This is a genomic window from Cellulosimicrobium sp. NPDC057127 (assembly GCF_042670945.1).
GTDB lineage: Bacteria > Actinomycetota > Actinomycetes > Actinomycetales > Cellulomonadaceae > Cellulosimicrobium.
The window spans coordinates 1-115,343 of record NZ_JBHUUP010000010.1 but is presented as its reverse complement, the minus strand read 5'-3'; the positions used below and the strand labels follow the sequence as shown (position 1 = coordinate 115,343).

Annotated in this window: 88 protein-coding genes, 2 tRNA genes and 2 pseudogenes (1 of these 92 running past the window's edge); 53 read left to right on the top strand and 39 right to left on the bottom strand. The window is 75.0% G+C overall.

Annotated features, from left to right (window positions below; all coding sequences use genetic code 11):
- The 3 genes from ACFTZA_RS11595 to ACFTZA_RS11585 form a co-directional block, all read left to right on the top strand.
- Positions 1-1,714, top strand: partial view of a hypothetical protein gene (locus tag ACFTZA_RS11595; RefSeq protein ID WP_378194521.1) — the 3' portion only. It extends 1,511 nt beyond the left edge of the window; the window shows 1,714 of its 3,225 coding nt (coding positions 1,512-3,225); its start codon lies off the left edge, out of view; its stop codon occupies positions 1,712-1,714.
- Positions 1,711-2,508, top strand: coding sequence for a hypothetical protein (locus tag ACFTZA_RS11590; protein ID WP_378194518.1), 798 nt, complete (start codon positions 1,711-1,713; stop codon positions 2,506-2,508). The genes ACFTZA_RS11595 and ACFTZA_RS11590 overlap by 4 nt, the downstream gene beginning before the upstream one ends.
- A gap of 1,026 nt (positions 2,509-3,534) precedes the next feature.
- Positions 3,535-5,649 (top strand): DEAD/DEAH box helicase, encoded by a 2,115-nt coding sequence (locus tag ACFTZA_RS11585; RefSeq protein WP_378194699.1) that lies wholly within the window; start codon positions 3,535-3,537, stop codon positions 5,647-5,649.
- Positions 5,650-5,691: 42 nt separating this feature from the next.
- Here the strand turns inward: ACFTZA_RS11585 and ACFTZA_RS11580 are convergent, their stop codons facing one another.
- Both ACFTZA_RS11580 and ACFTZA_RS11575 read right to left on the bottom strand, forming a co-directional pair.
- Positions 5,692-6,819 carry a class I SAM-dependent methyltransferase gene (locus tag ACFTZA_RS11580; RefSeq protein WP_378194515.1) on the bottom strand — a complete coding sequence of 376 codons (1,128 nt, stop codon included), beginning with the start codon at positions 6,817-6,819 and terminating at the stop codon, positions 5,692-5,694.
- Between the two features lie 567 nt (positions 6,820-7,386).
- Positions 7,387-9,012 carry a LuxR C-terminal-related transcriptional regulator gene (locus ACFTZA_RS11575; RefSeq protein ID WP_378194512.1) on the bottom strand — a complete coding sequence of 542 codons (1,626 nt, stop codon included), beginning with the start codon at positions 9,010-9,012 and terminating at the stop codon, positions 7,387-7,389.
- Positions 9,013-9,113: 101 nt separating this feature from the next.
- On the opposite strand from ACFTZA_RS11575, the gene ACFTZA_RS11570 reads away from it, so the two are divergent.
- Together ACFTZA_RS11570 and ACFTZA_RS11565 are read left to right on the top strand one after the other, a co-directional pair.
- Complete coding sequence (locus tag ACFTZA_RS11570) at positions 9,114-9,293, top strand: hypothetical protein (protein WP_378194509.1); 180 nt, start codon at positions 9,114-9,116, stop codon at positions 9,291-9,293.
- 102 nt (positions 9,294-9,395) lie between these two features.
- Positions 9,396-9,971, top strand: coding sequence for a DUF664 domain-containing protein (locus ACFTZA_RS11565; RefSeq protein WP_378194506.1), 576 nt, complete (start codon positions 9,396-9,398; stop codon positions 9,969-9,971).
- On the opposite strand, the gene ACFTZA_RS11560 is transcribed toward ACFTZA_RS11565, so the two are convergent.
- Together ACFTZA_RS11560 and ACFTZA_RS11555 are read right to left on the bottom strand one after the other, a co-directional pair.
- Positions 9,952-10,827, bottom strand: coding sequence for a class I SAM-dependent methyltransferase (locus tag ACFTZA_RS11560; protein ID WP_378194503.1), 876 nt, complete (start codon positions 10,825-10,827; stop codon positions 9,952-9,954). The genes ACFTZA_RS11565 and ACFTZA_RS11560 overlap by 20 nt on opposite strands.
- Positions 10,828-10,850: 23 nt before the next feature.
- Entirely contained in the window at positions 10,851-11,978 is a 1,128-nt protein-coding gene (locus tag ACFTZA_RS11555) for a hypothetical protein (protein WP_378194500.1), read from the bottom strand.
- 326 nt (positions 11,979-12,304) lie between these two features.
- On the opposite strand from ACFTZA_RS11555, the gene ACFTZA_RS11550 reads away from it, so the two are divergent.
- The 3 genes from ACFTZA_RS11550 to ACFTZA_RS11540 all read left to right on the top strand — a co-directional run bounded on the left by ACFTZA_RS11550 (position 12,305) and on the right by ACFTZA_RS11540 (position 18,180).
- Positions 12,305-13,345, top strand: coding sequence for an NAD(P)-dependent alcohol dehydrogenase (locus ACFTZA_RS11550; RefSeq protein WP_378194497.1), 1,041 nt, complete (start codon positions 12,305-12,307; stop codon positions 13,343-13,345).
- A 489-nt stretch (positions 13,346-13,834) separates the two neighbouring features.
- Positions 13,835-17,869, top strand: a complete 4,035-nt coding sequence (locus ACFTZA_RS11545; protein ID WP_378194494.1) for a hypothetical protein — start codon at positions 13,835-13,837, stop codon at positions 17,867-17,869.
- Positions 17,870-17,922: 53 nt separating this feature from the next.
- A complete protein-coding gene (locus tag ACFTZA_RS11540) occupies positions 17,923-18,180 on the top strand; it encodes a hypothetical protein (protein WP_378194491.1) in 258 nt (85 codons plus the stop codon).
- A gap of 7 nt (positions 18,181-18,187) precedes the next feature.
- On the opposite strand, the gene mscL is transcribed toward ACFTZA_RS11540, so the two are convergent.
- Both mscL and ACFTZA_RS11530 read right to left on the bottom strand, forming a co-directional pair.
- Positions 18,188-18,697 carry a large conductance mechanosensitive channel protein MscL gene (gene mscL / locus ACFTZA_RS11535; protein WP_378194488.1) on the bottom strand — a complete coding sequence of 170 codons (510 nt, stop codon included), beginning with the start codon at positions 18,695-18,697 and terminating at the stop codon, positions 18,188-18,190.
- A 98-nt stretch (positions 18,698-18,795) separates the two neighbouring features.
- The gene (locus ACFTZA_RS11530) at positions 18,796-19,509 is read right to left on the bottom strand and encodes an SAF domain-containing protein (protein ID WP_378194485.1); all 714 of its coding nucleotides are present in this window, start codon (positions 19,507-19,509) and stop codon (positions 18,796-18,798) included.
- A 202-nt stretch (positions 19,510-19,711) separates the two neighbouring features.
- Between ACFTZA_RS11530 and ACFTZA_RS11525 the strand changes: the two genes are divergently transcribed.
- Complete coding sequence (locus tag ACFTZA_RS11525; RefSeq protein WP_378194705.1) at positions 19,712-19,867, top strand: hypothetical protein; 156 nt, start codon at positions 19,712-19,714, stop codon at positions 19,865-19,867.
- A gap of 14 nt (positions 19,868-19,881) precedes the next feature.
- On the opposite strand, the pseudogene ACFTZA_RS11520 reads toward ACFTZA_RS11525, so the two are convergent.
- Positions 19,882-20,022 (bottom strand): annotated as a pseudogene (locus tag ACFTZA_RS11520) (FmdB family zinc ribbon protein); the annotation flags it as partial.
- A gap of 236 nt (positions 20,023-20,258) precedes the next feature.
- Between ACFTZA_RS11520 and ACFTZA_RS11515 the strand changes: the two are divergent.
- Positions 20,259-22,802 carry a penicillin acylase family protein gene (locus tag ACFTZA_RS11515; protein WP_378194697.1) on the top strand — a complete coding sequence of 848 codons (2,544 nt, stop codon included), beginning with the start codon at positions 20,259-20,261 and terminating at the stop codon, positions 22,800-22,802.
- A 21-nt stretch (positions 22,803-22,823) separates the two neighbouring features.
- On the opposite strand, the gene ACFTZA_RS11510 is transcribed toward ACFTZA_RS11515, so the two are convergent.
- A complete protein-coding gene (locus ACFTZA_RS11510; protein WP_378194482.1) occupies positions 22,824-23,456 on the bottom strand; it encodes a 5-formyltetrahydrofolate cyclo-ligase in 633 nt (210 codons plus the stop codon).
- A 160-nt stretch (positions 23,457-23,616) separates the two neighbouring features.
- On the opposite strand from ACFTZA_RS11510, the gene ACFTZA_RS11505 reads away from it, so the two are divergent.
- The 4 genes from ACFTZA_RS11505 to ACFTZA_RS11490 all read left to right on the top strand — a co-directional run bounded on the left by ACFTZA_RS11505 (position 23,617) and on the right by ACFTZA_RS11490 (position 26,272).
- Positions 23,617-24,264, top strand: a complete 648-nt coding sequence (locus ACFTZA_RS11505; RefSeq protein WP_378194479.1) for a GNAT family N-acetyltransferase — start codon at positions 23,617-23,619, stop codon at positions 24,262-24,264.
- 60 nt (positions 24,265-24,324) lie between these two features.
- Positions 24,325-25,698 carry a hypothetical protein gene (locus ACFTZA_RS11500; protein WP_378194476.1) on the top strand — a complete coding sequence of 458 codons (1,374 nt, stop codon included), beginning with the start codon at positions 24,325-24,327 and terminating at the stop codon, positions 25,696-25,698.
- Between the two features lie 90 nt (positions 25,699-25,788).
- Positions 25,789-25,861 (top strand) — tRNA-Ala (locus tag ACFTZA_RS11495).
- A gap of 117 nt (positions 25,862-25,978) precedes the next feature.
- The gene (locus ACFTZA_RS11490; RefSeq protein WP_378194473.1) at positions 25,979-26,272 is read left to right on the top strand and encodes a hypothetical protein; all 294 of its coding nucleotides are present in this window, start codon (positions 25,979-25,981) and stop codon (positions 26,270-26,272) included.
- 75 nt (positions 26,273-26,347) lie between these two features.
- On the opposite strand, the gene ACFTZA_RS11485 is transcribed toward ACFTZA_RS11490, so the two are convergent.
- A complete protein-coding gene (locus ACFTZA_RS11485) occupies positions 26,348-26,941 on the bottom strand; it encodes a hypothetical protein (RefSeq protein WP_378194470.1) in 594 nt (197 codons plus the stop codon).
- Between the two features lie 140 nt (positions 26,942-27,081).
- On the opposite strand from ACFTZA_RS11485, the gene ACFTZA_RS11480 reads away from it, so the two are divergent.
- From ACFTZA_RS11480 to ACFTZA_RS11470, 3 genes are all read left to right on the top strand, one after another.
- Positions 27,082-28,686 (top strand): hypothetical protein, encoded by a 1,605-nt coding sequence (locus ACFTZA_RS11480; protein WP_378194467.1) that lies wholly within the window; start codon positions 27,082-27,084, stop codon positions 28,684-28,686.
- A gap of 101 nt (positions 28,687-28,787) precedes the next feature.
- Positions 28,788-30,263 (top strand): family 20 glycosylhydrolase, encoded by a 1,476-nt coding sequence (locus tag ACFTZA_RS11475; protein WP_378194464.1) that lies wholly within the window; start codon positions 28,788-28,790, stop codon positions 30,261-30,263.
- Positions 30,264-30,347: 84 nt separating this feature from the next.
- On the top strand, positions 30,348-32,096 hold the full coding sequence (locus tag ACFTZA_RS11470; protein WP_378194460.1) for a hypothetical protein: 1,749 nt from the start codon (positions 30,348-30,350) through the stop codon (positions 32,094-32,096).
- Between the two features lie 4 nt (positions 32,097-32,100).
- On the opposite strand, the gene ACFTZA_RS11465 is transcribed toward ACFTZA_RS11470, so the two are convergent.
- On the bottom strand, positions 32,101-33,777 hold the full coding sequence (locus ACFTZA_RS11465) for a dolichyl-phosphate-mannose--protein mannosyltransferase (protein ID WP_378194457.1): 1,677 nt from the start codon (positions 33,775-33,777) through the stop codon (positions 32,101-32,103).
- A gap of 44 nt (positions 33,778-33,821) precedes the next feature.
- On the opposite strand from ACFTZA_RS11465, the gene rsmI reads away from it, so the two are divergent.
- The gene (gene rsmI / locus ACFTZA_RS11460; RefSeq protein WP_378194453.1) at positions 33,822-34,700 is read left to right on the top strand and encodes a 16S rRNA (cytidine(1402)-2'-O)-methyltransferase; all 879 of its coding nucleotides are present in this window, start codon (positions 33,822-33,824) and stop codon (positions 34,698-34,700) included.
- A gap of 8 nt (positions 34,701-34,708) precedes the next feature.
- Here rsmI and ACFTZA_RS11455 read toward each other — a convergent pair whose 3' ends face one another.
- Together ACFTZA_RS11455 and ACFTZA_RS11450 are read right to left on the bottom strand one after the other, a co-directional pair.
- Positions 34,709-35,212 (bottom strand): septum formation family protein, encoded by a 504-nt coding sequence (locus tag ACFTZA_RS11455; RefSeq protein ID WP_378194450.1) that lies wholly within the window; start codon positions 35,210-35,212, stop codon positions 34,709-34,711.
- A gap of 97 nt (positions 35,213-35,309) precedes the next feature.
- The gene (locus ACFTZA_RS11450) at positions 35,310-35,921 is read right to left on the bottom strand and encodes an isochorismatase family protein (RefSeq protein ID WP_378194447.1); all 612 of its coding nucleotides are present in this window, start codon (positions 35,919-35,921) and stop codon (positions 35,310-35,312) included.
- A gap of 95 nt (positions 35,922-36,016) precedes the next feature.
- Between ACFTZA_RS11450 and ACFTZA_RS11445 the strand changes: the two genes are divergently transcribed.
- The 7 genes from ACFTZA_RS11445 to ACFTZA_RS11415 all read left to right on the top strand — a co-directional run bounded on the left by ACFTZA_RS11445 (position 36,017) and on the right by ACFTZA_RS11415 (position 45,306).
- Positions 36,017-36,454 (top strand): MarR family winged helix-turn-helix transcriptional regulator, encoded by a 438-nt coding sequence (locus tag ACFTZA_RS11445; protein ID WP_378194444.1) that lies wholly within the window; start codon positions 36,017-36,019, stop codon positions 36,452-36,454.
- Positions 36,455-36,672: 218 nt separating this feature from the next.
- Positions 36,673-37,854 carry an aminotransferase class I/II-fold pyridoxal phosphate-dependent enzyme gene (locus ACFTZA_RS11440; protein ID WP_378194441.1) on the top strand — a complete coding sequence of 394 codons (1,182 nt, stop codon included), beginning with the start codon at positions 36,673-36,675 and terminating at the stop codon, positions 37,852-37,854.
- Positions 37,855-37,974: 120 nt separating this feature from the next.
- The gene (locus ACFTZA_RS11435; protein ID WP_378194438.1) at positions 37,975-39,234 is read left to right on the top strand and encodes a PQQ-dependent sugar dehydrogenase; all 1,260 of its coding nucleotides are present in this window, start codon (positions 37,975-37,977) and stop codon (positions 39,232-39,234) included.
- A gap of 324 nt (positions 39,235-39,558) precedes the next feature.
- Positions 39,559-40,827: a ubiquitin-like domain-containing protein gene (locus ACFTZA_RS11430; protein ID WP_378194435.1), complete on the top strand. Its 1,269-nt coding sequence runs from the start codon at positions 39,559-39,561 to the stop codon at positions 40,825-40,827.
- A gap of 436 nt (positions 40,828-41,263) precedes the next feature.
- Positions 41,264-43,066 carry a methionine--tRNA ligase gene (gene metG / locus ACFTZA_RS11425; protein ID WP_378194432.1) on the top strand — a complete coding sequence of 601 codons (1,803 nt, stop codon included), beginning with the start codon at positions 41,264-41,266 and terminating at the stop codon, positions 43,064-43,066.
- Between the two features lie 2 nt (positions 43,067-43,068).
- Entirely contained in the window at positions 43,069-43,992 is a 924-nt protein-coding gene (locus ACFTZA_RS11420; protein WP_378194429.1) for a TatD family hydrolase, read from the top strand.
- A 147-nt stretch (positions 43,993-44,139) separates the two neighbouring features.
- Positions 44,140-45,306 (top strand): ubiquitin-like domain-containing protein, encoded by a 1,167-nt coding sequence (locus ACFTZA_RS11415; protein WP_378194426.1) that lies wholly within the window; start codon positions 44,140-44,142, stop codon positions 45,304-45,306.
- Here the strand turns inward: ACFTZA_RS11415 and ACFTZA_RS11410 are convergent.
- Positions 45,300-45,695, bottom strand: a complete 396-nt coding sequence (locus tag ACFTZA_RS11410; RefSeq protein WP_378194423.1) for a VOC family protein — start codon at positions 45,693-45,695, stop codon at positions 45,300-45,302. The two genes, ACFTZA_RS11415 and ACFTZA_RS11410, sit on opposite strands and share 7 nt — an antisense overlap.
- Before the next feature lie 153 nt (positions 45,696-45,848).
- On the opposite strand from ACFTZA_RS11410, the gene ACFTZA_RS11405 reads away from it, so the two are divergent.
- The 4 genes from ACFTZA_RS11405 to ACFTZA_RS11390 all read left to right on the top strand — a co-directional run bounded on the left by ACFTZA_RS11405 (position 45,849) and on the right by ACFTZA_RS11390 (position 50,407).
- The gene (locus tag ACFTZA_RS11405; protein ID WP_378194420.1) at positions 45,849-46,877 is read left to right on the top strand and encodes a helix-turn-helix transcriptional regulator; all 1,029 of its coding nucleotides are present in this window, start codon (positions 45,849-45,851) and stop codon (positions 46,875-46,877) included.
- A 275-nt stretch (positions 46,878-47,152) separates the two neighbouring features.
- Positions 47,153-48,529, top strand: coding sequence for a transglycosylase family protein (locus ACFTZA_RS11400; protein ID WP_378194417.1), 1,377 nt, complete (start codon positions 47,153-47,155; stop codon positions 48,527-48,529).
- A 34-nt stretch (positions 48,530-48,563) separates the two neighbouring features.
- Positions 48,564-49,475, top strand: coding sequence for a 16S rRNA (adenine(1518)-N(6)/adenine(1519)-N(6))-dimethyltransferase RsmA (gene rsmA, locus ACFTZA_RS11395; protein ID WP_378194414.1), 912 nt, complete (start codon positions 48,564-48,566; stop codon positions 49,473-49,475).
- Positions 49,472-50,407: a 4-(cytidine 5'-diphospho)-2-C-methyl-D-erythritol kinase gene (locus ACFTZA_RS11390; protein ID WP_378194411.1), complete on the top strand. Its 936-nt coding sequence runs from the start codon at positions 49,472-49,474 to the stop codon at positions 50,405-50,407. Before rsmA ends, ACFTZA_RS11390 begins: the two co-directional genes overlap by 4 nt.
- A 9-nt stretch (positions 50,408-50,416) precedes the next feature.
- On the opposite strand, the gene ACFTZA_RS11385 is transcribed toward ACFTZA_RS11390, so the two are convergent.
- A complete protein-coding gene (locus ACFTZA_RS11385; RefSeq protein WP_378194408.1) occupies positions 50,417-51,451 on the bottom strand; it encodes an acetylxylan esterase in 1,035 nt (344 codons plus the stop codon).
- On the opposite strand from ACFTZA_RS11385, the pseudogene ACFTZA_RS11380 reads away from it, so the two are divergent.
- Together ACFTZA_RS11380 and ACFTZA_RS11375 are read left to right on the top strand one after the other, a co-directional pair.
- Positions 51,354-51,978, top strand: a pseudogene (locus tag ACFTZA_RS11380) (ATP-binding cassette domain-containing protein); the annotation flags it as partial. The gene ACFTZA_RS11385 and the pseudogene ACFTZA_RS11380 overlap by 98 nt on opposite strands.
- Before the next feature lie 71 nt (positions 51,979-52,049).
- A complete protein-coding gene (locus ACFTZA_RS11375; protein WP_378194694.1) occupies positions 52,050-53,402 on the top strand; it encodes an ATP-binding cassette domain-containing protein in 1,353 nt (450 codons plus the stop codon).
- Between the two features lie 6 nt (positions 53,403-53,408).
- Here ACFTZA_RS11375 and ACFTZA_RS11370 read toward each other — a convergent pair whose 3' ends face one another.
- The 4 genes from ACFTZA_RS11370 to ACFTZA_RS11355 form a co-directional block, all read right to left on the bottom strand.
- Positions 53,409-54,728, bottom strand: a complete 1,320-nt coding sequence (locus ACFTZA_RS11370) for a CynX/NimT family MFS transporter (RefSeq protein ID WP_378194405.1) — start codon at positions 54,726-54,728, stop codon at positions 53,409-53,411.
- Positions 54,729-54,750: 22 nt separating this feature from the next.
- Entirely contained in the window at positions 54,751-55,299 is a 549-nt protein-coding gene (locus ACFTZA_RS11365; protein WP_378194402.1) for a MarR family winged helix-turn-helix transcriptional regulator, read from the bottom strand.
- 75 nt (positions 55,300-55,374) lie between these two features.
- Positions 55,375-56,637, bottom strand: coding sequence for an ABC transporter permease (locus ACFTZA_RS11360; protein WP_378194399.1), 1,263 nt, complete (start codon positions 56,635-56,637; stop codon positions 55,375-55,377).
- On the bottom strand, positions 56,634-57,599 hold the full coding sequence (locus ACFTZA_RS11355) for an ABC transporter ATP-binding protein (RefSeq protein WP_378194396.1): 966 nt from the start codon (positions 57,597-57,599) through the stop codon (positions 56,634-56,636). Before ACFTZA_RS11355 ends, ACFTZA_RS11360 begins: the two co-directional genes overlap by 4 nt.
- 375 nt (positions 57,600-57,974) lie before the next feature.
- On the opposite strand from ACFTZA_RS11355, the gene ACFTZA_RS11350 reads away from it, so the two are divergent.
- Positions 57,975-58,859 carry a hypothetical protein gene (locus tag ACFTZA_RS11350; RefSeq protein WP_378194393.1) on the top strand — a complete coding sequence of 295 codons (885 nt, stop codon included), beginning with the start codon at positions 57,975-57,977 and terminating at the stop codon, positions 58,857-58,859.
- On the opposite strand, the gene ACFTZA_RS11345 is transcribed toward ACFTZA_RS11350, so the two are convergent.
- Positions 58,837-59,442: a TetR/AcrR family transcriptional regulator gene (locus ACFTZA_RS11345; RefSeq protein WP_378194390.1), complete on the bottom strand. Its 606-nt coding sequence runs from the start codon at positions 59,440-59,442 to the stop codon at positions 58,837-58,839. The two genes, ACFTZA_RS11350 and ACFTZA_RS11345, sit on opposite strands and share 23 nt — an antisense overlap.
- A gap of 206 nt (positions 59,443-59,648) precedes the next feature.
- Here ACFTZA_RS11345 and ACFTZA_RS11340 point away from each other — a divergent pair.
- The 9 genes from ACFTZA_RS11340 to ACFTZA_RS11300 all read left to right on the top strand — a co-directional run bounded on the left by ACFTZA_RS11340 (position 59,649) and on the right by ACFTZA_RS11300 (position 69,348).
- Positions 59,649-59,720: transfer RNA gene (locus ACFTZA_RS11340), tRNA-Gln, on the top strand.
- A gap of 30 nt (positions 59,721-59,750) precedes the next feature.
- Entirely contained in the window at positions 59,751-61,418 is a 1,668-nt protein-coding gene (gene glmU / locus ACFTZA_RS11335) for a bifunctional UDP-N-acetylglucosamine diphosphorylase/glucosamine-1-phosphate N-acetyltransferase GlmU (RefSeq protein ID WP_378194387.1), read from the top strand.
- Positions 61,419-61,488: 70 nt separating this feature from the next.
- The gene (locus ACFTZA_RS11330; protein ID WP_378194383.1) at positions 61,489-62,472 is read left to right on the top strand and encodes a ribose-phosphate diphosphokinase; all 984 of its coding nucleotides are present in this window, start codon (positions 61,489-61,491) and stop codon (positions 62,470-62,472) included.
- Positions 62,473-62,545: 73 nt separating this feature from the next.
- Positions 62,546-63,277 (top strand): GPP34 family phosphoprotein, encoded by a 732-nt coding sequence (locus ACFTZA_RS11325; protein ID WP_378194379.1) that lies wholly within the window; start codon positions 62,546-62,548, stop codon positions 63,275-63,277.
- A gap of 288 nt (positions 63,278-63,565) precedes the next feature.
- A complete protein-coding gene (locus ACFTZA_RS11320) occupies positions 63,566-64,171 on the top strand; it encodes a 50S ribosomal protein L25/general stress protein Ctc (protein WP_378194376.1) in 606 nt (201 codons plus the stop codon).
- 94 nt (positions 64,172-64,265) lie between these two features.
- Positions 64,266-64,868, top strand: a complete 603-nt coding sequence (gene pth, locus ACFTZA_RS11315; RefSeq protein WP_378194373.1) for an aminoacyl-tRNA hydrolase — start codon at positions 64,266-64,268, stop codon at positions 64,866-64,868.
- Between the two features lie 123 nt (positions 64,869-64,991).
- Positions 64,992-66,155, top strand: a complete 1,164-nt coding sequence (locus tag ACFTZA_RS11310) for a glycosyltransferase (protein WP_378194370.1) — start codon at positions 64,992-64,994, stop codon at positions 66,153-66,155.
- Positions 66,152-68,089 (top strand): hypothetical protein, encoded by a 1,938-nt coding sequence (locus ACFTZA_RS11305; protein ID WP_378194367.1) that lies wholly within the window; start codon positions 66,152-66,154, stop codon positions 68,087-68,089. The genes ACFTZA_RS11310 and ACFTZA_RS11305 overlap by 4 nt, the downstream gene beginning before the upstream one ends.
- Positions 68,086-69,348, top strand: a complete 1,263-nt coding sequence (locus tag ACFTZA_RS11300) for a glycosyltransferase (protein ID WP_378194364.1) — start codon at positions 68,086-68,088, stop codon at positions 69,346-69,348. The genes ACFTZA_RS11305 and ACFTZA_RS11300 overlap by 4 nt, the downstream gene beginning before the upstream one ends.
- On the opposite strand, the gene ACFTZA_RS11295 is transcribed toward ACFTZA_RS11300, so the two are convergent.
- From ACFTZA_RS11295 to ACFTZA_RS11275, 5 genes are read right to left on the bottom strand one after another with little or no spacing between them, the layout of a single operon-like run.
- Positions 69,302-70,456 carry a glycosyltransferase gene (locus tag ACFTZA_RS11295; protein WP_378194361.1) on the bottom strand — a complete coding sequence of 385 codons (1,155 nt, stop codon included), beginning with the start codon at positions 70,454-70,456 and terminating at the stop codon, positions 69,302-69,304. The genes ACFTZA_RS11300 and ACFTZA_RS11295 overlap by 47 nt on opposite strands.
- Positions 70,453-71,484 carry a glycosyltransferase family 4 protein gene (locus tag ACFTZA_RS11290; protein ID WP_378194358.1) on the bottom strand — a complete coding sequence of 344 codons (1,032 nt, stop codon included), beginning with the start codon at positions 71,482-71,484 and terminating at the stop codon, positions 70,453-70,455. The genes ACFTZA_RS11295 and ACFTZA_RS11290 overlap by 4 nt, the downstream gene beginning before the upstream one ends.
- Positions 71,481-72,650, bottom strand: a complete 1,170-nt coding sequence (locus ACFTZA_RS11285; RefSeq protein WP_378194355.1) for a glycosyltransferase family 4 protein — start codon at positions 72,648-72,650, stop codon at positions 71,481-71,483. Before ACFTZA_RS11285 ends, ACFTZA_RS11290 begins: the two co-directional genes overlap by 4 nt.
- Positions 72,647-74,059: an O-antigen ligase family protein gene (locus tag ACFTZA_RS11280; protein ID WP_378194353.1), complete on the bottom strand. Its 1,413-nt coding sequence runs from the start codon at positions 74,057-74,059 to the stop codon at positions 72,647-72,649. Before ACFTZA_RS11280 ends, ACFTZA_RS11285 begins: the two co-directional genes overlap by 4 nt.
- Positions 74,056-76,059 (bottom strand): glycosyltransferase, encoded by a 2,004-nt coding sequence (locus ACFTZA_RS11275; RefSeq protein WP_378194350.1) that lies wholly within the window; start codon positions 76,057-76,059, stop codon positions 74,056-74,058. Before ACFTZA_RS11275 ends, ACFTZA_RS11280 begins: the two co-directional genes overlap by 4 nt.
- A 96-nt stretch (positions 76,060-76,155) precedes the next feature.
- Between ACFTZA_RS11275 and ACFTZA_RS11270 the strand changes: the two genes are divergently transcribed.
- The gene (locus ACFTZA_RS11270; RefSeq protein ID WP_378194347.1) at positions 76,156-77,073 is read left to right on the top strand and encodes a glycosyltransferase family 2 protein; all 918 of its coding nucleotides are present in this window, start codon (positions 76,156-76,158) and stop codon (positions 77,071-77,073) included.
- Positions 77,074-77,126: 53 nt separating this feature from the next.
- Here ACFTZA_RS11270 and ACFTZA_RS11265 read toward each other — a convergent pair whose 3' ends face one another.
- From ACFTZA_RS11265 to ACFTZA_RS11250, 4 genes are read right to left on the bottom strand one after another with little or no spacing between them, the layout of a single operon-like run.
- On the bottom strand, positions 77,127-78,194 hold the full coding sequence (locus tag ACFTZA_RS11265) for a glycosyltransferase (protein ID WP_378194344.1): 1,068 nt from the start codon (positions 78,192-78,194) through the stop codon (positions 77,127-77,129).
- Positions 78,191-79,024, bottom strand: coding sequence for a polysaccharide deacetylase family protein (locus tag ACFTZA_RS11260; protein ID WP_378194342.1), 834 nt, complete (start codon positions 79,022-79,024; stop codon positions 78,191-78,193). The genes ACFTZA_RS11265 and ACFTZA_RS11260 overlap by 4 nt, the downstream gene beginning before the upstream one ends.
- A complete protein-coding gene (locus ACFTZA_RS11255; protein WP_378194339.1) occupies positions 79,021-79,827 on the bottom strand; it encodes a hypothetical protein in 807 nt (268 codons plus the stop codon). The genes ACFTZA_RS11260 and ACFTZA_RS11255 overlap by 4 nt, the downstream gene beginning before the upstream one ends.
- Positions 79,824-81,206, bottom strand: coding sequence for a hypothetical protein (locus tag ACFTZA_RS11250; RefSeq protein ID WP_378194336.1), 1,383 nt, complete (start codon positions 81,204-81,206; stop codon positions 79,824-79,826). The genes ACFTZA_RS11255 and ACFTZA_RS11250 overlap by 4 nt, the downstream gene beginning before the upstream one ends.
- Positions 81,207-81,425: 219 nt before the next feature.
- Here ACFTZA_RS11250 and ACFTZA_RS11245 point away from each other — a divergent pair, with 219 nt between their 5' ends.
- Complete coding sequence (locus ACFTZA_RS11245; protein WP_378194333.1) at positions 81,426-86,021, top strand: LamG-like jellyroll fold domain-containing protein; 4,596 nt, start codon at positions 81,426-81,428, stop codon at positions 86,019-86,021.
- A gap of 41 nt (positions 86,022-86,062) precedes the next feature.
- Here ACFTZA_RS11245 and ACFTZA_RS11240 read toward each other — a convergent pair whose 3' ends face one another.
- Genes ACFTZA_RS11240 through ACFTZA_RS11205 form a run of 8 tightly spaced genes read right to left on the bottom strand, consistent with a single transcriptional unit; the run spans position 86,063 to position 94,630 of the window.
- Positions 86,063-87,205, bottom strand: coding sequence for a GNAT family N-acetyltransferase (locus tag ACFTZA_RS11240; RefSeq protein ID WP_378194330.1), 1,143 nt, complete (start codon positions 87,203-87,205; stop codon positions 86,063-86,065).
- A complete protein-coding gene (locus ACFTZA_RS11235; RefSeq protein WP_378194327.1) occupies positions 87,202-88,398 on the bottom strand; it encodes a GNAT family N-acetyltransferase in 1,197 nt (398 codons plus the stop codon). Before ACFTZA_RS11235 ends, ACFTZA_RS11240 begins: the two co-directional genes overlap by 4 nt.
- 16 nt (positions 88,399-88,414) lie before the next feature.
- Positions 88,415-89,566, bottom strand: a complete 1,152-nt coding sequence (locus tag ACFTZA_RS11230) for a GNAT family N-acetyltransferase (RefSeq protein WP_378194324.1) — start codon at positions 89,564-89,566, stop codon at positions 88,415-88,417.
- The gene (locus ACFTZA_RS11225) at positions 89,563-90,714 is read right to left on the bottom strand and encodes a glycosyltransferase family 4 protein (RefSeq protein ID WP_378194321.1); all 1,152 of its coding nucleotides are present in this window, start codon (positions 90,712-90,714) and stop codon (positions 89,563-89,565) included. The genes ACFTZA_RS11230 and ACFTZA_RS11225 overlap by 4 nt, the downstream gene beginning before the upstream one ends.
- Positions 90,711-91,709 (bottom strand): glycosyltransferase family 2 protein, encoded by a 999-nt coding sequence (locus tag ACFTZA_RS11220; RefSeq protein ID WP_378194318.1) that lies wholly within the window; start codon positions 91,707-91,709, stop codon positions 90,711-90,713. The genes ACFTZA_RS11225 and ACFTZA_RS11220 overlap by 4 nt, the downstream gene beginning before the upstream one ends.
- On the bottom strand, positions 91,706-92,548 hold the full coding sequence (locus ACFTZA_RS11215) for a hypothetical protein (protein WP_378194315.1): 843 nt from the start codon (positions 92,546-92,548) through the stop codon (positions 91,706-91,708). The genes ACFTZA_RS11220 and ACFTZA_RS11215 overlap by 4 nt, the downstream gene beginning before the upstream one ends.
- Positions 92,548-93,384: an ABC transporter permease gene (locus ACFTZA_RS11210; protein WP_378194312.1), complete on the bottom strand. Its 837-nt coding sequence runs from the start codon at positions 93,382-93,384 to the stop codon at positions 92,548-92,550. The genes ACFTZA_RS11215 and ACFTZA_RS11210 overlap by 1 nt, the downstream gene beginning before the upstream one ends.
- A 1-nt stretch (position 93,385) precedes the next feature.
- Complete coding sequence (locus ACFTZA_RS11205; RefSeq protein ID WP_378194309.1) at positions 93,386-94,630, bottom strand: ABC transporter ATP-binding protein; 1,245 nt, start codon at positions 94,628-94,630, stop codon at positions 93,386-93,388.
- Positions 94,631-94,779: 149 nt separating this feature from the next.
- On the opposite strand from ACFTZA_RS11205, the gene ACFTZA_RS11200 reads away from it, so the two are divergent.
- Positions 94,780-98,154, top strand: a complete 3,375-nt coding sequence (locus ACFTZA_RS11200; protein WP_378194306.1) for a hypothetical protein — start codon at positions 94,780-94,782, stop codon at positions 98,152-98,154.
- 29 nt (positions 98,155-98,183) lie between these two features.
- On the opposite strand, the gene ACFTZA_RS11195 is transcribed toward ACFTZA_RS11200, so the two are convergent.
- Entirely contained in the window at positions 98,184-99,257 is a 1,074-nt protein-coding gene (locus ACFTZA_RS11195) for a glycosyltransferase (RefSeq protein WP_378194303.1), read from the bottom strand.
- 183 nt (positions 99,258-99,440) lie between these two features.
- Between ACFTZA_RS11195 and ACFTZA_RS11190 the strand changes: the two genes are divergently transcribed.
- Positions 99,441-100,649: a glycosyltransferase family 4 protein gene (locus ACFTZA_RS11190; RefSeq protein ID WP_378194300.1), complete on the top strand. Its 1,209-nt coding sequence runs from the start codon at positions 99,441-99,443 to the stop codon at positions 100,647-100,649.
- On the opposite strand, the gene ACFTZA_RS11185 is transcribed toward ACFTZA_RS11190, so the two are convergent.
- Complete coding sequence (locus ACFTZA_RS11185; RefSeq protein WP_378194297.1) at positions 100,633-101,295, bottom strand: phosphatase PAP2 family protein; 663 nt, start codon at positions 101,293-101,295, stop codon at positions 100,633-100,635. The genes ACFTZA_RS11190 and ACFTZA_RS11185 overlap by 17 nt on opposite strands.
- A gap of 233 nt (positions 101,296-101,528) precedes the next feature.
- Here ACFTZA_RS11185 and mfd point away from each other — a divergent pair, with 233 nt between their 5' ends.
- The 6 genes from mfd to ACFTZA_RS11155 all read left to right on the top strand — a co-directional run bounded on the left by mfd (position 101,529) and on the right by ACFTZA_RS11155 (position 110,225).
- Positions 101,529-105,212 carry a transcription-repair coupling factor gene (mfd, locus tag ACFTZA_RS11180; protein ID WP_378194294.1) on the top strand — a complete coding sequence of 1,228 codons (3,684 nt, stop codon included), beginning with the start codon at positions 101,529-101,531 and terminating at the stop codon, positions 105,210-105,212.
- Positions 105,213-105,357: 145 nt separating this feature from the next.
- On the top strand, positions 105,358-106,257 hold the full coding sequence (thpD, locus tag ACFTZA_RS11175) for an ectoine hydroxylase (protein ID WP_378194291.1): 900 nt from the start codon (positions 105,358-105,360) through the stop codon (positions 106,255-106,257).
- A 335-nt stretch (positions 106,258-106,592) separates the two neighbouring features.
- Positions 106,593-107,330: a MazG family protein gene (locus ACFTZA_RS11170; protein WP_378194288.1), complete on the top strand. Its 738-nt coding sequence runs from the start codon at positions 106,593-106,595 to the stop codon at positions 107,328-107,330.
- 206 nt (positions 107,331-107,536) lie between these two features.
- Positions 107,537-108,823, top strand: coding sequence for a phosphopyruvate hydratase (gene eno, locus ACFTZA_RS11165; protein WP_378194285.1), 1,287 nt, complete (start codon positions 107,537-107,539; stop codon positions 108,821-108,823).
- Between the two features lie 159 nt (positions 108,824-108,982).
- Positions 108,983-109,648: a septum formation initiator family protein gene (locus tag ACFTZA_RS11160; RefSeq protein WP_378194282.1), complete on the top strand. Its 666-nt coding sequence runs from the start codon at positions 108,983-108,985 to the stop codon at positions 109,646-109,648.
- Positions 109,649-109,697: 49 nt separating this feature from the next.
- The gene (locus ACFTZA_RS11155) at positions 109,698-110,225 is read left to right on the top strand and encodes a DUF501 domain-containing protein (RefSeq protein WP_378194279.1); all 528 of its coding nucleotides are present in this window, start codon (positions 109,698-109,700) and stop codon (positions 110,223-110,225) included.
- Between the two features lie 30 nt (positions 110,226-110,255).
- Here the strand turns inward: ACFTZA_RS11155 and ACFTZA_RS11150 are convergent, their stop codons facing one another.
- Positions 110,256-112,466 (bottom strand): SpoIIE family protein phosphatase, encoded by a 2,211-nt coding sequence (locus ACFTZA_RS11150; RefSeq protein ID WP_378194277.1) that lies wholly within the window; start codon positions 112,464-112,466, stop codon positions 110,256-110,258.
- Positions 112,467-112,604: 138 nt separating this feature from the next.
- On the opposite strand from ACFTZA_RS11150, the gene ACFTZA_RS11145 reads away from it, so the two are divergent.
- Both ACFTZA_RS11145 and ACFTZA_RS11140 read left to right on the top strand, forming a co-directional pair.
- Entirely contained in the window at positions 112,605-113,627 is a 1,023-nt protein-coding gene (locus ACFTZA_RS11145; RefSeq protein WP_378194274.1) for an exopolyphosphatase, read from the top strand.
- 76 nt (positions 113,628-113,703) lie between these two features.
- Positions 113,704-115,272 carry an NAD(P)/FAD-dependent oxidoreductase gene (locus tag ACFTZA_RS11140; RefSeq protein ID WP_378194271.1) on the top strand — a complete coding sequence of 523 codons (1,569 nt, stop codon included), beginning with the start codon at positions 113,704-113,706 and terminating at the stop codon, positions 115,270-115,272.
- Positions 115,273-115,343 lie beyond the last annotated feature (71 nt).

Sequence of the window (115,343 nt, the reverse complement as noted above, 5' to 3'; positions counted from 1 at the left end):
GGGACTGTCCGTCCTCGACCTCCTTCCAGACACCCCCGAGACGACGAAGCCATTGACCGAGCAGTCGTTCTCCGAGCGTAGTCCAATCCAGCGAGTCACGACGTTGATTCTTGTCGCTGGGCGCCACGGGGTCCCTGTGCCCATTGATCTCGCGCTCCGCATACTCGGGCGGGAAGGCTCGCAGAGCATCCGCGACGCCGTCAATGCGTTCGACATTATCCGCGAGGTCGACGACGATAACGGGGAGTACTTTCTTTCGGTCCGCTCGCATCTCGAAGCCGAGTTGTTGGCGCAGTACGAGATCTCGACGGAGCTTGAGGTCGAGGTGATCACCGAGGCGATAAGAAACGTCCGTCTGGCGTACGGCTTTTCCAGCGGCACAGACGAAGTGCAATTCATGGTGTCCTTGCTGGAGCGAATTGGCCCGAACTCAGGCACCGGTCGGTATCGTCAGTATTTTCGTGCGATCGCGGATGCATTGCGCGACCGTCGCGAGGATGTGGGCCGCGCGCACCCCAGACTGGTCCTACAGGAGTCGACGTTCTCGCGTGGCTATGTTCATTGGCAGCAAGAGACGCAGCAAGGCTTGGCGGCTCAACGGATCGCCGACCTCGAGTACAACAGTGACCTGCTCTCCGAGGCGCTGGCAGATGGCGACCTGCGGGGGATGATGCGACTGTCGCTGACAGTCGAGCAAGCGTCGACGCTCGGCGCGATCCTCCATGAGATCAAGGAGGGCGGCTCCCCCACTCGCTCGAGGAACCTCGCGAGTCGCCTCGACGACGTCCTGAGGGCCGTGCTCGACGCACGAGCGATCGATCCCGGCAACCTCCACCCCGTTGACGTCTTAGCGTGGTCGACACGTGACGCCATTCAGACCGGACTCCTTGAGCCAGGAGAGCGACTTGATCGGCTCGCAGACGCGGTCGCAATTCTGGAGTCACTGGACCGAGCCGCGCTCGCTGAGCGGCAACGGGCACAGATTGACATGCGACTTAAACAGCTCCAGGAGCTCCTCGGAAACGACGATGCGGTTTGGGAGCGACTTCGCGACCTGGAGGCGAATAGCGATCCTGCGGCGACATACTTCTTGGCGAAGTTTGAGGCCGAGGCAGGTCCCGCTGGGGAGCGCGCTGCGCTTGCGCGGCTATGGGCAGCGCCCCCCGACACTCAGCGAGACTGGCGCTGTGCGCACTTGCTCTTGGAGCTGACTTGGAAGGGTATCGCTGGAGACCGCCTACTTAGGGGAGAGCGCGTTCCGATCCATTTTTCGCACGAGAACGTAGAGACGCTCCTCCGCCTTGCGGCGACACTGCAGGACGCAGAGCTCCCCGATCGCTACAAGCTCGTCTTCGTGCGCGGCCTCGCCCAGTTCGCCCTAGAGGACTATGAAGACGCGCGGAGGACGTTCCGCGAACTGGAAGACCTCACCCGCCAGCAGGCGCGGCGCATTCATACGCTTCTCACCCTGACCGACAGCGCCGGAAAGCCATTGGTTTACACAGGTAGGGTTGAGTCGGTAAGCGGAAGTTGGGGAAGGGTGCGTGTCGAGGAGCTGGCGACAAGTGTTTGGTTCGAACCGCGACTCTTCAGCGCTACTCAGGACCTCGCAGTCAACCAACGCCTTCCAGCGCTCATTATCGGGTTCAAGTTGACACGCGGGGCCGTAGCCGAACCCCGCACGATGTTCAGAGACGTGCAGGTTCGCCGATGAACTCCCTTTCGACCTTGGACCTTAACAAGCGGGCCTGTACCGGTGTAGGGCTCACCTACGGCGCCGCCCCTGAGCTCGTGCCGTCGCTTGACTCATCGGGGGCGTTCTACGATCTTGTGACCGAGTACTACAAGTTCTTTCACGAAGCTATCGCGGATGATGTCGCGTTTCTCGCGGCTGTCAAAGATTGCAGCGCCGTGGCCGCCTTCAAAGAGCTCCTGTACAACCTGCGAACGGCACGCCAGCATGGTGACAACCCCAATGCCGATGCCTACGCCGCTGCATGGGTCGACAGTCACGCGAACTGGCAGGAGTCTGCTGACGCGTTCGCGAGGTCGCTGCGGGAAGCGATCGACGAGCTGGCGCATGTGAGCAGCTGTGTTCGCAGAGACGCACGGCTGAGTGATGCTTGGCGGCAGCGCGCATCCGCGGCGCCTGAGACGATCTTTGAAGCCGTACGTTCCGACTTGGCCGCGGTCTTCAGTGAATCTCAGAGGGACTACATGGTTCGCACCGTGGCACGGCGTGCTCAACGGTTGCGACCAGGAGCGGACGTCCGCAGGGAATTGGAACGCTTCTGTGTGGAGGAGATCGTGAAGAGGACCAAGCCACTCCCAGTTGCCTACCACGCGGTGCTGGATCGATTGAATCTGCTAGGTAAGCCACATGCGCGAGCTGCCCTCCTCCTCGCGTTCTCGATCAGTGCCGCCACAACCCTGCGCGGTGAAGAGTTCCTCACCCGCGTCGAACTAGCGTGGTCCGTGTCTACCCAGACTGCACGCTCAGTACCGTGACACGCGACAGGTGGCCATGGGCCCGGCGTCGCAAGCAAGTGCTTCCCGGCAGTCCGCGGCGCTCGGGTCTCACCTGCGGTGCCCGCCGCCTATGCCAGGACCACGATGCCGCGCTCCGCGGGTCGGAATGCGATGGTTCGGCGCGTCCGGCCGAAATCGGTGTCCGGCTCGGGCGCTGTGCCCCGCCGGCCCGCCGTGCGGGCCGCGCCTTGGGAGTTGAGCGTGGCTGAGCAGAGGTGAGAGGCGGTTCCGGCGATGTTCCGTGATGTCCGTTCGATCACCGAGGCGCTGGCATCTCATCCACATCACCGTCGAAGGCATATCTGGATGCGAATCGCCGCGACCGAGAACCCCCTCTGGATTGACGGGGAGAGTTGGATCGACGCCGAGGGCATCACCAGTGGTGAGCGAGCAAAGCCGTTCGTTGGGAACGTACGCGTGGTCCTTTGACGGCGTCTCCTCATCCTTTCGAACGCGACGTCCCTGCTGCACCCGACACGGGAGCCAGCTCTAGAACGGGCGGAGTGGACACCGGATCGCAGCGGCTGGTGCTGTCTCGCGCGCCGCGATTCTCGATGCCCCGCCGCGACGGTACGCTGTAGGGACTTGCGGGCTCGATTGGGGCCGCAGCCAGCAGATCCCGCCCGTGCCATAGGTACGGGGAAGCGCCCGGCGGTGTGTCGCCGTCGGTGTTGCAGAGGTTCGACGGCCGTTCGGGCCGGGACGCTGTGCGGTGACCGGCGCCACGTGCGCGCGCCCGGCTCACGCCGTCGACGGAACCCGTCGGCGGCTGACGCCCGTCATGCCCGGGGCGACACGTCCTCGGGCAGCGTTGGCGGCGCACCGCGCCGCCGTTGCGACGTGCACGTCGCAGAAGGAGGACATGTGGCTCGATCAGGCCGACGCAGGTCTGGCCCTGCGCGCTCGGAGGCGGGCGCTCAGCCGAAGTCCGGCGGGCAGCGCCAGTCGGGTGGGCAGCGTCAGGGGGGCGGCAAGCGCCAGTCCGGTGCGCAGCGCCCGGCAGGGGTGCAGCGCCGTCGCGCTCCTCGCCGCGACGAGGAGGGGCTCATCCCCGTGCTCGCGGACATCACGCGCGAGGTGGAGAACGCGGTGCGGCGTCCGCCGGTCCGTCCGGCCGTGCGGACGCAGTTCCAGGTCGCCGCGCTCCTCGTCCGCGAGGAGCGCGCCCGGGTCAAGGCGGACACTGCGCTGACTCCCGCCAAGCGTGACCACGAGCTCAAGCGGCTCGACGGCGTCGCGACGCTCCTCGCGAAGATCGCCGCCCGGGACACGTCGCTGCTCGCGCTGCTCGCCGAGGACGCCCGCGTCTCCGACGCCGCCCGCGAGTACAAGGCCTCCGTGATGCGCGCCGGCGGTATCGAGCCACCCGAGGAGCCCGAGCGACCAGCACCTGTCGCACCGACGCAGGCAACCGATAAGCGCACGGAGAAGCGCGCCGAGAAGCGCGTGGTCCCGCAGTCGGTCATCTCGCGCCAGATGGCCAACCCGTTCCTCGCCCCGAACTTCGAGGCCGCTGCCGAACGCGCCGCGAAGCCGCGCCGCCTCGCCGGCTGGGAGCTGCTCGAGCCGCTCTTCCGGTCCTTCGAGCGCGACGCGCCCGGCGCCCCCGCGTGCATGGACCTGCCCGAGCCGCGGCACGTCCCCGTCCCGCAGGGCCGCGACCTCATGCCGCACCAGGCGCGCGTCGTCGCCGCCACGGCCCGCGGCCACCGGACCTTCCTCCTCGCAGACGAGCCCGGGCTCGGCAAGACCGCCCAGGCACTGCTCGCGGCACAGGCGGCCGACGCGTTCCCGCTGCTCGTCGTCGTCCCCAACGTGGTGAAGACGAACTGGGCGCACGAGGTCGGGCTGTGGACGCCGCTGCGTCGCGCCACTGTGGTCCACGGCGACGGCGACAGGGTCGACGCGTTCGCGGACGTCGTCATCGTCAATTACGAGATCCTCGACCGTCACGCCGGCTGGCTCGGCGACCACGGATTCCGCGGGATGATCGTCGACGAGGCGCACTTCATCAAGAACAAGACGTCGCAGCGCTCGCAGAACGTGCTCGAGATCTCCGACCGGATCCGCACCCGCACCGCCCGGCCGCTGATGATGGCACTCACCGGCACGCCGCTCATCAACGACATCGAGGACTTCCGCGCGATCTGGCAGTTCCTCGGCTGGATCGACGACGAGAAGCCGCTCGGCAAGCTCATGACCTCACTCGAGGACACCGGGCTCACCCCCGCCGACCCGGGCTTCTACTCGGCCGCGCGCACGAGCGTCGTCGACATGGGCATCGTGCGCCGCCGCAAGGTCGACGTCGTCGCCGACATCCCGGCCCGCCGCGTCGCGGACCTGCCGGTCGAGCTCGACGACGCCGCCGGACGCTCGATCCGCGCGTCCGAGGAGGCGCTCACGAACCGGCTGGTCCAGCGTTACCGGGCCGCCGTGGAGGCGCGCATGGAGGGCGAGGTCGTGGACGGCGTCGACCACGCGCTCGCGCGCCGCGTCGCGGCCGCCGAGCTCAAGGACTCCAGCTCCAAGGCGAAGGGCGAGAACGTCTTCACGATGGTGCGCCGCATCGGTCAGGCCAAGGCCGGTCTCGCCGCCGACTATGCCGCGCAGCTCGCCCGCAACGTCGGCAAGGTCGTGTTCTTCGCCAAGCACGTCGACGTCATGGACCAGGCCGAGCAGACGTTCGCCGACCGCGGCATCCGCTACGCCTCGATCCGCGGCGACCAGACGCCCAAGGTGCGCGAGCAGAACATCACCGCGTTCACGCAGGACCCGGACGTCGAGATCGTCGTGTGCTCCCTGACGGCCGCGGGCGTGGGGCTCAACCTCCAGGTCGCGTCCAACCTCGTGCTCGCCGAGCTGTCCTGGACCGACGCCGAGCAGACCCAGGCCATCGACCGCATCCACCGGATCGGCCAGTCCGAGCCCGTCACCGCGTGGCGCATCATCGCCGCGCAGACCATCGACGCCACGATCGCCGCGCTCATCGACAGCAAGTCCGGGCTCGCGGCTCGGGCCCTCGACGGCGCGTCCGAAGAAGACGTCCCGTCCTCCACCGACGTGCAGCTCGAGGCCCTGGTCACCCTGCTCACGGACGCACTCACCACCGACGCCGCCTGAGGGGGCGAGCGTGCCCGGCCGGGTCCACCCCGGCCGGGCACCTCACCGCCGCGCGACGAAGTACGCGTTGAACGGGTCGGACTCGACCTCCTTCTCCTCCACGTGGCCGAACCCCGCCTCGGCGAGCATCGCCGCGGCGCGCTCGACGCCCCACACCGTGCCGAGCCCGTCGCCGTCGAGGCCCAGGGAGACGCTCATGCAGTGGTACGTCGAGATCGCGTACAGGTAGGTGCCCCACGGCAGGCCCACGTTCTTCTCCAGCCGGCTCGACGCCTTGATGTCGACCATGAGGAACGTCCCGCCCGGGCGCAGGGCACGGTGCACGTTCGCGAGCACCGCGGCCGGGTGCGCCTGGTCGTGGACGGCGTCGAACGCCGTCACGAGGTCGAACCCCGAGTCCACGGAGAGCTCGGCGACGTCGAGCACCTCGAACGACGCGTTCGTCACCCCGAGCGTCCGTGCCTCCTCGCGTGCCGCGTCGATCGCGACGTCCGAGAAGTCGTACCCCACGAACCGGCTGGCCGGGAAGACCTGCGCCATGAGGTTGATCGCGTGCCCGCGCCCGCACCCGACGTCGGCCACGTCGATGCCGTCGCGGAGCCCGTCGGTCATGGCGGCGAGCGGCAGGATCGCGTCGACCAGCGCGTCGTCGTGCACCGCGGCGCTCGTCTCGGCCATGGTGCGGTGGAACTGCGGGAAGTCCGCGTACGACAGCCCGCCGCCGTGCCGGAACCGCTCGATCGTGCGCTGCTCGACCTCGCCCATCATCGCGACGTGCTGCATGAGCACCGCGACGTTGTTCGGGCCGGGGGCGCCGGTGAGCACGGCCGCGTGCTCCGCCGGCAGGACGTACGTGGCCGACGCGGGGTCGTACCGCACGACGCCCGCGGTCGTCATGCCGCCCAGCCACTCACGGACGTAGCGCTCGTGCAGCCCGGAGGCGTCGGCGACCTGGTCGCTCGTCGCCGGCGGCAGGGCCGCCAGCGTCTCGAACAGGCCCGTCTGGTGACCCGTGCTCGTCAGGACGGCGAGCGCGGCGTCGTCGAGGACGCCCAGCATCCGCCCCGCGAACGCCTCGGCGGCCGCCGCGTCGAACGGCGGTGCGACCACCGTCCCGGTGCCCGCCGCGGCGGTGCCCGTGCTGCGCGAGGCCGGTGTCGTCGTGCTCATGGTCGTCCTCCCTGTCTGCCGCGCCCGGGTGGCCGGCGTCCTTCGACGCTAGGCAGCGCAGGTTGCGCGCCTCATCGGGCGAACGATGCGTCCGGTGGGGGAGGGCGTGGGGCGGACAGTGCACACCGGCCGGCCGAGGCTGGTGGCGCAGGAACAGGACCAGCATGAGCGCGCTCGTCACCACGTAGAAGCCGTGCAACGCCCAGATGGGCCCCGCCGGCAGGGCGAAGACGTACAGCGAGTGCACCGCGTTGCCGGCGTTGGTCATCAGCAGGTTCGGCAGGCTGTACGACTCCAGGTCCCGGGTGCGCACGGCCTTCACCACCATCGGGAGCATGCTGCTCGCGAAGACCACCGTCGAGACACCACCGGCGACGAGCGCCACGTCGGCCACCATGCCGCCCGCCTCCTTCCGTGTCGTCCACGCGAGCACCGGACGTTCCCGACGCTAGGCGGACGGGGTGCCGCGGCGCGTCGGTCCTTCGACGCAGCCCGGCCACCCGGGGTGGGCAGAACTGCGCACGCTGCCCGACGGCGGTGCGGCACCTCCAGGTGGCGCCTGTCGCCTCAGGCCGAGCGTCGCCGGGGGACGCCGTGCTCGTGGGCCCACGCCGCCGCCGCGGTCCGCGACGGCACACCGATCTTGGTGAAGATGTTGGCCAGGTGCCGCCCCACCGTCTTCTCGCTAATGAACAGCTCGCGGGCCACCTGACGGTTCGTCATCCCCGACGCGACGCAGGACAGCACCTCGCGCTCGCGGTCGGTGAGCCCGCCGGGCGCCTCCGACTGGTCGAGGCGCCGCACGTCCGGCACGGCCCCGAGTTGGCGGTAGATCGCCAGGGCGGTCGCCCGGTCCGCGTCCGCGGCGGCCGCCCGCCCCATGGCGCGGTGGGCCTGCGCGAGCAGCTCGTACACCTGCGCCGTCTCGTGACGGCACCGCAGCCCGCGATACTTCTGCGCCGCGGTCTCGAGGGAGCGCACCGCGTCCTCGGGAGTCGCGCGGGCGATCTGCACGGCGCCCCGCGCGTGCGCCGCCCAGGCGCGAAGGCCCGGGCTGTCGAACTGCTCCGCCGTCTCCTCCAGCCGCGCGCACCACGCGTCCGCCTCCTCGACGAGGCCGAGGTCCAGGGCGATCCGCACCCCCGGCGCGAGCAGCGCCGCGCTCGCGAGCCGGTCCCTGCCGGCGAGCGCGGCTGACAGCCTCGACCACGCGACGTCGCCCTCACCGGCGGCGTGCAGGAGCAGGGCCTCACCCGGCTGCGGGTCGACCCCGAGCGTGCGCGCCCGGTCGTACACCGTGCGGGCGCCGTCCTGGTCGCCGCGCAGCCGCCGGATCTCGCCGAGCTGGTAGAAGGCCTCGGCGGCCGCCCAGTCGCTGCGGCCCTCCAGCTCGGTCCCGCTCCGCTCGATCCGCTCCTCGGCCGCGGCCCAGCCGCCCTCCGCGCAGAGCAGCTGCAGGCGGTGGACCCGGCAGATCCCCGAGAACACGACCTCGCCCTGGAACTGCTCGCACCACCGCTCGGTCGCCCGCGTCCAGGCGCGCATGCGGTCCAGGTCGCCGAGCTGGTGGCACGCGTGGATCACCGTGCAGTAGATCTCCCCGGCCCACTCCGGGTCGAGCCGCCCCGCCAGGACGGGCAGCATCGCCTCGTCGAGCTGACCGAACCCCGTGGCCGTGCGACCGCTCCGCAGGTCGCTCAGCCCGGCCAGGACCAGGCTCAGGGCGGTGACGGCGAGGTTGTGGGTGCGCTCCGCGACGCGTGCCGTGTCGTCCGCCGCGCGCTGCAGGCCGTCGAGGTCCCACCGGGCGAGCGCCAGCGCGCCCTCCACGTAGAAGAGGTAGCCGTGCGTGGCGCCCTCCGGGCGGTCGGCGAGCAGACGCCGGGCGCGGCTGAGCCAGCCCGACGCCACGACGACGTCGCCCCGGTTGCCCCACAGCACCGCGAGGTCGAGCGCCCGGCGGGCCGCGCCCTCGACGTCGCCCTGGACCTCCAGCACGCGGAACGCGAGCTCGGTGAGCTCGAGCGACTCGTGCAACCTCCCGACCCACCACGCCGCGCTGCCCAGGAGCGCGAGGTCCGGCGCCTCGAGCTCCGCCGTCTCGCGCGCCCGCGTCAGCGCCCCGTAGGCGCCCTGCCAGTCGCCCCGGCCATACGCCGCGCGTCCCGCGGCGAGCGCGTCCGTGCCGTCCATGGTCTCGACACCACGCTAGACCTCCTGCCCGACGGTGTCCTCGCGCGTGGCCGCGGACCCCGCCATACGCTCTGACGAGTACCGCGACGAAGGAGGCAGGCATGGGATTCCTGAAGAAGGCGATGAAGAGCGGGATCGCGGCGAAGGCGGCTCGCGTCGCCCAGCGGGAGATGTCGAAGCCGGAGAACCAGCGCAAGGCCAAGGAGCTGCTGGGCAGGTTCACCCACCGCGGCGGCTCCACCGGCACGTCCGGAGCGGCCGACCCCGGCACCCGCCGCTGACCAGTCGGCGGCGTCCGCGGCCCCGGTGCGTCGGGTGCCGACACCGTCGGTGGCCGCGCGTACGGTGATGGGCGTCACATCGCCGAGCCGGAGGATGCCGCCATGACCGACCCGCCCTGGGAGCCACCGCTCGCCGGTACCGACGTCGAGCACCTCGTCGGCACGCTCGAACGGCTCCGCGCGACGTTCCGCTGGAAGGCTGACGGGCTCGACGTCGACCAGCTGCGGCTGCGCGCGGTGCCGACGTCGGAGCTCACCGTCGGCGGCCTGCTCAAGCACCTCGCCGTGGTCGAGGACGACGTGTTCTCCTGGCGGATGGCGGGGCAGCAGCCGGTGAGCATGACGGCGGTGCCGGAGGACGACCTCGCGCGCTGGCAGTTCACCGTCGACCCCGACGAGACGGCCGAGGGCGTCTACGCGCTGTGGGAGGGCGCCGTCGGGCGGTCCCGCGCCACGCTGAGCGCGCTCCTGGCAGACGGCGGCCTCGACCAGCCCGGTCACCTCGAGTTCGGCGACGCCCGGCCGACCGTGCGGCGGCACCTGCACGACCTGGTCGAGGAGTACGGCCGGCACACCGGGCACATGGACCTGCTGCGCGAGGCGATCGACGGTCGCGTGGGCGAGGACCCGCCGGCCGACTGGCCGATGCTCCCGGCCGTCAGCGGCGACGCGCCGTGAGGGTGAACGACGCCGGCAGGCGCTCCGGGCGGTCGCGCAAGCGGTGCTCCCCGGTGGTCTCGTCCTCGACCATCAGGCCGGGGAGCGCGTCCCACGGGACGCTGTCGTGCTCGGTCAGCGACGTCAGCTCCAGACCGGCGTCGAGCACGGCCGTGACGATCTCGCCGAGGCCGTGGTTCCACTCCATGGAGCGCGGCTGCGCGAGCTTCTCGGCACCGGCATAGCTGAGCTCGTCCTCCCAGACGAGAGGTTCAGGCTGCTCGAAGTACGGGAGCTCGAGCGCGGGCGTCAGCGCGCCCGGCCCGCTGATCCACGACTGCTGCGCGCGGTCGTCGTGCTCGTCGCCGACCGTCATCGCGAGCGTCGACAGCAGCACGGGGTGGCCGTCGCGCAGGAACAGCCGCCCGCCCGGCCGCAGCAGCGCGGCCACCGTCTGCGCCCACCGGCGGATGCTCGGCAGCCAGCAGATCGCGCCGATCCCCGTGTAGACGACGTCGAACTGCCGCCCGTCCAGCGCCTCCGGCGCGGAGTACACGTCGGACTGCACGTACTCGACGTCCGCGCCCGCACGCTCCGCGAGGCGCCGAGCCTCGTCGAGGGACGTGCCTGACAGGTCGACGCCCGTGACGCGCGCACCCAGGCGGGCGAGGCTCAGGGTGTCGGTGCCGAGGTGGCACTGCAGGTGGACGACGTCGAGACCGCTGACCTCACCGAGCCGCGGGCGGTCGAACGCGACGACGTCCGACAGGCGGTGCGGGTCGGCGAGGAGCCGCTCGAACCCGTACGCCTGCGCGTGGACGGTCGCGCGCGCGTCCCAGTTCGTGCGGTTGACGTCCAGGTACTCGTCGGCAGCCACCCGCGGACAGTAGCAGCGGCGCGTCAGGTCCCGGGCGCGACCGGCGCCACCGGCGCGGGCTGGGCGGTGCCGCCCGAGGACTGCCCCGTCTCCGTGGTGCCCGACGACGAGCCGCCGGTGCTCGGGCCTGCGGCCGCGCCGGTGCCCGAACCGGTTCCGTCGTCCGTCGCTGACCCGTCCGTCCCGGTTCCCGAGCCGTCGGTGCCGCCGGTGCCGCCGGTCCCGTCCTCGCCCGTGCCGGGCGTCGCCGGGTCGGTGGGCTCGGGGGACGGCGTGCCCGTGGGGTCGTCCGTCGGCTCGTCGGTCGGCGACGGCGCCGGCCGCGGCTCGTCCGCGGGAGCCGACGGAGCCTCCTCGTCCGGCACGGTCGACGGCTCCGGCTCCGGCGCCGGGGTCGTGCCGACGCCCGGCTGCTCCTGCGACGGGACGACGTCCTGCGTGCCGTCGTCGGTCGTCGTCCGGCTCAGCGTGGTCCCGGAGCCCTCCTGGCCGCGCACCGCGTCGGAGATCGGCTTGCCGATGACGAGCTCGGCGACCAGCACGACGCCCATGACCACGACGAACAGCGCGACCGCCGACACCGCGAGCACCTTCGCCCTGCCGTGGCGGTCGATGAGCCGGAACCACGGGCCCGGGCGCGCCGGCTCCTGGAACCCGTCGCGCCCGTCGTCTCGCCCGACGTCCGGGCCGTCGCCCGGCACGGCGGCGCCCGTGCGCACCGTCGTGAGCGGCTGCGTGGAGCCCGCGCGCACCGCGGTCAGCGGCTGCGTGCCGCCGTCGCGCGGGACCGTCGGGAGCGTCGCCGTCGTCGACCCGCGCGGGCGGCTTGCGACCGCGCCCGCCTGCACGAGCTGCGTCATGACCGGCTTGAGCTGCTCGCGCGTCTTCTGGATCGACCGCGTGTACGCGTAGTTGCCCAGCACCGAGATGACGCTCGCCGCGCCGGCGCCGATGATCGTGCCCGCGATGCCGAAGTACGACAGCAGCACGGTCGCGCTCACGGCGGCGAGCGCGCTCGCCACCACCTGGGTGAGCGAGAGCGCCGGTGCGGCGGGCTTCTCCTCCGGGGCGTCGGCCGCGTCGTCGGCGGGAGCCACGGGGTCGGGGGAGGGGGTGCTGGAGGCGCGGCGGGAGGCGGGAGATGCGGTCACGTCGGGGATTCGTCCGGTCCGTCGGGTCGGGTGTCGTCGTTGCCCGCGGTGCCCGGCCGGCAACTTCCGGCGCGCCGCAGTCCGGCGTCGGGTGCGGGCCTCGACCACGCTAACCGGCGCATGTGCACGGCCGCGCGGGCGCCGGTGCTCCCCGCGGTGAGGGGTCGCGGAGATCCTGTGAGCGCCCGCCTGTGACCGAGACCTCGCCGGGCCGGACGCGCGTCCAGGTGAGCTCTGTGCCTACGGTCGAGAGGAGCCGGGCACCCGGTCGCCGTTCCCCTCGGCGGGCCGCCCGGTCACCGCACGCAGCACCGAGAGGAGCCGTCATGAAGGCCGTCCAGTACCGCGAGATCGGCGCACGACCCGAGGTCGTGGAGATCGACACCCCCGAGCCGAAGCCGGGGGAGGTGCTCCTCAAGGTCACCGCCGCGGGGCTGTGCCACTCCGACGTCTTCATCATGGAGCTGCCCGAGGACCAGTACACCTACGGCCTCCCGCTGACCCTCGGCCACGAGGGCACCGGTGTGGTCGAGGCGGTCGGCGAGGGCGTCGACACGAGCCTCGTCGGGCAGGCCATGGCGGTCTACGGCCCGTGGGGCTGCGGCATCTGCGAGCGCTGCGCCGCCGGGCAGGAGAACTACTGCCTGCGCGCGGCCGAGCTCGGCATCACGCCGCCCGGTCTCGGGTCGCCCGGCTCGATGGCCGAGTACATGATCGTCGACTCGCCGCGCCACCTCGTGCCCATCGGCGACCTCGACCCCGTCCAGGCGGCACCCCTCACCGACGCCGGCCTCACGCCGTACCACGCGATCAAGCGCTCGCTGCCGAAGCTCGTGGGCGGCACGACGGCGGTCGTGCTCGGCGTCGGGGGCCTCGGCCACGTCGGCATCCAGATCCTCAAGGCCCTGAGCGGGGCGCAGGTCGTCGCGCTCGACGTGTCGGACGACAAGCTCACCCTCGCCCGCGAGGTCGGGGCCGACCATGCGCTGATGTCGGACGAGTCGGCCGTCGAGGCCGTGCGCGACCTCACCCACGGGCGCGGCGCCGACCTCGTCGTCGACTTCGCCGGCATCCAGCCGACCATCGACCTCGGGCAGAAGGTGCTCGGCGTCGGCGGGGACTTCTCGCTCGTCGGGATCGGCCACGGCACGCCCACCGCGAAGGTGGGGTTCTTCCAGTCTCCGTACGAGGCGTCCTTCCTCGTCCCGTACTGGGGCTACCGTCAGGAGTTGTTCGAGGTGATCCACCTGGCCCAGCAGGGACGCCTCACCGTGCACACCGAGACGTTCTCCGTCGACCAGGCGCCCGAGGCCTACGGGAAGCTGTGGGACGGCACGCTGCGCGGCCGCGCCGTCGTGCGGTTCTGACGGCGACTGGGCTCTTCTCGGCATCCTCGTGCGCCATTTCTCTCAGCATTCTTCCAGCGCTCTCGTGGACGTCTGTCCAGGTGGAATGCGCTGCCGCCCGGCCCTCCGCGGGCCCGGCGCGCAGAGGGTGGCGCGCGCGAGTTGACGTGCACGGGAGCGACGTGCACACTAGAGCCCGACGACGCGCATCGCCTGCCCCCTGCGCGGTGCGCGTCGTTTCAAACGTCCCGGCGACATGCCGGAAGCAGGAGCCCTGGACCACCGGTCCAGGGCTCCTTGGCTTTTCGACTCTGACACCTGTCCGTGCGCGATATCGCCCCGGGTCGGGACCCTCTGCGACCGGTGTGCCGCACCGCCGTCTGAACGCCCGACCTGCCACGGCGGCGCGCCGCCCGACGGGGGAGCGCGGCCCACGCCCGCACGCGCCGGGGCGTGACCACCCCGGCGTGCCTCTGCCCGCACCGGGCCCGTCACCGTTAGCGTCGGAGCGTGAATGCCGCAGCCCGCACCAGCTCTGCCGCCCCGGACGTGGCCGATCCTGTCCGGCTGCCCGCCGACCCGGACGGACCGCGGTCCGGCGCGGCGAACGGCGACCCGTCGCAGCGACCCGTCCTCGTGCCCGAGCCGACCACCGCCGAGCTCGTCGAGACCGCCGTCGGCCACTGGCGCGCGGGCCTCGTCCGCCTCGCCGGGGGCTCCTCGCTCGCCGACATCTCCCTGCTCGGCGACGCCGTCATCGACCTCACCGCCGCGCACCCCTCCGGCGTCGCCCAGCTGTTCGCCGGCCGCCCGACGCGCCTGTCCAACCTGTTCCGCGAGGGCGGGTCGCTGCCCGCCGCGCGCCGCCGCGCCCGCGCCGTCGTCGTGCAGGCCACCGAGCACGCCCAGCGGTTCGGCGTCGCGCCCACGTACCTGGCGATCGGTGTCGCCACCTGGACCGAGGCGGACCCCGCACCGACCGTCCGCGAGGACGACGTCGCCGCGCTCGCACGCGTCGCCGGCCGCCTGTCCACGACGCTCGAGGTCGAGCCCGAGCTCCAGCAGATCACCGCCGCGCCCGACGGCGAGCCGGACCTCGCGCAGCCGGACGCCGGCACCGCGCCGGACACGCCGCGCACCCGCACCGTGCGGGCCCCCGTGCTCCTGCGGCCGCTCACCGTCACCCCGCGCGGCGACGGCGAGACCGACTACGAGCTCACGCTCGAGCCGACCGCGGAGATCAACCCGCTGCTCGCCCGCACGCTGCGGGCGCACGGCGCTCTGCTCGACCCCGTGACCCTCGCGCGCAGCACGTTCACCGGCGCCGGCTTCGACCCCGGCGACGCGACGACGCGCATCGCCGCCCTCGGCCGTGCGGTGCTCGGCGACTTCGAGCTCACGCACCGCGTGCTCGCCGGCGCGTTCGTCCACCCCGGGCAGGCGCTCGTCGACGACCTCGACGAGCACGGCCCGAGCATCGGCGAGCACGAGATCGTCGCCGCGCTCGCCGGTGACGCCGGCTCGGCCGAGGCGATCCACCGCGAGCTCCCCGCGCCCCGCGTCGGGGACGCCGACCCGGAGCTCGAGCGCGGCGTCGGCGACCTCGACCCGTCGCAGCGCTACGTCGTCGACGCGCTCGCCACCGGGTCCCACCTGTTCGTCGACGCGCCCGCGGGCGCCGACGTCGCGGGCACGCTCGCCGCCGTCGTGGCCGAGGCCGCCGCGAGCGGTCGTCAGGTCCTCTACGTCTCCGGCCACCGTCGTGCCGCCGACCACCTCGTCGCCCGGCTCGAGGAGCTCGGGCTCGGCGGTCTCGTGCTCGACGTCGCACCCGAGCCGACGTGGCGCACGAGCGTCACCCACCGCCTGCTGTCCGCGATGGCGGGGGAGCCGGACGCCGCCGAGGGCGACGACGTCGTGCGCACGCGCGACGCGCTGCTCGGCGCCCGGGCCCGCCTGGCCGGGTACATCGAGGCGCTGCACCTCGTGCGCGAGCCGTGGCACGTGTCCGCATACGACGCGCTGCAGGCGCTCGCCCGCATCGTCGCCGAGCGGCCCGCCCCCGACACGCGGGTGCGGCTCGCGCCGGAGGTCGTGGTCGCCGTCGGACCGCAGCGGGCGCACGTCGCCGCGGACCTGCGCGACGCCGCCGACCTCGGGGCCTTCACCGCGCTCGCCGCGGCGACCCCCTGGTACGGCGCCGACCTCAGCACGCGCCAGGAGGCGCAGGACGCCCTCGTGCGCGTCGAGCGCGTGCGCGCCCACACGCTGCCGCAGCTGCGCGCGCAGGTGGCGACCGTCGCCGAGGTCACGGGACTCACGCCCGCGACGACGCTGCGCCAGTGGGGCGACCAGCTCACCATGCTCGGCGGCATGCGCGGCACGCTCGACGTGTTCCAGCCCATGATCTTCGAGCGCACCGCGCAGGACATGGTCGAGGCGACCGCGAGCAAGCAGTGGCGCGCGGAGCACGGCGTCGAGATGGGCTGGTTCGCGCGGCGCCGGCTGCGCCGCCAGGCCAAGGACATGGTCCGACCGGGCGTGCGCGTCCCCGACCTGCACGCCGCGCTCGTCGAGGTCCAGGCGCAGCGTGCCGTGTGGCAGGCGCACGCCCCCGGCGGTGGCTGGCCCCGGCTGCCCGAGGGGCTGGCGACGATCGAGGACACGCATGAAGCCGTGCGGATCGACGTCGAGGAGCTCGAGCCGGTGCTCGCGACCACCCGCTCCGGCGGTGGCCTGCTCGACGTGCCGCTCGACGAGCTCGCCGCGCGGCTGCAGGCCCTCGCCGAGGACACCGAGTCGCTCGAACGGCTCCCGGGACGGACCGCGGTGCTCCGGCGCCTCACCGCCCTCGGCCTGTCCGACCTCCTCGAGGACCTCATGGCACGACGCGTCGAGGCCGACCTCGTCGGCGCGGAGCTCGACCTCGCGTGGTGGAGCTCGGTGTTCGAGCAGATCCTCGCCCAGGACCAGGCGCTCGCCGGGCAGGACGGGGCCGGGCTCGACGCCCTCGCCCGCCGCTTCCGCGAGCTGGACCGTGCGCACGTCGACTCGCTCTCCGTGCCGGTGCGCGCCGCCGTCCGCGAGCACCTGGCCACCGCGATGCGCGACCACCGCGACGAGGCCGAGGCGCTCTTCACGGAGCTGCTGGCCGGCCGCCTCGTCAGCCTCCGCGAGGCCGCGGAGCAGCACCCGGCGGTGCTCCCGAGGCTCCGGCCCGTGCTCGTCGCGACGCCGACGCTCGTCCCGCACCTGCTGCCCCCGACGCGCACGGTCGACCTCGTGGTGCTCGACGCCATCGAGCACACGCCCGTCGAGATCGTGCTCGCGGCGCTCGCGCGCGGCCGCCAGGTCGTGGCCGTGGGCGACGTCCGGGCCTCGTCCGCCTCGACCGTGGGCGACCTCGCGGAGCTGCTGCCGTCCGTGCCGCTGCTCGCCGATGGCTCGCGCCGCGACCCCTTCGTCACGACGTTCCTCGCCCGGCATGGCTACGCCGGCGTGCTGCGCCCCTCGCCGCTGCCGCGCCCCGAGGAGCTCGTGCGCTTCGACCTCGTCGACGGCACGGGCATGCCCGACCAGGAGTCGGGCGCGGTCGAGAGCACGCAGGCCGAGGTGGACCGCGTCGTCGAGGCCGCGATCGAGCACGCGCTCACGCGGCCCGAGGAGTCGCTCGCGATCGTCACCGTCACCCCGCTGCACGCCGACCGGATCCGTGAGGCGCTGCTCGGTGAGGTCCGGGAGAACCCCGCGCTGTCCGGCTTCTTCTCGACGAGCCGCGCCGAGCCGGTCGTCGTCGCCGACGTCTCCGGGGTCGCGGGCCTGGTGCGCGACACGATCCTGCTGTCCGTCGGCTTCGGCCGCACGCCCCACCGCCGCGTGCTCCACCGGTTCGGCGTGCTCAACACGCCCGGGGCCGAGGCGATGCTGCTCGACACCGTCGGGGCCGCGCGCCGCCGGCTCCACGTCGTGTCCTGCTTCACGGCGGCCGACCTCGACCCCGAGCGTCTGCGCGGCGCGGGTGCCCGACTCCTCGCCGAGGTGCTCGAGCTCGCCGAGCGCCGCAGCGGCGCGGCCGACCAGGTGGCTCTCGGCAACGGCGTCGACGTCGGCGGCAGCCCCGACCGGCTCGTGCTCGACCTCGCGGAGCGCCTGTGGCGCGCCGGCCTCGTCGTCGAGACGGACTACGGCATCGGCGACGGCGACCGGATCCCGCTCGTCGTCGGGCACCCGGACCTGCCGGGCCAGCTGCTCGTCGCCGTCCTCACCGACGACGCGGCCTACGTCGCCGAGCGCAGCGTGCGCGTGCGCGACCGGCAGGTCGCCGAGCGGCTCGAGCGGCTCGGGTGGACCGTCGCGCAGGTGTGGTCGGCCGCCGCGTTCCTCGACCCGGCGAAGGAGGCCGAGCGGATCCGCCGCGTCGTGCAGGCGGTGCGCGACGACCGTCTCCCGGAGATCGGCGGCGTCGCCCAGACGGGCGGCGGCGACAAGATCGTCGTCGTGCCGGTGCTGGACGACGACGCCGTCCACGGCGACCCCGGGCTGTGAGCCGGCACGAACCGCGGGCGGACGCCCCGCACGACCGGTGCGACGATGGGGCCGTGAGCAGCACCTCCCACGACGACACCGACCCGGCCGCGACGCCGCCCGCCGCGGCCGGTGGTCCCGACGGCGGGCGACAGGGTCGGCGGCCGCGACGGGCCGTGCGGCGCGGGACCGAGCAGGCCTCCGTGCCCGGTGCGAGCGCCGACGAGCGCGCCGCCGGGTGGGGCGACGAGCGGCCCGCCGGGCCGGGCACGGGCGGCGGGAACGACGACCGTCTGCTGGGCGACGTCCCGCCGCACTACGGACGGCACTAGCCCGCCGTCAGACCCCGTGCGGGCGCCCGTCGGGACCCGGCGCGCCGCCCCCGGTGCTGCCGCCGGCGCCGCCCGCGCCCGAGGCGCCGCCCGCGCCCGACTGCGCGGCGAGGAGGTCGCGGATCTCCTGGAGCACCCGCACGTCCTCGGCGGGGGCCTCGGGCTCGGCGACCTCGTCCTTCTTGCGCCGCTCCGCGAGCTTGTTCATCGGCAGCACGAGCAGGAAGTACAGGGCGATCGCGACGAGCAGGAACTGCAGGATCGCGTTGAGCACGCCGCCGACGGAGATCACCGACGCCTCCAGGTCACGTGCCGGGTCGCCCTCGCGCAGCGTGATGTCCCAGAGGCCGGACAGGTCGGGCTTGCCGAAGACCGCGCCGATGAGCGGGTTGAGGAAGTCGTCGACGAGCGCGGTGACGATCGAGGTGAACGCGGCGCCGATCACGACGCCGACCGCCAGGTCGATCGCGTTGCCGCGGAGCACGAAGTCCTTGAACCCGGTGAGCACGCCCTTCATGGACATCCCTTTCGCGTCGGTGACGTCGCGGGCATCGACGCCACGACGGAGCACCGTGATCCTGCCAACGACGGCGCAGGTCGGCAACGAGAGCCGGGCTACGGCACGAGAACGGCGGTGACGGTGCCCCAGCCGGCGACGGCGGCGAGCCGCTCCGCCTCCTCGGGCCGCACCGCGACGAGCGTGACGTCCTCCGGGGCGCTCGCGCCGGAGCCGAGCAGGCCGTCCGACGTCTCCGGGGCGCGGCCGGGGACCACGACCGCACCGCGCGCGAGGTACGGGTCCGGTGCCGGGTCCGCCGGGTCGACGACCGCGGCCTCCGTCGCGCCGGACGCGACCAGCAGGTCCACCCGGTCCCCGGCGGCCAGCAGGCCCGCCACGGCCGGGTCGAGCCGCACGGCCGCGACGACCGTCCCGGCGGGTGCGGCGGAGACGAGCTCTCCCGCCGCGACGAGCGACTCCTGGAGCGTGGTGCCGGGGGCGAGCCGCACGGATGCCGTGCGCCCGGCCGCGTCGTCGACCGTGCGCAGCGCCTCGGGGGCGAGCTCCGCCGCCACGTGCCGCACCTCGACGTCGGCGGCGGACAGGGCGGCACCGGCGGGCACCTCGCGCGTCGTCACGGCGACGGGCACCGTCTCCGGGGGAGCAGGCCTCGCGGCCGAGACGACCGCGGTGGCGGCGAGCCCGCAGCACGCCGCCGCGACGACGAAGCGCAGCCGCCACCACAGCACGCCCGCGCGCCGGCGGGCCGACCGCGCACGCGAGCGGGCGTCGTCGGGCCGCGTCGGGGCGCGGCCGGAGGAGGACGTCATGGCGGGTGACCGTAGCCGGGGCGCCGTGCGCCCGGTCCTACCGCCTGTGGACGGACCCGACGTCCCGTCGTCCGCCGGAGCGAGGCGAGAGGCCTGTGGTCGGGCGTCGCGCCGGGCGCGCCGCCCGCGCCGCGCTCAGGAGAGCGCCGGGGTCAGGAGAGCGCCGCGGTCAGGACGAGCGCCGGGTCAGGACGAGGCGGCCTTGGCGCCCGTCGAGGAGCTGGACGAGCCGGAGGAGCTGGACGAGCCCGAGCCGGAGGAGCCCGACGTGCTCGACGACGAGCCGGTGCCGGAGCTGCTCGTGGAGCTCTTCGACGACGACCCGGACGTCGACCCCGCGCGCGAGTCGGTGCGGTAGAACCCGGATCCCTTGAACGTCACGCCGACGGAGGAGAACACCTTGCGCAGGCGGCCGGAGCACTCGGGGCAGACCGTGAGCGCGTCGTCGGTGAAGGCCTGGTGGATGTCGAAGGCGTGACCGCAGGCGGTGCAGGTGTACGCGTAGGTGGGCACGGGATCTCCTCGTTCACGTGACGGTGGGGCGGCCGCGGCAGGGCCGGCGTCAGGTCAACAGTCGCTGGCACTCGAAACTTCCGAGTGCTAATCATACGCGGGCGGCCCGGCAGCCGTGCCGGGGTAGTCTCGCACCCGTGTCTGCGCACGAACCCGCCGAGAACCCAGCCGGCACGACGGCCGAGAGCCCGACGGACGCCGCTGCGCCGCCACGGCGCCGCAGGACGAGACGCCGGGTGCTGGTCGGGGTCGCCGCGCTCCTGGTCGTGGTCCTCGTGGCCGGGTTCGCGCTCGGCGTCGTGACCGTGCGCCGTCCTCTGCCCGAGGCCGCCGGTGAGGTGTCGCTGCCCGGGCTCGGCGCGCAGGTGACCGTGGTCCGCGACGAGCGCGGCGTGCCGCAGATCTACGCCGACACCTCCGAGGACCTGTTCCGCGCCCAGGGGTACGTGCAGGCGCAGGACCGCTTCTTCGAGATGGACTACCGCCGCCACGTCACCGCCGGACGGCTCGCCGAGCTCGTCGGCGACAACCCCGACGCGATCGCCGCCGACGCGGTCACGCGCACCTTCGGGTGGCGCCGCGTCGCGGAGCAGGAGTGGGATCTCGTCACACCCGAGACGCGCGCGTACCTCCAGGCGTACGCCGAGGGTGTGAACGCCTACCTGGAGAACCGCAGCCCGGGGGAGATCGCGCTCGAGTACACGGTGCTCGGGCTCCAGGTCGAGGTCGCCGAGCCCGAGCCGTGGGACCCGGTCGACTCGCTCGCGTGGCTCAAGGCGATGGCCTGGGACCTGCGCGGCAACTACGGGGACGAGCTCGAGCGCGCCCTGGCCTACGGGACGGTGCAGGACCCGGCCCGCGTCGCCGAGCTCTTCCCGGCGTACCCCGCCGACGTCAACGCGACGATCCTGCAGCCCGCGGAGCTCGAGAACCCGCAGCGCGTCGAGAACGAGCTCACGCCGGAGGGCGCACGCACCCTCTCCTCGGACCGTCTGCAGGCCGCGGTCGACGCCGCGGAGCGGGCGCTCGACGCCGTCCCCGTGCTCGTCGCCCGCGGCGAGGGCACCGGCTCCAACTCGTGGGTCGTGTCGGGCGAGCACACCGCCAGCGGCAGCCCCGTCCTCGCCAACGACCCGCACCTGAGCCTCGGGGCCCCGGGCATCTGGGCGCAGGTGGGGCTGCACTGCACCGACGTCGGGCCGGACTGCGCGTTCGACGTCGCAGGCTTCTCCTTCGCCGGGTTCCCCGGCGTGGTCATCGGGCACAACGCCGACCTCGCCTGGGGCCTGACGAACATGGGTGCGGACGTCACCGACTTCTTCATCGAGCGCGTGCGCGACGACACCTACCTGCGCGGCGACCGGTGGGAGCCGCTGGAGACCCGCACGGAGACGCTGCGCGTCGCGGGCGGCGAGGACGTCGAGCTCGAGGTCCGGTCCACCGTGCACGGCCCGATCGTCTCGACCGTGCTCGACGGCACGGACGCCGTCACGGAGTCTCCTGTGGACGGGACGCGGCTGGGGGAGTACGCCGTCGCGCTCCAGTGGACGGCCCTCGAGCCGGGGCGCACGGCGGACGCCGTGTTCGCGTTCAACCTGGCCGCGGACGCCGCGGACATGCAGGCCGCCGCGGCGCTGTTCGAGGTCCCGGCGCAGAACATCGTGTTCGCGACGACGGACGGGCACATCGGCTACCAGGCCCCCGGGAGGATCCCGGTGCGGCAGCAGGTCCCCGGCCCGGTGCCGTCCGACGGCACGTGGCCGCGGCCCGGCTGGGACGAGCGGTACGACTGGACCGGGTACGTGCCGAGCGAGCAGATGCCGCGGGTCCTGGACCCGGCGGAGGGCTTCGTCGTGGCGGCGAACCAGGCGGTCCTGCCGGCCGGCGTCGCACCGTTCCTCACGAGCGACTGGGACTACGGCTACCGCTCCCAGCGCATCCGCCACCTGCTGGAGGAGGAGATCGCCGCCGGGCGCCCGATCGACGTGGACACGATGACCACGATCCAGGTCGACGACCGCAGCCCGTTCGCGGAGGCGCTCGTGCCGATCCTGCTCGACCAGGAGATCGACGACGACTTCGCCGCGCAGGGGCAGGCGCTGCTCGCGGACTGGGACTACCGGACGGACGCGGACTCGGCCGCCGCCGCGTACTTCGCCGCGGTCTGGCGCAACCTGCTCCAGCTGACGTTCTGGGACGACCTGCCCGAGTCCGCGCGGCCCGACGGCGGCAGCCGGTGGCTGACCGTGGTGCAGGGCCTCGTCGAGGACCCGACCGACCCGTACTGGGACGACCGGCAGACGGTCAGCGTGGTCGAGACGCGCGACGAGGTGCTCACCCAGGCGCTCGTGTCCGCCCGTCTCGACCTCACCGTCGAGCAGAGCAAGGTGCCCGAGGACTGGGCGTGGGGCGAGCTCCACGTGCTCGCCCTGGAGCACCCGGTGCTCGGCGGCGCGTCGATCCCCGCGCCCGTGCGCGAGTACGTCAACCCGTCCCCGGTGGGCATGCCCGGCGGATCGTCGATCGTCAACGCGACGTCGTGGGACGCCTCCTCGGGCTCGTTCGAGGTGACGGCAGGGCCGTCGATGCGCATGGTCGTCGACCTCGGCGACCTCGACCGCTCCACGTGGGTGACGGTCACGGGCGTCTCGGGGCACCCGGCGTCCCCGCACTACGACGACCAGCTTACCGCGTGGGCGGCCGGCGAGACGTTCCCGTGGCCGTTCAGCCGCGGCGCCGTCGACGAGGCCGGGCGGGACGAGCTCACGCTCGTGCCCTGACCCCTCGGGGTCGTCGAGGGCTCAGGGCAGCCAGCGCCACCCGAGCGGCGTCGCGACGGCGTCGACCGGCCGGTCGTGGGGCTCGACGGGCAGGGGACGGTCCGCGGCGTCGTAGACCTCCTCCGGGTACACGAGGGCGACGACCTTGGCCCCGGGCCGGGTGTGCTCGAGCGCGCGGTCGTACCAGCCGCCGCCCTGCCCGAGGCGCACGCCGCGGGTGTCCACCGCGAGCGCCGGGGCGATGACGACGTCGGCGTGCGCGAGCGCGTCCGGGCCCAGCGTGGGCGTGCCGGGCTCCGGGGGGCGGCCGGGTGCCCGGACCTGGAGGTCCGCGGGCCCGGCGTACTCGGCCCAGTCGCGCTGGAGGCCCGCACCGAGCACGGGCAGCAGGATCCGCGCGCCGCGCGAGGAGAGCCGCTCGAGCACCGCGAGCGTCCCGGGCTCCGACGGCCGGGCGGCGTAGGTCGCGACGCACGAGGCGGCCGCGACGTCGGGGATGGTCTCGACGACCTCGGCCAGGGCGAGCGCCGCCTCCTTGCGGAGCCGCTCGGACCGGGACTGCCGGTTCGTCCGGATGGCCTTGCGGAGGATCTCCTTCGCGTCCTCGGCTTCGATGCTTCCGTGCAGGGGGTACGGCTGGACCGGGCCACTCATGTCCCTATTGTCACCCGGGCCGGGGGTCCGCCGCACCGTGCGGCGCACGGCTGGTGGCGCCCGCCGTGTCCGTGGTACACCCTGTCAGCGAGGCCGGACCGACCGTGCTTCGGCACGGGCGAGGAGGGCCGCGGGTGGACGTCGTACGAGGGGCGCCGCGATGACGGGAAAGGCGGCACGCGCGTGGGCCGTCTCGAAGCCCTGGCCGGTGACGCTGCGCGAGGACGCGATCGACGGGTCGGTCGTGCTGAGGCCGCTGCGGCGTCGCGACGGGCAGTCGTGGATGATGCTGCGCGCCCGCAACGCCGACTGGCTCGAGCGGTGGGAGGCCACGTCCCCGCGCCGCGGGCCGGGCGGCCCCCCGACGTTCGCGGAGTACGTCCGCACGCTGTCGGCCCAGGCCCGCAACGGTTCGTCGCTGCCGTTCGCGGTGGAGTTCGACGGCGAGCTCGTCGGCCAGCTCACGGTCTCGTCCATCACCTACGGGTCGTTGTGCGGGGCGAGCATCGGGTACTGGGTGAGCGAGCACGTGGCGGGGCGCGGCATCATCCCGACGGCCGTGGCGATGGCGACGGACTACTGCTTCGGCGTGCTGGGCCTGCACCGCATCGAGATCAACATCCGCCCGGAGAACGTCCCGAGCCTGCGCGTCGTGGAGAAGCTCGGGCTGCGCGACGAGGGCGTGCGCGAGCGGTTCCTGCACATCCAGGGGGAGTGGCGCGACCACCGGACGTTCGCGATCACGACCGAGGAGGTGCCCGGCGGGCTGCTCGCTCGTTGGCAGGAAACACGTCGGGAGGCCGGATGACGACCCGACACGCCGTGGAGCGTGCGGACCGCCGCCCCCCGCCTCGCCTACCGTCGTGACGTGGAATCGGCCTCGGGGATCGTCGCGCTCGCGGTGTTCCTGCTGTGGTTCGGCTCCTACGTGCCGCACCGGGTGCGTCACCGGCAGCAGCTGGTGGACGCGCGCACCGAGGACCGCTTCTCGGGAGCGCTGCGCGTCCTCGCCGTCGTCGGCCCGGCCGTGGCCGCCCCGACGCTTGCGACGGGACGGCTGGGTGCGGTAGGTGGAGGGGTCGCGGCGGTCGCCGCCGGCCCCGCGGGGGCGCCCCGGGCGCTCCTCGGCCCCGGACCAGGAGGGTCCGGCAGGCCGGGAGAGCCGGGGGGAGCGGTACAGCGGGTCCGGTCGGACGACCGGGCGCACCAGGAGGGAGAGCACGCCATGGATGGCACAGACAGCGCGGCGCCCCGGCGGGGTGCCACCCCGCGCGCGCCGGTCACCTCTCCCGTCAGCGTGCCCCGCGCGTCGCCGTCGCGCCTCGCGATGCTCGAGCGCCGGGCCGCCGCGGCACGTCGTCGTCTCACGCTGACCGTCGTCCTCGTGGTCGCCGCCGCTGCCACCTGGGTGGTCGTCGGGCTGGGCGTGGCTCCGTGGTGGGCCGGGGTGGTCCCGACGGCGCTGCTCGCCCTCGTGCTCGTGCTCGGACGCCGTGCGGTGCTCGCCGCGCAGCGCGCCGACGCCGCCTGGCTCGCCGAGCGTCGCGCGGAGAGCCGTGCCGTGCGCGGCCCCGTCGCAGGCGCTCCGCCCGCCCCGCGGGCAGGGCGCCCGCGCGTGACCGGTCACGCCGTGCACGCGTCCCAGCTCAGCACCCAGATGATCCCGCGGGTCGGCGTGCGGGAGCCGGTCGGCGCGTCGACGTCGGGCGGTTCCGAGGGCCGCGCGACGGCGGGACGCGCGGACACGTCGGACGACGCCGCGGAGGGCTCCTCGGCCCCGTCGGCACGGACCGCCACGACAAGCGCGACCCCCACCACCAGCACGACCGCTCCGACCGCGACGGCCACGGCCGGCACCGAGGCGTCCGGCGCGGAGGCGTCCGGCGCGGAGGCCGTCGCCGCGGAGGGCCGGCCCGTCACCGGCGAGGCGGCGACCGAGCGGCCTGCCGCCGACCGCGACGCGAGGGAGAAGGACGGCCGTCGCGTCGAGGACCACGTCCCGTCGGGTCGCGCGTGGGACCCGGTCCCCGTCCCCCGACCGACGTACACGATGAAGCCCTCGGCTCCGCGCCGTGAGCCGGCGCCGCTGCCGCAGGACGAGCCGGCGGCGGCCGCTGCACCTGTCGTCACCGCTCCCGTGACGCCCGAGCGGGCGGAGGGCGACGTGCAGAAGCCGAGGACCGAGACGCTGGGGCTCGACCTCAACGAGATCCTCGCCCGGCGGCGCGCGGCCGGGCAGTAGCCCGCGCGGGGGCGGCCGCCCGCCGACGGCGCCCGCGCCGGCCGGTTTGCGGGACCCGGCCCGGGGGGTGCTATTCTGTACACCGCTCAAGGGGCTATGGCGCAGTTGGTAGCGCGTCTCGTTCGCAATGAGAAGGTCGGGGGTTCGAATCCCCCTAGCTCCACCCTCGAGAGGCCGTCGATCCGCACGACAGTGCGGATCGGCGGCCTCTCTCGTCCCGCCCGCCGATCCCTCGATGCGCGAGCGCGCCCGCGGTTCACTGGTGGCGGAGGTGAGGGACATGTCCGTATCGACGAGACGCGGGACCGCTGTCGCCCTGGTCGTCGCAGGTCTGCTGCTCCTCGGGGCGTGCGCCGCCGGCCCGAACGTCGCACAGAGCCCTGGCGGCTACGGGTTCTGGTGGGGCCTGTGGCAGGGCGCGATCCTGCCCGTCACGTTCGTCGTGTCGCTCTTCACCGACACGGTGAGCGTCTACGAGGTCGACAACAACGGGAACTGGTACGACGTCGGGTTCGTCCTCGGGATCGCGCTCTTCTCCGCGCCCGTGCTGGCGCTGCGCGGCCGCGGGTCCTGACGGCGTCGGAGCCGGACGCGCGAGAGCCCCGGACCGCGCCGGTCCGGGGCTCTCGTGTCGGATGCTGCGGTGTGCTCAGGGGCAGGTGATGGTCACGCCGTCGAGCTGCGTGGTGCCGCCGGACGGCACGCCGACGCACGCGTCGGAGACCGCCTCGAAGCCCTGCCACAGCACGACGCCACCGATGATCGTGCCGATCAGCACGATGGCGCCCACGATGATGCCGGCGACGGCGATGCCGTTGCTGTAGCCGGCCTTCCGGGACTTGTTCAGCGCCACGATGCTGAGGATGATGCCGACGATCGACAGGCAGCCGAGGAACGACAGCACGAGGCCGATGATGCCCATGGTCTTGCCCGGGTTCTCGCCCGGCGCCGAGTAGCCGGCCGAGCCGTACTGCGAGGACTGCGGGCCGCCGTACTGCGGGTCCTGGCCGGCGCCGTACTGGGGCGCCTGCGGCGCGCCGTACTGGGGCGCCTGCGGCGCGCCGTACTGGGGAGCCTGGCCGCCGCCGTGCTGCGGGGGCTGGCTCTGCCCGTACTGCGACGCCTGCGACCCCTCACCCGGCTGCGCGCCCTGGTCCGGCTGCTGCGAGCCGTACGCGGGCGGGCCGGACGGCGTCGGATCCTGGGGGTCGCGGGGCCGCTCGGGCTGGTCGGGGGTGGACATGCACGTCTCCTCGAGGTCGCGGTGGAGGTCGTGCGCCAGTATGCCGGTGGCCCGGGTGCCCCGCGAGCGCGCCGCGCCTCTCACGAGATCCTCACCCTGGCCGGTCGTGCGGCCCCGCACCGTGGGCCATGATGGAGCACGTGAACTTACGGAAGGTCCGATTCGTCACGATCGCCTCGAGCGCCGTCCTCGCCGTGGGAGTCGCGTCCGCGGCGGCCGGCTGCGCGACGGAGTCGGCGGAGGCCGACAGCGCGCCACGGGAGACGGGGCTCGCCGCGCAGGCGGCCGAGCCCGCGGACAGCGTGCTCGTGCTCGGGTCGACCGACGCCGCGGAGCTCGCGCTCACCGCGAGCCAGACCTTCTTCGCCGCTGCCCCGGTGGCGGTCCTCGCGTCCGCGGACGACCCGGCCGCTCAGGCCACCGCGGCGGCGGCCGCCGCACGGCTCACGGCGCCCGTCCTGCTCGTCGGCGGGGGCATCTCGGACGACGGCGTGCGCACGGAGCTCGCGCGCCTCGGGACGGTCGCCGTCGTCGAGGTCAGCGAGGAGGCGCCACCGCCCGGCGAAGCCGCCGACGAGGGCGCGCAGGTCGCGCCGGCGGCGGCCGTCGGCGCGCTCGACGGCGTGACGACGGTCCACCTCGACGTCGACGCCCTGACGGACGGGGGAGAGCTCGACCCGCGCGACGTCGACGACGTCGTCGCCGCGCTCCCGGCTCGGGGTGAGGCCGACGTGCTCACCGAGGTCCTCGTGCTCGTGCAGCCCGGCGAGGCGCACGTCGCCGCCGTCGCGACGGCCCGTGCCGCCGGGGCGCTGCCCGTCGAGGTCACGGACGGCGACCCGCGCTCGGACCCTCGCGTCGTGGAGACGATCGCGGCCGCGAAGGCGCTCGCCGTGGTCGGCATCGGGGAGGGCTTCGGTTCCTCGGAGGACCTGTCCTGGAGGTTGCGCGCCGCCGAGACGGGCGCGCTCCTGCCGTCGGGGTCGCAGCTCGTGCTGGCCGGTGACTCCCGGTACGTCACGACGACGGCGGACGCGGTGACGTCGCGCCTCGTGGCCCTCGACGGCGACGACGCCGAGGCCGAGATCGCGCGCGCCGTCGAGGCGGCGGCCGCCTACGGCACCCAGGACGACCGGGCCACGGTCCCCGTCCTCGAGGTCGCCGCGACGCTGGCGTCGTCCCGGGCGGGCGAGGACGGCGACTACTCGACGGAGATCGCGTCGGCGGAGCTGCGCCCGTTCGTCGAGGCCGCGTCGACGGCCGGGGTCCACGTCGTGCTCCGGCTCGAGCCGGGGCGGGCGACGTTCGCCGAGCAGGTCGACCGGTACGCGGACCTCCTCGCGGTGCCGGGTGTCGGGGTGGCGCTCGACGTCGACGCGCGGCGCGCGGCGGACGTGCCGGGAGCCGTGGAGGCGGGGGAGGTCCAGGCCGCGGTCGACCGGGTCGCCGGTCTCGTGCGCTCCGAGGGCCTGCCGCAGAAGCTCGTCGTGGTGCAGGCGCCTGCCGTGGACGCGGTCGAGGGCCTGGCGGGCCTCGACACCGGGGACGGTGAGGTCGCCGTCGTCGTGCAGTCGGTCGCGGCCGGCGGGTACGTGCCCCGGCTCGACGCGTGGGACGACCTCCTGGAGCAGCTGCCGGCCGGTGCCGTGGGCGGCTGGACCACGGGTTCGTCGGACCCGGCGCTCGACGTCGAGGGCGTGCTGGCCCTCGAGCCCGCACCGCGGTACGTGGCCGCCCGGTCCTGACGCGCGGCCTGGACGGCCTCTTGGCGGCGCGACCCGACGCCTTTAGGGTGGGCTCCTAGCAAATCGCTCGACGCCCACCCGCCACCGACACCGAGGTCCCGATGGTCGCGCTCGTCCCCCAGCCCCTGCACGTCGACGCCGGTGACGGTCAGCTCCTCCTGGACGGCGTGCGCGTCCGGTCCGAGGGGCTCGGCGGCGACGCGCCCGCGCTCGAACGGCTCGTCGCCGAACTGGTCGCCTCCGGCGCAGGCGACCTCGCCGGCGAGACGCCGGACGGTCGCTCCGACGACGGCGCGCGCGGGGTGCCGGTCGTCCTGCGGATCGACCCGGCGGCCGGGCCGCAGGGTTCGACGAGCGCGGAGCGCTACTCCCTCGTCGCCGACGCGGACGGCGTGGTGCTCGCCGCACCCGGCCGGTCCGGCCTGCTGCACGCGGCGCGCACGCTGCGCCAGCTCGTGGAGCACGCGGGCGAGGGGCCCGCGCGGCTGCCGCACGTCGTCGTGCACGACGCGCCCCGCTACCCGTGGCGTGGTCTGTCCGTCGACGTGGCGCGGCACTTCTTCGGCCCGTCCGCGCTGCGCGCGGTCGTCGACGTGATGGCGTCCTACAAGCTCAACGTGCTCCACCTCCACCTCACCGACGACCAGGGGTGGCGCATCGAGTCGCCGTCGCGGCCCGAGCTGGTGCGGCGCTCGTCGGGCAGCGACGTCTCGGGCGGGCCGGGCGGGCACCTGTCCCTCGACGACTTCCGCGCGCTCCAGGAGTACGCGGCCGAGCGCGGCGTGCGCGTGGTCCCCGAGATCGACCTGCCCGGTCACGTCAACGCGGCGACGCACGCGTACGGCGAGCTCGTGCCCGACGGCGTGCCGACCGACGAGTACCAGGGCGTCGAGGTCGGCTTCTCGCGCCTCGCCTACGGGCTGCCCGCCACCGAGCCCTTCGTCCGTGACGTCCTCGGCGACCTCGCCCGCGCGACCGTGGGCGAGCACGTGCACGTCGGCGGCGACGAGGTCCACACGATGGACGCCGACGAGTACGCGCGGTTCGTGGTCCTGGCCGAGCAGGTGGTCCGCGACGCGGGCAAGACCCCCGTCGTGTGGCAGGAGGGTGCCAAGGCCCCGCTCCGTCCCGGCACGGTCGTCCAGTACTGGGACACCAACGCGACCGACCTCGAGTACCTCGTCGAGGCGGCGCGTGCGGGGGCGCGCGTGGTGCTGTCGCCCGGCAACCGCGTCTACCTCGACATGAAGTACGTCGAGGGCTTCCCGCTCGGCCTGCAGTGGGCCGGGTTCGTCGAGCTGCGCGACTCCTACGACTGGGAGCCCGAGGACGTCGTCGACGGTCTGCCCGCGGGCGCGATCGAGGGCGTCGAGGCCGCGGTGTGGACGGAGACACTCACCTCCACCGACGAGCTGTTCACCATGCTGCTGCCGCGCCTGTCCGCGGTCGCGGAGGTCGCCTGGAGCGCCCCCGAGCGCAAGGACTGGGACGACTACCGTCGTCGGGTCGCGCACGAAGCGCGGTCGTGGCGGCGCGACGGCGTCGCGTTCCACCCGTCCGCGCAGGTGGACTGGTGACGGCTCGTCGTCGGGTCCGTCACGTCGTCGTCGGCGAGCCCGCCCTGGAGTAGCGGCGCGCGCGGGACATGACAGCATCGTCGGGTGCCGTTCTTCTCCGCCCCGACCTCCGTGCCGTCCCCGTCCTCCCGGCGCCGCTCTGCCCGCGCCCGTCGCCGCACCCTCGCCGCCGGCGCCGCCCTCGCCGTCGCGTGGGGCGCTGCCGCGTGCACGGGCGGGTCGTCGGAGCCGACCGAGTCCGGGACCGACGGCACGACGACGGAACCCGCGCCGCCCACGGCGCGCACGGCCGCGGTCGAGGGCGTGGTCACGCTGCCCGACGCCGACCCGGCGGCCCTGACGCTCGCCGCGAGCCGGACGTTCTTCGAGGCCGCGCCCGTGGTCGTGCTCGCCGAGCCCGCGTCCACCGGACCCGCCGTCGCCGCGGCCGTCGCGACGGCCGTGACGGCACCGGTCCTCGTCACCGGTGGCGCCGCGGACGCCGTCGCGGACGAGGTCGAACGGCTCGGCGCGGTCGGGGCGGTCGTCGTCGGCGCGCCCGATGAGAGCGCCGGCGCGCCGGACGCCGAGGAGGACGGCACGGACGACGCGTCGGGCACCGGGCCGAGCGCGTCACCGGGTACGGGCGAGCAGGAGCCGGCGGCGGCCGGCGCCGCGCTCCCCGACCTCCCGACGGCGCGGATCGAGCCGGCCGACGTCGTCGCGGACGACGGGACGGTCGACGAGGACGCGCTCGAGGCCGCCGTCGAGGACGCGCTCGACGAGCTGCCCGCCACGGGGCAGGCCGAGGCGTCGGCGGACGTGCTCGCGCTCACGGACGTGGCCACGACCCCGGCCTCGGCGCTCGCCGGGGCGACGGCACGGGCCGCGGGGGCGAGCGTCCTCGACGTGCCCGGCGGCGACCCGCGCGCGACGTCGGCCACGGTCCAGGCGGTGCACGACGCGCGGGAGGCCGGCACGACGGCGACCGTCGGCATCGGCCCCTCGTTCGGCGGCGCGGAGGACCTCACGTGGCGCCTGGAGAGCGCGGCGACGGGCGTCGAGCTGCCGGGCGGCGGGCAGGTCGCGCTGCCGGGCAAGCGGTACGTCGCGCTCTACGGCTCCCCGCAGGCCCCGGTGCTCGGCGTGCTCGGCGAGCAGGACGTCCCCGCGACGATCGCCCGGGCCCAGGAGCACGCGTCCTGGTACCAGGCGCTCACCGGCGAGCCCGTGGTGCCGACGCTCGAGATCATCACGACCGTCGCGTCCGGCTCGGCCGGGAGCGACGGCAACTACTCCAACGAGCGGTCGGCCGACCTGATCCGCCCGCTCGTCGACGCCGCGCGCGAGGCGGGCGTGTACGTCGTGCTGGACTTCCAGCCGGGCCGCACCGACTTCCTCACCCAGGTGCGGGCGTACGAGGACCTGGTCGCGCAGCCGCACGTCGGCGTCGCCCTCGACCCGGAGTGGCGGCTCGGCCCCGACCAGGTGCACCTCGCCCAGATCGGCTCCGTCGGGATCGACGAGGTCAACGCCGTCGGCGACTACCTCGCGGGCCTCGTGCGCGACCGCGACCTGCCGCAGAAGATCTTCCTGCTCCACCAGTTCCGCACGTCGATGATCGCCGACCGCCCGCGCCTCGACACGGCCCACCCGGAGCTCGCCGTCGTCATCCACGCCGACGGCCAGGGCGGCCAGGGCGCGAAGGCTTCGACCTGGGCGACGCTGCGCGCGGACGCGCCGCCCGGGGTGTTCTGGGGCTGGAAGAACTTCTACGACGAGGACTCCCCGATGCTCACGCCCGAGCAGACGTGGGCCGTCCAGCCGACCCCGGACTTCGTCAGCTACCAGTGACGCGTCACACCCAGCTGGGCAGCCACATGTGCATGTTCCAGAACCAGTACGGGACCTGCCACCCGGTCCACACCGGGTAGAAGAACACGCTCACGACACCGATCAGCGCGAGCAGCGCCGCCGCGGCCGTGCGGACGCGTCCACGTGCCCGCGGCCGGTGCTCGGTGCGTTCCAGACCGACGGTCAGGACGTACACGAGCGTCAGCACGACCCACGGCGTGAAGACGATCGAGTAGAAGGTGAAGATCGTCCGCTCGGCGTACACGAACCACGGCGCCCAGCCGGCGAGGAGCCCGCTGAGCACCGCGAGCGCGCGCCAGTCTCGCAGCCGCACCAGCAGCACGACCGTGACGACGACCGCGAGCGCGGCCGTCCACCACAGCACCGGGTTGCCGATCGACGTGATGGCGCGCGCGCACCGCTCGACCTCGCACCCCGCCTCGCCGGCGTCGTACGAGCGCCAGTAGAACGACGTCGGGCGCCACTGCACGATCCAGCCCAGCGGGTGCGCCTCGTAGGGGTGCTCGGACGTCAGGCCGGTGTGGAACTCCCACATGCGCGCGTGGTACTCCACGAGCGAGCGCAGGGCCGGCGGGAGCCACGAGACGCCCTCGCCGGGGTTCTCCACCGCCCACCGGCGCAGGTAGGCGCCGGGGGAGGCGAACCACGACGTCCACGTCGCCAGGTAGGCGAGCGCGGCCGTGGGCAGCATGACGAGCGCGGCGGGGATCGCGTCGACCAGCAGCGCGTCCTCCCACCAGCGGCGCACGCCCGCGGTGCGGCGCGCCGTCGCGTCCCACAGCACCGACAGGACGGCGAGGACGGCGAGGAAGTACAGCCCCGACCACTTGACCCCGCACGCGAGGCCGAGGGAGACGGCGGCGGCGACGCGCCACCAGCGCCAGCCCAGCGACGGCCCGTAGCGTCCGATCGTCCCGCCCGCGTCGAGGATCGCGCCGCAGCGCTCCGCGAGACGTCGCCGTGCCTGCTCCCGGTCGAGCAGCAGGCACCCGAACGCGACGAGCACCCACAGCATGAGCATGTTGTCGAGCAGGCCGGTGCGCGCGTGCACGATCGCCGCGCCGTCGACCGCCAGGAGCGCTCCCGCGACGATCCCCATCGCCGTCGAGGCGAACAGCCGCCGGGCGATGCGCGCGACGAGCACCACGGCGACCACGCCCACCACCGCCGAGGCGATCCGCCACGACCACGGGCTCTCCGCACCGCCGAGCGCCTTCATGCCGAGCGCGATCATCCACTTGCCGAGCGGCGGGTGCACCACGTAGTCGGCCGTCGGGAGGTACGTGTCGACGTCCCCGGCCTCGAACGCCGGGTTCGGCTCCTCGGGCCAGTCCGCCTCGTAGCCCACCTGCAGCAGCGTCCACGCCTGCTTGACGTAGTACGTCTCGTCGAACACGAGCGTGCCCGGACGGCCCAGGTCCCACAGCCGCAGCACGGCCGCGACGGCGGCGACGATCCCGACGCCGAGCCAGCCCCACAGGCGGTCGTGCGCCGTGGCCCCCAGGGTGAGCCGGCGCGGGCCGAGCAGGGCGAGCAGGAGACGCTCGCGGTGCGTGAGGGCCGAGGCGTCGTCGGCGTCCACCGGCTCCGCGGCCACGGCCGGCGTCACGGCCTGACCGGGCTGCGCGTCGGCGGGCGGGTGGGGCAGCACGCCCGCCATGGTAGGCGGTCGGCCGGGGCGCCCGGCTGTGGAACGCTGGGCGCATGAGCAGCGCCCCCGTGCCCGACGACGCCCGCCCCGCCGAGTCCGGTCGGCTCGTGCTCGCCGGGACGCCCATCGGCAACGTCGAGGACGCGAGCCCGCGGCTGCGGCGGCTGCTCGCGACGGCGGACGTCGTCGCGGCCGAGGACACGCGCCGCCTGCGGGCGCTCGCCGGACGGCTCGACGTCGAGATCACCGGGCGCGTCATGAGCTTCCACGAGCACAACGAGAGCGAGCGCGCGGACGACCTCCTCGACGCCGTCGAGGACGGCGCGACCGTGCTCGTGGTGTCGGACGCCGGGATGCCCGCCGTGTCGGACCCCGGTTTCCGCGTGGTGGCCCGCGCGGTCGAGCGCGGGGTGCCGGTGACGGCCGCCCCCGGACCGAGCGCCGTCCTGACGGCGCTCGCGCTCTCGGGCCTGCCGACGGACCGCTTCTGCTTCGAGGGCTTCCTGCCGCGCAAGGCGGGCGACCGGGCGCGGACGCTGTCCGCGCTGGCCGACGAGCCGCGCACGCTCGTGTTCTTCGAGGCGCCGCACCGCGTCGCGGAGGCGCTCGCGGCGATGGCCGACGCCTTCGGGACCGACCGCCCGGCCGCCGTCGCCCGCGAGCTGACGAAGACCTACGAGGAGGTCCTGCGCGGGACGCTCGGCGGGCTGGCGGCCCGGGCGGCGGGGGAGCACCTGCGCGGGGAGATCTGCGTCGTCGTCGGCGGTGCGCCGCCGCGCGGCCCCGTCCCCGTGGCGGAGCTGGTGCCCGCCGTGCTCGCGCGCGTCGACGGCGGCGAGCGGCTCAAGGACGTCGTCGCGGACCTCGCGGCAGGCAGCGGCGTGCCCAAGCGCGAGCTGTACGCGGCGGCGCTGGAGGCGCGGGGCCGCTGACCCGCCCGCTACTCGGCGATGCCCGCGACGCTGCCCGTGAGCTTCTCGAGCTCCGCGTCGTACACGAGGCACAGGACCTCGCGGTCGCCCTGGCCCCAGCTGCTCTCGGTCGGCGTCATCGGCCAGAAGTCGAGCCGCGACTCCTCGTACGCCGCGCCGACGAACGGCTGGAACTCCTCGAGGCACCCCTCGCCCGCGATCGTCTGGATCTCGTCCGAGCCGGGGAACTCGTCGCCGTCGACGTCGAACGCGGCGTAGACCTCGTTGTCGTGCGGCTCGTCGCACGGGACGGCCTCGACCGACGAGACCTCGGAGGCCGTCAGGTCGCCGTCGTTCGTGCAGTCGCCGACGGTGATGCTGAAGACGTCGGCGTTCGCCTCCGCCTCGACGATCGCTCCCTCGTCGTCCCGGACGGGGTCGGCGCCGGGCAGGAGCCCGCAGCCGGCGAGGCCGAGTCCGGCGATGCCGAGGAGCGCGAGGGGCAGGCGGGCGGTGCGTGCAGCGGAAGGCATGGGTGGCTTTCTCTCGGTGGTGCGTCAGCCCGGCGGGAGCCGGGGCGCCTGAACCGTAGCGCGCCCCGGCCACCCGCCGGACCGGTCGTGACGCGCGTCACCGACTGGCGGCGTCCTCGCTGCTCACGAGGTCGACACCGGCCGCCCGCAGCTCCGTGCGCGCCTGCTCGCCGAGCTCGGGCGTCACCGGGGCGGTGAGGTCGGTCAGCACCCGCGTGGTGAGGCCGAGGGAGTGCGCGTCGAGCGCCGTCGCGCGCACGCAGTGGGACTCCGCGAGACCGACGACGTCCACCTCCGCCACCCCGGCGTCGCGCAGCACGTCCGCGAGCGCGCGCCCCTGGGTGTCGACGCCCTCGAACCCCGAGTAGGCGGCCTCGAACTCGCCCTTCTTCAGGCTCACGTCGGGCGCGAGGTCGGCGAGCGCCGGGTGGAGCTCGGCGTTCGGCGTGCCGGCGATCCCGTGCGGGGGCCAGGTGTCGACGAAGTCGGGGGACGGGCTCCAGTGGTCGCCCGGGTCCACGTGCCAGTCCTGCGTGGTGACGACGACGTCGTACCGGTCGCGGTGGCCGCGCGCGAAGTCCGCGATGCGCTCCGCGACCGCGTTGCCTCCCTCGACCCCCAGCTCGCCGCCCTCGCAGAACGTGGGCTGGACGTCGACGACGATCAGGGCGCGCCGGGTGCGGGCCGTCGTGCTCTCGCTCTCGCTCATGCGTCCCACTCTGCCACCCGCCGGGCGCGGTGGGCGGCCCGGTGCCAGGGTGGGTGGCGGAGGGCGGACGTCACGACGACGGGGAGGACGGCACGATGGAGGAGCGACCGATCGGGTACTGGCTCAAGCTGGTCGACCGGCTCATCGACGAGAGCCTCGACGACGTCTTCCACCACTCGGGCCTGACCCGGCGGCACTGGCAGGTGCTGACGATGATCCGGGACGGCGTGAGCGAGGAGACGGCGGTCGACGGCGTGCTCTCGCCGTTCGCGGGCGCGTCGGCCGGAGGCGGTCCCGGCGCGCACGCGACCGCGGTCAGTGCCGAGGTCGACGACCTGGAGCGGCGCGGGTGGGTGACGCGCACGGACGGGCGGCTCGGGGTCACGGTCGCGGGCAACCACGCGTACCACGACCTGCTGGAGGCGGTGTCGCGGGCGCGCGAGCGCGTGGCCGAGGGCATCCCGGCCGACCAGTTCGACGCGACGCTGTCGACGCTGCGGCAGATGGCGCACAACCTCGGCCACGACGGCTGACCCTGTCAGCGCGACGCGTCACCGGGGCGGCGCGTGGTGCTGACGCGTTCACGCGGTCCCCGTCGTGTCAGCACCACGCGCTGCTCGGGCGCCTCGTGGTGCTGACACGCGGTGCGAGACGTCGCCACGCGCCGTCGGGCACGGGCGTACCCTGCCGGGACGCGCGAGCCGCGCGCACCCCGCGCCCCGGACGCGCCCGAGAGAGCTGGAGCACTGCGATGGAGTTCCGCCGGATCCCCGGTCTGCCGCCCTACGTCTTCACGATCATCGACGGGCTGAAGATCGAGGCACGCCGGGCAGGGCGCGACGTCGTGGACCTCGGCTTCGGCAACCCCGACCTGCCGAGCCCGCAGGTCGCCGTCGACAAGCTCGCCGAGGCGGCGCAGAACTCCCGCAACCACCGCTACTCCGCGTCGCGCGGCATCCCCAAGCTCCGCGAGGCCGTCGCGGGCCACTACCAGCGCCGGTTCGGCGTGAGCCTCGACGCCGAGACCGAGATCATCTCGACCATCGGCGCGAAGGAGGGCTTCAGCCACCTCATGTGGGTGCTGCTGCAGCCGGGCGACGTCGCGCTCGTCCCGACGCCGAGCTACCCCATCCACATCTGGGGCCCCTACTTCGCGGGCGCCGACGCGCGGCAGGTGCCGATCGGCGACGGGACCGACGCCGCCGGGTACATCGAGCGGATCATCGAGGCGTGGGAGCTCGGCTGGCCGAAGCCGCGCGTCGTCGTGCTGTCGTTCCCGCACAACCCGACGACGACGGTCGCGACGAAGGAGGAGCTCCAGCGGCTCGTCGACTGGGCGCGCGACAAGGACGTCGTGCTCGTGCACGACCTCGCCTACGCCGACATGACCTTCGACGGGTTCCGCCCGCCGTCGATCATGGAGTGCGACGGCGCGCGCGAGGTCGCGGTCGAGCTGTACTCGATGACGAAGTCGTTCTCCATGGCGGGCTGGCGCGTCGCGTTCCTCGTGGGGCGCCGGGACGTCGTCGGGGCGCTCGCCAAGCTCAAGAGCTACCTCGACTACGGCACGTTCCAGCCGATCCAGATCGCCGCGACCGTCACCCTCAACGAGGCGACCGAGCACCCGCAGGAGGTCTCGGCCGTCTACGAGTCGCGGCGCGACGCCCTCGTCGACGGCCTGCAGCGCATCGGGTGGGACATCCACCGGCCCGGCGGCACGATGTTCGCCTGGGCCCGCATCCCCGAGGCGTACCGCGACATGGGCTCGATCGAGTTCGCGACGCACCTCGTCGAGGAGTGCGACGTCGCCGTGTCGCCGGGCGTCGGGTTCGGCCCGGGCGGTGACGAGTTCGTGCGCTTCGCCCTCATCGAGAACGAGCAGCGCATCGGGCAGGCGGTCCGCGGCCTCAAGCGAGGCCTGACGAGGCTCTGACCGCGAGATCGACCCGCGCGTCGCGGCATCGACCTCCCGAGGGCCGATCTCGCCGCGTGCGGGTCGACGTCGTGGCCGGTGGCGGGTGCGGGACCGGGGCGCGGCGGTGACCATGGGGGCATGACGGCTCACCGGGGCACGACGGCGCGTGCGCACCGCGCCACGGCCGGCGTCGTGCTCCTCGTGCTCCTCGCCGCGTGCACGGGCGGCGGGGCCGACGAGCCCACGGCGACGCCGTCGGGCACGACCTCGAGCCCGGCGACGCAGGATCCGACGCGGCAGGAGCCGCCCGTGCCCGAGGGCGAGCCGGCGCCGACGCTCGCCGTGCTGCCCGAGGTGGAGCTCGCCGTCGAGGACGTGGCGACCGGCCTCGACGCGCCCTGGGGGCTCGCCCCGCTGCCCGACGGGACGCTGCTCGTGTCCCTCCGGGACGCACGGGAGCTCGTCGTCGTCGACCCCGCGACGGGCGCGGTCGAGGCGGTGAGCGGGCCGGGCGCCGACGACCTGCGCGACGGCACCGTCACGGGCGGCGAGGCAGGTCTGCTCGGGCTCGCGGTCGGCCCGCCCGACGGCGACGCGCCCGGCGAGGTCTTCGTCTACCGCACGGCCCCCGACGGGAACGAGGTGCTGCGCGGCACGCTCGCGGGACGCGAGCTGTCCGCCCTGACGCCCGTCGTCCAGGGGATCCCCGCCGCGAGCACCCACGACGGCGGGCGGATCGCCTTCGGACCGGACGGGTACCTGTACGTCGCGACGGGCGACGCGCAGCAGGAGGGCACGTCCCAGGACCCCGCGTCGCTCGGCGGCAAGATCCTGCGGGTCACGGTCGACGGCGCGCCCGCGCCCGGCAACCCGGACCCGGCGTCGCCGGTGTGGAGCCTCGGGCACCGCAACGTGCAGGGGCTGGCGTGGGACGTGACGGGCCGCATGCTCGCGAGCGAGTTCGGGCAGGACACGTTCGACGAGCTCAACGTGATCGTGCCCGGCGGCAACTACGGGTGGCCCGACGTCGAGGGCACCGGCGGGGCAGGGGCGGGTTTCGTCGACCCCGTGGCCACGTGGGCGACGGACGACGCCTCACCCAGCGGGCTCGCCGTGACGCGGGAGGGCGCCTACCTCGCCGGGCTGCGCGGCCAGGCGCTGCTGCGTGTGCCCTTCGTCACGCCCGACGGCGGGACGTCGGCGGACGCTTTCGGCGCGCCGCAGTCCCTGCTGACCGACCACGGTCGGCTGCGCGCGGTGCTGACCGACCCGTCCACGCCGCCGGGCGAGGACGGGAGCGCGGTCCTGTTCGTGCTGACCAGCAACACCGACGGGCGCGGCGACCCGCGTGACGGAGACGACCGGCTGCTGCGCGTCACCGTCACCCCGGCCGGGTGATCCGCGCCTCGCGACGGGGTGCCGCGGACCGGCGGCTGTGCGGCCCGTGTCCCCGCACGGGACGAGCGACGTCGGCGGCCGCGTTTGGACCTCGATAACGAATCGGTTACGGTCGAGTGTCTCGCGCGGGCGCATCCTGAGTCGGGTGTACCGGATCCGCGGAGGCGAGGCGCCACGTCCGGCCCGGGTTCAGCCCGCGGGGCGGTGGGACGAGCGCCACGGACCGCCGGACCGGCGGGTCGACCAGAGCGCCCCGATCGAGCGGCGCGGCGCGGGAGCGCGGTCGGCACCGGTGCCGGAGACCCCCCGACGACTTGGACCACTGTGCGCAACCTCTTCCGCACGGCCGCACGCCCGGCCGAGAGCACCACCGACGCCACCACCTCCGAGAGCGCGACCCAGAGCACCCACGGCACGCCGGCGCCCAGCCGCGCCACGGCCCGCGCGGTCCGGCGCACGTCCCGCCGCCGTCGCACCGTGATCCTCGCCACCGCGACGGCCGCCGCCGTCGCCGGCACCGGCGCGGTCGCCTACGGCGGGGCGAGCAAGACCGTCACGCTCGACGTCGACGGGACCGTCACCACCGTCACGACCACCGCCGGCTCCGTGCAGGGCGTCCTCGACGCCGCCGGGGTCGAGGTCGACGACCGCGACCTCGTCGCGCCCGAGCCGGACGCCGCCCTGCGCGAGGGCGCGGACGTCGTCGTGCGCCTCGGCAAGCAGGTCACCGTGCAGTCCGACGGCGAGCAGGACGACGTGTGGCTCACCGCGCTCGACGCCGACGAGGCGCTGCGCACCCTCGCGTCGCGCGGCGGCGACGTCCGCCTCGTCGCGTCCCGCTCGGGCGAGCGCGCCTCGCTCGACCTGCAGCTCGACGCGGACGGGCCCGTCAACGTCGTCGCCGACGGCGAGACGACCGTCGCCCCCGACGGCAGCGTGGGCGTCCAGCGCCTCCTCGCCGACCGCGGCATCGAGCTCGGAGAGCTCGACCGCGTGAGCGTGCAGCGCGACGAGGCCGTTGACCCCGCCGTCTCCCTCGTCGTGCAGCGCGTCACCGTCGAGCGCCAGGAGGCCACCGCGCCCGTCCCGCACGAGACCGTCGAGAAGGCCGACGGCAACCGCTACAGCGACGAGCCGGCCGTCGTCGAGCAGCAGGGGGCGGACGGCGTCACCACGACCGTCTCCGAGGTCACCCTCGTCGACGGCGTCGAGGAGTCCCGCGAGGTCGTCTCCGAGGAGGTCACGATCGCGCCCGTCGACCACGTCGTCGTCAAGGGCACCAAGGAGCGCCCGAAGGACCCGCGCGCGCTCGGCCGCCTCATGGCCTCGGAGCGCGGCTGGGGCGGCGACCAGTTCGCGTGCCTCGACAAGCTGTGGACCAAGGAGTCCAACTGGCGCGTGAACGCGGACAACCCGACGTCGAGCGCGTACGGCATCCCGCAGTCCCTGCCCGGCTCGAAGATGGCGAGCAAGGGCGCCGACTGGGCCACCAACCCCGCGACCCAGATCGCCTGGGGCCTCGACTACATCGCCGGCTCCTACGGCACCCCGTGCAGCGCCTGGGCCCACTCGCAGGCCAACAACTGGTACTGAGCCGACCGCTCGTGGTCGGGTCCGTGGGTGTGGTCGGGTCCGCGGTCCTGCACCGAGGGGCGCGCGGGTCTTCCATCCGCCGCTCGTCCCTCGCGGCTCCCGCCAGACCCGCCACGACCCGCGCCCCCCTCGGCTCCGGCCCGCTCGTCCCGCACCTCGCCCTCGCGTCGCCTCGCCGGTGACGCGCCGGGCGGGGTGCGGGACGTCGTCGTTCCGGAGCGACCGCACCAGGTGACCTGACCGTGGAGGGCGGGACGGGGTGGGAGGCGGCGGGCCGTGGCGGGCCTGGCGGGAGCCCGCGAGGCACGAGCGGGCGGATGGTAGGCCCGCCGCCTCCCACCCCGGGACGCCCGGACGCGACGACCGGACGGCGACCACCGGCGCACGGCGAGACGCACGACGGCCCCGAGACGGTGGCCGACTAGGATCGGGCACCATGACCCACATCCTCTCGGCCGTGGCGTGGCCGTACGCGAACGGCCCGCGCCACATCGGTCACGTCGCAGGTTTCGGTGTCCCGTCGGACGTCTTCAGCCGGCACATGCGGATGGCGGGTCATGACGTCCTCATGGTCTCGGGCACGGACGAGCACGGCACGCCGATCCTCGTGCAGGCGGACAAGGAGGGTGTGACCCCGCAGGCGCTGGCGGACCGCTACAACCGGGTGATCGTCGAGGACCTGCACCAGCTGGGCCTCTCCTACGACTTGTTCACGCGGACGACGACGCGCAACCACTACGCCGTGGTGCAGGAGATGTTCCGCACGGTGCACAAGAACGGGTACATGGTCGAGCAGACGACCATGGGCGCGATCTCGCCGTCGACGGGCCGCACGCTGCCGGACCGCTACATCGAGGGGACGTGCCCCATCTGCGGGTACGACGGCGCGCGCGGCGACCAGTGCGACAACTGCGGCAACCAGCTCGACGCGATCGACCTGATCAACCCGAAGAGCCGCATCAACGGCGAGACGCCGAAGTTCGTGGAGTCGAACCACTTCTTCCTGGACCTGCCGGCGTTCGTCGACGCGCTGGGGGACTGGTTGCGCACGCGCACGGCGTGGCGCCCGAACGTGCTGAAGTTCTCGCTGAACCTGCTCGACGACGTGCGCCCGCGTGCCATGACGCGCGACATCGACTGGGGCATCCCGGTGCCGCTGGAGGGCTGGGAGCAGAACTCGAGCAAGCGTCTGTACGTGTGGTTCGACGCGGTGATCGGCTACCTGTCGGCGTCGATCGAGTGGGCGCGGCGCACGGGCGACCCGGAGGCGTGGCGCGCGTACTGGAACGACCCGGACGCCCGCTCGTACTACTTCATGGGCAAGGACAACATCACGTTCCACTCCCAGATCTGGCCGGCCGAGCTGCTGGCCTACGACGGGCGGGGGAACAAGGGCGGGACGCCCGGTCCGTACGGGAACCTGCAGCTGCCGACGGAGGTCGTCTCGAGCGAGTTCCTCAACGTGGAGGGGCAGAAGTTCTCCTCCTCGCGCGGCGTCGTCATCTACGTGCGCGACATGCTCGCGCGCTACCAGCCGGACGCGTTCCGGTACTACGTGGCGTCGGCGGGTCCGGAGACGCAGGACGTCGACTTCACCTGGGCGGACTTCCAGCGCCGTACGAACGACGAGCTGGTTGCGGGCTGGGGCAACCTGGTGAACCGCACGGCGAGCATGGTGCACAAGAACTTCGGCGCGATCCCCGCGCCGACGGAGCGTCAGCCGGTCGACGAGGGCGTGCTCGCGACGACGACGACGGCGTTCGGGCGTGTGGGTGAGCTCATCGCGTCGCACCGCCAGCGCGCCGCGGTCGCGGAGGCGATGAAGACGGTCGGCGAGGTGAACAAGTACGTCTCGGACACCGAGCCCTGGAAGCTCAAGACGGACCCGGACCGGCTCGCGACGGTGCTGCACACCGTCACCCAGGCGGTGAGCGACCTCAACACGATCCTGTCGCCGTTCCTGCCGCACTCGGCGCAGCAGGTGCACGAGGCGTTCGGCGGCACGGGCACGTTCGCGCCGCAGCCGCGTATCGAGGAGGTCACGGACCTCGACGACGACTCCCGGCACTACCCGGTCATCACGGGCGACTATCGCCGCGGCGAGGACGGCACGCTCCCGGGGTGGGAGCCGCGCCCGGTCGTGCCCGGCACGCCTGTGGGCAAGCCGTCGCCGGTGTTCACGAAGCTCGACGACGCGATCGTCGAGGAGGAGCTCGACCGTCTGCGCGAGTCGGCCTGACGGTGGGGAAGCAGCGCGAGCGCGGGTGGCCGCCGGACCCGGATCCGCTGCCCGTCCCCGTCGTCGACAATCACACGCACCTGGACTCCATCCGGCACGTCCTTCCCGAGGGCGACGCGGTCCCGACGGTGGCCGAGCACCTCGCGCGCGCGGCCGCCGTCGGCGTGGACCGGGTGGTGCAGGTGGGCTGCGACCTGCCCGCGGTGCGCTGGACGGACGCGCTGCTGCGCGGCTCCGACGACGTGACCGGGGCCCTGCTCGGTGCCGTCGCGATCCACCCGAACGAGGCCGTGCTGCACGGCGGCGTGCGGGAGGTCGGGCCGGACGGGCTCGAGCCGGACCCGCAGCCGCACCACGCCGTCCCGCTGGACGACGCGATCGCGGAGGTCGCCGCGGTCGCGCGCGGCAACGACCGTGTGCGCGCCGTCGGGGAGACGGGCATGGACCTGTTCCGCACCGGCCCGGAGGGCGCGCGCGTGCAGCGTGAGTCGTTCCGGGCGCACGTCGCTCTGGCGAAGGAGCTCGGGCTCGCGCTGCAGATCCACGACCGTGACGCGCACGCCGAGGTGCTCGACGTGCTCGCGCGCGACGGCGCCCCCGAGCGCACGGTGTTCCACTGCTACTCCGGCGACGCGGAGATGGCGCGGTTCTGCGCCGCGCAGGGCTGGTTCCTGTCGTTCGCCGGCCCGGTGACGTTCCGGGCGAACGGCGAGCTGCGCGCCGCGCTGCGGGAGGTGCCGCTCGGGCAGGTGCTCGTCGAGACGGACGCGCCCTACCTCACGCCGCACCCGTACCGGGGCCGCCCGAACGCGCCGTACGTCCTGCCGCACACGGTCCGCACGGTCGCCGAGGTGACCGGCACGCCGCTCGACGTCGTCTGCGAGCGGGTCGCGGCGACCTCCGTCGAGGTCTACGGCGCGTGGTGAACCCGGGGAGCGGTCCGGTGCGGTGCTTTCGTCCGGGTTCGCCGTTCCGCTACGGTCAGGTCCGTGCGCCGCAGGCCGGCGCCGACCTCGACGTCGTGCCCGGTGCTCTCCGGGCGCCGATCCGCCCGCCCAGGAGGGACGACACGCGTGCTCGCACCTGACGGGACCGTGCGCCGGCGCGCGCTGCGCCTCGTGGCCCAGGGGACCGTCGTCGTCGGGCTCGTGGGCGTCACGGGCGCCTTCGCGACGCTGCACAAGAGCGTGACGCTCGACGTCGACGGCGAGCTGCACGACGTCTCCGCGTACGGCCGCACGGTGGCGGAGGTCCTCGACTACCAGGGTGTCGACGTCGCCCGGGAGGACCTGGTCGAGCCCGGCCTGACCGCGGCGGCGCGCAACGGCAGCACGATCCTCGTGCGCACGAGCCGCGACCTCGTCGTCGAGATCGACGGCCAGGAGCAAACCGTGGCGACGACGGCACGCACCGTGGGCGAGCTGCTCGCCTCCCTCGGCCCGCGCGCCGAGGGCGCCGTGACCAACGTGTCGCGCTCGGCCGCGCTGGGCCGCGAGCCAGTGCGCGTGTCCACGCTGAAGACGGTGCACGTCGCCGTGGACGGCGCGCTCCTGCCCATCACGACGGCGGAGTCCACGGTGCGGGGCGTGCTCCAGGTCGCGGGCATCGTGCTGGGGGAGGAGGACGACACGTCCGTGCCGCTCGACGCCGCGGCGGTCGACGGCATGCTGGTGCTCGTGAGCCGGGCGGCGTCGTCGTCGGCCACGGTCACCGAGGTGCTGCCGTTCGCGACCCAGGAGGTCGAGGACCCGAACCTGCCGCAGGGGCACCGCGTCGTCACCCAGACGGGACGCGTGGGGGAGGCGGTCACGACGTACGCGGTGCAGACCCTCGGTGGCGCGGAGGTCTCGCGCACGGTCCTGACCCGCACGGTCACGGCCGAGCCCCGCGACGAGATCATCACCGTCGGCACGATGGACGTGTCGGTCTCGGTGGACCCCGGCTCGGCGCGCGCGGTCGGCCGCTCCCTCGCCGCCCAGCGCGGCTGGGGCGACGACCAGTTCACCTGCCTGGACAAGCTGTGGACCAAGGAGAGCAACTGGCGCGTCGACGCCGACAACCCGTCGTCCAGCGCCTACGGGATCCCGCAGGCCCTGCCCGGCTCGAAGATGGCGAGCGCCGGTGCCGACTGGCGCACCAACCCCGCGACGCAGATCACGTGGGGCCTCGGGTACATCGAGGGCCGCTACGGCACGCCGTGCGCGGCGTGGTCGCACTCGGTGGAGAAGGGCTTCTACTGAGCCCTGGCGCTCAGCACGTCGAGATAGTGCGGATTCTCCATGATCCCGAGGACGTTGCCGAACGGGTCGACGACCGCCGCGGTGACGAACCCCTCGCCGTTCCCGCGCTCCACGACGCCCTCGTACTCGGTCGCGCCGAGCTCGAGCAGCCGGGCGAAGGCGGCCCGGACGTCGTCGACGTGCCAGTTCACGATCGCCCCGCCCGGGGCGTCCGGCTGCGGGTGCGGTGAGTACGCCCGGGAGATGATCCCGAGCTCGTCCTCGCGGTCGCCGACGCGGAACTCCACGTAGCCGCCGGGGATCACGTAGTAGGGCTCGATGCCGAGCACGCGCGCGTACCAGGCGGAGGCGGCCTCCAGGTCGTCGGCCCACAGGTTCAGCGTCGCCATCCCTCGCAGCATGGTCGTCCCTCTCGTCCGTCGTCGGCCGGCGGAGCGGTGCCCCGGCGGCGGCGGCCCTGGCGGGCCGTCTCGCTCGACGCTACGAGGAGTCGCGGAACGTGCGGTTCCGCATGACCGGTCGGCGGGTGAAGACTGGGGAGCGTGCTCGACACCTCGGTCCGCCTGCTGCGGCTCCTCGCCCTGCTGCCGGCGCGCGCGTCGTGGTCCGGGCCGGAGCTCGCGGACAGGCTCGGCGTGACGACGCGGACGGTGCGCAACGACGTCGAGCGACTGCGGCTCCTGGGCTACCAGGTGCTGTCGGCGCCCGGCGTGGCCGGTGGGTACCGGCTGGGCGCCGGGTCGGCGCTCCCGCCGCTGCTGCTCGACGACGACGAGGCGACGGCCGTCGCCCTGTCGTTGCGCGCGGCGACCGGCGGGACCGTCGCCGGGGCCGAGGAGGCGGCGCTGCGCGCGCTCACCAAGCTCGACGCCGTGCTGCCCGCCCGGCTGCGCACCCGTGCGGACGCGCTGCGGACGGCGGTCGTCAGCGTCCCGGCGGGAGGCCCGACCGTGGACCCGCAGGTGCTCGCGGACGTGGCGACGGCCGTGCGCGACCTGACCGGGCTCCGGCTCGAGTACCGCACCCACGACGGCCGCACGGACGTGCGTGCCGTGGAGCCGCACCGCCTCGTCCACGTCGGACGGCGGTGGTACCTCCTCGGGTTCGACACCGGGCGGGACGACTGGCGCACGTTCCGGGTGGACCGGCTGCGGCTGCGGACGCCCGGCGGGCCGCGGTTCGTCCCCCGCGAGGTCCCCGGCGGCGACGCGGTCGCCCACGTCCTGCGCGGCGTCGGCTCCGTGGTGTGGGAGCACCCCGCACGGGTGCGCCTGCACGCTCCTGCGGCCGCGATGGCTGCCCGCCTCACGCCCGCGGCCGGGGTGCTGACGGACGACGGCCCCGACGCCTGCGTCCTGGAGACGGGAGGGTCATCGCTCGCGAACCTCGCGGGGTTCCTGCTCAGCCTGGAGGTGGAGCTCACCGTGCTCGACCCGCCCGCGCTGCGCGAGACCTTTGCGCGCGCGGGGGAGCGCGCGGCGCGGGCGTCAGGCGCTGTGCGCGCTGGTGAAGAGGCGGTGGAGACCGCCACGACATTCCCGTCGAAAAAGGGACAGAGCCTCCCATCCTAGCGCCGCCACAGTTGGCCTTCGATAACGGATCGGTTACGGTCGAACGTCGCTGGTGCGAGACCGGTCCGCCGCGAGCCCTCTCGAGGGGTCGCGGACGAGGCCGGAGCAGCACGGGCGACGCGCCACCGTCGGGCCCTGGGGAAGGGGTGTCGAGGAGGCGCCTGGCAGCCGGACCGGCCGCTCGGTACCCGTGACCCGCACCTCGGTGCGTGCCACGGGGAGGTGCACCTGCGCCGTCGAGCCCCGTACCCGGGAACCACGACGACTGGACCCGAGTGAAGAACCCCTTCCACCGGACCGCGCACGCGGCCGGCGCGCCGCAGGGCGCCGACACGACCCCGGACCTCGACCACACCGACACCGCCGCGGCGGGCTCCACGAGCCCCGCGGCCACCACGACCGCGCACCGTCGCCGCCGCTGGCCCCTCGTGGCCGGCTCGACCGCCGTCGTGCTCCTCGCCACCGGCGCCGTCGCGTACGGCAACGCGCGCAAGACCGTCGAGCTCGACGTCGACGGCCAGATCACCACCGTCACGACGTTCGCCGGCTCCGTCGAGGGCCTGCTCGAGGAGCAGGGCGTCGCGGTCGGCGACCGCGACCAGGTCGTCCCCGACGCGGACGCCGCGCTCCGCGGGGGCAGCGACGTCGTCGTGCGCTACGGGCGCGAGGTGCCCGTGCAGGTCGACGGCTCGCAGACCTCCGTCTGGCTGACCGCGCTCGACGCGGACGAGGCCCTGACGACCCTCGCCTCGCGCGGCAGCGACGTCCGCCTCGTGGCGTCGCGCTCGGGCGAGCGCGCCTCGCTGCCGATCCGCCTGGACGTGGACGGCCCCGTGAGCGTCGTCGCCGACGGCGAGACCCAGGTCGCGCCCGACGGCAGCGTCGGCATCGACGCGATCCTCGAGCAGCAGGGCGTCGAGCTCGGCGAGCTGGACCGCGTCCACGTCGCCAAGGCCGACGAGACGGCCGCGACCGACGAGACCGCCGCGACCGACGAGAAGACCGCCTCGGACGAGGCGGGGACCGACGCGCCGGACGTCTCGCTCGTCGTGCAGCGCGTCAAGGTCGAGGAGGTGCCGACCACCGCGCCGGTGCCGTTCGAGACCGTCACGGAGGAGGACCCGAACCGCTTCGAGGACCTCGACCAAGTCGTCAAGCAGGAGGGCGTCGAGGGCGTCCACACGACCGTGCACCGCGTCACGACGGTCGACGGCGTGGAGGAGTCCCGCGAGCTCGTCTCCGACGGCGTCACCACGCCGCCGGTGTCGAAGATCCTCGTCCAGGGCACGAAGGAGCGGCCGGAGCCCGAGCCCGAGCCGGAGCCCGCGGCGCAGCCGAGCTCGTCCGGGTCGTCGGGCTCGTCGAGCGCCTCGTCCGCTCCCGCTCCCGCGCCCGCGGACCTCGGGTCGGCGCCCGCCGGCGTGTGGGCCCAGCTCGCGCAGTGCGAGTCCGGCGGCAACCCGGCGACGAACACGGGCAACGGGTACTACGGCCTCTACCAGTTCTCGCTGCCGACGTGGCGGGCGATGGGCGGCTCCGGCCTCCCGTCCGAGGCCTCCGCGGCCGAGCAGACGCAGCGCGCGCAGGCGCTCCAGGCCCAGTCGGGCTGGGGCCAGTGGCCCGCCTGCGCCCGCAAGCTCGGGCTCCTCTGAGCCCCGTCCGGGCGAGTCGGTAGGCTCTGCCCCCATGAACGACACCCGAGGCGCCCTGCTGGGTCCGGCCGAGATCCGCGACCTGGCAGGGCGCCTCGGCGTCCGCCCGACGAAGACCCTCGGGCAGAACTTCGTGCACGACGGCGGCACGGTCCGCAAGATCGTGCGCACCGCCGACGTGCAGCCCGGCGAGCGCGTGGTCGAGATCGGCCCCGGCCTCGGCTCGTTGACGCTGGGGCTGCTCGAGGCCGGCGCGAGCGTCGTCGCGGTCGAGATCGACCCCGTCCTCGCGGGCCGCCTCCCGACGACGGTCGCCGACCACGTCGCCGACCTCGGCGACCGGCTCGTCGTCGTGGGTGCCGACGCGCTCGACGTGACGTCGCTGCCCGGCGAGCCGCCCACCGCCCTCGTGGCGAACCTGCCGTACAACGTCGCGGTCCCCGTCCTGCTGACGTTCCTCGAGCGCTTCGACTCGTTGCAGCGCGTGCTCGTCATGGTCCAGGCCGAGGTGGCGGACCGCCTCGCCGCGCAGCCCGGCAACCGCACCTACGGGGTGCCGTCCGTCAAGGCCGCGTGGTACGCCTCCGCGCGCCGCGCCGGCACCGTCGGCCGCGCCGTCTTCTGGCCCGTGCCCAACGTGGACTCGGCGCTCGTCGCGCTCGAGCGGCGGGAACCGCCGGAGACGACCGCGACCCGCGAGCAGGTGTTCGCCGTCGTCGACGCCGCGTTCGCGCAGCGCCGCAAGATGCTCCGCTCGGCGCTCGCGGGCGTCGCCGGGTCGGCGGCGGCGGCCGCCGCGGCGCTCCAGGCGGCCGGCGTGGACCCGCAGGCGCGTGGCGAGACCCTCGACGTCGCGGCCTTCGCGCGCGTCGCCGAGCAGCTGTCGGCGTCCCGGGACGTCTCTGCGCGCGCCGACGGGGAGCGACCTGGCACAGTGGACGCGTGAGCTCCCACCTCGCCGCCGCGCCGGAGCCGTTCGTGCGGGTGCGCGCGCCGGGCAAGGTCAACCTCTCGCTGCGCGTCGGGCCGCTGCAGGACGACGGCTACCACCCGCTCGTGACGATCTTCCAGGCGGTCGGGCTGAGCGAGGAGGTCATCGCGCACCAGGTCCCGCCGGGCTCGGGCCTCTCGCTCTCGGTCGAGGGGCTGCAGGCCGACGTCGTGCCGACCGACGGGACGAACCTGGCGTGGCGTGCGGCCGAGGCGCTCGCGCAGCACGTGGGCCTCGACCCGGACGTGCGGCTGCAGGTCATCAAGGGCGTGCCCGTCGCGGGCGGCATGGCCGGCGGGTCCGCGGACGCCGCGGCCGCCCTCGTCGCGTGCGACACGCTCTGGGAGACGGGCCTGGCGCGGGCCGAGCTCGCCCGCATCGCGTCCGGGCTGGGCGCCGACGTCGCGTTCGGGCTCGTCGGGCACACCGCCGTCGGCACCGGGCGCGGGGACGTGCTCACGGCCGCGATGACGCGCGGGGAGTTCCACTGGGTGTTCGCCGTCCAGGCGCAGGGGCTGTCGACGCCGGAGGTGTACCGCACGTTCGACGAGACGGTCGGCGGCACGCGGCCCGGGCTGGGTGACGACACCGCGCTCATGCAGGCACTGCGGGCCGGCGACGCCGTGGGGCTGGGACGCGCCCTGCACAACGACCTCGAGGGACCCGCGCTCGCGCTGCGCCCCGAGCTCGAGCGCACCCTCGCGGTCGCGCGCGAGGCGGACGCGCTCGGCGCGATCGTCTCCGGCTCCGGTCCGACCGTCGCCGCCCTCGCGCGCAGCCGTCAGCACGCCCTCGCCATCGCGGCCGCGTGGACCGCGGCCGACGCGTGCGACAGCGTGTGGTGCACGACGGCGCCCGCACCCGGGGCGCGCGTCGTCGCGCACTGAGGCGCGTCGTCAGCCGCCGACGTGCTCGCGCAGCCACGCGCGCTGACGGGGGAAGCGGTACGCCTGGCCGCCCTCGTGGTCGTTGAAGCGGTACACGTCGATCTGCCGGTCGACGCGCGCGCCACCCCCGTCCGCGGCCGCGCCCCAGCCGTTGTACGCCGTGTACACGGTCGACGGCGGGCACGTGGCGTCCATGAGCGCGACGGAGAACAGCGTGGGCACCGTGGCGCGCCGGGCCAGGAGCGCGACGTCGACGTACGACAGCGTGCGGAACACCGTCTCCTCCGCGCCACGGTGCACGGCGAGGTACCGCCGGACCTCGGCGTACGGATCGCGGTCGGTGATCTCGACGGCGCGCCGGAGGTGGGCGAGGAACGGCACGTCCGGCATCGCGGCGACGACCCCGCCGGCGAGGGCCGCGACCGCGATCGTGATGCCGCCGCCCTGGCTGATGCCGGTGACGGCGACGCGCGCCGGGTCGATCCCGGGCAGCGAGCGGACGGCGTCGACGGCGCGCACGCCGTCGGTGAAGACGCGACGGTAGTAGTGGTCGTGGGGGTCCTCGACACCGCGCGTGAGGAACCCCGGGGCGGCCGGTCCGGACCCGACGGGGTCGGGCGTGCCGCCCCCGCTGCCCCACCCGCTGCCCTGTCCGCGCGTGTCGACGACGAGGTGCGCGAAGCCGGCGCTCGCCCAGGCGAGGTGCTCGTGCGGAAGGCCGCGCCCGCCGCCGTAGCCGAGGAACTCGACGACGGTTGGCAGGGGCGCGGCGTCGCCACCGGCCGTCGCGCGCGCCGCGGCCGCGGGTCGCACGAGCCACGCCCGGACGGGCTGCCCGTCGAAGCCCGGGAACGTCACGTCGTCGACGGTCACGAGGTCGAGGCCGGTCTCGACGCGCTCGAGGCGGACCGTCTCGACGAGGTCACCGCCCGCCTCGCGCGACGCGGTGAGCGTCGTCGCCCAGAACGCGTCGAGGTCGTCGGGCTCCGGGAGGGTCGGGGAGTACGTCTCGAGCTCGGCGAGCGGCAGGTCGAAGAGCGGCACGGCAGGACCCTACCGCCGCGTTTACCGCTCGCGGCCGCCGACGCCTAGGCTCGACGGCGTGGCTCATCTCCTCGGCGCGGACGGCATCTCGCTGACCGTCGGCACCCGCACCCTGCTCGACGACGTGTCCCTCGGCCTCGACGACGGCGACCGCGTCGGGATCGTCGGCCCCAACGGCGCTGGGAAGTCGACGCTCCTGCGGCTCCTCGCCGGCACGCAGTCGCCCGACGCCGGACGGGTCACGCGCGTCGGCGGCCTGCGCCCCGGGCTGCTCGACCAGCGCGACGACGCCGGCACGGGCGCCACCATCCGCGACCTCGTGCACGGCGACGCCGCGACGCACGCGTGGGCGTCCGACGCCGGGGTGCGCGCCGTCCACGACGGACTGCTCGCCGACCTCGACCTGGACGCACCGGCGAGCACGCTGTCCGGCGGGCAGCGGCGGCGCGTGGCGCTCGCGGCCCTCCTCGTCGCCGACCACGACGTGCTGTTCCTCGACGAGCCGACGAACCACCTCGACGTCGAGGGCGTCGCGTGGCTCGCGGAGCACCTGCAGGGCCGGTTCGCCCGGCCGGGCGCGCGCGGGGCGCTCGTCGTCGTGACGCACGACCGGTGGTTCCTCGACGCCGTGTGCTCGCGCACGTGGGAGGTGCGCGGCGACGGCTCCGGCCAGGTCGAGGGGTACGAGGGCGGGTACGCCGCGTACGTGCTCGCGCGCGCCGAGCGGGCGCGGACCGCCGCCGTCACCGCGGAGAAGCGCGAGAACCTGCTGCGCAAGGAGCTCGCGTGGCTGCGCCGCGGCGCCCCCGCCCGCACTAGCAAGCCGAAGTTCCGGCTCGACGCCGCGGCGGCGCTCATCGCGGACGTCCCGCCGCCGCGCGACTCGCTCGAGCTGACCCGCACCGCGACGAAGCGGCTCGGCAAGGACGTGCTCGACCTCGAGGACGTCACGGTCGCGGTCCCCGCCGTCGTGTCAGCACCAGGCGATGCCCGGGCCGTCGGTGGCGCTGACACGCGGCGCGTTCTGCTCGACGACGTCACGTGGCGCCTGGGACCCGGGGACCGGTACGGCGTCGTCGGCGTCAACGGCTCGGGCAAGACGACGCTGCTCGCCCTGCTCGCCGGACGGCGCGAGCCGGACGCCGGCCGGGTCAAGCGCGGCAAGACGGTGCACGTCGCGGAGCTTTCGCAGGACGTCGGGGAGCTCGACGACATCGCGGACCGACGCGTCGTGCAGGTGGTCGAGGACGAGAAGCGCTCGGTCGTCGTCGACGGCAAGGAGCTCACCGCCTCGCAGCTCGTGGAACGGCTCGGGTTCACGCGCGAGCGCTCGCAGACGCTCGTGCGCGACCTGTCGGGCGGTGAGCGCCGCCGCCTGCAGCTCCTGCGCCTGCTCGTCGCCGAGCCGAACGTGCTCCTGCTCGACGAGCCCACGAACGACCTCGACACCGACACCCTGGCGGCGCTCGAGGACCTGCTCGACGGCTGGCCGGGCACCCTCGTCGTCGTCTCGCACGACCGCTACCTGCTCGAGCGCGTCGCCGACCGCCAGGTCGCGCTGCTCGGGGACGGGCGGATCCGTGACCTGCCGGGCGGCGTCGAGCAGTACCTGGAGCTGCGGCGCGCCGCGATCGCGGCCGCCTCGACCACCGGGCCCGCCGCCGCGGCGAGCCCGTCCACGGGCGCCGGGACCGACGACGCCGCGGCCCCCGGGGCGGGCGGCTCCGTGCCCAGCGCGGCCGACGTCCGCGCGGCGAAGAAGGAGATCAACCGCATCGAGCGTCGGCTCACCAAGATCGCGGACGCCGAGGCGCGGCTGCACGAGAAGATCGCGGCGCAGGCGACCGACTTCGCCGCCGTCGCGGAGCTCGACGCGGAGCTGCGAACCCTCGCGGCGGAGAAGGACGAGCTCGAGGCCGCCTGGCTGGAGGCTGCCGAGATCGCCGGTTAGTCCCTGCTACGGCCGGCCCGGAGCGGCTCCGGTGGGGCGGCCCGGGCCGGTGAGCACGAGCCCGACGACCGCCATGACGACCAGCGCGACGAGCACGACGGCGACGGGTGCGGTCCACGTGCCCGTCGCCGTCTGGAGCGCGCCGACGGCCGTCGGGGCCACCGCGGCGAAGCTGTACCCGACGGACTGGACGGTCGCGGACGCCTGGCGCCCGCGGCGCACCGTCGGGAAGCGCTGGGCCACGAGCGTGAAGACCACGACGAAGTTCGCCGCCTGCGCGACGCCGGCGGCCGACGCCCAGACCGCCCACGCGCCGGGGTCGAGGAGCAGCCCGGCGGGCAGCAGGAGCCACAGCACGGCGATGCCCCCGAACGTCGTGCGCAGGGACAGCCGCCGGACGGCGAGCGGCACGGCGAGGCCGCCGACGATCGCAAATCCCTGGAAGAGCGACGCCGCACCGCCCGCGGCGCTGCGCGGGATACCTGCGAGGTCCTCGAGGATGAGCGGGAGCCACGCGGTGAGCGCGTAGAAGCTCGACGACTGGAGCGCGAACATCGCGCACAGGGCCCACGTGAACGGCGTCGCGAGGACGTGGCGCTCGCGTCGGGCCGCCGCCTCGGGCTCCGTGCCGGTGACGCCCTGCGCCATGCCCTCGGCGACGCGGTCGGCGGTGTCGGCGCCGGGGCGGCGCGCAGGTGCCGGGCGGTCCGCGCGCGCCGGCCGCGGGGGCTCGGCCGGGACGGAGCGCCACCACCACACGAGCGCGACGAGGGCGAGCACGCCCCACGAGACGAGCGCCCAGCGCCAGCCGACCGCGTCCGCGAGCGGCGCGGTGAGCGCCGTCGTCGCGACGGTGCCGACGTTGATGGCTGCGGTGTACAGGCCCGTCACCGTGCTCACGTGCCCCGGGAAGTCGCGCTGGGCGATCATCGGCAGGCCGAGGTTCGCCGTCGTGATGCCGAGGCCGATCAGCACCGTCCCGGCGAAGGTGCCGCCGTGCCCGAGCGCGGCGACCCCGAACAGGTCCAGCGAGCGCAGGAGGGTCCCGGCCAGGATCAGGGCGAGCGCGACCGCGATCGCGGTCCGCAGCGACGACCGCCCGAGCAGTCCCGCGACGGCGGGTGTCGCGAGCGCGAAGCACAGCACGGGGATGCCGGTGAGCAGGCCGGCGGTCGCCGCGGTGAGGCCGAGCTCGGCGGCGACGTCCGTCACCACGGGCGGCAGGGCGGTGATCGGCGCGCGCAGGTTGACCGCCACGAGGAGCACGGCGACGAGCAGCACGCCGTCGACCCCGCCGCCGAAGGTGCGCGGGCGGGAGGCGCTCATGGTGTGGTCTCCGGGTGTCGGGTCAGTCGTCGAACTGCCCGACGACTGTACGCAGGAGCGCGGCGAGCGCGGGTCGTCCGCCCGGTTCCAGCACGTCGAGGATGCGCGACTCGACGGCGAGGAGGTCCGTCATCGCCGTGTCGACGCGCTCGAGCCCGTCCGGGGTCAGCTCGACGAGGACGCCGCGGCGGTCGTCGGGCGAGCGGCGTCGCACCACGAGCCCGCGCGACTCCAGCCGGTCGATCCGGTTGGTCATGGTCCCGCTCGTGACGAGGGTCTGGGTGACGAGCGCGCCGGGGGAGAGGCGGTACGGCTCGCCCGCCCGGCGCAGGGCCGACAGGACGTCGAACTCCCACGTCTCCAGGTGCCCGCGCGCGAACGCCGTCCGGCGCGCCCGGTCCAGGTGCCGGGCGAGGCGGTCGACGCGCGAGAACACGGTGAGCGGCTCGAGGTCCAGGTCGGGGCGCTCGTGCCGCCAGGCCGCGACGATGCGGTCGACCTCGTCGGGTCGCTCGTCCGGGCCCTCGTCCGCGCCCTCGTGCGAGGGCCCGGCGTCGTGGTGCAGCTCCATGACGCGAGGGTACTCGACGTGTCTCGACGTCAAGACTCTTGACGCCGCCGGCCCATGGAGCCGACCCGTCCCGGGTCAGCCCGCGCGCAGCGCGTCCGCGAGCCTGACGCGGGCACCGGTGCGCAGCACCGCGTTGGAGTAGATCTTCGCGGCGAGCCACACGAGCACCGGGATCAGCGCCACGGACAGGCCGAGCGCCAGCAGCGCCTCCCAGGTCTCCGCGCTGCCCAGCGCGATGCGCACCGGCATGAGCAGCGGCGAGCACAGCGGCACGTACGACAACCACACGACGAGGGGGTTGTCGGGCGCCCACGGCGCGACCGAGACGCCGACGATGTACGGCACGATCATGAGGAACGTGACGGGCGTGGTCACCGCGCCGACGTCCTCCTGCCGCGAGACGAGCGCCCCGAGGCCGGCCATGAGCAGCGCGTAGCTGACGAACCCCACGACGAACCACACGAGCGCCCACGCCGCCGCTGTGCCCAGGTCGATCGTGGAGGTGTCCACGAGCCCGAGCCCCAGCGCCGTCCCCACGCCCGCCGCGACGACGAGCGCGACCTGGCCCAGCCCGACGAGGCCGATGCCGAGCACCTTGCCGGCCATGAGCTGCCACGGTCGCACCGTCGCCAGCAGCAGCTCGACGACGCGGCTCGTCTTCTCCTCGACGACGCCCTGCGCGATGAGCTGGCCGCTGATCATGATCGCCATGAACAGCAGGACCCCGGTCACGAGGCCCGTCACGTAGCGGGCGGGGTCGAACTCGCTCGGCTCCCCGATCGTGCGCACGGTCGGCTGCGCGGTCGCGACCGCGGACGACACCTCCGCGGGGTCGCCGCCGAGCTCGCTCACGGCGCCGGCCAGCGCCGACTGCTGGGCGAGCGTCGTCAGGACCGGCGCCAGCGGTTCGCCGAGCTCCGACTCGACGACGACCGTCCAGTCGTCGGCCGACCCCGTGAGGAGGGCGTCGAGGTCGCCCTCGCGCACCCGCTCCTCGCCGGCCGCCTCGTCGGCGACGTCCACCGTCTCGACCGCAGTCCCGAGCGCCTCGCCCGTGGCCGTGACCGGCTGCGCGAGCGACGTCGTGCCCGGCGCGAGGCCGATGCGCTGCGCCTCCGGTCCCGACGACGTCGCGAGGTTGAGCACGACCCCGCCGAGCACCACGGCCGCGACGAGCACCACCGTCAGCCAGACGAACGACTTCGAGCGCAGGCGCGTCGTGATCTCGCGGCCCGCGACGAGGCGGATCGCGCCCCACGACGACAGCTCCGCCGCGGCACCCGGTGCCCCGCCCGCGCGCGTCGCGCGTCCGGCGTCGTCCGGTCGTGTCGTGCTCATGCCGGCACCTCCTCGGTCGATCGGCTCGTGGTCGCGGCGTCCTCGGACGCGGGCGAGCTCACCACGTCGCGGTACAGCTCCGTGAGGGACGGGCGCACCACCGCGAACTCGCGCACGGGTCCGGCGGCGAGCGCCGCACGGAGCACCGCCTGCTCGCGGCCGGGTGCGCCGTCGGCCCCGGCGCCGGGCGCGAGCTCGACCACGGTGCGCGAGCCCTCGAGGCTCACGGCGCGCGCGTCGGGCACCGCACCGATCCACGTGGCGCCGGGCGGACCGTCCACGACCCAGCGCTCGGTCTCCGTACGGCGCAGGTCGTCGATCGTGCCGACCGCGACCATCTCGCCGTCCTTGATGATCCCCACGCGGTCGCACAGCCGCTCGACGAGGTCGAGCTGGTGCGAGGAGAACACGACGGGGACGCCGGCGTCCGCGCGGTCGCGCAGGACGTCGCTCATGACGTCCACGGCGACGGGGTCGAGCCCCGAGAACGGCTCGTCGAGGACGAGCACCTCCGGGTCGTGGGTGAGCGCGGCGGCGAGCTGGACGCGCTGCTGGTTGCCGAGGGACAGCTTCTGCACCTCGTCGCCACGCCGTGCGGCCACGCCGAGGGTCTCCGTCCAGCGCGTCATCGCGTCGCGCGCGGCGCTCGTGGAGAGCCCGTGCAGCCTCGCGAGGTACGTCAGCTGGTCCGCGACCGGCATCCGCGGGTAGAGGCCGCGCTCCTCGGGCATGTAGCCGATGCGCCGCCGCTCGTCAGGACCGATGGGCCGTCCGTCGTACCGCACCTCGCCGCCGTCCGCGGCGAGCACGCCCAGGACGATGCGCATCGTCGTCGTCTTGCCCGCGCCGTTGGAGCCCACGAACCCGAAGATCTCGCCGTCGCGCACGTCGAACGTCGTGCCGCGCAGCGCCCGGACGGATCCGTAGGACTTCGTCAGCGAGTCGATCTCGAGAGTCGCCATGTCACCACCGAACCACGAGGACGCGGCCGCAGGACAGGACAGATGTCATGTCCGGCGAGGCCGTGCTGCCGCCCGACGGTACGGCGTGACGCCCGCGCGACCCGTCGGCACGGGGGTGCAAGCACCGCCACGGGTGAATTGACGGGGTGAACCGCGTCACCGGCGAGCGTCGGGAAGGGGCCTCTGACCTGCACGGACGTCCGCGCAGGTGCGATCACGACGATTGTGTTGGACGAGCGTTCAGTACCTATTCTGAACGCGTCGCGGCTGCCGGTGCCGGCAGCCGCGCGCACACAAGAAAATGACCTGCTCGGTCCCTCTTGGCGGAGCGCGAACCGAGCAGGTCCTCCCGTTCAGGAAGGTCCTCAGCGTCCCATGCGCACTGCGATGGGGGCAACACTCGGTGCTGCCCTCCTCCTCGTCCTGCCCGCGGTCCCCGCGGCGGCGAGCAGCCCCGACCACGCCACGCCCTACGCCGTCCTGCCGGACGGTCTGCAGCTCCCCGCGGGGGACACGTTCCCCGACGGCGGGCACGTCAACATCGAGTACACGGCCGACGGGCTGCCCCACGCGGGGATCCACTTCGAGAGCGTCAACGGCCAGGCGTCGGGCGCGTTCGTCGGAGCGTCGTACCTGCCGTGGAGCACTCTCGTCACGGCGGACGAGTACTGCATCACGTGGGTCCAGGTGGGCCACTACAGCGAGCACTTCGGCGAGGGCGGCGAGGCGCCCGTGTGCTCCGACGGCTCCACCCCGCCGACGCCGCCGCCCACGGTGCCGACCGGGCCGGTGCCGAGCGAGCCCGCCGCGCCGGCCGAGCCCACCGCGCCGGCCGAGCCCACCGCGCCGGCCGATCCCACCGCGCCGACCGACCCGGGTGAGCCGGGCGAGCCGACCCTGCCGACCGTGCCGACCGACCCTGCCCCCGGCGACGGCCCTGCCGAGCCCGAGGTCCCGTCAGCGCCCGCGACACCGGTCGAGGAGGCGCGCACGTCTCCCGCCGGCCCGGGGGCGGCGGGCTCCGGGGGCAGGACGGGGACGTCCGGGGCAGTCCCTCCCGCCGCCGACGGTCCGGCGACCGTGGCGGACGGCGCCCCGGCACGGACCGCGGCGGACGCGCGGCCGGTGCTGGCGACGACCGGGTCGTCCGGGGCGTGGGCCGTCGGGGCCGCGGCCGCTGCTGGCCTCGGCGGCGTGCTGCTGCTCGCCGCGCGCCGGTGGCGCGAGCGTGCGGAGGTCAGCGCTTCGTCGGCGCCGTGAGCCTCGGCCGCTTCTCCATGTCGGCCAGGCCGTTCCAGGCGAGGTTGACCAGGTGCGCGGCGACCTCGGACTTCTTGGGGGAGCGCGCGTCGAGCCAGTACTGACCGGTCAGCGCGACCATGCCGACGAGCATCTGCGCGTAGATCGGGGCGACCTTGGGGTCGAGGCCGCGCGTGGAGAACTGGTCCGCGAGGAGGTGCTCGACCTGCGTCGCGACGTCGCCGATGAGGCTGGAGAACGTGCCCGTGGCCTGGGCCACGGGGGAGTCGCGCACCAGGATCCGGAAGCCGTCCTCGGACGCCTCGATGTAGGACAGCAGCGCGAGGGCGGTGCGCTCGAGCAGCACCTTCGGGTGCCCGCCCTCGTCCAGCGCGCCCGAGAGCGCGGCCGTCAGCGCCTGGACCTCCCGGTCGACGACGACCGCGTAGATCCCCTCCTTGCCGCCGAAGTGCTCGTACACGACCGGCTTGGACACCTCCGCCCGCGTGGCGATCTCCTCCACGCTCGTGCCCTCGAACCCCTTCTCCGCGAACAGGCCGCGGCTGACGGCGAGCAGCTGCTCGCGCCGCTGGCTCGCGGTCATGCGGGAACGGGGGGTGCGTCGGGAGTCGGCCACGGGACCATCATGCCTGCCCACCGGTCGGCGCCGCGGGACGCGACCGCAGGTCGCGGGGGCGGCGCGAGGTCGCGCGCCGGGCACGACGCGCGACCTGGCAGACTGTTCCCGGACGCACGACGCCGCTGCTGCCCCGGGCGCGAGCCCGGTGCCGGTCCTGCGTCACGGTCCGGTCCGCCTTGGTGTAATCGGCAGCACAAGGGTTTTTGGTGCCCTTGGTCCAGGTTCGAGTCCTGGGGGCGGAGCACGTGCCACCGATCCCGAGGGGAACATCCATGGAAGCTCAGCAGGGCACCGACGTGCGCGTCGCCCCCGCTGCCGTGATCGTCCTCGCCGCAGGCGAGGGCACACGGATGAAGTCGTCCACCCCGAAGATGCTGCACACGCTCGCGGGCCGCAGCCTGCTCGGGCACGTGCTCGTCGCGACGCGCTCGCTCGACCCGGCGCTGCTCGCCGTCGTGGTGCGCCACGAGCGCGACCGCGTGGCCGAGCACGCCCTCGGCGTCGACGCCGGCGTGCTCGTCGTCGACCAGGACGAGGTCCCGGGGACCGGCCGCGCCGTGCAGTGCGCGCTCGCCGCGCTCGACGCCCGGGCGCACGCGCTCGCCGTCGTCGACGGCGTGCCCGACGGCGAGGAGGGCCGCGGCCTCGGCGACGGGCTCGAGGGCCCGGTCGTCGTCACGGCGGGCGACACCCCGCTGCTCGACGGCGACACCCTTGCCCAGCTGCTGGCGGCGCACGTCGCGGACGGCAACGCGGTCACGATGCTCACGACCGAGCTCGCGGACGCGACCGGCTACGGGCGCGTGGTGCGCGACGCCACGGGCGACGTCGAGCGGATCGTCGAGCACAAGGACGCGAGCCCGGACGAGCTCGAGATCCGCGAGATCAACGCCTCGATCTACGTCTTCGACGCCGCGGTGCTGCGCCGCGGGCTGGCCGGCCTCGGTCGCGACAACGCCCAGGGCGAGGTCTACCTGACGGACGTCGTGGCCGCGGCACGGGCCGAGGGCGGCTCCGTCCGGGCGCTGGTCTCGGACGACCCGACGGTCGTGGAGGGCGTCAACGACCGGGTCCAGCTCGCGGCGCTGCGCGCCGAGCTGAACCGCCGCGTCCTCGAGGACTGGATGCGCGCCGGCGTGACCGTCGTCGACCCGGCGACCACGTGGGTCGACGTCGACGTCGAGCTGGCGCGCGACGTCACGCTCCTGCCGGGCACGCAGCTGCACGGCGCGACGGTCGTCGGCGAGGGCGCCACCGTCGGCCCGGACACGACCCTCACGGACACCGAGGTGGGGCCGGGCGCCACCGTGACCCGCACGCACGGCACGCTGGCGGTGCTCGGCGCGGGGACGAGCGTCGGTCCGTTCGCCTACCTGCGTCCGGGCACGGTGCTCGGCGCGGAGGGCAAGATCGGCACGTTCGTCGAGACCAAGAACGCCGAGATCGGCGAGGGCTCCAAGGTCCCGCACCTGTCGTACGTGGGCGACGCGACGATCGGCGCCCACACCAACATCGGCGCGGCGTCGGTGACCGTGAACTACGACGGCGTGCACAAGCACCGGACCGTCATCGGGTCGCACGCCCGCACGGGCGCGGACAACATGTTCGTCGCCCCGGTGACCGTGGGCGACGGCGCGTACACCGCGGCGGGGTCCGTGATCCGGCGCGACGTGCCCGCGGGGGCGCTCGGCGTCAGCGGCGGCCAGCAGCGCAACATCGAGGGCTGGGTCGAGCGTCGCCGCGCCGGCACGGCGGCCGCCGACGCGGCCGCCGCCGCACGTGCGAGCGACCCGGAGACCCCGGTCGTGGGGGCTCAGGCACAGGCGCAGCTCGCCGACCACTCCGCCGCGGCGACGGCCGACCGCCCGACGCCGCCTCCGCCCGGCCCCGACCTCGAGAGCACGCTCGACGCCCTGCGCAGCGCGCGGCCGGCCGACTGACCGCGCGCCAGGTCGCGCTCCGCGCGTCCGCCCACGACGACCCGACCCCGGACACCGAAGGAAGCACCGCATGAGCAGCACGATCGCCGGCAACGGGGAGAAGTCCCTGGTCCTCGCCTCGGGGCGCGCGCACCCCGAGCTCGCGAACGACGTCGCGCGGGAGCTGGGGATCGACCTCCTCCCGACCACGGCCTACGACTTCGCGAACGGCGAGATCTACGTCCGGTTCGGGGAGTCGGTGCGCGGCGCGGACGTGTTCATCCTCCAGAGCCACACGGCGCCGATCAACCAGTGGATCATGGAGCAGCTGCTCATGGTCGACGCCGCGAAGCGCGCGTCGGCGCGCACCATCACGGTCGTGCAGCCGTTCTACGGGTACGCGCGCCAGGACAAGAAGCACCGCGGGCGCGAGCCCATCTCGGCCCGGCTCATGTCCGACCTCTTCACCGCCGCGGGCGCCGACCGTCTCATGAGCGTCGACCTGCACGCCGCGCAGACGCAGGGCTTCTTCGACGGGCCGGTCGACCACCTGTGGGCCATGCCCATCCTGACCGAGTACGTCAAGACGCGTGTGGACACGTCCAACGTCACGGTCGTCTCGCCCGACGCCGGGCGCATCCGCGTGGCCGAGCAGTGGGCGGCGAAGCTCGGGGGCGGACCGCTCGCGTTCGTCCACAAGACGCGCGACATCACGCGGCCCAACCAGGCCGTCGCGAACCGCGTCGTCGGCGAGGTCGAGGGCCGCGACTGCGTGCTCGTCGACGACCTCATCGACACCGGCGGCACCATCGCCGAGGCGGTGCGCGTGATCCTCGAGGCGGGCGCCAAGTCGGTGGTCGTGGCCGCGACGCACGGCGTCCTGTCCGACCCGGCGGCCCAGCGCCTGTCGGAGTGCGGCGCGAGCGAGGTCGTCATCACCGACACCCTGCCGATCGCCGCGGACAAGCGGTTCCCGCAGCTCACGGTGCTGTCGATCGCGCCGCTCGTCGCGCGCGCGATCCGCGAGGTGTTCGACGACGGCTCCGTCACCTCGCTGTTCGACGGCAACAGCTGACGTGCGGTCCGCCCGGCCGACCCGTGACATTCGACAGGGTCGGCCGGGCGGGGCGTCCCCTAGCGTGGGGACCATGCTCATCCTCGAGGACTACCTCCTGCTGACGCTGGACGACGCGACCGGCAAGACCGTCGTCGACGCCTCGTACCGCGAGCAGGTGGCCGCGGGCGCGCTCCTGGTCGAGCTCGCGCTCCTCGGGCGGGCCGACCTCGCGGGGGACGGCGACGGCGGGCGCGTCGGACGCATCGTCGTCCGGGACGCCTCCACCACGGGCAACGCGCTGCTCGACGAGGCCCTCGACGTCGTCCGGTCGAAGGAGGGCTCGAAGCCCAAGGCGCTCGTGGGACCGATCGCGAAGCTCAAGCCGGCCGCGCGCGCGGTCGCCTCGCTCGCCGACCGCGGCGTGCTGCGCCGCGAGGAGGGGCGGGTGCTCGGCATCTTCCCGACCACCCGCTGGCCCGCGGCCGACTCCCGGCACGAGGACGCCGTCCGCCGCGACCTGTGGCGCGTGCTCGTCGACGGCGAGGAGCCGGCCGAGCGCACGGCTGCGCTCGCGGCGATCCTCGCCGCGACGGGCCAGGCGGGACGCGTGCTCGCCGCGGGCGGCGGCCGGGGAGCGCCGGTCGTCGTCGACGGCGCACCGGGGTGGACGGCGGCGCAGCGGCGGGCCGTCGACGCGCGGGCGAAGCAGATCGCGGCCGACAGCTGGGCCACCCTCGCGGTCAAGGCCTACGTCGAGGAGATCACCGCGGCGATCGTCATCGGCGCCACGGTGGCGACGACGTCCGCCGCCGCGTCCGGCTGACGGGCGGCGCCGGGTTTCGTCGGGGGCGCGGCCCCGGGTACAGTAGCCAGGTTGCCTCGGCGAGGGACGTCTGACGGCCGGCGAACGCGCACCAGCACGGAGCGCGGTCCGGAGAGTCAGCCAGACCTGTTGGATCTCCGTTATCGACTGGGCGGTCGTCCTGCTGCGCGCGTCCGTCATGTGTCCCGCGCCGACGCAGCCGCCCGTCCGGGAGGCCCTCTCACCGTCCGGACAGCCGACCGCTCCCCACTGGTGGCCGGCCCGCAACTGTCTTCAGGAGTGATCCGAGTGTCCGAGATCAAGCTCGCCGCCGAGGCCCGCACCGAGTTCGGCAAGGGTGCCGCGCGCCGCATCCGTCGTGCCGACAAGATCCCCGCCGTCCTCTACGGGCACGGCAGCGACCCGGTCCACGTGACCCTCCCCGGCCACGAGACGATGATGGCGCTCAAGCACTCGAACGCCCTCTTCTCGATCGACATCGAGGGCCGTGCGCAGCTCGCGATCGCCAAGGACGTCCAGCGCGACCCGGTCAAGGGCGTCATCGAGCACGTCGACCTGCTCATCGTGTCGAAGGGCGAGAAGGTCGCCGTGGACGTCCCGGTGCACGTCGTCGGCGAGTCCGCGCCCGGCACGATCCACCTCGTCGACCTGCAGACGCTGGCGATCGAGGCCGAGGCGACGCACCTGCCCGAGTGGATCGAGGTGTCGATCGACGGCATGGAGGCCGGTACGTCGGTCACGGCGGGCGACGTCTCGCTGCCCCAGGGCTCGACGCTGACCGCGGACCCGGAGCTCGTCGTCGTGTCGATCTCCCTGCCGCAGGCCGAGGAGCCGTCGGAGGACGCCACCGCCGAGGAGGGCGACGAGGCGACCGCCGGAACTGCCGCGGAGTGACCCACCGGGTCGGCCCAGGCCGGCCCCGCCGTGCGCCCGGTACCGTGACGGTGCCGGGCGTTCGTGCGCCCGCAGACGTGAAGGACGAGGTGACATGACCGACCAGCCCTGGCTCGTCGTCGGGCTCGGCAACCCGGGGGACCGGTACGCCGCCACCCGGCACAACCTCGGCAACATGGTGCTCGACCTCCTCGCGGGGCGTGCCGGCGTGCGGTTCGCACGCCACCCCCGCGCGCAGGCTGCCGTCGCGGAGGGCCGGATCGGCATGCTCCCGGGTGGGCGGCCCGGGCCGCGCGTGGTGCTCGCCAAGCCCACGACGTACATGAACGTCTCGGGCGGGCCCGTGTCCGGTCTCGCGCGCTACTACGGCGTCGACCCGGAGCACGTGGTCGTCGTCCACGACGAGGTGGACATCCCCTTCGGCGCCGTGAAGCTGAAGATCGGCGGGGGCGAGGGTGGCCACAACGGCCTGCGCGACATCACCAAGGCGCTCGGCACCAAGGAGTACGTGCGCGTGCGCGGCGGCGTCGGCCGCCCGCCCGGGCGCACGGACACCGCCGACTTCGTGCTGAAGAACTTCTCCGGCGCGGAGGCCAAGGAGCTGCCGTTCCTGCTCGACGACGCGGCCGACGCGGTCGAGACCGTCCTGACCGAGGGGCTCCTCGCCGCGCAGGGCCGGTTCCACACCCGCGTCTGATGCCCCGGGCAAGCGCCCCCGCCGCAGAACCGGCCAATTCACCCGGGTGAGGTACCCCCGTGGCCGCCGTCCGGCGCTCGTCGCCCACCTACGCTGGGACGTCGGCTCGGCGAGGGAGGTCGTATGACGGAAGGGGTGGCGCTCGCCCACGACTACGCCACGCAGCGCGGGGGCGCCGAGCGCGTCGCGCTGCTGCTCGCCGATGCGTTCCCGGGCTCGCCGATGTACACGACGCTGCACCACCCCGCCGGGACCTTCCCCGAGTTCTCCGCGCTCGACCTGCGCACCTCGGCCCTCGACCGCGTGGAGCTCCTGCGCCGCCACCACCGCCTCGCGCTGCCCGTCCTCGCCCCGGCCGTCGACCGCCAGCGCGTCGACGCCGACGTCCTCGTCGCGTCCTCGACCGGCTGGGCGCACGGCTACCGCGGTGCGCGGCGCACGGTGGTGTACTGCCACGCCCCGGCCCGCTGGCTCTACCAGCGCGACCGCTACCTCGGCCCGGACGAGGGCGGCACGGGCGACCGCGCCCGACGACGCGCGGCGGCCTCCGCGCTCGGCGTGCTCACGCCGGCGCTGCGCCGGTGGGACCGTGCCGCGGCGCGCCGCGCCGACGTCTATCTCGCGAACTCGACGGTCACCCGGCGCGCGATCCGGGAGGCGTACGGGATCGAGGCGGAGGTGCTGCCCCCGCCGCCCGCGATGCTGCCCGCCGGCGAGGAGTGCGCCGTCCCCGGCGTCGAGCCCGGGTTCCTGCTGTGCGTCGCGCGGCTCCTGCCGTACAAGAACGTGGACGTCGTGGTCGAGGCCGCCCAGGCGACCGGACGCACCCTCGTCGTGGTCGGGGACGGTCCCGACCGCGGTCGTCTCGCCGCGCTCGCCGCACGCACCGGCACCGTGCACCTGCTCGGCCGGGTCGACGACGCGACGCTGCGCTGGGTCTACCGGAACGCCGCCGCGCTCGTCGCCGCGTCGTACGAGGACTACGGGCTGACCCCGCTCGAGGCGGGCGCGTTCGGCCGACCCAGCGTCGTGCTGCGCGACGGCGGCTACCTCGACACCGTCGTGGAGGGCGTCACGGGGGAGTTCTTCGACGCCCCCCGGGTCGAGCTCGTGGCGCAGGCCGTCGAGAGCGCGGCCGCGCGGACGTGGGACCATGACGCCGTGACCGCGCACGTCGCGACCTTCGGCCGCGAGCGCTTCACCGCGCGGCTGCGTGCCGTCGTGGAGCAGGAGTCCGGCCGCGCCTCGGCGGTGCGCGCGGCCGGCCGGGACAGGAGCGACCGATGACCATCCGCGAGTTCTTCCGCACCATCTGGGCAGGCAAGTACTACGTGCTCGCCGCGGTGCTGGTCGTCACCGCCGGTGCGCTGCTCTACCTCGTGCGGCAGGAGACGCTCTACCGCGCGACCGCCACGGTGCAGCTCTACGGGGTCCAGAGCGCGCAGGGCGGCGAGCAGCTCGTCGAGGTCACGGTCGCGACCGACGCGGACGACGTGAGCTCGCCCGAGGTCGCCGACGCGGCCGCCGCGGCGCTCGGCGACCCCGAGGCCGCGGACGGGCTCGCCGCCGAGGTCACCGGTTCCTTCGACGGCGAGACGAGCACCATGGCGGTCGAGGCGACGACGCCCGACCCGGCGCGCTCCGTGGACGTGGCGAACGCGTTCGCCGACGCGTACGCGGCGCGGCTCGTGGCCATCCAGGCCGCCCAGGTGGAGCTGCTCGACGCGCGCCGCCAGGCGCTCGCGCAGGAGCTGCGGACCGTGCGGCAGCGCCTCGCCGCCGACACGGACGACCCGCTCGCGCTCGCCGAGCAGGACATCATCGTCGACGACTACTCCGCGCTCACCGTCGAGATCAACGCGCTGCGCGGCATCGCGGTGCCGGGCGAGGTCGTGGCCCCGGCGACGGGCGCGGAGGCGCTCGGCCTCTCCGCGCCGACCGTGCTGGCGCTCGCCGTGCTGGTGGGGCTGCTCGCGGGCGTCGGGCTGGCGTTCGGGCGCCGCGGCCTCGACGTGCGCGTGCGCTCGGCCGCCGAGTCGACGCACCTCACCGAGACCCCCGTGCTCGCGGAGCTCTACGGCGCCCGCCCGGCGGAGAAGGAGTTCGCCCACACGCTCGCGCTGCCCGTGGCGAGCAAGGTCGCCAGCCCGTTCACGGAGTCGATCCGCGAGCTGCGCACGGCGGTGCAGGTGTCGACGGCCGGGCTGAAGCACGCGGTCGTGGTCGTGACCGCCGCCGACCCGTCCGCGCCGCGTGCCTTCATCACCGCGAACCTCGCGGCGTCGTTCGCCCTCAGCGGGCGCCGCACCGTCGCGATCTCCGGCGACCTGCGCCGCCCGCAGCTCGACACCCTGCTCCCGCCGCCGGAGTCGTGGCACGGCGACGAGCACGAGCTGCGGCCGACGACGGTGCCCAACCTGCGCGTCATGCCGGTCCCCGAGGAGGAGATGGACCCGGCCGACTTCCTCGCGACGCCACGCGCGCGCCAGCTCGTGCGCAGCCTGCGCGACCACGCCGAGGTCGTGGTGGTCGACGCACCGCCCGTCCTGGCCGCGGCCGACGCGACGATCCTCGGCGGCTACTCCAACGGTGTCGTGCTGATCGCCGCCGCGGGACGCACCGACCGCGCCGTGCTCGTCGCGGCGACGGACCGCCTGCGGGTCAGCAACGTCCCGCTCCTCGGCGTCGCGCTCACCGGCGTGAAGGGGGACCGGCGCATGCTCTACGCGTCGACGTACGGCGAGGGCGGCCACGCACCTGGGCCCGGGGACCACGAGTCCGCGGACCGCGAGGGCACGGAGCACGAGGGCACGGAGCACGACGGGACCGAGCGTCGGAGCACGGAGCGCCCGGAGGGAGAGGCCCGCGTGCGCGAGCCCGCGGACGCCCGGGTCGAGCGCCGCGCGCCCGGGCCGGACGACGCCTCCGCACCGGACGAGGACGTCGCGACGGGGGCCGCGACGCACGGGGCGGACTCCGGCCGCGAGCGCGCGCGGCCCGCGCGGGACGAGGCGACGGCCGCTCCCGGCGGAGCGTCCACCCGGCGCGCCAGCGTGGCGGCCGCGGCGGTGACGGTCGAGCGCCCCGACGCGTCCGATCGCAGGCCCGGGGGTCGGCGACCGGTGCTGTCGCCGTCGTGGAGCAAGGTCGAGCCCGCCGCCCCGGAGCAGGACGACGTCGGGGCGCCGACGGCGTCCCGCAAGCGACCGTTCCGGTGGTGAGCCGGCGCACGACCCGCCCGCTGCGCGTCCTCGTCCTCGACCACACGGCCGACCTGGGCGGCGCCGAGCTGGCGCTCGTGCGCACGTGCGCAGCCCTGGACGACGGTGTCGACGTCCGTGCCGTCCTGTTCGCGGACGGGCCACTGCGCGGACGGCTCGAGGACGTCGGCGTCCGGGTCGACGTCCTGCCGCTCGCTGGTGCCGTGGCAGCCGCCGACCGCGACCGGGCGGGCAGGCTGTCGCCGTGGACGCTCGTCGCGGCGGCGCGCACCCTCCCCTTCCTCGTCCGTCTCGCGCGGCACGTGCGCCGGTCGCGCCCGGACGTGGTGCACACGACGTCGCTCAAGGCCGACCTGCTCGGCGTCGTGCCCGCCGCCGTCGCCCGCCGACCGCTCGTCTGGCACGTGCACGACCGGATCGCGCCCGACTACCTGCCGGGCGTGCTGGTCCGGCTGGTGCGCGGACTCGCCCGCGTCGCGCCCGCCGCCCTCGTGGCGAACTCCCGGGCGACCGCGGCGACGCTGCCGGTGCACGCGCGCGTCGCGTACCCGGGGTTCGCGCCCGAGCAGGCCCGCGGTGATCAGGTCGCCGTCCCGGGACGAGGACGCTCCGACGACGAGCCCCCGGTGGTCCTCATGGTCGGGCGCCTCAGCCCGACGAAGGGCCAGCTCGAGGTGGTGCGCGCGATGCCCGCGGTGCGCGAGGCCGTCCCTGGGGCGCGCCTGCGCATCGTCGGGGACGCTACGTTCGGCGCCGCGGACTACGCCGAGCGCGTGCGCGAGGAGGTGCGGCGCCTCGGTCTCGAGGACGCCGTCGACCTCGTCGGCTTCGTGGCCGACACGCGCGCCGAGCTCGACCGCGCCGCCGTGTGCGTGCACGCGTCGCCGGTGCCCGAGCCCTTCGGGCAGGTCGTCGTGGAGGCCATGGTGCGCGGCGTGCCCGTGGTCGCGACGCGGGCGGGCGGGGTCGAGGAGATCCTCGACGACGACCGTGACGACGACGACCATGACGACGACCATGACGCCGACCTCGGCCAGGACGAGAACGGCGACGGCGGGGCGCTCGGGCTGCTCGTCCCGCCGGGCGACGTGGCCGCGATCGCCGCCGCGGTGCGGCAGGTCCTCACCATGCCCGACTCCGCGCGGGCGCGGGCGGCTCGCGCCCGCGCGTCGGCGCTGCGGCGGTTCCCCGTCGCCCGTACCGCGCGGGTCCTCACCGAGGTGTGGAGCGACGTGTCCGGTCGATCGCCGCGCGCATGAGCGCCGCCTGGTCCTCCCAGGTCGGGACGTCGGGCGGCGTGCCGGTCAGCGCACCGGCCTCGGGGACGGGTGCGTCGTCCAGCGCGGCCAGGACCGCCTCGGGGAAGTGCGTCGCGTCCGCGACACGGACGCCGGGGTCGTCGCGGAACCCGGCGACCGGCGTCGTGACCACCGGACGTCCCACCGCCCGGTACTCGTAGAGCTTGAGGGGGTCGAGGCTCTCCGTGAAGTCGTTGACCAGGTGCGGCACGAGCAGCACGTCCGCGTGCCGCAGGTAGCCGGGCACCGTGGTCCAGGGCCGGGAGCCGAGCAGCACGACGTCCTCGCGGGCCAGCGCCTCGCGGTCCGCGCGGGCGACGTCGACGACGGGGCCGACGACGGCGACGCGTGCCCGTCCGCGCAGCGCCCGCGCGGTCGCGAGGAGCAGCCGCACGTCGAAGCGGTCCGGGTGCACCGTGCCGACGTAGAGCGCCACGCGACCCGCGGGCAGGTCGGCGGGCCGGTCGTGCGGCGCGCGGTACCGGCCGAGGTCGACGCCGTTCGTCACGAGCGTCACGTCCCGCTCGGCACCCTTGCGCCGCACGAGGTCCGGCGAGCACACGGTCACCTCGGCGCACCGGTCGAGCAGCGTGCGCTCGTCGGCGACGAGACGGTCGTGCTCGGCCGGGCCGCGGTCGGCGGCGAGCCAGTCGTCCGTCACGTCGTACAGCGCCGGCCAGCCGGTGCGGACGACGGACGCCGCACCCGACGGGTCGTTGACCCACAGCACCGGCCGGCGCAGGCCCGCCCGCGCGGTCGCGCGCTCGACGCTGCGCGCGAGCCGGTCGTCGACGCGCGGGTCGACGCGGCGGGGGAGCCACTTCGTGGGCTGGTGCAGCAGGATCCGGCCCGGCGCGACGCCCGCGACGGCCGGCGCCGGGCGCAGCCCGCGGCCGCGCCGGGGGAACGCCCGACGGCTGAGGCGGTGCAGCGGGTCGGCAGCCGGCTCCACGAACAGCACCCGCAGCGTGGGGTCAGCGCGGCACAGCTCCGCGACGAGGTACTGGTTGCGCCGCCACACGTCGTCCCACGCCTCGAGCGACAGGACGACGACGCCGTCGTCGCTCACGCGACCACCCTCGCGTAGACGGCATCGGTCCCGGCGACCTGCGCGGCGGGCGTGTAGCGCGCGCGCTGGGCGTCGCGGCCCGCCGCGGCGCACGCGTCGCGACGGTCCGGGTCCCCGGCGAGCACGGCCAGGGCGTGCGCCGCGGCGGTGGCGTCGCCCGGGGCGAAGAGCGCCAGCGGGTCGACGCCGTCGAGCGTCTCCAGGTGACCGCCGGCGGCCGCGGCGACGACGGGCAGGCCGCTCGCCATCGCCTCGAGCACGCTGAGACCGAGGCCCTCGACGGGGCACGTCGCCACGAGGAGGCCGGCGCGGTCCAGCAGCGCCTCCACGTCGTCGCGCGCGCCGAGGAACCGCGTGGTCTCGCCGATCCCGAGCCGGTCGGCCTGCGCCCCGAGCGCGGGCCGCTGCGAGCCGTCACCGGCGACGTCGAGCCGCCAGCCCGCGGCCGCCAGGCCCGACCTCGCGAACGCGTCGAGCGCGACGTCCGTGCGCTTCTCCGGCTCGAGCCGCTGGACGAGGAGGACGACGGGCTCGCGCTCGCGCGCCGCGAGCCCGTCGGGGCGCGTCTCGACGCCGACGGGGACGACCGTGCTCGGCCCGTCGACGTGCTCGGCGACGTAGCGGCTGATGGCGATCTGCTCGCGCACGACGGACGACGCGAGGGCCGCCACGACCGCACCGCGCGTCCCGTGCCCGCGCCGCCGGGCGAAGTGGCGGGTGGAGACGACGGGCGGGAACCCGCGGACGGTGCGCGCGGCGAGGGCGGCCGCTGCCTCCGCGGCCGTCATGTGCACGTGCACGACGTCGGCGGACGGTCCGTGGTGGCGCAGCAGCGCGACGACCTGGCCGGTGGTCGCCGCGGCGCGCAGCGGCACCGCGGGGTCGGCGACGGTCGCGCGCATCCCGGCGGGGTCGCCACCCACGACCGCGACCTGGTGCCCGGCGGCGGACTGGGCGCGGGCCAGGCGGGCGACGTGGCGCTCGACGCCGGCGAACCCGTCCGACCGCACCGCGTGCAGGATCCTCACCGGGGCGCCTCCGTCGGCCTCGGGGCGCCCGCGGCGCCGGGGTCCCGGTCCGCGGCAAGCGCCGCGGCCAGGTCGAGGTAGTGCGCGGCGACCGCGTCCCAGTCGTGGTCCTCCGCCGTCGCGCGCGCCGCCTTCGCGGCGGCCTCACGACCCGCGTCGTCGAGCGCGGCCACCGCCCGCAGACCTCGCCGCACGCCCTCGACGGACCGTTCCACCAGCCATCCCTCGCGGCCGTCCTGCACGACGTCGGGGGCGTACCCGACGGGGGTCACGACGACGGGCACGCCGCACGCGAGGGCCTCGAGCACGACGAGGGCGTTGGCCTCGTAGGCGCTCGGCAGGGCGAGGGCGTCGGCGGCGTGCAGCCACGGCAGCGGGTCGGGCACGCGGCCCGCGAGGTGGACCCGGTCGGCGGCGCCGAGGCGCGCGACGTGGTCGCGCACCTGCGCGAGCATGTCCGGGGTGCCGCCGACGACGCTCACGTGCACGCCGGGGACGTCGGCCGCGGCCTCCAGGAGCAGCCCCAGCCCCTTGCGGTCGAACTCGTGCCCGACGAACACGACGTGCACCGCGTCGTCGGGCACCCCGGCGGCGACGCGGGCGGCAGCACGCTCCTGCGGTGACGGGGGCGCGAACCGGTCGACGTCGACGCCGTTGCCGACGACGACCGCGGGGACCCGCAGCCGCGGGTACGTCGCCCGGAGCCCGTCGCGCTCGGCGGCGGTGAGGTTGACGACGACGCGGTGCCAGCGCCCGCGGTAGCGCAGCGCGTCGCGCGCGGCCGTGAACAGGTGCAGCGGGTTGCGTGCCATGCGCCAGACGTAGCCGCCGCGGGCGCGCATCGCGACACGCAGGATGCCGTGGTTGACGTAGACGTCGCCGGCGAGGACGTCGTTGTGGCAGATCGACACCGCGTCGGGCCGCGCGGCGAGGTACCGCCGGGCGAGCACCGTGCCGACGGTGGAGAACCACACGACGCGCGCGAGCAGCGCGAGCCGGCCGCGCAGGCCCTCGCCGGGCTCGGGCAGCCACGCGCCCCGGGCGTCCGCGAGCGTGAACCTCTCGGTGGCGACGCCGGCGCGGGCGAAGGCCTCCTCCAGGTGGTGGGCGACGCCGCCCACGCCGCTGCCCGGGGCGATGACGGGCGCGATCTGCACGATCCTCATCGGGCGACCATCTCCTGGACCGAGCGCAGGTCGTGCAGCGAGCTCGCCCGGCTCCCGGTCTCGCGCGCCCGTTGCCGCGCCGCGGCGTACGACTCGGCGCCGAGGCACACCCCGACGATCACGAACGGGACGGTGACCTGGACGGAGACCCAGAACAGGTCGAACTGACCCTGGACGAAGCGCATCATGAGCATCGCGAACGCGAGGGTGCCGAACCGCGGGTTGATGCGCCACAGCACGACCATGCCGCCGACGAACAGGACGAGGAACCCGACGAGCCCGACGATCCCGGCCGAGGTGAGCACCTCGAGCTCGACGTTCGGCGGCTGGAACACGAACTCGGTGACGCCCGCCGTCCACCACCGCAGGCCCATGCCGACCCACGGGCTGCGCTGCCACACGTCCACGGAGTCCGCGTACCAGGTCAGTCGCTGGTTGGCGGAGTTGAACTGGTTACCGGACGTGAGCTGCTCCTGGACGGCGAGCACGACGAAGTAGATGGCCGGGATCGCCGCGAGCAGGATGATCTTGGAGCGCTTGCGGTCCGGGTCGCCGCGCAGCGTGATGAGCATGATGCCGATCGCGAGCCCGACGAGCGCCTGGCGCGCCTGGGCGGCGAGCACGCCGAGCGTGCACAGCCAGAACGACGCGAGGGCGAACCAGCGCGGCCAGCCCACCCACCACGGGCGCGCGTACGCGACGAGCGCGGCGAACGCGAGGACGCAGCCGATGAAGTTCTTGTGCATCGCGATGGGCGTCTCGATGTACACGGGGCCGGTGTTGCCCGCCGCGAGCTGCTGCAGGGCGACGAGGCACGTCTGGGCGGCGATGAGCAGGCACGGGACGAGGAAGAGCGTGAGCCCGAGGCGCGCGCGGCCGGAGCGGCCCACCGCCCAGCCGAGGACCAGGGCGCCGCCGACGGAGAGCCACGCGTGGAACCACTCGACGACGTTCGCGCTGAACGGGTTGACGATCACCGTGAACAGCGTGGCGACCTGGTAGACGAGCGACAGCCACAGCATCGCGCGCATCGGTGGCGAGAACGGGCGCGGCGAGAAGAACAGGGCGAACCAGAACGCGCCGAAGAGCGCGAAGTCGCTGAGGGACAGGTCGACGCCGCCCCCGCCGACGCGCTGGACGACGACGAGCGCCGGCATCGCGAGGATCGGCAGCGCCACCGGCTCGTACGCGGTGAGCCCGACGACGAGCACGAGCAGCGCCCCCGCCAGCGCCGCGAGCTGCAGCTCGGGGACGACGAAGCCGAGCACGCCGAGCACCGCGAGCACGACGGCGCCGCCCGCCACCCACGCCGTGACGCCGCGCGCACGGGTCGCGACCGCGCCCGGCGTGCGCGGGGCGCGGTACAGGACGGGGCGCGTGCCCGGGAGCCGCCGCGCCGGTGCCGTCACAGGGCGCGCTCCGCCCGCACGGGTCCGGTGACGTACAGCCGGAGGCGTCGGCGGGCCGCGGCGCGCGCGTCCCCGCGGAGCGCCACCGCACGTGCCACGGCGCCGGCGACCGCGCCCGCCCGCGCGACGGACCAGCCCACGGCCCCGTGGTGCTTGCGCAGGTAGCGCTCCTGGGAGGCGTGGAAGTGGGTCTCACGCCGAGCCGGGTCCGAGCTCGTCGCGCCGCCGAGGTGCATCGCGCGCGCGGCCGGGACCTCGGTGTGCCGCCAGCCGCGTCGGACGGCGCGGAACGCCCAGTCGGTCTCCTCGGCGTAGAGGAAGAAGCGCTCGTCGAACGCGCCGACGTCCTCGATCGCGCGCGCGTTCAGCAGGAGCACGGAGCCGATGACGAACGACCGGTCCGGCGGCGTGCGGCGCAGGCGCGCGAGGCCGACCGCCTCGACCCATGTGGCGACGGGGGAGGGGAAGGGCCACACGACGCGCGCGGCCGTGCCGTCGTCGTCGACCTGCGACGGGCCGACGCTCGCGACGCGCCGCCCGGCGTGCAGGGCCTCCTGGAGCGTCGCGACGTCCTCGGGCGAGACGACGGCGTCCGGGTTGAGCAGCAGGACGTCGGTGCCGGGCGCCTGCCGGTGCGCGAGCGCGTGGTTCACGCCGGCGGCGAACCCCCCGTTGCGTCCGGGGTCGAGGTACCGCCCGCCCGCGAGCTCGGTGACCTCGCGGATCTCGGGCATCGACGAGTTGTCCACGACCGTGATCGGGTACTTCCCGGCGAGCGGGGCGAGCGCGTCGCGCACCATCGCCGGGGAGCCGTAGGCCACGACGACGACCTCGGGCGGGGCCGGGGTGCCGTCCGGCACGGTCGCCCCGACCGCCGCGCGGTACAGGTCGAGGTACTGCCCGGCCACCGCCGTCCACGAGCACGCGGCGGCTCGGCGCGCGCCGTCCGCGCGGAGCCGTCCGGCGAGGCCGTCCTCGGTGAGCACGCGCACGAGCGCGTCGCGCAGCGCGGTGGGGTCCTCGGGCGGGACGAGCAGCCCCGCGCCGCCGACGACGTCGGGCAGCGCGCCGGTGCTCGTGGCGACGACGGGTACGCCGCAGGCCATGGCCTCGACCGCGACGCGGCCGAACTGCTCGACCCAGCCGGGCGTCTCGCGCGACGGCACGGCGAGGACGTCGAGCGAGCGGTAGAACGCGACCAGGTCGTCGCCCTCCAACGGCCCGGCGAACGTCACCCGGTCGCCGAGCGGGCGCGCCCGGACCTCGAGCGTCGCCCGGTCGGGGCCGTCCCCGGCCACCACGAGGTCCAGCCGGTCGTCCGCGGCGACGGCGTCGAGGAGCACGTCCACGCCCTTGTGCGGGGCGAGGCGCCCCGCGTACCCCACGCGCAGGCGCCCGCCCCGGGCGTCCGGGTCGACGACGGGCTCGCTCGTGCGCGCGCCCCCGGTCCGGGGCGCGGGGGAGAAGACTGCCGGGTCGACACCCAGCGGGACGACCGCGACCTCGCCGCGCGCGCCCTTGTCCCGCACGATCCGGCCGGCCTCGGCGTTGCACACCGAGACCCCGGCGGCGCCGCGCAGCGCGCGCGCCTCGAACCACCGGAACAGCCACGGGTACCGCTTGCGCAGGTTCTGCGCCGAGTACAGGACGTACGGCGGGGCGGGGCGGCGCGACAGCACGGCGCGCAACCGGCGCAGCAGCAGGACCTCGGCCGTCGCGAGCGCGAACGGCTCCTCGTGGACGTCGAGCACGTCCCAGTCCTGCCCGAGCGCCCGCCACAGCGGGCGGGGGTCGTAGAGGAACAGGGCCGGGTGGGTGCCGACCGTCCGGACTCCGCGCACCGGCTCGCCGGGCCGGGGGACGAGCCGGACCGGCACCCCGCCCTCGTCCCACACGCGCGCGGACAGCAGGCGCACGTCGACCCCCTGGGACCGGAGCTCGCGCTCGCGCTCGCGCCAGGCGTCGACCACGGCGCTGTGCGAGACGCGGAGGACCCTCATGTGGGAGATTGTCCACCAGGACACGGCAGATCCGGCAGGATTCCGCCGATTTCACCCCGCCCGCGGCCGGGCGACCGACATCGACGAGAGGCCTCGATGCCCCACCCGACGAGCGGCACGGCACCGCGCGTGTCCGTCGTCGTCGCGACGAACCGCGGCGGTCCCTTCCTCGCCGAGGCACTCGCGTCCGTGGCCGCGCAGACGCTCCCCGCGGACGAGCTCGTCGTCGTGGACGACGGCTCGCCCGAGCCCGAGGCCCTGCGCGAGATCGTCGCCGAGGTCCCCGCGGCGCGCCTCGTCCGCCGGGACGCCGCGGGCGTCTCGGCCGCACGCAACGCCGGTGTCCTCGAGACCACCGGGGACCTCGTCGCGTTCCTCGACGACGACGACCGCTGGCACCCCGAGCGCCTGCGCCGGCACGTGGACGCGATGACGGCGCGCCCGGACGCGGTCGTGAGCTACTGCGCGATGCGGACGATCGACGAGGCCGGTACCGAGCTGGTCCCGGCCGACCAGCGTCCGGCGCACGACCAGGCCGACGTCGTGCGAGGCCCGGGCGTCATGCTGCCCAACCTCGTCGTGCGGCGCGAGGCCTTCGACGCCGTCGGGGGGTTCGACCCGGCCTACCGCCAGGGCGAGGACCTCGACCTCGTCCTCAAGGCCGCGGCGCTCGGCCCGTTCGCGTTCGTCGACGACGTCCTCGTCGACTACCGGCACCACCCGACGAACACCACGCGGTCCCACCGCGACCTCGCCGCGAGCCTCCGGACGATCCTGCGCCACCACCGCGCCGTGGCGCTCGCGGCGGGGAAGCGGGACCTCGTCGACGCCTACGACGAGCGCCTGGGCGCGAACGACCGGTTCGCGTGGTGGAGCGCTGCCCGCGCCGCGCGGAGCGCCCTCGCCGCGCGTCGCGTCGGCGCGGCACTGGCCGAGGTGACCTGGGTGGCGCGGTTCGCGCCCGGGGCGCCGTTGCGGGTCGTCCTGCGCCGCGTGCGCCGGGTCACGCGCTGAGCGGTCGGGGCCGACGTCGGCCCCGCTCGTGGGACGCGGGGCACCCGGCCCCCTCACCGCGCCGCGTCGGCCCGCAGCGTCTCGGGCACGTCGCGCCGTACCTGGGGCAGGTCCGGGTCCGGTCGCGTGAGGCGCCAGCCGAGCGACCACGACACGCGCCACGCCACGTCGGTGAGGTCTCCCGGGCGTCGCACGCGGACCGCCTTGGAGACCGCACGTCCCGCGACGCGGCCCACGCGGACCGCGAGGCGGCCCCCGCGTGCGGCGACGCGCCCCACGGCGCCCTGCCGTTCCGTGCCCTGCCGGACCAGGTCCCCGACGTCGCCCGCGTCGCCGCCGCCGTCCGGCCCGGTCGTCCCGCCGGGCGCGGCCTGGACGAACTCCGCGTACCGGTGCATGAGCCGCTTCTCGCCGGCGCCGTAGGCGTACGCCTGCCGGCACACCTGCCACAGGCCGTCGCGGCGGCGCACGTGCAGCACGACGTCCGGCACGAACACGAGCTCGTGCCCCGCGAGCTGCACGCGCAGGCAGAAGTCGTCGTCCTCGGCGGTGCGCGCGCCCTCGTAGAAGCCGCCCACCTCGTCGAACACGGCACGCAGCACGCCCATGTTGCCCGAGCCGGCGGTGACGAACTGGGGGAGGAACGGCTTGACCGTCAACCCGTGCGCCTGCGCCGTCCAGGTCACGGCCGACTCGGCGTCCGAGTTGAGCAGCGAGCCCTCGAACGGCCCCGCGACGAACTCGTGCTCGTCGAGCGCGCGGCGCACCGCCGCGACCCAGCCGTCGGCGACGCGGTCGTCGGCGTCGCAGAACGCGATGCGGGGACCCCGGGCCTGCGCGACGCCGATGTTGCGCGCCGCGCTCGGGCCGCGCCGCGCGGAGGCGTCGACGAGCCGCAGCTCGGGCATGCGCTGCGCCCAGGCGCGGACGAGGTCGGCCGTGCCGTCGGTCGAGCCGTTGTCGCACACGAGCACCTCCCACGGCCAGGACGGGCGCTGGGCGAGCAGCGCCTCGAGCTGGGTGGGCAACGTCTCCTCGGCGTCGTAGGCGGGGATGACGACCGACAGCTCGGGCGTCCCGCCCTCGTCCGGCGCCGACGGGTCGTGCGCGGGCGCCGTCATGCGCGGGCCATCCGCTCGCGGGCCATGCTCTTCACGCGGCGGTAGCGGCCGAGGAGCTCGCCGACCGTGCGCTCGCCGTACCCGTCCGCGCGCGTCGCCTCGAGGATCCGGCGCAGCACGTCGGCGCGGTCGAACGCCGGCAGGCGCTCGCCCGGCCCGAGGGTCTCCGGGTCGGCACGTGTGTCGTGCAGCAGGACGATCGCCCCGGGGAAGACCGACGCGACGGCCCGCTGCGCGATCGCCGCCTCCTCGTCGTGCACCCAGTCGAACGCGTCCCCGGACCAGATCACCGTCTCGAGACCGAGGCGGCGGATCCCGAGCGCCTGCTGGATGGTGTGCGCGCCGTACGGCGGCCGGAACAGGCGCACCCGGCGGCCCGCGACGTCCTCCACGGCCGCGCGCGCGTCGCGCACCGACTCGACCGCCACCCGGTCGGGCAGCGTGAGCAGCGACCGGTGGTCGCGACCGTGGAGCGCGAGCTCGTGCCCCTCCTCGAGGATCCGGCGCACGATGCCCGGGTGCCGCCGGGCCGGCTCGGACAGCACGAAGAACGTCGCGTGCGCGCCGTGCTCGGCGAGCGTGTCGAGCACCGCCGGCGTCGAGTCCGGGTCCGGCCCGTCGTCGTAGGTGAGCGAGAACACGCGGTCGGCGGTGTCCACGCAGAACGTGCCGAGCGGCGTGGTCAGGGGCGAGGGGAGCAGCCCTCGGGCGTAGGCGACCCCGCGGAACGCGCCGGCGGGCGGCGCGTCGCCCTCGATGTCGCGCCGCCGCACGACGAGCGGGCGCAGCCGCCGTCCGCGCGGGACGGCCACGGGCGTCGTGCTCGTCACGTGCGCTCCCCGTCGAACGTCGCGAGCCGGCGGGCGGCCGCGGGGGACGTCGCGGCCTCGTCCACGAGCCGCGCGCGCAGCGCGGCCGCGGCGTCCTCGAGGCTCACGCCGAGGACGTGGTGGAACGACCAGTCGTCGTCGGGGTCGAACGCCGGGTCCAGCGGGCGCGGCCGCGGCGCGGGGTCGTTGCCCGTGACGTCGCCCGAGTCGAGGAACGGGATGCCGGGCGTGCGCGGGGCGAGGGTCTCGAAGTCGGTCGCGACGAGGCGGCCGTCGAGGATCCAGACGTTGTGCGGCTGGAGGTCGCCGTGGAGGTAGCCGGCGGTGTAGACGTCCAGCAGCACGTCGAGGGCCCACACCCCGGCGTCGAGCCGCTCGGCGCGCGTCATCGTCCGGCACGCGAGGTCGAGGCGGTCCTCGTCGCGGAGCCGGGGCACGGTGAAGCCGCGCCGGTGCCAGCGGGCCACGGGCATGCGCCACGGCCGGTCCCCGAAGAGGTCGTCGCTCAGCCGCTCGGCGGCGAGGCCGAGCCGGCCGAGCTCGGAGCGCGCGAAGTACTTGCCGACCGTCGGTGCGCCGTCCGTCGTCGTGTACACCGTGACCGCGTAGTCGGTGCTCTTGACGAACGTCGACCGGACGGGGCACCCGAAGATGCGGACCAGCTTGGCGCGGCCGAGCACGCGGCTCGTCAGTGTGCGGCGCACGCCCGGCTCGGGGTGCACGTCACGGCCGACGGGAGCGCCGACGTGGGCCGGCGGGGTGTCCTCCTCGGGAGCGAGGGTCTCCGGCTCGGGGGCGGTCATCGGCCCACCCGGCGGCGCACGGCCCGCACGCCTGCCCGGGCGCCGCGGTACGTGCGGCGCAGCAGCTCCGAGCGCGCGGCGAGCTCCCCGGCGCGCGAGCCGCGCGCCGCCGCGAGGAGCTCCGTCCGCGCCCGGTCCACCGGCGTCGGCTCGACCGTCGTCAGGTGCAGCGACGCCACGAACGCGTCGTTGCGGTGCACGCCCCGGTCCGTCGTACGGGGCACGGTGTAGCCGTGGCCGGACAGGAAGCCGTCGAGGACGCGCGCCGCGACGGCGTCGCTCGTGATGTCCTCGGCGAGCGCCGCCGGCAGGTCGAGGTCGCGCGCCAGCGCCGCGAGCCGCGGGACGTACGCGGGCTTGACCGACGGCTTCTGCACCTTCGCGTGGTACAGCAGCGAGAACAGGTGGTCGTCGGCGCGGGGGACCGCGAGGCCGCCGGGCGTCCACGTGCGCTGCCGCAGCAGGTCGTCCTGCCACCGCACGTCGAGGTACCCGTCGCCCACCCACCGCACGTCGAACGCCACCGCGACGCCGCCGACGGTCGTGCCGAAGCGCGCGCCCGTGCCGTCGTGGTCCAGGGGGCGTGCGCCCAGCAGGGCCGCGAAGTCGGTCTGGTCGCGCGCGAGGACGTCGATCTCCGGGTCGTCCGCGAGCACCTCGGGCAGTCCCTCGAAGTTGCGCAGCACGACGTACTCGCCCGCGCGCCGCAGCAGCGCGGCGAGCTCGTCGAGGTCCGTCCACCCGGCGTCGCCGACGAGGTCGGCCTCGAGCGTCTCGCGCGGGTGCGCGGCGTGCGGGTCGCGCGCGAGGACCTCGTCGAGGCGCTCGGGCCCGAGCAGCAGCGTGGCGTCGCGGAAGAACTCGCGCAGGTTGTTGCTCGAGTGGACGGTGTACCCGCCCGCGAGGCGCCGCGCGGACGCCTTCGCCTGCGCGACGTGCACGTTCGTCGGCTCGACGTACCCGGAGACGTTCTGCCGGTACGCGTAGCGCGGCTCGGGGTCCTCCACGACGAGCAGGAGGAACGGGTCGGCCCCGACCTCGAGGTGCTTCGGGGACGTGCCCCACAGCCCCTGGCCGTAGAGCCGCTCGAAGTTCCGGACCACGCGGTCCGGGGACCAGCGGACCTCGATCTCCGCGAGGACGAGGAAGCGTTCGCGCAGGATGTCGAGGATCTCGGGCTCGCGGTGCCGCGCCCCGGACCACAGCGCGACCATCTGCAGGTCGCGGTCGTACCGGTGGCGGAACCCGTCGAGACGGGGGTCCCAGGTCAGCTCGTAGTCGCTCGGGGTGAACGTCGTCACGTCCACGCCGGCCGTCGCGTCGGCGAGGGGCGGGTCGAGGGAGGGCCTGGCGGCCGTAGCGGTCCGTTCGCGCGCCATGCGTCCTCCTGGCTCGAGCGGTGGGGGTCCCGGCGGACCGGCAGAGATCAAGGTACGGCGGCCGCGCGGGCGGGATGAACCTCTCGAGCGGGTGAACTTGGCCTGAACGGCTCCCCTCCCGGCGTGTCGGGGTGATTCCATTCTGGGTAGACGGAGCACCGCAGGGGGACTCGCGCCGTCGTCCCCCGAGCACCGTCGAGCGAAACCGGACCGCCCCGCATGGCACGCACCTCTCCAGCCCACCGGCGCAGCGGTCTCCAGCGCATCACCGCGGCCGCGGCGTCCGTCGCCCTGGTGGCCGCCGTCCTCGCGGCCTCCGCGGCCCCCGCCCCGTGGTCGGTCCCTGGCGCCGTCGCCGCGCAGCCCGAGGTCGAGGGGGACGTCGCGCGCGAGGCGCGGGTCATCGGCGGTGCGACCGGGCAGGACGTCGCCGCCACGTTCCCGGCCGAGCACCGTGGTCCCGGTCCGGCGGCGCTCGTCGCGGGCTCCCTGTGGTGGCGCTGGACCGCTCCGGCGACGGGCCCCGTGACCTTCTCCACGGCCGGCAGCGAGCTGCCGACGACGATCGAGGTGCGCGAGGGTTCCGCCGACGGCCCGGTCGTCGCAGCCGGCGACGACGACGGCGACCTCTCCACGTCGCGCGTCACCGTCGACGCGCAGGAGGGCGAGGAGTACCTCGTCGAGGTCGGCGCGCAGGACCCGGACGGCGGGCTGCTCACGCTGTCCTGGCAGCCGGAGCAGCCCGCGGCGGACGCCGCTCCCGCGCCGGACGCCGCTCCCGACGCCGATGCGCAGGCGCTCACGCTCGCGGCGGCGCAGATCCCGATCGCGGGCAACACCGGCGAGAAGCCCCAGTCGAAGGTGTGGCGCGCGCACGGCACCTGGTGGGCCGTGCTCGCCTCCACCGCCACGACGCCGGTCGGCACCTGGGTGTGGCGCCACGACGCGGCGGCGGCCACCTGGACCGCGGTCACCCGCATCTCGAGCCGCACGGACGTGCGCGCCGACGTCAAGCCCCTGGCGGGCGTGGTGCACGTCCTCCTGCACGGCCCGTCGACGTCGCTCGTCTCCCTCCAGCACGTCGCGGCGTCGAACACGTACGCCCCGTGGTCCGCGCGGACCACCGAGACACCCGTGTCCCTGCCCGGCAGCGAGACCGCGACGATCGACGTCGACTCGACGGGCCGGATGTGGCTCGTCGCCGACACGTCGTCCTCGGTGGTGGCGCGCTGGAGCGACGCCCCGTACACGACGTTCTCGTCCCCGGTCACGGTCGCGAGCGGCATCGCCGAGGACGACATCGCGCTCGTCACGCGGCTCGGCGGCAACCGGGTCGGCGTGCTGTGGTCGAACCAGAACACCGAGCGCTTCGGGTTCCGCACCCACCTGGACGGCGCGAGCCCCCAGACCTGGACGGCGGACGAGGTGCCGGCCGGGTCCTCGGCGCTGAACGTCGGCGACGGCATGGCGGACGACCACCTCAACGTGGCCCTGGCGTCCGACGGCACGCTGTACGCCGCGGTCAAGACCTCGTACGACACGTCGTCCGCGACGACGATCGGCCTCCTCGTCCGCCGACCGTCGGGCGCGTGGGACCGGATCCACGAGGTCGACCGGCGCGGCACGCGCCCCACCGTGCAGATCGACGAGCAGACACGCACGCTGCGCGTCGTCTACACCGCGAGCGAGCAGCTCGACGACATCCTCGAGAAGGTCGTCCCGCTCGACGACCTCGACTTCTCCGACGCCGCCGAGGTCGTGCTCGACGGCGCCTACAACAACGTCACCGGGCCGAAGGACCAGGTGCCGGGCGAGACGCTCGTGCTCGCCGCCTCGACGAGCACCGCCGGGACGGCACGGCTGGGGTGGACGCACCCGGACGCGCCCGTGGCGTCGGACGGCAGCGTCGCGACGACCCGTGGCACGCCCGTGGCCGGCACGCTCGAGGCCTCGGGAACGCGTCCCGGCGACCGCTTCGAGGTCGTGACCGCACCGGCGTCCGGCACGGTGCAGGTCACGGACCCCGCGACCGGTGCGTTCGTCTACACGCCCGCCGCCGGTTTCGTCGGCGCCGCGTCCTTCACCTTCCGCGTCGGCAACGGCGCGGTGTGGTCGAACACCGCGCGCGTGAGCGTCGCCGTGTCCGACGAGTCCGGCCTGCGCGGGCGCTGGGAGCTCGACGAGGGCTCCGGCACGCTGACCGCCGACGCGTCGGGGTGGGGCGGGCAGGGCCGGCTCTCCGGCGGGGCGTCGTGGGTCCCCGGCGTCGCGGGCTCCGCGGTGCGCCTGGACGGGTCCTCCGGGCGGGTCACGGTCCCGGACGGCCCGGCGCTCGACGTCGCCGGCGCGCTGACGGTCTCGGCGTGGGTGCGGCCGGAGCGCGTCGCGACCCAGTACGTGGTCAAGAAGGCCACCGGGTACGAGACCGACGGGTACGAGATCGGTCTGTCCAGCGGCGGGAGCGCGTTCTTCCGCGTGAACCAGGCGTCGAGCGGCAACGCGCACCGCGCGGAGTCCACGTCCGACTACCCGAGCGACGGCCGCACGTGGGTGCACCTGGTCGGCGTGTTCGACGGCGACCGCGTGCGGCTGTACGTGAACGGCGTCCAGCAGGCGTCCGTCGCCGGACCGGACGAGATCGAGGTCAACGACCTGCCTCTCGTCCTCGGCGGCCAGGCGGACGGCGCCTACCCGCTGCGCGGCGCCGTGGACGGGGTCCGGGTCTACGGCCGGGGGCTGTCCGCCGCCGACGTCGCGGCCCTGCACGCCGGCACGACGCCGGCGCCGGCCGCGCCCGTCGCGCTGCCGGGCTCGGCGAGCACGGTGGCCGGGACGCCCGTCAGCGGCGTCCTCGGCGCGCAGGTCGCGTCGGGCACGCCGGAGTTCCAGGTCGTGACGGGCCCCTCCTCGGGCACGCTCACGCTCACCGGGGCGACGACCGGCACCTGGACGTACACCCCGCGTGCCGGGTTCGTCGGGACCGACGCGTTCACGTTCCGTGTCCGGTCGGGCGGCGTGTGGTCGCAGCCCGCGACGGTGTCGCTCGCCGTCCTCGCCGAGGCCGGGCTGCGCGGGTCGTGGAGCCTCGACGAGGGCGCGGGCACGGTCGCCGCCGACGCGTCCGGGCAGGACCTCGACGGCAGGCTGTCGGGCGGGTCCTCCTGGGTCGACGGCGTCTCCGGCTCCGCGGTCCGGTTCGACGGGTCCATGGGACGCGTCACGGTGCCGGACGCCCCGGCGCTCGACGTGTCCGCGGCGCTGACCGTGTCCGCGTGGGTACGGCTGGAGCGCACGGCCACCCAGTACGTCGTCAAGAAGGCCGACGGGTACGGGGTGGACGGCTACGAGCTGGCGATCGCCAGCACCGGCAAGCCCTTCTTCCGCGTCAACCAGGCCGAGGCGGGCAACGCCTACCGCGCGGACGCGCCGACCGCGCTCCCCGCGGACGGGAGCACGTGGGTGCACCTCACGGGCACGTTCGACGGGGACCGGGTGCGTCTGTACGTCGACGGCGTCGAGGCGGCGTCCGTCGCCGGGCCGTCCAGCGTCGCGACGAACGCGCTCCCGCTCGTGCTCGGTGACCAGCCCGCGGGCGGCTACCCGCTGCGCGGCGCGGTCGACGACGTGCGCCTCTACGACCGTGCCCTCACGGCAGCGCAGGTGGCGGGACTGTCCGACGCCGACGCCGGCGCCGGCGCGCCGGGCGGCACCGTGCCGGACGACGAGCCCGCCGCGCCGGCGGACCCGACGGACCCCGTTGACCCGACGGAGCCGACGGACCCTGTCGACCCGGCGGACCCGGCGGACCCGGCGGACCCGGCCGACCCCACGGACCCGTCCGACCCGACGGACCCGACCGATCCGACGGAGCCGTCCGGGCCGACGGACCCGACCGAGCCGCCCGCCGACCCGGTCGAGCCCCCGGTCGTCGACGACGCCGCGCTCACGACGGTCGGGGGAACCGCGGTGGAGTCGGGCCTGCGGATCACCGCACCGGACGGCGCGGACGTCGTGCTCGAGGTCGTCGACGCGCCGTCCGCCGGGACGGCTGAGGTCCTCGACCCGGCGACGGGCATCGTCCGGTACACGCCCGCCCCGGGCACGGTCGGCACCGACACGTTCACGGTGCGCGCCGGCGCCGACGGCACCTGGTCCGAGCCCGCGACCGTGACGGTGCAGGTGCTCCTCGCCCCCGGCGTGCAGGGCAGCTGGGCTCTCGACGAGCCGTCGGGCACGGCCGTGCTCGACGGCTCCGGCTGGGCACGCGGCGGCACGACGTCCGGCGGCGCGACGCGCGTGCCGGGCGTCGTCGGCGGCGCGGTGCGTCTCGACGGCGGGTCGGGTCTCGTGACCGTCCCCGACGCCGACGGGCTCGACCCGCGCGAGGGGCTCACGGTCTCCGCCTGGGTGCGGCCGGAGCGGGTCGCGACGCAGTACGTGGTGAAGAAGGCGCAGGGGTACGAGGTCGACGGCTACGAGCTCGGGCTCGCCAGCAACGGCCGCGCGTTCTTCCGCCTCAACCAGGCGACGGCGGGCAACGCGCACCGCGCGGACGCCACGACCGCCTACCCCGCCGACGGCCAGCGGTGGGTGCACCTCGTCGGCACCTTCGACGGCTCACGCGTGCGCCTCTTCGTCGACGGGGTCGAGCAGGGCTCCGTGCCGGGGCCGGCGGCGGTCGCGGCGAACGACCTGCCGCTGCTCGTCGGCAACGAGCCGGGCGGCGGCTACCCGCTGCGCGGCGCGGTCGACGAGGTCGCGGTCTACGACCGGGCGCTGCCGGCGGGGGAGGTCACGGCGCTCGCGGCTCCCTGAGGATCCGGGGCCGCCCCGCCCCCTCGCGCCCGCCGACCGGCTCACCCCGCCGCGACGAGCCGGCGCCGCACGCGGCCGGCGAGCGGGATCGCGCGCAGGAGCCACGAGGCCGGCCCGCGGTGCAGGGCGACCGTGTACGACACGATCGTCCGGCGGTGGGGGAACAGCTCGTTCTGCTCCGGGTAGAGCGACGGGTGCATGCACGTGTCGAAGCCTGACGCGGTCGTCGTCGCCGCGACGTGCCGGACGCCGAGGAGGCGGCCCAGCACGCCCGGCGCGTAGCGCGCCCACCGGTCGGCGTACTCGTCGTACCAGCCGAAGACCACGTCCCCGTGCCGGAGGAACGAGGACATGTAGAGCGTCTCCCCGCCGACCCGCAGCGCGGCGACGGACGCGTCGCCGTGGGCGGCAAACCGGGAGTAGACGTCACGGAACCAGCCGGTCCCGCCGTGGAGCCTCGACAGCCCGACGCCGTCGCGCGCCGCGTCGGACTTCCACGAGTGCTGCTCGAAGTCGAGGAAGGCCTTCGCGTCGTCGACCTGCTCCAGCGCCAGCGCCGCCAGCTCGACCGGGGTCCCCAGCTCCTCGCCGAGCCGGCGCGCGCGTCGCCGCACGTCCCGGTTCCGCGACGTCGTGAGGTGCGGGAAGGTGCCCGGGGCCGCGGACCGGACCACGTCGAGGTCCGCCGCCGCCCGTTCGTCCCGGCCCCACTCGTGCACCGCGAGCCGGTCCGCCTCGAGCGCGCGGCGCAGCCCGCCGCCCACCGGCCCGTCGGCGACGGCGTACACCATGTCGAGGGCACCGCCCAGCTCGCGTGCGTGCCGGCGCAGCGCCCCGGCGAGCAGGCGCAGGTTGGCGGCCCCGCCGTCGGCGCGCACGAGCGGCGACCCGAGCGAGGTGACGAGGTTGAGCACCGGTCCGTCGGTGGAGGCGTGGGGCAGCGGCCAGCGGCTGCTCGGCGGCACCTTCTCGAACGGCAGCACCGCGAGCCAGCGGTCGCCGTCCTCGACGACGACGAGTCGGACGCCGCCGCGGTGGTCGAGGTGCTCGACGGTCGGCACCAGGAAGTCGGGCGTGGCGAAGACGCTCGCCTCGAGGGGGTGGGCGGCGAGGTCGCGCCACCGCGCGAGGTCCGCCGCGCCGACGTCCCGCACCGGGAGCGTCCGCGAGCGGACGGCGCTCACACCAGCACGACGACGCACGGCGCCTCGCTCAGGACGGGCAGCACGACGGCGTGCAGCGCCGCGGACACTCGCGACCCCAGACGGCGGGAGCGGTCGACCACCGCCCGCCGGGCGACGAGCGCGCGTCCCGCGACGGCGAAGAGCATCCGCTCGGCTCGCGTCCCCACCGCGCAGGTCACCGACCGCAGGGCGCGTCGGTGCGGGTAGAGACCGGTGGTGACGGGATGCTCGTGCGGGTCGGTGCAGCTGTCGAGGGAGTACCCCTCCCGGGTGAGCTCGGACATCATGAGCACCTGTCCCCACGAGCCGGGGCTCCAGCGTGCCGAGCGCTCGTCGAACGCGTCGAGCACGAAGAAGGCGCGGTCCCCGCGGACGATCGCCACGCCGGAGTAGACCAGGGTCGCGCCGCTGCGGACCTCGAGCACCCGCAGGTCCGGCCCCGCGAGCCGCGCGAGGTCGCGGAACCACGACGCGGTCGCGTCGCTCAGCAGGAGCGCCCGGCCTCCCTCCGTCGCGTGGCCCTTCCAGCCCGCGGCCTGGAGGGCCAGGAACCGCTCGACCGCGCCGGCGTCCGTCGCCCAGGTCGGCTCGAGCGCGGCGCCGAGCTCGCGCTCGAGCGACCTCCTCCCGCGCAGCAGCCCGCGCCGGCGGGACCGCGACAGCTCGGCCAGCACGTCGACGGGCTCGCCCGTGGTGGCGAGCGCTCCGCGGGACATCTCGTCCCAGGTCCGGCGGGGCACGCCGCGGCGGTCGAGAGCCGCGAGCAGGGCGCGTCCCGTCCACGCGTCGACGTCCAGGCGCGCCAGGTCGACGAGGTGACCGAGCTCGCGGCCGCGCCGGAGCAGCGCGTCGACGAGCCGGTCGACGGAGGCGGCGGCGTCGTCCTCGTGCACGAGCGGGTTCCCGCACGGCGAGACGAACCCGAGCAGCGGCCCCGCGGTGCTCGTCCGCCCGCGCAGCGGCCGGCGCTCGTCCGTCGGCTCGAACGGCAGGACGGTCCGCCAGTCACCGTCCTCCTCGACGACGAGGAGGCGCAGGCCGCCGCGTCGGTCCAGGTGTCGGCTGGCCGGGACCAGCACCGCGGGCTCGAAGTACGGGTTGGGGTCGGCGGCCCGGGAGCCGAGCCGAGCCCACGCCTCGAGCTCCGCCGGGCGCGCCGTCCCGACGGTCACGATCCTCGTGGACCACGCCATCGTGCACCTCCGCTCCTCATGGTTCCACCGTCTCGTCGGCTCGTCCCGGCCGCCGGAGGCGGCGCCGGGCGAGGCGGTCGCGAAGACGCCTCCGGACGCGCGCGAGCGCGAGCAGGCCGCGCGCACCGACGCGCGTCCCGAGCACCACGCCGACGACGGGCCGCCGCTCGCGGTACAACCCGCTGACGAGCGCCATGCTGGGGTGCACGCACGGGTCGACGAGCGTGGCGTCGGTCCTGTCGAGCAGGTACTCCTGCTCGAGCACGCGCCCCAGCGTCCCCGGGCTGCAGCGCGCGAACTCCTCGGCGTAGGTGTCCATGAGGCCGTACCAGGCCGTACCCGCGCCGAGCAGCACGGACAGGTACACCGTCTTCCCCCCGGCGGTGACCCGGATCACGCGGAGCCTGCCGCGATCCCGCAGCCTGCGGGCGACGTCCCGGAACCAGTCCTCGCGCCCGGGGGAGACGGCAAGGGCACCGCCGTCGTCGGTGGTGCCCTTCCAGCCCGCCGCCTCGAGCCGGACGAAGTCCTCGAACGCCTCGGGGTCGGCCCCGTCGTCCGAGACGTCGACCGGGCCGACCTCCCGCTCGAGACGCCGTTGCATCCGGTCGAGCTGCTTGCGCCGCGCGGTGCTCATCGCCTCGCGCGGCCGTGGCGCCCCGTCCGCTCGCCGCACCACCGCGCGCTGCATCCGGTAGCGCTCCAGGAGGGTGACGTGGTTGCGGGCGCAGGCCCGGGCGAGCGCGTCCCACAGGGGACCGTCGCCCGGCAGGAGCGTCAGCTCGACGAGCCCCGGGAAGCCGTTCGCCCGGGACCGCAGGTGCCCCAGCAGCGCGTCGAGCGTCGCGTCCGCGCCCTCGCCGTCCACCAGGGGGACGCAGAGGGGCGAGTCACCGGCCAGGAACGGCCCCGCAGTGGTCGCGTAGGCGGTGCCCGACGCCGGCGACCGGTCACGGCTCAGGGGCAGCAGGGCGCGCATCCGCTCGTCGTCCTCGACGACCACGAGACGGACGTCGCCCGCCTCGGGCAGGTGCCGTGCGGCCGTCGCGAGGTACGCGGGGGAGAGGAACGGGTTGGGCTCGAGGGCGCGGTCGACGAGCTCGGCCCACCGGGCCTCGTCCGCCGGGGTGAGGGCACGGGGCGCCACGGTGCGCGTGCGCAGGCTCACGACGTCGAACCCGTCGTGGCGGCGAGCACGGCGTCGAGCCGCGCGCGTGCGGCGTGCCAGTCGTGGCGCCGTGCGTGCCGGGCGGCCGCCTCCTGCGCGGCGGCGAGCGAGGCCTCGTCGTCCGCGAGGGCCTCGATCGCGCCGGCGAGGGCGTCGGCGTCGCCCGGCGGGAGGAGCGCCGCGGCGTCCCCGACCGCCTCGGGCAGGCCCCCGACCGCGGTCGCGACGACCGCGGCGCCGGCCGCCATGCCTTCGAGCGCGGTCAGCCCGAAGGGCTCGGGCCAGACGGACGGGACGACGAGCACGTCGGCGGCCGCGAGCACGCCCGGGAGCGCGTCGCGGTCGACGAACGAGGCGAACCGGACGGGTGCGGCGGACGCCGCGGCGCGGGCGCGCAGCTCCGTCTCGTACGTCGTCAGGGGCGCGTCGGGGGCGAAGCCCGGGCGACCGACGACGGTGACCTCGACGTCGTCGCGCGCGAGGCGTGCGACGGCGTCGAGCAGCACGTGCACGCCCTTGTCGGCGATGACGCGGCCGACGTAGACGACGCGCAGCCGGTCGGTGCGCGGGACGCGGGGGGCCGCGAACGCGTCCACGTCCACCCCGTTGCGGACCGTCGTGACGCGCGCGCGCAGCGACCGCGGCAGGCGGTCGGCCACCTGCGCGGCGAGGTGGTCGCTCACGCACACGACCGCCGCGGCGGGGCCGAGAGTGCGGGCGGCCTCGCGCGCGGAGTACGTGCGCAGCACCTGGTTGTGGCAGTAGAGCACCGGGGCGTGCCGACGCGTGTCGACGAGCGGGACGAGCGCGGGCGCGTTGTGCGCGAGGACCCACGACGGGTCCCAGGCGTCCTGGGTGCGCGTCGCCGCGCCGAGGACGCGTCGGGAGGCGAGCCGCGGCAGGCCCAGCCGGGGGAGCGCGGCGTCGACGTACCGGTCGACGCGGCGGGCGGTGACCTCGGGGTACTCGAGCGCCGTCGCGCTCGCGTACCGGTCGGGGTACGTGCCGTGCGCGACGAGGACGCGGGCGGCGGGCGTGCCGGGCGCGGCCGCGCGGCTGAGGCCGTCGACGACGGTCGGCACGGCGCTGCCCGTCCGGGGCGAGAAGTGGTCGCCCGGCGTGATCGCGTGCACCAGGCGGCGGGTCACGGTCTCGACACCCCCGCGAGCCGGTCGCGACGCACGGCGGTGAGGGCCGCGGGCACCCCGGCCACGAGGCCGGACAGCTCCGCGACGGCGCGCGACAGGACCACGGGTGCGGTGACCCGGCGCACGAGCGAGCGCGGCGAGCCGTCCGCCATGGTCGGGCCGAGGCGGCTGCGCACCGCCCACAGGTAGTCCGACTGGGCGCGCAGCGTCGAGCGCGCGTAGCGCCGCACCATCGGGTCCCCCCATCCGAAGTTCCGCACGAGCATGACGACGTGGTTGCGCCGCGCGTAGTAGAGGTAGCGGCGGTCGAACCGCTTGCCGCCGATCCCGTACGGCGCGGCCATGTGCCGCACGAGGGCGCGCGGCGTGTAGACGAGCCGGCCGCCGGTCGCGCGCAGCCGCAGCGAGATGTCGGACTCCTCGCACAGGCAGGTGCCCGGGTAGTTGCCGCGGATGCCGCCGATCGCCGCGAGCGCCTCGCGCCGGAACGACATGTTCGCGCCGAGCAGGTGGTCGACCTCGACGGCGCGGCCCGGGTCGGCGGCGAAGTAGCCGGTGAGCCGGCCGTCGGGCAGGAGGCGGCCGATGCGGTCGAGGCCTTCCGCCTCCTCGCCGGGGATGCCGTTGTCGGCGCGCCCGCCGACGGCGACCACGTCGGGGTCGGCGTAGGGCGCGAGCAGCTCGTCGAGCCAGTCGGGCGCGACGTACGCGTCGTCGTCGACGAACGCGACGACGTCGCCGCGCGTGACGGCGAAGCCCATCTGCCGCGACTCCGGGGTCGTGCCGCGTCCGAGCGTGCTGTGCAGCAGGCGCACCTCGGGGAACTCCTCGCGCACGAGGGTGCGCGTGCGCTCGTCGGGCGACGCGTCGACGACGACGACCTCGAGCGCAGGGGTCCGCAGCCGCGCGAGGTGCTCGAGGCACTCGCGGACGCTGTCCGGCCGGCCGTAGGTGACGACGACGACGCTCACGCTGAGATCCGGTGCGCTGCTCACGGCTCACCCCCGGGCGGCTCGGGGACGGTCACGAGGCGGTACCACTCCTGGCGGCGCAGCGGCGAGGTGAGGGCCGCGCGACGGGGGTGCCGCGTCCGGTGCTCCCAGCGCTCGTAGACGCCCGGGCGCGAGTAGTGGGCCGTGTGGCCGGACCACCCGAACTTCTGGCGCATCGCCTCCGGGCGGCGCACCCAGGAGAAGTGCAGGACGGCGTCCTCGGGCCGGACGACCTCGTGCACGATCGCGTCGCGCGGCCGGGCAGGGTCGGTGCTCCACGGGCCGAGGTCGACGCGGTAGAGGGGGCCGTCGACCTGCCGGGCGTGGGTGAGCCGCGTCCCGGCGCGCACGGCGAGCGGACCGGGGTAGGACGCGGCCGGTCGCCCGAACCGCCGGCTCGCCTCGAGGTAGCGGCCGGGGGCGACGCGCGCGTAGAGCCAGCGCGACGGGTAGTCGAGCGCCGCGGCGCCGGCCTTCTCGGCGCGGCCGAGGGACGCGAGGAACGCGGCCGGCCGGAGCATGACCTCGTCGGTGTCGAGCTGGAGCACCCAGTCGGCCTCCTGCGACGCGGCGTCGAGGGCCTCCTGGCGCTGGTGCGTCTCGGCGTCCAGCGGTGCCGTGCCCGGGCTCGCGTAGTCACCGGGGGCGTGCTCGCACTTGCCCGCGGTGTCGAGCTCCTTGATCACGGCCAGGCACTCCTCGACGGGCAGCGGCGTCCCCGTCCACGACGTCGAGGTCGCGTCGTAGGACAGCACGATGCGGTCGACGTGGTCGTAATACGCCCGCAGGCTCGCCGCCAGGAAGCTGGGATCGGCGACGAGGGCGTACGCGGTGAGGCGCATCAGATGAAGTCCGCGAACTCGCGCTCGTTCTTCTGGAACACGAGCGTGCCGCCGAGCATGATGAGCGGGGCCGCGACGACGAGCGCGACGACCTGCCACGTCACGGGCGCCTCCGTCCCGAGGAGCGACCACCGGAAGCCCTCGAGGAACCACGTGACGGGGTTGATGTCGAACAGCCACCGCAGGTCCGCCGGCACCTCCGAGAGCGCGTAGGCGACCGGGCTGGCGTAGAGCAGGACCTGGATGAGCCACGGCAGCACGTACTGCACGTCGCGGTACTTGACCATGTACGCCGCGGCGGCGAGGCCGATGCCGGTACCGATCATGAGGATGAGCAGGATCCACACGGGCAGGAGCAGGACGCCCCACCCGGGGTTCACCCCGTAGACGAAGAGCAGCACGACCGCGAGGACGAGCGCGACGAGGAAGTCGACGACGACGGACGCGAGGCTCGAGACCGGCACGAGCAGGCGGGGGAAGAACACCTTCTGCACGAGCGACTGGTTGCCGACCATCGAACCCGACGCCCGGCCCAGGGAGCCGTTGAACAGGTTCCACGCGAGCATCCCCGCGAGCGTGAAGAGGAAGTACGGGATGGCGGAGTCGCCGGTCGACAGGTCCGCGATCTGGCCGAACACGACGGTGAAGATCCCGGCGCTGACGAGCGGCTGGGCGATCACCCAGAAGATGCCGAAGAACGTCTGGCGGTAGCGCACGATGATGTCGCGCTGCGCGAGCCGCACCGCGACCTCGCGCGCGTTCCACAGCTCGCGCCACGCCGGCAGGTTGAGGCGGCCGGGCGGCGTGATGACGGTGCGCTGCACGGTCTCCTCCACGTCAGGCCCCCTCGTAGTCGAAGTCGGCGAAGACGACACCCTTGTCGGTGCCGGACGACTCCGTGAACTCGGGGTACGGCAGGTCGGGCAGCACCTCGAACTGCCAGGCGCCCTCCCACGCGTCGAGCACGCCGGACTGGCACGCGTACACGTCCACGGTGTACCGCCCGGGCTTGAGCCACAGGTCGCGCACCACGAGCCGGCCCTTCTGGTGCTGCTCGGGGTCGAACCACTTGCCGACGAGCCGTGAGTCGCACTGCGCGATGACGGTGCCCTGGTCGTTGTTGACGTGCATCGACACGAAGTAGGTGCCGACGAGGTGCTTGCTGGGCGGCGCCTCGAACTCGACCACGAGGTCCTGGGACGACTTGACGAACTCGTCGTCCATGCGGACCGAGGACAGGCGCAGGTCCCCGTTGCCCGGGCGCTTCGCGGGGTCGGACTGCGCCGCCGCGAAGCTCTCGAAGCTGTCCCGGTAGGCCTGGAGCGTGCCCTCGACGGAGCCCGAGTACGTGAGCGTGCCCCGGTCGAGCAGCACCGCCGACGTGCACAGCGCCTGGACGGTCTGGAGCTGGTGGCTGACGTAGAGCACGGTGCGCCCGCCCGCCGCGGCCTCGCGCATCTTCTGGATCGAGCGGCGCTGGAACTCGGCGTCGCCCACGGCGAGCACCTCGTCGATCGCGAGGATCTCGGTGTCGAGGTGCGCCGCGACGGAGAACGCGAGGCGCACGTACATGCCCGACGAGTACCGCTTCACGGGCGTCGCGAGGAACTTCTCGATGCCGGAGAACTCGACGATCTCGTCGTAGCGGCGGTTGATCTCCTTGCGCGTCATCCCGAGGATCGCGCCGTTGAGGTAGATGTTCTCCTTGCCGGTGAGCTCGGGGTGGAACCCCGTGCCCACCTCGAGGAGCGACCCGACGCGGCCGTTCAGCTCGATCCGTCCGCGCGAGGGCGCCGTGACGCGCGTGAGGATCTTCAGCAGGGTCGACTTGCCGGCGCCGTTGCGCCCGACGATGCCGAGCGCCTCGCCCTGCGGCACCTCGAACGAGACGTCGTCGAGGGCGTCGAACAGCGTGTACTTCTGCTTGCCGGTCGACCGGACCCACTGGATCGCCGCCGCGGCCGCGGTGGACGGGCGCTCGCCGAACGCACCGAGCCGGTACGTCTTGCCCAGCCCGGCGACGCGGATGGCGGGGTCGCTCGTCGTCGCCTGCACACGTGAAAGATAGTCGCTGCTGGACACCCGTCCACGAGGTTGGTCGGGTGAATCGCGCGCGGCACGCCGTAGGGCCGGGTGAAAGTCGGCGCGGGGTCTGCAGGCCGCGGCCCGGCCGGTCCTACGATCGGCGGAGCGGCCCTGGCGGCCGGTCCTCCACGGACGTGGGAGCGGCGATGGCGGCGGACGAGAACACGCAGGTCTCGGACCACGGGACGCCGTCGCGGCGCCGCACGGCGCTCCTCGCCGGCGGCACGGCCGCGGGGGTCGTGGCGCTCGTCGCGGGGACCGCGCTCCTCGGCGGCGGTGGCACGCCGGGCGGAGGCGGTGACGCGTCGTCGGGCGACGCCCCGGTGGTCGCGCCGGTCGACCGCGAGGGGCCCGCTCCGGTGTGCGGCTTCGCGCGGCTCGAGCAGGTCACCGAGGACGGGGTCGACCCCGCGGAGCTCGGCGGGATCCGGACCGTCGTGGACGACGTGACGACCCTCGAGGACGGCGAGCTCCTCACGTTCCGCGTCCAGGACGGCAGCGCCTGGGTGCTCGAGTGGGACCGCGAGGCGACGTACACGGTCACGCGCTACGACCTCGCGACCGGTGACGTCCGCGCGACCACGCCGGTCGAGCTGGCGTGGGACGGCGCGAGCGAGACGTTCAGCACCGACACGTTCGAGGTCGCCGCCGACGGCGACGTGTTCCTGCTCGACACCCTCATGCAGCGCCGGGACGTGCTGCGGGTCGCGCCCGACGGCACCACGGTGTGGTCGACGACGATCCCCGGGAACGAGCACACCGCGGGCGGCCTGCTCGACCTGTACGGCACGGTGCGCTGGCAGACCGGGTCGGGCGACGTCGTCGGCGTCCAGGAGGCCGGAGAGGTGCTGCACCGCCTCTCCGGCGACGGCGAGCTCCTCGACACCGTCCCGTTCGAGGGCGGCGTGCTCGCCCAGCTCCCGGACGGCCGCGCGCTCGTGGCGACGGACGAGCGCGACGGCGACACGCGCTCGGTGGACCTCGTCGCCGTCGACGCGGGTCTCGAGCGCGGGCTGCACGTCGGGGCGAGCTGGCAGCGCGGGCGCCCGTTCGCCGTGCCGCGCGTGCCGTGGGTCGACGCGGCCACGGGCATGACGACGGGGCCGGGCGGGGACGGGCTCCTCGTCGCGGAGGAGGCCCTGGGCCTGCGGTGGTACGGCGACGACGGCGTGTTCCGCGGCGTCTGGCCCGACACGCACAAGGACCTCGAGCAGCCCTTCGCGCTGTGGGAGCGCACGCCGGTGCTGCGCGACGGCACCGACGGCGACGCGCCGTACTACGCGCTCACGCACGGCGAGGAGGGCGGGTTCTCGATCACCGAGATCACCGCGGACCGCATGGCGTACCAGCTCGGCGCGCCCGTCAAGCTCAACGCCGCGAACGAGGAGCTGTTCGGCGGCCTCGGCCTGGGCGCCGGGCTGCTCACCGACCGGCCCTACGGCGTCTTCCCCGACGGTGTCGAGCCCCGCGTCGTCGCGACGTTCGACGACGCGTGGGGTGATCTCGTGGGCACGTACCGGCTCCGGTACGAGGTGCGCGGGGACCCGCGCGTGTGGGACCCCGTGGTGGGCGAGGAGCGGGTCGTCGACCTCCCCGCGGAGGGCGGCGAGATCGCGCTTGAGCTGCCGCCCACCCGCCCCGGCGTCTACGAGGTGGACGCGGCGCTCGTCGAGACCGCGACGGGCGAGGCGGTCTCCGGCACGTGCCTGCGGTACACCGTCGCCGCGCCCGGGAGCGCGCTCGACCCGGCGCAGCTCGCGGACGGGGCCGACTGGGGCGGTGCGGGCCCGCTGCGCGGGGTCCAGCTCGCCGCCCAGCTCGGCGTCGGCAGCCACCGCACCCAGCTCGACTTCGGCGCCCTCGTGTCCGACCCGACCGGTGACCCGGACCCCGACGGCATCGTGTGGGACGCGCTGCCGAACGCGGCGTTCGAGCCCGAGGTGGAGGAGGGCGAGGAGCCCGAGGAGGTCGACCCGTTCACCGAGCTCGTCACGGCCGCCGAGCTCGCCGACGAGACCGGCACGGTGCTCGCGCTCCAGCTCGGGTCCGGCGGCGAGGCCGAGCGCGCGGCGGTCGACGCCGGGACCTGGGAGGGGTGGGCGCGCCTGATCGTCGCCGAGATCCACGAGCGAGCCCCGCAGCTCCGGTACTGGCAGCCCTGGAACGAGCCGAACAACACCGGCTTCGACGGCGCGGCGTACGAGGAGGAGGTCGGCGCCCCGTTCGCCGCCGCCGCGCGCGCCGCCCACCCGGACGTGGTCGTCGTGGGCGGCAACACGCTGGGGATCGACCCGGGATGGTGGGAGCGGCTCGTCGAGGCGGGCGGCTGTGACTCGCTCGACGTCGTGGGCATCCACCCGTACACCGGGTTCAACCGGTCGTGGGAGGAGGAGGGGTTCTCCGCGGACGGCGCGGAGCTCGACCGGCTCCGCGAGGTCGTCGCCCCGTGCGGGGACGTCCCGCTGTGGGACACGGAGACCGGGTGGTGGTCCGACGGCGTCGCGAACTTCTGGGCCGGCGGCTCGGACGTCGCGCGCAAGCTCCTCTGGTACGGCGTCGAGGGCGTCGACGAGTGGACGTACTTCTTCTCCGAGGGCGGCTTCGGCGAGGCGGGCAACTCGTGGTCGCTGCTCCAGTTCGGGCAGTACGTCAAGCCCGCCGGGGCGGCCTTCGCGGCCACCGCGCCGGTGCTCGCCGGGTACGACGGCTTCACGCCCGTCGGGACGGGCACGCCCGGCGTGCACGCGGTGCGCGCGACCGGCGTCGGCGGCGCGCTCGGCGGGCGCTCCGTCCTCGCCGTGTGGAGCGAGGACCTGACGACGACGGTCCGCCTGACCCCCGGCGGGGCACCGGTTACGGCGACGGCCCGCGACCCCTACGGCGCCGAGCGCACCCTCGCCGTCCCGACCGAGGGCGTGGAGGTGCCCGTGACCGGCGCGCCCGTGCTGCTGCTCCTGCCCGCCGGCGCGAGCGTCGACGTCGCACCGGTCGAGGCGTTCGGCGAGGACGTGCTCGAGGGCCGGCCCGTGACCGCGACGTCGACGCACGAGGACGCGAACGACCCGGACGTCGTCACGTCCGGCACCTTCGCGGTGCGCGAGCCGTGGCGCTCGGGCCGCCTCGCGGACGGCGGCGTGGACGAGAGCCCGGGCGTGGAGATCACGACCGACGGGCCTCGGACGATCGACCGGGTCGCCGTCGCGACCGCGGGCATCCGGTGCTGCACCTCGGGCCTGCGGGACTACACGGTCTCCGTGCGCACGCCCGACGGCGCGTGGCAGGACGTCGCGACGCAGGCCGACCAGTTCTTCGACCGCGTCGCGCTCTTCCGCTTCGACCCCGTCGAGGTCACCGCGGTGCGCGTGCGCGTCCCGATGACGACCGAGCGCGACGTGCCCGTCCTCGCCGCGAACTACACCGGCATCGTCGGCGGGCTCCACCCCGACTTCATCCCGCTCGCGACGGAGAGCGACTGGATCGCGACCATCAGCGCGGTGCGGGCGTGGGGGCCCGCCGGGTGACCGGCGGTGACCGTCGGGTGCCGGACGGGTCAGCGTGCCGCGACCGCGCGCCACACCTCGGCGTGCACGGCGGCGCTGCGCTCCCACGTGAACGTCGCCGCCCGGGCGCGGCCCCGGGCGACCGTCGCGGCGACGTCGGCGTCGTCGCCGGTCGCCCACAGCAGCCCCTCGGCGATGCTCGCGCCGTCCGGCTCGACCAGGACGCCGCCGTCGCCCACGACCTCCGGCAGCGAGCTCGTGCGCGCGGCGACGACGGGCACGCCCGCGGCCATGGCCTCGAGCGCCGGCAGGCCGAATCCTTCGTAACGCGACGGGACGACGACCGCCGCGGCACCGGCCACGAGCCCCGGCATGAGCTCCGCCGGCAGCCGGCCGACGAGGCGCGTCCCCGGCAGGTCGGCGAACAGGCCGGTGCGGCGCGGGTGCTCCGGGCCGCTCATGACGAGCGTGAGGTCCGGGCGCGCCGAGCGGACCGCGCGCCACGCGACCGCGAGCTCGTCGAGGTTCTTGCGCTGCGACGCCCCGCCGGCGTGCAGCACGTACGGGCCGTCCACCCCGAGGGCGGCGAGGCGCTCGCGGTCGAGGGGCTGCGCGTCGTGGTAGACCGGGTCGACGCCGTTGTAGGCGACGACAGGGCGCTCGGTGAGGCCGAGCACCTCCGCGGCCTCGTCGGCGCTGAACTCCGAGACGCACACCACCGCGGCGGCGCGGCGCACCTCCTCGGCGGCGGCGCGCACGGGCGCGGACTCGTCGGCGTAGCGCCAGGACACGACGTCCTGCACGGCGACGACGTCTCGCGTGGGGTGCGGCGGCAGGTCGAGGCCCACGCGGTGCACCACGGCGTCGCGCGGGTAGACGGCACGCCCCGTGGCGCGGCGCACAGCCGGCCCCGCCCCCGACAGGCGGCCGAGCGGCAGCCGGTGCGTCCCGGGCAGCGGTGAGCGCAGGGACCGCACGACGGCACGGTCGACCGACCAGCGGTCCGCGGCGGAGCCGGAGCCGTCGGCCAGCGCGCCCGCGGCGCGCGCCGCGACCTCCTCCTGGTACACCTGCGCCCCCATGGGGACCTCGACCGCGACGGTCGCGACGACGAGCTGCGGCATCGGGTCCGGACCCCCTCGGGACGGCGGCACCGGCCGGCGGGCCGGTCGGTAGAGTGGCGCCCACTCTAGTGGCGGGCCGACCGGCGAGGTCGCCCCGGGGCGGGTGATCATCGGTGCGCGGCGGGCGGTGGACGTCCGGCACGACGGAGCGGTCCGGCGCGGCCGCAGGGACGGGGGAGTCGCATGACCGCTCGACGCGTGGCGCTCGTCGCGAGCTCCTTCCACCCGCACACCGGCGGCGTCGAGTCGCACGTGCGGCACGTCGCCCGCGTGCTCGCCGCCCGCGGCACGGCCGTCGAGGTCTGGACCGTCGACCGCGGCGAGCACCTCGGCACGCGCCGGGTGGACGGCGTGCTCGTGCGCTACCTGCCGTGCCCGCAGCCGTCGAGCCGGGCCGGCGACATCGCGCGGTTCGGGCTCGCCGCGCCCGGCGCGGCGCTGGCCTGGGGGCGTGCGCACGCGGCGTTCCGGCCCGACGTGCTGCACGTCCAGTGCTTCGGCCCCAACGGTGCGTACGCGCTCGCGCTGCGCACGCTGACGCGCACCCCGCTGGTCGTCAGCTCGCACGGCGAGACGTTCGCCGACGACTTCGCCGTGTTCGAGCACTCGCGGATCCTGGGCGCCGCGCTGCGGCGGTCGGTCGACGTCGCGTCGGCCGTCACCGGGTGCTCGCGCGTCGTCACCGACGACCTCGTCCGGTTCGGGGCCGAGAGGGCGGTGGTCGTGCCCAACGGGGTCGAGCTCGACGGGCTGTCCGGGGGGCAGCCCGGGGGGCAGGGCGGAGAGCAGGGCGCGGCGTCGTCGGCTCCGGAGCCCGCCGCGCGCCGGAGCGCCGACGGCGGTCTCCCGGTCGTGCTGGCGGTGGGGCGCATCGAGCACGTCAAGGGGTTCGACCTCCTCGTGGACGCGTTCGCGTCCTCGGCGCTGCGGGACCGCGCCCGGCTCGTCGTGGTCGGGGACGGTGGCGAGGCGGCCGCGCTGCGGCGGCGCGTGGCGACGCAGGGCCTCGAGGGCCGCGTCGAGCTGCCCGGCCGGCTCGAGCCCGCCGAGGTGGCGGCCCGCATGGCCGCGGCCGACGTCGTCGTGGTGCCGTCGCGCGCCGACGCCGCGCCGCTCGTCGTGCTCGAGGGGTGGCGCTCCGGCCGGCCCGTGGTCGCGACGACGCGCGGCGGCCCGCCCGAGATCGTCACGGACGGGGTGGACGGGGTGCTCGTCGACCCGCAGGACACCCCGGCGCTCGCCCACGCCGTCCTCGGGCTGCTCGACGACCCGCAGCGCGCGGACCGCATCGGCGCGGCCGGCCGGCGCCGGGTCGAGGACTTCACGTGGGAGCGCGTCGTCGACCGGTACGAGGAGCTGTACGCGACGGTCCGGCCTACCGCGGGGCGGTGACCTCCGCGCCGCGCGCCGGCACGTCGAGCGCCCACGACACCGCGACGGCGGCGGTCGCGGCGACGAGGAGGGAGCCGACGACGTCGCTCGGCCGGTGCGCGTAGGTCACGACCGAGGCGAGCGCGGCGACCGCCGTCGTCGCGAGGCCCGTCCACCCGGCCGCGCCGCGGGACGCGGGCCAGGGCCACAGGAGCCACACGGCGACGCACAGGCCGCCGACCACGGCGACGTGGCCGCTCGGGAACGTCTGGTGCGCGTAGCCGAAGCCCCCGAGGTCGGGGCGCACCAGCACCTCGCGCAGCCCGACCGCGAGACCCGCCGTCCCGGCGGCGACGAGGACCGCGGCCGCGAGGGCGCGCCATCGCCGACGGGCCAGCGCGACGATCCCGAGGAGCGCGGCGGCGGCCGCTCCCGCGACGGGAAGCCCCCGGCGCAGCGCCCCGGCGAGGTCGCCCGCGGTGTCGTGCCACGGCGCGAGCGTACGGAAGGCACCGGCGTCGGCGGCCTGGCCGGCGGCCGTGAGGTGCGACGCCGCCCACAGCGCCACGAACGCGGCCACGAGGAGCGCGAGCAGGGCCGCGTGCGCGGATGGCCGGCGCAGGCCGCGCCCACCGCGGGAGGCGCGCCACCGCGAGAAGGAGGGCACCGTCCGAGCATGGCGAGCCGGGGGCGCGGTGTCACCAGGGTGCGGACCGTCGGAGCGGGTGAAACCGCGGCGGTCGCGTGTCGGATCCCCGGCGTACCCTGGGAGCCGTCGTTCAGCGCGACCACCCCGGACCAGCCGCCGACCCGGTCGGCACGTCGGCCCGGGCCGTCGGTGCTGCCCCGGCGCCCGTCGTCACGCACCCGCGCCCGCCCCCCGGAAGGACCTCGCGCCCCATGAACCTCACCGGCATCCTGCCCGCGCTGCTCGCGGACCCGGCCGCGGCCGCCGTCGTGGAGCACGTGCGGGCCCGCGGCGACGCGGACGTGGTCGGGCCTGCCGGCGTCCGCCCGCCGCTGCTCGCCGCGATGGCGGGCGCCCGTGCCACCGGTCCGGTGGACGAGGACTCCGCGGCGGGCGACGTGCTCGCCCGTGCCGCCGCGGGCTCGCGGCCGCTCGTCGTGGTCACGGCCACGGGCCGGGACGCCGACGAGCTCGCGGCGAGCGTGCGCGCCTACCTGCCCGACGAGCTCGCCGACCTCGTCGCCGTCCTGCCCAGCTGGGAGACGCTGCCGCACGAGCGCCTGAGCCCGCGCGCCGACACCGTCGCTCGGCGCATCGCCGTCTTCCGCCGTCTCGCGCACCCGGACCCGGAGATCGGTCCGTCGGGTCCCGTGCGCGTGCTCGTCATGCCGGTCCGCGCGCTGCTCCAGCCCGTCGTCGACGGGCTGGGCGAGCTCGTGCCGGTCGAGCTGCACGCGGGCAGCACCGCCGACATGACGGAGACGGCGGAGCGGCTGGCGAACGCCGCCTACACCCGCGTCGACATGGTGGAGCGGCGCGGCGAGTTCGCCGTGCGCGGGGGCATCCTCGACGTCTTCCCCCCGACGGAGGACCACCCGCTCCGCGTGGAGTTCTGGGGCGACGAGGTCTCCGAGGTCCGCTGGTTCGCCGTCGCCGACCAGCGCAGCCTCGAGATCGCCGAGCACGGCCTGTGGGCGCCGCCGTGCCGCGAGATCCTGCTCACCGAGCCGGTGCGCGAGCGCGCGGCCGCGCTCGTCCAGGACCTGCCCGGCGCCGCGGAGATGCTCGACAAGCTCGCGGCGGGCGTCGCGGTCGAGGGCATGGAGTCCCTCGCGCCGGTCCTCGTGGACCGCATGGTGCCCGTGCTCGAGCTCGTGCCCGAGGACGCGCTGCTCGTCGTCGACGACGCCGAGCGCGTGCGCCGCCGCGCGCACGACCTCGTGGCCACGACCGAGGAGTTCCTCGCCGCGGCGTGGACGGGCGCCGTGGCCGGTGGCGCGGCACCGATCGACCTGTCGTCGGCGTCGTTCGCGACGTTCGCGGAGGTGCGGGCCGTCGCCCGACGCCGCGGTCTGGGCTGGTGGACGCTGTCGTCGTTCGCGCTGGACAACCCCGAGCTCGACGACGCGCCCGCCGACGCGCGGGAGAGCGCGTCCGGCGTCCCCACGTTCACGATCGGGGCGCGCGAGGTCGAGTCCTACCGCGGGGACGTCTCGCGCGCGCTCGACGACGTGCGGAACCTCCAGCACGCCGGCTGGCGGCTCGTGCTCACGACCGAGGGCCACGGGCCGGCGAAGCGCATGGTCGAGCAGCTCGGCGCGGCCGACACCCCGGCGCGCCTCGTCCCGCGCCTCGACGACGAGCCCGAGGGCGGGATCGTCCTCGTCACCCCGGCGATGGTGGGCAAGGGGTTCGTCGCCCCCGAGCTGCGCCTCGCCGTCTTCTCCGAGGCCGACCTCACGGGCCGGGCCGGGACGAGCACGCGCGACATGCGCAAGATGCCGTCGCGGCGACGCAACGTCGTCGACCCGCTCCAGCTCAAGGCGGGCGACTTCGTCGTGCACGAGCAGCACGGCGTCGGGCGGTTCGTCGAGCTCGTGCAGCGCACGCTCGGCACGGGCGGCAACGCGGCGACGCGCGAGTACCTCGTCATCGAGTACGCGTCGAGCAAGCGCGGTCAGCCGGGGGACCGGCTCTTCGTGCCCATGGACCAGCTCGACCAGGTCACCAAGTACACCGGCGGCGAGTCCCCGAGCGTCAACAAGATGGGCGGCGCGGACTGGGCGAAGACGAAGTCGCGCGCGCGCAAGCACGTCCGCGAGATCGCGAGCGAGCTCATCCGCCTCTACAGCGCGCGCATGGCGACGCAGGGGCACGCGTTCGGGCCCGACTCGCCCTGGCAGCGCGAGCTCGAGGACGCGTTCGCCTACGTCGAGACGCCCGACCAGCTCGCGACCATCGACGAGGTCAAGGCCGACATGGAGAAGACCGTCCCGATGGACCGGCTCGTGTGCGGCGACGTCGGCTACGGCAAGACGGAGATCGCCATCCGCGCGGCGTTCAAGGCGGTGCAGGACGGCAAGCAGGTCGCCGTGCTCGTGCCGACGACGCTGCTCGTCCAGCAGCACCTCGAGACGTTCACGGAGCGGTACGCGGGGTTCCCCGTGACGGTCCGGGCGCTGTCGCGGTTCCAGACGGAGAAGGAGTCCGAGGCCGTCGTCGACGGGCTGCGCACCGGCGCGGTCGACGTCGTCATCGGCACGCACCGCCTCATCACGGGCAACGTGCGGTTCAAGGACCTCGGGCTCGTGATCATCGACGAGGAGCAGCGGTTCGGCGTCGAGCACAAGGAGACGCTCAAGCAGCTGCGCACCAACGTGGACGTGCTCGCCATGTCCGCGACCCCGATCCCGCGCACGCTCGAGATGGCGGTCACGGGCATCCGCGAGATGTCGACGCTCGCGACCCCGCCCGAGGAGCGCCACCCCGTCCTCACGTACGTGGGCGCGTACGAGGAGAAGCAGATCTCCGCCGCGGTCCGGCGCGAGCTCCTGCGCGAGGGCCAGGTCTTCTACGTGCACAACAAGGTCGAGACCATCGAGCGGCAGGCGGCGCGCCTGCGCGAGCTCGTCCCCGAGGCCCGGGTCGGCGTCGCGCACGGCAAGATGAACGAGCACCAGCTCGACGAGGTGATCCGCGCGTTCTGGGAGAAGGAGCTCGACGTCCTCGTCTGCACGACGATCATCGAGACGGGGCTCGACATCTCGAACGCGAACACGCTGATCCTCGAGCGTGCCGACATGCTCGGCCTGTCGCAGCTCCACCAGCTGCGCGGCCGCGTGGGCCGTGGGCGAGAGCGCGCGTACGCCTACTTCCTCTACCCGCCGGAGCGCCCGCTCACGGAGACCGCGCACGACCGCCTCGCGACGATCGCCGCGCACACCGACCTGGGCGCGGGCATGCAGGTCGCGATGAAGGACCTCGAGATCCGCGGCGCCGGCAACCTGCTGGGCGGCGAGCAGTCCGGGCACATCGCGGGCGTCGGGTTCGACCTGTACGTGCGCATGGTGGGGGAGGCCGTCGCGAACTTCCGCGGCGACGGCGACGAGGAGCAGCCGGAGATCTCCATCGAGCTGCCGGTGGACGCCCACCTGCCCGAGTCCTACATCGCGACCGAGCGGCTGCGGCTCGAGGCCTACAAGAAGATCGCGGCGGCGGACGACGCGCCCGCGCTCGCCGAGGTGCGGGCCGAGCTGACGGACCGGTACGGGGCGCTGCCCGAGGTCGCGTCGGCGCTGTTCGACGTCGCGGACTTCCGCAACCACGCGCGCCGCGCGGGCCTCGCCGACGTCACCGCGCAGGGCAAGTTCGTGCGGTTCGCCCCGGTGGACCTGCCCGAGTCGGCGCAGCTGCGGCTCAAGCGGCTGTACCCGGGCACGCTCCTCAAGCCGGCGATCCGCGCGGTCCTCGTGCCGTTCCCGACGACGGCGCGCATCGGCGGCCGGCCGCTGCGCGGCTCCGAGGTGCTCGACTGGGCCCGCCAGCTCATCGACGCCGTGATCCTCGGCGAGGTGAGCGCCGCGGCGTCCGTGGGCACCTCGGCGGGGGCGCGCTGACCGGCCGCGCCGGCTGTTTGACACGGTCACGCGGGCTCACGTAGCCATGCTGGGTGTGCCGGACCCTCCCGCCTGCGGCGGAGGGAACCGGCGGCGAGAGTGACACGACCACGAACCCGGGATCGCCCGGGAGACGGGAAGCGACATGACCGCGACCATCCAGACGACGACGGACGCCTATCCGACGAGGCTCGCGCAGCCGGGCGCCATGATCCCCCGCGAGCACCCGACGGTGTGGGGAGGGCCCGACGACGGGCCGTTCGACGCCGCCGCCCTCGAGGCCCACGCGGAGCGCGGGTTCACGATCCTCGAGGACTTCATCACGCCCGACGAGGTCACCGCGTACACGGCCGAGCTCGACCGGCTCGCGTCCGACCCCGACCTGCACGGTGACGTGCGGGTCATCACCGAGAAGACGTCGGGCGAGGTGCGCTCCGTGTTCGACGTGACGGAGCTCAGCTCCGCCATCGACGCGCTGAGCCGGGACCCGCGGCTGCTCGGCCGGGCGCGCCAGCTCCTGGGCTCGGACGTGTACCTGCACCAGACGCGCGTGAACTACATGCCGGGCTACAAGGGCACGGGGTTCTACTGGCACTCCGACTTCGAGACGTGGCACGCGGAGGACGGCATGCCGGCCCCGCGCGCCGTGAGCTGCTCGATCGCGCTGACACCGAACTACCCGTACAACGGCGGCCTCATGGTGATGCCGGGCTCGCACCGCACCTTCGTGCCGTGCGTGGGCGAGACGCCGGAGAACTACCACGAGGCCTCGCTCAAGGAGCAGCGCATCGGCGTGCCGTCCGAGGACGCCATCACCGAGATGGCGCACCGGCACGGGATCGACCAGTTCACCGGCGACGCCGGGTCCGCCCTGTGGTTCGACTGCAACATCATGCACGGCTCGGGCAGCAACATCACGCCGTTCCCGCGCTCGAACATCTTCCTGGTGTTCAACAGCGTCGAGAACGCGCTCACCGACCCGTTCGCGGCACCTGCGCCGCGCCCGGCCCACATCGGCCGACGGGACACGACGCCGCTCGCCTGACCGGCAGCGTCCCCGCGACGGCGGGACCGGCCACGAGCCGGGCCCGCCGCCGTGCGGCCGCCGTCAGCGAGACCTGCACGGCTCCCACGACCCCGACGGCCACCTTCTGGCCACGGCTGAGGTCCTTCCAGCGTCGGTGCGTGCTCATGGTCGTCCCCTCCTGCCGTGCTGCGGTCCGGACGACCGCGGTCGTTGCGCACGAGACTACGTCCGGCACCCGCCAGCCGCGCGGGACGGGTCGTCGCCGTCCCGCGCCGCCGTCCCGCGCCGCCGTGCAACGCGGCGCACCCGCGGCGCACGTCGTCGCGCGCGGCGTCCGTCCCTACGATGGGGCGATGAGCGCGCCCGAGCCCAGCACCACCGTGCCGACGACCGACGCGCTGCGTGACGCGGTGGACGTGATGGACCGCCTGTACTCGCCGGGCGGGTGCCCCTGGGACCGCGAGCAGACGCACGCCTCGCTCGTGCAGTACCTCCTCGAGGAGGCGCACGAGCTCGCGGAGGCGATCGAGACCGGCGACCGCGCCGGGATGCGCGAGGAGCTCGGCGACCTGCTGCTGCAGGTCCTGTTCCACGCCCGTATCGCGTCCGAGGAGCCGGAGCCGTTCACCGTCGACGACGTCGCGGCCGACCTCGTGGCGAAGCTGGTCCGCCGCCACCCGCACGTCTTCGCGGAGGGCGTCCCGGGGCACGGGGCCGGCACGGCGACCGACCTGCACGCCCAGTGGGACGCGATCAAGAAGGCGGAGAAGCGGCGGTCGTCGGTGCTGGAGGGGATCTCGCACACGCAGGGCGCGCTCGCACGGGCGCAGAAGGTGCTCTCGCGCTCCGAGCGCGGCGGCCTCGGCGACGTCGCGCGCGGCACCGTCCCCGTGTCGTCGGACGAGGCCGCTCCGGCCGACCGGCTCGGGCGCGAGCTGTTCGACGTCGTCGTGCGGGCCCAGGCGGCGGGTGTGGACGCCGAGGCGGCGCTGCGCGCGGAGCTGCGCCTCGTGGAGGCCGGCATCGTCGAGGCGGAGCGCGTCGGTACCTACGACGGCGCACGGGCGGACGGGGCGGTCGCCGACGCCTGATCGGGCCCCGGGACGTTGGTCCTCCGCTCGGCCGCGGACGTCACCGCGGCGAGCCCGAGTGGCGGACGCAGCGGCGCGGGTCACGTCCGGGCACTAGGCTGGAGCGGTAAACCCACCACCGTCGCCGGCGCGCACGCGGCGCCCGGGTTCCCGTGCCCGGGTCGGCCGCGACGCAGCGCGGGCGAGCCCTGCCTGAAGGAGCACCTGTGGCCAGCATCGAAGCCGTTGGAGCGCGCGAGATCCTCGACTCCCGTGGAAACCCGACCGTGGAGGTCGAGGTCGTCCTGGACGACGGGACGTTCGCCCGCGCCGCCGTGCCGTCGGGCGCGTCGACGGGTGCGTTCGAGGCCGTCGAGCGTCGCGACGGCGACAAGTCCCGCTACCTGGGCAAGGGCGTCGAGGGCGCGGTCAACGCCGTCATCGACGACATCGCCCCGGAGCTCATCGGGTTCGAGGCCGAGGACCAGCGCCTCATCGATGCCGCCCTCATCGACCTCGACGGCACGCCGAACAAGGGCAAGCTGGGCGCGAACGCGATCCTCGGCGTCTCGCTCGCCGTGGCCAAGGCGGCGGCGAAGTCGGCCGGCCTCGACCTGTACCGCTACGTCGGCGGCCCGAACGCGCACGTCCTGCCCGTGCCGATGATGAACATCCTCAACGGCGGGTCGCACGCCGACTCGAACGTCGACATCCAGGAGTTCATGGTCGCCCCGATCGGCGCGTCCTCCTTCCGCGAGGCGCTGCGCACCGGCGCCGAGGTCTACCACTCGCTCAAGTCGGTGCTCAAGGAGAAGGGCCTCGCGACGGGTCTCGGCGACGAGGGCGGCTTCGCGCCGAACCTGTCGAGCAACCGCGAGGCGCTCGACCTCATCCTCGTCGCGATCGAGAAGGCCGGGTTCGCGCCGGGCACCGACGTCACGCTCGCGCTCGACGTCGCCTCGACCGAGTTCTTCTCCGACGGCGCGTACCAGTTCGAGGGCGGCGCGAAGTCGCCGGCCGAGATGATCGAGTACTACGCGCAGCTCGTGCGCGACTACCCGCTGGTCTCCATCGAGGACCCGCTGTCCGAGGACGAGTGGGACTCGTGGTCCCAGCTCGTCGCCGAGGTGGGCGACAAGGTGCAGATCGTCGGCGACGACCTGTTCGTCACCAACCCGGAGCGCCTCGCCAAGGGCATCGAGCTCAAGGCCGCGAACTCCCTGCTCGTGAAGCTCAACCAGATCGGCTCCCTCACGGAGACGCTCGACGCCGTCGAGCTCGCGCAGCGCAACGGCTTCACCGCCATGGTGTCGCACCGTTCGGGCGAGACCGAGGACACGACGATCGCCGACCTGTCCGTCGCGACGAACGCGGGCCAGATCAAGACCGGTGCCCCCGCCCGTGGCGAGCGCATCAACAAGTACAACCAGCTGCTGCGCATCGAGGAGGCGCTGGACGACGCCGCGCGCTACGCCGGCCGTGGCGCGTTCCCGCGCTGGACGCCGCAGGCCTGACGCCGCACCCGTCGCACGCCGGAGGCCCGGCGGACCTACCGGGACCGCCGGGCCTCCGGCGTCCCGGACGGTGAAGAGTTCGTGTCGATCGACCGTCCACCGGTGCGTCCCCGCGCGTGCTGACGGCGCGCGCAGGCGTCGGACGGCACAATCGGGGGCATGCCGTCCTCGCGCCGCCCCCCGAGCCCTGGCGCGTCCGCGCGACCCGTGCGCGGTCGCGGCACCCGCACGGCGACGGGGTCGTCGTCGGGCGGCCCCCCGCGCTCGTCGGCATCCGCGTCCCCGACGACCTCCACGTCCTCGGCACGCCGCCCCGCTCCGCGACGTCCGACGGGCCCAGCGCCCGAGGACCGGCGCCGCAGCCGCTACGGCTTCCTGCTGCCCGAGGTGGTCACGGTCCGCACGCTCGTGCTGTCCGTCGTCGTGCTGCTCGCGCTGGTGCTCGTCCTGCCCACGGTCCGGGCGTACGTGAACCAGGCGGACGAGCTGCAGGCCCTGCGCACGGACCTGTCCGACGCGCAGGCGGAGCGCGACGAGCTCGAGGCCGAGCTCGCGCGCTGGGACGACCGCGCGTACGTCGAGCGTCAGGCGCGCGACCGGCTCAACTTCGTCATGCCGGGCGAGCGACCGTGGCGTGTGCTCGACCCGGAGACGGTCGTCGACGACGTCGACCCGCAGACCGGACGGACGATCTCCGACGGGCCGGTCCAGGGCTACGAGGACGGCACCCCGTGGTATCAGGCGGTGTGGGAGTCGGTGCAGGTCGCGAGCAGGCAGTCCGGGTCGACGGGTACGACCGGTGCTCCGACCGGGGAGAATGGGTGACGCGGCCCGCGCGCCGCACGCCCCGACCGAGCCACCCCGAGGACCTCCTGTGACCGACGCCCGACTGGCCATCCCCGCCGACGACCCCGCGGCGGAGGTGTCCGCGCACGACCTCGAGGTCCTCGCCGAGCAGCTCGGCCGGACACCGCGCGGCGTCGTCGGCATCGCGGCGCGCTGCGCGTGCGGCCGCCCGCTCGTCGTGCGCACCGCGCCCCGGCTGGACGACGGCACGCCGTTCCCGACGACGTTCTACCTGACCCACCCGGGGGCCGTCGCGGCCGCGTCGACGCTCGAGGCGAACGGCGTGATGAAGGAGATGACGGACCGCCTTGCCGAGGACGCCGGCCTCGCGGAGGCGTACCGCGGGGCGCACGAGCACTACCTCGCGCAGCGCGAGGCGCTCGGCCACGTCGACGAGATCGACGGCATCTCCGCGGGCGGCATGCCCGCGCGGGTCAAGTGCCTGCACGTGCTCGTCGGCCACGCGCTCGCCGCCGGGCCGGGCGTGAACCCGCTCGGCGACGAGGCCCTGGAGCGGGTGCGCGACGTCTGGCGCCCCGACCGCTGCACCTGCTGAGACCGCCGAGGCAGAGGCCGGCGGTACGTCTCAGGCGTCCTCGCGCCGCGCTTCCTCGACGAGGCGGTCGGGAAGCACCCGGGGACCGGCCTCCGCCGGGCGCGGGCGGTCCTGGGGGTGGGCGCGCGCGGCGAGCAGCGCCACGTCGTCCTCGCCGTCGTGCACGAGCTCGGCGATGAGGCGGTCGCACAGGTCCTCGAGACCCAGGCCCGCGAGCCGCTCGGCCGTGGCGCGCAGGCGCTCGAGACCGGCGTGCAGCGACTCGCCGCGCCGCTCGACGAGGCCGTCGGTGTACAGCACGACGGTCGCACCGGGCGCGAGGACCGCCGTGTGGTCGTGGCGCTCGTCGTGCACGCGCAGGCCGAGCGGCAGGTTCGTCGAGCGGTGGAGCAGCTCGGCGCTCCCGTCCGGGTGCAGGAGCAGCGGGGGCAGGTGGCCGGCGCTCGACCAGCGCAGCAGGCGCAGGCCCTGCTCGGCCAGCTCCGGGGACTGCTCCACCTTGGCGAGCACGCCCGTGCTGATCGCGCCGACCCCGAGGTCGTGCATGGCCCAGTCGAGCGACTCGAAGATCGCGGCGGGGGAGCGGACGACGGCGTGAGCGCCGCCGCGCAGGACGTTGCGCACCTGCGCCATGGAGACGGCCGCGCGCAGGTCGTGCCCCGTCACGTCGCCGATGACGAGGCACGTGCTCCCGTCGCGCACGAGGAACGCGTCGTACCAGTCGCCGCCGATCTGCGTGCCGGTGGCCGCGGGGACGTAGCGTGCGACGAGGTGCAGGTGGTCCGGCTCCGGCAGCGCCGTGAGGAGGCTGCGCTGCAGCTCCTCGGCCAGGGTGCGCTGGGCCGCGTGCAGGTGCGCGTTGTCCAGCGCGAGCCCGATCTGCGCCATGACGTCGCGCAGCGCGTGGAGGTCGGCCTCGGCGAAGCGGCCGCGCTCGGCGCGGCGCGCGAGCGTGACCAGTCCGCGGGTGTGGCCGCGGCCGCGCAGCGGGAGCACCGCCATGGCGTACGGGTCGAGGGTGGCGAGCAGGTCGTGCGCGGGGCCCTCCTCCACGAGGTCGCCGGGGCGTGGCGTGCCGGTGCGCAGCGCGTGCGGTGCTCCGGCCACCGTCTGCGCGATGAGCGAGGTGGGCACGAGGGCGGGCACGCGCACCCGCGCGTACGCGTCGAGCACGGGCTGCATCGTCGGGTCGGAGTGCAGCGAGGCCACGTCGCGCAGGCGCTGCTGCCACCCGCCGGCGCCCTCGTCGAGGACGCTCGCGATCGCGAAGTCGGCGACGGAGGGGACCAGGTGAGGCAGGACGGCCTCGAGCGCCCTGACGGGGTCGAGCGACTCCGCCAGTTCCGCGGCCACGGAGGCGAGGAGCTGCGAGCGGGCCCGGGCCTCCTGGGCGAGCTCGAGCGCGCGGCGCCGCTCCGTCACGTCGGTGAAGTAGGCCGCGACACCGCCGCGCTCCGGCACGGCGCGCACCTCGTACCAGGCGTCGAGCGGGGCCGGGTAGTAGGCGTCGAAGACGATCGGTGCGCCCGTCCGGGCGACGGCGCGGTAGGACTCCTCGAAGGCCGTCCCGACGCTCGCCGGGAAGAGCTCCCACACGCTGCCTCCGACGAGGCGCTCGCGCGTGCTCTGGAGGATGCGCTCCGCCTCCGGGTTGACGTACCCGAACCGCCACTCGGGATCGAGCCAGAAGTAGCCGACGGTCATGTCGTCGAGGATCCGCCGGACGCGCTCCTCGCCCACGCGCAGCACCGTCGTGTCCGTCGCGACGCCGACGAGCTGCTCGGCGACCCCCGACGGCCCGCCGAGCGCCCGTCCGCGCGCGGTCAGCCAGCGCAGCGTGCCGTCCTGCCGCACGACGCGGAACTCGGCCTCGTAGACGCCGCACGTCGCGATCGCCTCGTCGAGCGCCACCGTGACCGGGCCGAGGTCGTCGGGGTGCAGACGGGCGTTGAACGCGTCGATCGTGCCGCCGAAGGACGCCTCGTCGTACCCGAAGACCTCGAGGAGTGCGGCGTCCCAGTGCAGGGCGCCGGTCGACAGGTCCCACTGGAAGGTGCCCAGACCCGCCGCCTGGGCGGCCGCGTCGAGCAGCTCGAGCCGCTCGGCACGGGTCGCGTCGACGTCCGGCACGACGTCCGGCACGGCGTCCGCCCCGCGCGTGGTGACGGCACGGTCGGGGCCGTCGTCGGGTGCGGGCGCGCCGCGCACCGGCTTCCCGCCGCTGCCCGCCGGATGCTGCATGTGCGTGTCTCCTCCGCCGAGCGTGTGAGCGTTCCGGGGCACATCATCCCCTGCCGACGCCGCTGCGCGTGCACCGGGCTCCGTCCGGACCGTGTCGGCGCGCCGCGCGAGGCCCTGGCGGGGTGGCACCCTGGTCGCATGACACCTGGGTCCACCTCGCCGTCCGCCGCGCCCGCCACCGTGCCCGACGCAGACCGTCCCGCCGGGTCGACCCCCGCGCGCGTCGCGGCCGTCGACTGCGGCACGAACTCGATCCGCCTGCTGGTCGCCGACGTGGACCCGGCGACGGGGACGATGGTCGAGCTCGACCGTCGCATGGAGGTCGTCCGGCTCGGCCAGGGGGTGGACCGCACGGGACGCCTCGCGCCGGAGGCGCTCGAGCGGACGCTCGACGCGGCGCGTCGCTACGCACGCGTCGTCGACGACCTCGGCGCGACGCGCACGCGGTTCGTCGCGACCTCGGCGACGCGGGACGCGCAGAACCGCGACGACTTCGTGCGGGGCGTCCTCGACGCGCTCGGGGTCGAGCCGGAGGTCGTCTCCGGCGAGGAGGAGGCGGCGCTGTCGTTCCGGGGCGCGACGTCGACGGTGGCCCAGGTGCGGCCAGGGCCCTACGTCGTCGTGGACCTCGGCGGAGGGTCGACCGAGCTCGTGCACGGCACGACGACGCCGGACGCGGCGTTCTCCATGGACGTGGGCTGCGTGCGCATGACCGAGCGGCACCTGCGCAGCGACCCGCCGACCGCGGACGAGGAGGCCGCGGCGCGCGCCGACGTCCGCGCGGCGCTCGACGAGGCGGCCCGGGTCGTGCCGCTCGGAGAGGCCGCCACGCTCGTCGGGCTGGCCGGCTCGGTGACGACCGTCACGGCGCACGCGCTGCGGCTCGCCGTCTACGACCGGGACCGGATCGACCGCGCCGTGCTGCCCGTCGACGACGTCCTCGCCGCGTGCGACGACCTGCTGCGCCGCACCCGCGACGAGCGCGCGGCCCTGGGCTTCATGCACCCCGGGCGGGTCGACGTCATCGGCGCCGGCGCGCTCGTGTGGTCGGAGGTGGTGCGCCGGGTGCGCGACGACGTCGCCGCCGCGGGCGGGACCCTGACCGAGGTCGTGACCAGCGAGCACGACATCCTCGACGGCATCGCGTGGTCGATCGCCTGACGGGCGTGCGCGGGATCACGCCCGGTTGACGGACGCCCCGACGTGCCAGGGCCGCGAGCGGTAATACTCTGGAACCATGCCTCAGAATGACCTGACCTCGGTCGACCGCGCCCAGGACGCACCGGAGGTGACCTCGGCCGCGACCCAGGTGGCCTCGTCGCCCACCACGGCGACCGCGGTCGCCCCGCAGGCCGCCTCGCCGCGGCCGCGCAAGGTGCCGCGCGTCGTCGTGCTCGGCGGTGGCTCCGTCGGCCTGTACGCCGCCCGTCGCCTGCGCAAGAAGCTCGGGCGCCGCGAGGCGGCCATCGTGGTCGTCGACCCGCGCCCGTACATGACCTACGCGCCGTTCCTCCCCGAGGCGGCGGCCGGGTCCATCGACGCGCGCGACGTCGTCGCGCCGCACCGGCGTGCGCTCAAGGGCATCGACGTCCTGCAGGGCAAGGTCGTCGGCATCGACCACGGCGACCGCACCGTGACCATCCGCCCCGAGGAGGGCGACGACTACTCGGTCACCTACGACCACCTCATCGTGGGCCTCGGCTCGGTCTCGCGCACGCTCCCCATCCCGGGCCTCGCGGAGAACGCGATCGGCTTCAAGAACGTGGAGGAGGCCATCGCGGTCCGCAACCACGTGATCAACCGCATGGACGTCGCGTCCTCCACGTGGGACGCGGAGCTCCGTCGTCGCATGCTGACGTTCACGTTCGTCGGCGGCGGCTTCGCCGGCGTCGAGGCGCTCGCGGAGATCGAGGACATGGCCCGTCACGCGACGCGCAACTACGCGACGATCGAGGAGAAGGACCTCCGCTTCGTCATGATCGAGGGCGCCGGGCGCATCCTGCCCGAGCTGAGCGAGCCGATGGCCGAGTGGGCCCTCGAGGAGCTGAAGAAGCGCGGCATCGAGTTCCACCTCAACACGTTCCTGTCCTCGTGCGAGAACGGGCACGTCGTCACGTCGACCGGCGTCGAGTTCGACTCCGAGACGATCGTGTGGACCGCCGGCGTCAAGGCGAACCCGGTCCTCAAGGAGGACTCCGACCTCCCGGTCGACAAGTTGGGCCGCGTGACGGTCCGACCGACCCTCCAGGTCGAGGACGCCGACGGCAACCTCGTGCCCAACGCGTGGGCCGCGGGCGACTGCGCCGCGGTGCCGGACGTGCTGAACCCGGGCAAGTTCTGCCCGCCGAACGCGCAGCACGCGATCCGCGAGGCCACGCGCCTGGCGGACAACCTCGCGCTCGAGCTGCACGGCGAGGCGCCCGTCGAGTACCGCCACAAGAACGTCGGCACGGTCGCGTCCCTCGGCCTGTACAAGGGTGTCGCGGAGCTGTTCGGCGTGTTCAAGCTGCGCGGCACGCTCGCGTGGCTCATGCACCGCGGCTACCACGTCATGGCGATGCCGACCGGCAACCGCAAGATCCGCATCTTCGTCGGGTGGATGGGGCAGTTCCTCATGGGCCGCGAGCTCGTCTCGCTCGGCTCGCTCCACGACCCGCGCGCCGAGTTCCGCGCCGCGTCGGTGCCCCCGAAGAAGGACGGCGCGGTGAAGCAGACCGCGCAGGGTTCCGCCGCCGCGGCCCAGTCGGGTGACGGCGAGCCGACGGTCGACGCCGACGAGCGGACCCCGGCCAGCCAGGCTTCCTGACCCGCGGCGGGCCACCCGCCGCTGCACGACCGCCCGACGACGAGGGGCGAGCCGACCGGTCGGCTCGCCCC

Excerpts from the sequence above, each read along its gene's own strand:
- ACFTZA_RS11435 (WP_378194438.1), top strand. The coding sequence starts at position 37,975 with ATGACGGCTCACCGGGGCACGACGGCGCGTGCGCACCGCGCCACGGCC.
- ACFTZA_RS11310 (WP_378194370.1), top strand. The coding sequence starts at position 64,992 with ATGACGGAAGGGGTGGCGCTCGCCCACGACTACGCCACGCAGCGCGGG.
- ACFTZA_RS11445 (WP_378194444.1), top strand. The coding sequence starts at position 36,017 with ATGGAGGAGCGACCGATCGGGTACTGGCTCAAGCTGGTCGACCGGCTC.
- ACFTZA_RS11565 (WP_378194506.1), top strand. The coding sequence starts at position 9,396 with ATGACCGACCCGCCCTGGGAGCCACCGCTCGCCGGTACCGACGTCGAG.
- mfd (WP_378194294.1), top strand. The coding sequence starts at position 101,529 with ATGAACCTCACCGGCATCCTGCCCGCGCTGCTCGCGGACCCGGCCGCG.
- ACFTZA_RS11465 (WP_378194457.1), bottom strand. The coding sequence starts at position 33,777 with ATGGCGGGCGTGCTGCCCCACCCGCCCGCCGACGCGCAGCCCGGTCAG.
- ACFTZA_RS11160 (WP_378194282.1), top strand. The coding sequence starts at position 108,983 with ATGCCGTCCTCGCGCCGCCCCCCGAGCCCTGGCGCGTCCGCGCGACCC.
- ACFTZA_RS11265 (WP_378194344.1), bottom strand. The coding sequence starts at position 78,194 with ATGACGGCGCCCGCGCACGACCCGTCGGCGCCGGACGAGGGCGGGACG.
- ACFTZA_RS11590 (WP_378194518.1), top strand. The coding sequence starts at position 1,711 with ATGAACTCCCTTTCGACCTTGGACCTTAACAAGCGGGCCTGTACCGGT.
- rsmA (WP_378194414.1), top strand. The coding sequence starts at position 48,564 with ATGAACGACACCCGAGGCGCCCTGCTGGGTCCGGCCGAGATCCGCGAC.
- ACFTZA_RS11450 (WP_378194447.1), bottom strand. The coding sequence starts at position 35,921 with ATGAGCGAGAGCGAGAGCACGACGGCCCGCACCCGGCGCGCCCTGATC.
- rsmI (WP_378194453.1), top strand. The coding sequence starts at position 33,822 with ATGAGCAGCGCCCCCGTGCCCGACGACGCCCGCCCCGCCGAGTCCGGT.
- mscL (WP_378194488.1), bottom strand. The coding sequence starts at position 18,697 with ATGAAGGGCGTGCTCACCGGGTTCAAGGACTTCGTGCTCCGCGGCAAC.
- ACFTZA_RS11360 (WP_378194399.1), bottom strand. The coding sequence starts at position 56,637 with ATGAGCACGACACGACCGGACGACGCCGGACGCGCGACGCGCGCGGGC.
- ACFTZA_RS11410 (WP_378194423.1), bottom strand. The coding sequence starts at position 45,695 with ATGGCGACGCTGAACCTGTGGGCCGACGACCTGGAGGCCGCCTCCGCC.
- ACFTZA_RS11505 (WP_378194479.1), top strand. The coding sequence starts at position 23,617 with ATGACGGGAAAGGCGGCACGCGCGTGGGCCGTCTCGAAGCCCTGGCCG.
- glmU (WP_378194387.1), top strand. The coding sequence starts at position 59,751 with ATGGAAGCTCAGCAGGGCACCGACGTGCGCGTCGCCCCCGCTGCCGTG.
- ACFTZA_RS11275 (WP_378194350.1), bottom strand. The coding sequence starts at position 76,059 with ATGAGGGTCCTCCGCGTCTCGCACAGCGCCGTGGTCGACGCCTGGCGC.
- ACFTZA_RS11215 (WP_378194315.1), bottom strand. The coding sequence starts at position 92,548 with ATGCGCCTCACCGCGTACGCCCTCGTCGCCGATCCCAGCTTCCTGGCG.
- ACFTZA_RS11485 (WP_378194470.1), bottom strand. The coding sequence starts at position 26,941 with ATGTCCACCCCCGACCAGCCCGAGCGGCCCCGCGACCCCCAGGATCCG.
- ACFTZA_RS11530 (WP_378194485.1), bottom strand. The coding sequence starts at position 19,509 with ATGACGTCCTCCTCCGGCCGCGCCCCGACGCGGCCCGACGACGCCCGC.
- ACFTZA_RS11440 (WP_378194441.1), top strand. The coding sequence starts at position 36,673 with ATGGAGTTCCGCCGGATCCCCGGTCTGCCGCCCTACGTCTTCACGATC.
- ACFTZA_RS11370 (WP_378194405.1), bottom strand. The coding sequence starts at position 54,728 with ATGAGCGCCTCCCGCCCGCGCACCTTCGGCGGCGGGGTCGACGGCGTG.
- ACFTZA_RS11550 (WP_378194497.1), top strand. The coding sequence starts at position 12,305 with ATGAAGGCCGTCCAGTACCGCGAGATCGGCGCACGACCCGAGGTCGTG.
- ACFTZA_RS11250 (WP_378194336.1), bottom strand. The coding sequence starts at position 81,206 with ATGGCGCGCGAACGGACCGCTACGGCCGCCAGGCCCTCCCTCGACCCG.
- ACFTZA_RS11455 (WP_378194450.1), bottom strand. The coding sequence starts at position 35,212 with ATGCCTTCCGCTGCACGCACCGCCCGCCTGCCCCTCGCGCTCCTCGGC.
- ACFTZA_RS11255 (WP_378194339.1), bottom strand. The coding sequence starts at position 79,827 with ATGACCGCCCCCGAGCCGGAGACCCTCGCTCCCGAGGAGGACACCCCG.
- ACFTZA_RS11575 (WP_378194512.1), bottom strand. The coding sequence starts at position 9,012 with ATGGACGGCACGGACGCGCTCGCCGCGGGACGCGCGGCGTATGGCCGG.
- ACFTZA_RS11350 (WP_378194393.1), top strand. The coding sequence starts at position 57,975 with ATGCGCACTGCGATGGGGGCAACACTCGGTGCTGCCCTCCTCCTCGTC.
- ACFTZA_RS11490 (WP_378194473.1), top strand. The coding sequence starts at position 25,979 with ATGTCCGTATCGACGAGACGCGGGACCGCTGTCGCCCTGGTCGTCGCA.
- pth (WP_378194373.1), top strand. The coding sequence starts at position 64,266 with ATGACCGACCAGCCCTGGCTCGTCGTCGGGCTCGGCAACCCGGGGGAC.
- ACFTZA_RS11365 (WP_378194402.1), bottom strand. The coding sequence starts at position 55,299 with ATGGAGCTGCACCACGACGCCGGGCCCTCGCACGAGGGCGCGGACGAG.
- ACFTZA_RS11475 (WP_378194464.1), top strand. The coding sequence starts at position 28,788 with ATGGTCGCGCTCGTCCCCCAGCCCCTGCACGTCGACGCCGGTGACGGT.
- ACFTZA_RS11285 (WP_378194355.1), bottom strand. The coding sequence starts at position 72,650 with ATGAGGATCGTGCAGATCGCGCCCGTCATCGCCCCGGGCAGCGGCGTG.
- ACFTZA_RS11170 (WP_378194288.1), top strand. The coding sequence starts at position 106,593 with ATGAGCGCGCCCGAGCCCAGCACCACCGTGCCGACGACCGACGCGCTG.
- ACFTZA_RS11510 (WP_378194482.1), bottom strand. The coding sequence starts at position 23,456 with ATGAGTGGCCCGGTCCAGCCGTACCCCCTGCACGGAAGCATCGAAGCC.
- ACFTZA_RS11190 (WP_378194300.1), top strand. The coding sequence starts at position 99,441 with ATGACCGCTCGACGCGTGGCGCTCGTCGCGAGCTCCTTCCACCCGCAC.
- thpD (WP_378194291.1), top strand. The coding sequence starts at position 105,358 with ATGACCGCGACCATCCAGACGACGACGGACGCCTATCCGACGAGGCTC.
- ACFTZA_RS11150 (WP_378194277.1), bottom strand. The coding sequence starts at position 112,466 with ATGCAGCATCCGGCGGGCAGCGGCGGGAAGCCGGTGCGCGGCGCGCCC.
- ACFTZA_RS11330 (WP_378194383.1), top strand. The coding sequence starts at position 61,489 with ATGAGCAGCACGATCGCCGGCAACGGGGAGAAGTCCCTGGTCCTCGCC.
- ACFTZA_RS11580 (WP_378194515.1), bottom strand. The coding sequence starts at position 6,819 with ATGAGCACGACGACACCGGCCTCGCGCAGCACGGGCACCGCCGCGGCG.
- ACFTZA_RS11145 (WP_378194274.1), top strand. The coding sequence starts at position 112,605 with ATGACACCTGGGTCCACCTCGCCGTCCGCCGCGCCCGCCACCGTGCCC.
- metG (WP_378194432.1), top strand. The coding sequence starts at position 41,264 with ATGACCCACATCCTCTCGGCCGTGGCGTGGCCGTACGCGAACGGCCCG.
- ACFTZA_RS11355 (WP_378194396.1), bottom strand. The coding sequence starts at position 57,599 with ATGGCGACTCTCGAGATCGACTCGCTGACGAAGTCCTACGGATCCGTC.
- ACFTZA_RS11305 (WP_378194367.1), top strand. The coding sequence starts at position 66,152 with ATGACCATCCGCGAGTTCTTCCGCACCATCTGGGCAGGCAAGTACTAC.
- ACFTZA_RS11140 (WP_378194271.1), top strand. The coding sequence starts at position 113,704 with ATGCCTCAGAATGACCTGACCTCGGTCGACCGCGCCCAGGACGCACCG.
- ACFTZA_RS11200 (WP_378194306.1), top strand. The coding sequence starts at position 94,780 with ATGGCGGCGGACGAGAACACGCAGGTCTCGGACCACGGGACGCCGTCG.
- ACFTZA_RS11345 (WP_378194390.1), bottom strand. The coding sequence starts at position 59,442 with ATGACCGCGAGCCAGCGGCGCGAGCAGCTGCTCGCCGTCAGCCGCGGC.
- ACFTZA_RS11195 (WP_378194303.1), bottom strand. The coding sequence starts at position 99,257 with ATGCCGCAGCTCGTCGTCGCGACCGTCGCGGTCGAGGTCCCCATGGGG.
- ACFTZA_RS11245 (WP_378194333.1), top strand. The coding sequence starts at position 81,426 with ATGGCACGCACCTCTCCAGCCCACCGGCGCAGCGGTCTCCAGCGCATC.
- ACFTZA_RS11270 (WP_378194347.1), top strand. The coding sequence starts at position 76,156 with ATGCCCCACCCGACGAGCGGCACGGCACCGCGCGTGTCCGTCGTCGTC.
- ACFTZA_RS11325 (WP_378194379.1), top strand. The coding sequence starts at position 62,546 with ATGCTCATCCTCGAGGACTACCTCCTGCTGACGCTGGACGACGCGACC.
- ACFTZA_RS11570 (WP_378194509.1), top strand. The coding sequence starts at position 9,114 with ATGGGATTCCTGAAGAAGGCGATGAAGAGCGGGATCGCGGCGAAGGCG.
- ACFTZA_RS11235 (WP_378194327.1), bottom strand. The coding sequence starts at position 88,398 with ATGGCGTGGTCCACGAGGATCGTGACCGTCGGGACGGCGCGCCCGGCG.